We start from the raw sequence: 115,343 nt of genomic DNA on the forward strand, positions 1-115,343 counted from the left end.
ACCATCGCCGATGATACTGCAGGGGAGCCTGTGGGAAAGTAGGTCGCTGCCAAGATTTATTTTAAGACCGCGTTTCAAATGAAACGCGGTCTTTTTTTTGTCTGATAGAGCGCTAAGAAGTGCTCTGTCTTTCAGGTTTACGAATAAGCGTAAAAGAAAGCCGGTTGTCGCATGACAACCGGCTTTCTTTATATATCCAAACCTATCTGTAATTATGTCTTAACCACATTTTGTGAATCCGCATTTAAGGGATACCCTTTCTCCTTTTACTTTGTGATTTTTGAACTGCTGAATATGTGGAAGAAACAAAGTATTGCTAAATTTCATTGCCCATAAACTGTGGGGGTGCTATTTTTTGACTAATAAGGTCAGTGTGTGGTTGCTGATTGGTTTGGGGCGTTCTGTAAGAATTTGATGTATTGCTTGGCGCCTTATTTGTAACAAACTCTAATCAAAGCTTATTATTGATCGTAAGGGCTAGCTATTCAACGCAGTTCGACAATTTGAATCGAAAACGTAATGTTTCCTTTAATGATCTACGTTTTGACCACATAACAAATTATAATCCCAAAGAGGCGAGCTATGTTTAAAGACATCATTGTGGGAATTTCGCTTACCGGAATTGATGATTGTGCGATGAAGCTGGCCACAGAGTTAGCGGAAAAATTTGAAGCAAATCTTTATCCTATCCACGTAGCAGGCATGGAACAAGGTTGGGGTAGTATTCAACATTTGGAGCACTCTGGGGAAACTGAGCGACTGAAAAAACAACTTGAAGAGCGCTATAGTCTCTCCCTTGAAAAACTTCCCAATTCTGAAGTGATGGTGGTTCCGGGAATTCCTCACAATGAATTACTTAGACTTGCCAGAAAGAAAAAAACCGATCTGATCGTCATGGGTCCCCATACCAAGGAATATGAAGAAAAACGCTCCCATATGTGGGGGATGGCTGGAAGTACTCTTGAAAGGGTAAGCCAGAAGGCGCGATGTCCTATTTTAATTATTCGTAAAGATGTGGTGTGCAAGGAGCCTTTGTTTGAAAGAATACTTGTCGCAACTGATTTCTCCAAGCAAGCAGAATGTGCAATAAACTACGGAGGGCAATTAGCCCGGCAATATAATGCACAAATTAGACTTGTTAATGTTACCGAAGAAGAGTCTCAAAACGCAGAATCAATGAAACGATTAAAAAGAGAATATGAGGCTCGACTGAGGGGAGTGAAGGAGTGCGGATATGAAGTGTGCAGTGGCGAAGCCGCCGTGGAAATATTACATATAGCTCAAGAAAGTAATACTGATCTGATAGTTATGGCGCACCATTCTAAAGAACAAGATCCTGAAAAAGCATTTTTAGGTTCGACGGTGACACAAGTAGCACTAAATGCTCCATGCCCGACCATGAGTGTAAATCATTATTTTGATCTGCGGTGTGGCCTTATGTACGATCAATCAGGACAAGTTATCGATGGATAGCTTCCAAAGGCTCGTTTCTCTCCGCTTATGTTTAGCCTAAAAAACTCCAGTTTCTGGAGTTTTTTAATGCGTCCCTCCGTGCCATCGAAATGTTTAATTTTTCCCATCCGGATAGAAGTTAACCTTCAATGAGGATGCTTTTTTTGATGTAAAATGGGTGGAACTGCCTTGCGAATAGCATATTGATATGATTAGGTGATCAGAGGGAGTGTATCTTATATGAAAACGAATTTTGTTCTATCTCATGCTATTAAGGAAGCAAGTGGGCCACTAGTGTTACCAGATGGTAAAACTATTTCGACCTTGGCGGTTCAATCCGTGGAAGTGTTTTCTAAGGCAGAAGGAGTTTCCTTTCTTGAAGTTGAAAAGGCTGCGTTGGAACAAAATATTTTGCCAGAAAGATATGTTCGGAATTTTTCATTAATTTCGATAAAGGAACAGCACAAGTTACTTTGCTCTAAAGTTTTTGTTGTAGGACTTGGAGGTTTAGGCGGGTATGTTGTGGAACAGTTAGCCCGACTTGGTGTGGGAACAATTGTCGGCGCTGATGGTGATTTTTTTGAACCAACAAATTTGAATCGTCAGCTGAACGCAACGGTTGAATCTTTAGGTGAAAAAAAAACCAAGCAGGCAGAACGGCGTGTTACTAGTGTGAATCCTGCGATCAACTTTATTGCTGTTGACCATTTTTTACACGGCGATGCACTTATTGATTATGCTCAGCACGTGGATATTGTTGTAGACTGTCTAGGGGGACTAGAGTCTCGGTTGGATATACAGCAAGCTGCATCGGTTTGTAATATACCTATGGTTACGGCTGCCGTTGCGGGGTTAAGTGGATACGTAGGAACGGTCATGCCGGGTAAAACAGGTCCCGCAGAATTGCTTGGCTCGGGTGATGGTGATGAAAATATTTTGGGTACCCCAGCTCCTGCAGTCGTTATGGCAGCCTCGATGCAGGCTAACGAGGTGTTAAAAACGTTGTGTTGGAATAATCCAAGTGAATCGTTTCTTTTTTATGACCTTAGGGACATGAATTTTCAAAATGTAGTGCTATAAGAAGCTGCATAATTCTGTGAATGGATATTGTATGTCAGAAAATGTTAAACGAGTTGACCAGATTGTTGCTGTTTCAAAAGTCACGTGGGTTGGGCTTATTGTCAACGTCTTGCTCTCTGGATTAAAGATAGCCGCAGGTATTATGGGTAACAGCAGGGCTGTTACTGCGGATGGCATTCACAGTCTCTCTGATCTGGTAACAGATATTTCGCTCCTGTTAGGTGTACGTATGTGGACTGCTCCACCAGACGATTCCCATCCGTATGGTCATCAACGTTACGAAACCTTGATTACTGCCGGAATTGGAATTTTGCTTGCTGCAGTTGCTATGGGAATAGTAGTTGATGCGTCAATGGCTTATTCGGAGCAACACGTCCACCATGCAAAGTTTGTGGCCCTATGGGCTGCGCTGGCTTCAATTGTTGTTAAAGAGATTTTATTCAGATGGACAGCATATTACGGGCGTTTGTATAAAGCTCCGTCTGTTGTCGCTAATGCATGGCATCACCGCAGTGATGCGCTTAGTTCTATTCCTGCCGCAATCTCAGTGCTTGTTGCACTTATATTTCCTGAATTGCATTGGCTAGACCTTGCGGGCTCCATAATTGTCGCATTTTTTATTATGCACGCAGCTTGGGAAGTGACGGTGCCCGCTGTAAACGAGCTTGTGGATAAAGGCGTCCCTAAAGATACTGTTGAAAGCCTTAAGAGGTTGGCATCCTCAGTTGCAGGTGTTCAGGATGTACATAAGGTGCGAACCCGCTATCAGGGGATTGCAGTTTTTGTAGACCTGCATATTTCGGTTGATGGCTCTATTTCTGTAGAGGAGGGACATGCCATCGCAGAGGAAGTGGAAAATCTGCTTCAGCAAAGTGAGTTTGACGTCGTTGATGCACTTGTACATGTTGATCCGCTAAAGCCTGCTGTACGAGAGAATTATCAACCTGGAAGAAGTAGGCTGGAAAATAATTAGTTATAATATAGCAAAAAAAGCCGAGGCGATTGCCTCGGCTTTTTTTTTTGAAATTAATTGCTGGAGCTGCCTGGACAGCTGCCACATCCGCCGGAAGGACAGTTAGGCTTTGATTGTGGAATAGGTTTCTTAGGCATAGGAACTTTTTCAAATTTGGCTCCACCGCCACGCATGAGTGTGCTTGGTAATCGGTTGGTGCCACTTCCAGGGATAGGACTTGGCGCGCATACCATTCGGATTGTATCAGTGCTTCCGCAAGCAGGGCAGGTTTCACCAGAGGTACAGTCAGAAGAGGCTATCTCTTCGAATACTTCATTGCATTTTTGACAGTTAAAATCATAAAGAGGCATGTGCGCTCTCCTATGTATATAAGTATTTGTATCGTAACCTGATAGGCAACGTCTGTTGAATATTTTTGAGTTGCAGTACGTGCTACATGATGCCCCGTTGTCGAGGGCTGTAGAAGAACTATCAAGGCATTGGGGCAAAATCAAGTGGCTAGCGCTTCTTCCTTGACCGGATGCCCAAGACGTTAGGCAAACTCCATTGCTTATTTTCCGTATTCCAGAAATCACCAATATAGCGTCCAGCCCATGTGCGGGAAAGTTCTGGTGTATTTAAAAACATGCTCGCTTCAGGCCCTCCTTCAACATACATTGCTGATACTAGCTGTAGTTGGGACTCAAGAAGACGTTTGGTAAATTTTCGTACAGTCATTGGTGTGCGGCAGTGGATAAAGACAATATTGCCGAAGATGTCCTTAGCAACAGCTGCAATAGATGTTTCTCTGGCTTTTTCAGGCCATAGTGGCGTTAGTGATGCTGAAAAGAGACGGTAGTTTTGTATTACAGTTGAATAGCTGGAGAGTAGTTTTCTATCCTGTTGCTGGTGTCTGTCTATAATGTCTACCGCAGGGAGACCCGGTTTTTTAGGATTGGCAACAAAAAATGAACCAAAGCTGTTGTGAATGAATCCATTGTTTATGTGTTCCTTATCGCGCATGTACCCGGTACTTTTGGAGTTATCCGGAAGATACATGGAGGCATTAATAAGCGCTGTAAGGTTGTAGTGTGCTGCCCATTGCTCCGGTGTGAAAGCATCTCCCTCTCTGGAGCGCATAAGCAGAATGAATTCATAGTCATCAGGAGAAATTCGGAGCGCCGTAATCGTAGCAGAAGTGAGTCCATTTGTTTCGACGGGAATTTCAGCCAAAGATAATCCTTTGGCAACTGTCGTCCAGTTGACCTCAGCTTTAAGCGGAAGTGTTGAGTTGCAAACCAGAATGAAGCTAGCTGCAACTATAAGTATGATGCGGCGGTAATGAATCATTAAAAATATTTTCGGTGTGGCGGTGACTGCAAAGAGTCAAGCCGGAAAGTTAGTTATTTTGCGTTGCGTTGGTGCTCCGCTTTAGAAAAGTAATAAAACAGAAGCCGGCAAGGGCAAAAAATGGCAGAGCAGGTAAAAAACCTTGCTGAAAAATTGCGACAAAAGCAATAGTAATGGAAGTATATGGTGCAAGCCAGTTAAGTATAAAAGTCATAATTTTTCCTGCTGTTCCTTCAGGAGAACGGAGAAGAACAAAGCTTGCAAGCGCCACAACAAGTACTAAATAAATAATCTGCCAAGAATACATAAAAAATATCTCTCCATTATGTTTGTTGTATTTTTATCTTATACATTTAATACGCCTAGGTTGAAAGTCTGTCTATATGAAACTAAATGACTATATTTAAATATTGACATATCAAGTTCTATTGATATATAAATAGCTATCGCATGAACAAAAGTGATACTGGGTTGATTAAATAGAAATGTTGAGGGTAGTTTTGTGAAAATTATTGATGCCATTAAAAGTCAGAGTAAGCCTTTTTATTCACTTGAATTTTTTCCACCGAAAGAGAAAAAGCAATGGGATTCTTTTTTCTCAACTGTGGAACGTTTAAAGGCGCTTAATCCATTGTTCGCTTCTGTTACATATGGTGCAGGAGGTTCCACACAAGATAACACTCTTGAAATTACGTCTCGGATGAAGCACGAGGCCGGTATCGAGCCGATGGCCCACCTTACTTGTGTTGGTGCTTCAAAGGAAAAAATTAACGGGTTTATTAATAAACTGCGGGAAGCAGATGTTCATAACGTGTTAGCTTTACGGGGTGATCGTCCTGCAGATGAAAAATTTAGTTGGACAGATCAGCAGCTTAGATATGCTTCTGATTTGGTAGGACTTGTGAGTAACGAGCATCCGGACTTTGGTATTTCTGTAGCCGGTTATCCTGCAGCGCATCCAGAGTCCCCGACTTTTGCTGATGACTTGCACTACACACGTGTTAAAATTGATGCCGGTAGTGATTTTGTCGTAACACAGTTGTTCTTTGATGTACGGGAATATTTCGACTTTGTATCACGCTTACGTAGTAATGGAATTAACAAGCCTGTTATTCCGGGTATTCTTCCAATACAATCACTTAGCTCTATTCGTCGTATTTTAAGCCTTTGTGGTGCAAACATTCCCGGACAGTTGTATCTTTCTTTGGAAGAAGCAAACGAGAAGGGTGGCGACGATGCTGTAAAAGAAACCGGATTAAAGTTTGCTGTGAACCAGATTCGACAACTTGTTGATGGAGGCGCTCCGGGCATTCATCTCTATACGCTCAACAAAGCTGATATGTGTCTGGAATTAGCAGACAGAGTAAAGTTATAAGATTTTTTTCTGCGGTGGGTATACCTATGCCCACCGCAGGGAAAGTTAATCAAAAGAGAGAACTAGCTCATCATATGACTTACGTTTTTTCTTCGGCAAAACTTCTGCATTTTTAGCATGATGTCCTACTGCCAGAAGCAGTGGAACCCAGTAGTTCTCTGGAATATTGAATTCTTTTTTTACACCATCGTGATCGAAACCGTCCATCGGATGAGTTTCCAACCCTCTAGCAGCGGCTGCATACATGAGTGACATTGCAAAGAATGCAGTGTTTTTTACCGCAAACGCCAGTTCAGAATCGTGCGATTTGCCGTAAAGCCGTTCGCATACACCATGGAACCAGTCTATTTGGTCTTCTTTTAATTCCCCGTCCTGCAATTTATGTTTTTTTACGAGTTTGAATGCCTCGTTGTCCTTATGCCATGCTTTTGTATCTGCGAGTATAATAAGTGTGACGGGTGCTTCACTTACCTTTAACTGGTTCATAGCCAGTTTTTGTAAGCGCATTTTTTCTTCTTTATCGCGGAGTACCATGATGTTCCAAGGCTGCAAGTTGAAGCTCGACGGTGAATGAGTTGCGTCCTCAACGAGCTCTCGGAGCAAGGCTTCCGGTACATCGCGTTCGGGATCAAAAAAGTTAATTGCCCGCCTGTGTTGTAGAATCTGCTTGAATGTTTTTTCCATAATAACTCCTGTAATAGGCTTAAGCCGAAGCATGATTTGTACTATGGTTCTACTGAGCTTGCTGGAATAGTATAACAATATAGTTATCATGCAAAGAATATTACCGGAGCGATACACTTTTTCTGGATGAGCGGCAGAGTCCGTTGATTGCTTAAAGGAGATGCACAGTGAAAGAACTGCGAATTCTTGTGGCATATGATGCCAGCCAAAGTGCCCGCGATGCCCTTACGTATTGTCGTGAATTAGTGGAACTTATCGCAGATAAATGCGGAGGGAAATACACCATTCTTGTTCTGACCATAGAACAATTACCTGCTTGTTCCTTGTTTTCCAGTATGGGGGCATGGAAAGAACAGTGCGCTAAGGCTCATAAAAAACAGCTTTTAGTGCATGAACAGATTGTTGATGAAGTAAAACAGTCAGGGCTTGATCCCTCATGCATTACGAACAAGTTTGTTACACTTGATGAGCGTGATGAACCTTTGGAAGATTCTGAGCGAAAGAGATTGATAGCAAAGGCTATTTTGAAAGAGTTGAAGCAAGGGCATTACAACACGCTCGTAATCGGGAGACGAGGAGTTACTCGCAGTGATGCATATTTGTTCGGTAGTGTGTCGCAGTATCTTTTGCAGGAAGCTAAAAAGTGCGTAATTTGGCTGTTATGTCGATAAAAAAAGCCCACAAACGAGTGGGCTTTTTATGAGTATTTATTGGGGCATAGCGATGACCCGCCATGGCAGATAGGTTTGTGATTTTTCATTTTCTGCATCAGCAATGTATCGAACGTTATCGATGGTTACGATGACAGGTTTGAATATAGGCTCCTGATTCGGAGTCAGGATCTTGTATGCAGGACTGTCGGTGGTGATAATCTGCACAATAGAATTGCAGACTTGATATCTATTCCATTGTACCCATGAAAGCATGGCAAGAAGAACTACAGTGGTAATAACCCCGGTGACCCCTAAGAAACCGCCAACACGCAACGTGCGGCGTAAGAACATAAATAGTAAAATGAAAGCAAGACCAAAAAGCATCCAGTCTTGTCCCACCATGAGCAGCATTTCATTCCATGACATTCGCTTATCCTCTTTACAAAATCATCCTGCTTAAACTCTATGTGCGGATATCTTTGTTTGCAAGATGTTGGAGTTAGTTTCTGTAGAGTAATTTATCTGTATCTAGATACGAGGTTACAGCTTTTTCAAACTTGTCGAGTAATCGTGTACGATATTTTACCTTATGAGTAACGGAGTAGAAGAAGCGGCTGATTGGGGGGCCCTTGATGTCAATTGGGAATACCTCTCCGTTATCCAGTTCTCTTTGAATGGCAAAAGGCGACATGCAGGAAATTGTATTAGGATTGTGCAGAATTCGTTTTATGGATTCCGTGTGATCTAATTCGAGAACCACATTGAGCTTACTCATTAACGGTCCCATATATTCTTCAAGGGCGTCGCGGACTCCGGCACCCAGTTCTCGGAGAATCCATTTTTTGTCGAGCAATTCTTCAATATCATAAGGGCCGTTCTTAGCAAGATTTTCATCAGTGGATACAATGATGAGGTCATCTTCGCAGAGGCGGGTGTAGATGAGTTGCTTGTTCGGGATTTCATTTTCTACCAAGCCAAGATCAATATCGCCGTTTTCTACCTTTTCTATGATAGCTTGCGGGCTGGAAAAGACCGTTTCGATGGTAACTTTCTTATATGAGTCTGAAACTTCAAAAAGAATTTGCGGTAGTATGTAATCGGCAATAGTGGACGAAGCGCCCACTTTTAGAATTCCTGTAAGCAAGTCTCCTTCAAATGAATGAAGTACGTTATGGAAATTTTCCATGACAGGTTCAAGATTTTGCAGCAGCAAGCGCCCATTGGAGTTCAGGCTTAGTCTGCGGTTGAGACGATCAAAAAGCTGAACTCCAAGTTCCTGTTCCAGGCCTTTAATGGCAACTGAAACGGCAGATTGAGTGAGAAAATGCTCTTTTGCCACAACAGAAATGTTAGGCGTTTTAGCAAGGGATAAAAAAAGTTCTAGCTGTCGAAAGTTCATGAGTCCTCCATACCAATTCCAAAGTACGGGGAATTGGTATGATAGTCAAAATAGTCTGCAAATTAATCCATAGATAAGGAGTAAGTGCCAATAATGAGCGTTTACTCATAAAGAAAAGAACATCATATACATTGAATTACGACGATATATTGTTCTAAAGAATTAATAATCCCTCTGGAGCAAGCTGTACTGCAGAGGGATCACACATACATTTGGTTATTATCCGATCTGTAGAAACGGTGTTAAAAGAGATTAGATAGAACCTCGGAGCAAACACTAGTTTCTTTTTTGAGATAATAAGGGCGTCAGACACCACTGTACGCCAATTTTGTCATAGTGCAACCCCCAAAAAAGTACGGGGGTAAGAAGGCAGACGCGGAAGATATGAAAAGTAAGCTTGTTATATTTTTATCTCAATTCTTACTGATCATATCTTGTAATAATTAGCGCAGAAGAACAGAGTAAAAACGTATAGAAATATTTGTTGAAGGAGCTGGTTAAAAATTCATGGGAAACCGCAATGCGCGCGAGTAATCGTCTTGACTGACCAAGCTGTTGGGATTAGCTATGCAGTACGAGTGTATGCTGAAATTACTGGATCCGCTTTGCATGCGTAGCATGTGGCGGGAAAATGTCTTTTACTATATATTATAAGGTCATAGAAAAACATGCATGATGACGTGTTACAACTGCGTGATGAATTAGTAGAAACTGCATTAGAAGCGTTGCTGGATTCTGGATACAAAGATGTTCGTACCTACGGGTTTGAAGGTTTTGATGAGCCGGAAGAAGTTAACGGTTTTATGCCGGAACTGCAGGCAACTAACAGAAAGAATGTTAAATTTATTTTTGATGTTGTTACTAAAGATTTTTTTGCTTTACCGGAAACATCGCAGCGTTTTAAAGCCTTTGCGGATTTTGCAGATGGTCACGATATTCAGTTTGTTGTCATCGTTCCGGAAGGTGAAGAAGGATTTGCAAGTGCTTTCATTGAAGATTTAGAAATATCTGATGAAAGTATTGAAATTTGGGAAGCCTAGAACCTGCGGTTGTCGAGTAGCTTTTGTTTGTTCGACAAGTTGTGTTTTTCAGCTGGGGGAGAGATGTCTGTAACTATTGGGATTAATGGGTTCGGCCGTATAGGCCGGTACCTTGCCCGTCTACTCTCCGGACATGAGAATTTGCGTCTTGTAACGGTTAATGATCTCATGTCCGCTGAAGATGCGACGCATCTATTACGATACGATTCTGTTCATGGTCGCTTTATGGACGCAAAAAGTGTTGAGGGCGGATTTTCGCTGAACAATTCTTTTGTGTCAGTCACCCAGAAAGCTTATGGAGAGTGGGACTGGAGCGGGTGTGACATTGTAATTGAGGCGGCAGGTTGTTTTGCAGCTCGCGAACATTGCCTGCAACATATAGCAAGCGGAGCTAAAAAGGTTCTTGTTGCCTGTCCAGCACCGGAGGCTGATGTAACAATTGTTATGGGGGTGAATGAGCAGGATTTGCGCTCTGATCATCATATCATTTCAAATGCATCATGTACTACCAACTGTCTTGCGCTCCCGTTGTATCATCTCCACAACCATTTTGGGGTAAGACACGGGTATATGACAACCATCCATCCGGTAACGCAACGTCAGAAGTTGCTGGATGATGATTACCCTGATCTTCGTCGCGCCCGTGCGTGTCATATGAATATGCTTCCTACTCCTGTTGGTACTGCAAAAACAGTGGCAGAAGTTATTCCGGACATGGAAGGAAGATTGCAGGGGATTGCTTTTCGTGTTCCTACATTAAGTGTAGCGATGATTGACTGTGTTTTCGAACTGGAAAAATCCGCTACAGTGGAAGACGTAAATAAAGTGCTGCGCGAGGCAGCAAATGAGCATCTTGGATATACTGAAGAACCGCTTGTTTCATGTGACTTTAATGGCTCTACGTTTGGTTCCATCGTGGATGGCCAGCTTACTGCTATACAGGATGGAACAATGCTTAAGCTGGTAGCGTGGTATGATAACGAAGCCAGTTTTTCTAATCAGCTTCTGCGGCTTACAGAAAAAGTTGCCGGAATGATTGAAGCTGAAAGAACATTGAGAAGCGAGATGGCGTCAGTTGTCTGATGATGTATTTAGTAATTTGTTGAAATAAAAAAATCTGCCTGAGAAGGCAGATTTTTTTTATTTCCGGCAGTGGGATTCGTTTCTTGCCTCTTGTTGGATGAAATGATTAGGTGATTTGTATGAATATAGTGTATCCGCCATCGCGATATGCCGGACTTGAGATTCTCTCTTGTGCCGGAGGACACAAGTTTCGGGAGCACCTGCATGATGCGTATGTGTTGTGGCTTAATTCAGAAACTGGTGAGCACTATACGGTGAACGGTGACAGTAAGTTTTTACAGACAGGTGCAGTCAGTTTGATTGAACCTGGAGTCCCTCATGCCAATCGCTCCTGTGATGAACGCAACAGTCATTTACGTAGTTTTTATTGTACAGAAGAATTTTTTCAGCAGCAGTATTTGCATATTTACGAGACCGAGTACACAGCCCCATTGGGAATCAGGCTTTTAGAACATGCAGGGCTTTGGCGAAGTTTTACTGCTTTGCATGAATATATGCTTGGTGTTCAGGATGATCTGAAGGTGGATGAGCTTGTGTTGAGTTCGTTTTCAGGTTTCTTTGAGCAATGCGGGGGGAGAAACCTCCAACCTGTGCGTGATACGTGTGACAGGCGGGTGGCTAAGGCTGCCGAATATTTCCATGCTCATCTTGATTTTCCTATCTTGCTGGAAGAACTGGCAGAAATGCTTGGTTGCACCAGTTTTCACCTTATCCGACTGTTTCGTTTGCAAACGGGGATGACCCCCCATGCGTATTTAACACAAATTCGTCTGGAAAAAGCGCGCAATCTTATCGACCATGGTGTTCCCTTTTCTGCTGTTGCGATGCAGATTGGCTTGTCAGACCAAAGTCATCTCACCCGGCAATTTAAAAAACGATACGGGGTAACTCCCGGACAATACAAAAAGCAACGGCAGCTTTTGTAGTATGTAATCATGTCAGTTTTATTCAAGACCGGTTTAATAGTGTCTGATATCTTTTTAATCACAGGTTCCCAGATCTGTTCAGCATTTTCCTGTAACCATATCGAGAGTGAGAGATAAAGATGGAGACTATTACTTGGAATGATTTTGAGAAAGTTGAATTGCGCGTGGGAAAAATCTTATCTGCAGAAGTATTTAAAGAGGCGCGCAAGCCTGCCTATGTAATGCACATCGATTTTGGAGAAGAAATCGGTCTGCGTAAGTCGAGTGCCCAGATTACGAAGCACTATACTCCTGAAGAATTGGTAGGGCGGCTCATTATGGCGGTAGTCAATTTCCCGAAAAAACAGATTGGCCCTATTATGTCTGAATGCCTTGTCACCGGTTTTGCAGACAGAGATGGTGAGATTGTTCTATGCGGCGTTGATAAGGATGTGCCACTTGGCGCAAAACTTTGCTAGGCGCTACATTGAAATAAAAAGAGGATAACGTGGTGTGCGTTATCCTCTTTTTTTTGGCTCTATTCTATAAGGGCTTTGTTGTTTCGTCTTTTTCTAAATGTACAACCATGACCGGTGTTCTGGATTTTGCAATAACGCCTTGTGCAACACTGCCTGCGAAAAAACTTCCAAGTTTGGAGTGGCCGTAGGTACCCATAACGATCATGTCCACTTCATGAGCGAATTGCAGAATAGTGTGCACAGGATGACCTGTTTGTACATGTACAGTTGTGGCAATATGTGCTGCTTCGAGCTCATATTTGTACTGTCGATAGGCGGATTCAATGCGTTCTTTTGCATGCTTTTTACTGACTCGAAGGACATCATCCTTAATCTTGAGCCAGGTGTTTTCATTATAGATTGTTGCGAAATCAAGGCCGGAAGCAAGAGTTACATTGCGTGCCCAATCCGGGATAACATGAAGAAGCATGAGATCCGCCTGATATATCTTTGCAATGGACAGCGCGTACCCTAAGGCATGCTTGGCCGGCCCGGAAAGATCCGTTGCGTACAGGATTTTTTGAATATGAGGCAGCATTGCTTACTCCGATACTCTTAAAGTTATTCTGAACGGACAATAAGTACCGGTGTAGGACTTTTGGCAATAACACCTTGTGCTACGCTTCCGACAAGTATCCCGCCAATTTTACTGTGCCCTTTGGTGCCCATGACAACGAGATCACAATTTTTTGCGTGCTCTATAATTTTTTTAACGGCGCTGCCGGAAGAAATTATCGGGGTAAGCTTGAGGGCGGCACACGCCTGTTCGCCACCTGCAAGTTCTTCACACTGCTTGCGCATAAGCTCTGTTACTGTTTCTTTTGCTTTGTCAGCTCCGGCTTCCAGTAGCGTCTTAAGTGTTTTGTCGTCGTATACGGCGGCAAAGTCGAACCCTGAATTCAAATATAGCTGTTCTTTCATGTCTGGTAACACATGAAGCAGGATGAGCTCGGCAGTATACTTTTCAGACAAACTGATGGCGTAACGCAGTGCGGCTCCTGCATCATCCGAAAGGTCTGTGGCAAGAAGAATTTTATTAATTTCTGGGAGCATTGTCGTCTCCTTATTGGGTTAGTCTTACAAAAATCTGTGCAAGCGTATTCTGCGCACATGCAGGTCTCCCACACAGCGGACGCATATTGGTTAGTGTACATCAATTGGCAAAAACGCCAATGATACGCTCGAGTCTGTTCGGGATAACGGCCAAGGCTTGCAAAAATACCGTTTTTACGGTTGAATCGCCCTCTTGAATTCATTCGGAGAGGAGAGCGTATGAAACTGCGAACGATGGTACTGAGCATGGCACTGGTGTTTGGTATGACGACTGTTGCCGTAGCAGAAGATATTGGTTCCGTGAGCACTGTATTTAAGATGCTCGGGGCTAACGATAAAATTGTTATTGAAGCGTTTGATGATCCGGATATTGACGGGGTTACCTGTTACTTGAGCCGTGCAAAGAAAGGTGGCGTCAGCGGAACACTAGGACTTGCAGAAGATACGTCAGATGCATCAGTTGATTGTGTTCAAATTGGCCCGATCAACATTCCGGCACGAGTGAAGGCTGGTAAAGAGGATGGTGAGGCTGTATTTAAAAAGCGCACCTCACTGCTTTTTAAAACAATGCAAGTTGTACGTTTCTACGATGCAAAGCGAAATGTACTGGTGTACCTCTCCTATAGTGACCGTGTTGTAGAAGGTTCGCCAAAAAACTCAATATCCACGGTTCCTGTACTTCCGTGGGGCGAATAGTATGTCTGGATATAAAGGAACATTCGCTGCAATTGATTTTGAAACTGCCGATGCAAAACGCGACAGCGCCTGTGCCGTTGCTGTTGTGCGTGTAGAGAATGGTGAGATCATCGATAGTCTGTACCGTCTGGTGCAGCCACCGCGAAGTAATTTTAGTCCGTTCTGCGTGCGTGTTCACAATATACGTTGGAAGGACGTAGAAAATGAGCCTGTCTTTGCTGATGTGTGGCCGCAATTTACGCCGTTGTTCAAAGGGGTAGATTTTGTGGCGGCGCATAATGCTTCCTTTGACCGCTCTGTCCTTTCTGCCTGTCTTGCCGCATCTGGTATGCCAGTAGTCGATGAGCGTTTTTTGTGCACTGTTAAATTAGCGCGGCAAGTCTGGCCGGATTTAGTGAATCATAAGTTGAATACCGTATCAGATCATTTGGGGATTACTCTCCAGCATCACCATGCCGGATCTGATGCTGAAGCCTGTGCCCGCATCGCCATTGAGGGGCTGCGTTTGAAACCTCAGTTTGCTGCTCCGAACATGCTGTAGCGTTAAACTTGCAGAAATTTCACTTTCCCTTTACACCCATTGCGGATTCTCCGTCACATTGAAGAATACCTTCGATGTGATTATACGCAGCAACTTCATTAGTGTTGTCTTGGTTTACCCCATGGTATAGTGGCGGCACTGTATTATTCTGCGGCTTATGATTGTAAGTCGCTTGGCGTTGGCTGCGCTTTACTGTACAAATGCACAGGTTTTATTATGAAAAAATATCGTGATCATTACTTCTTGCGGGCTAAAAAAGATAATTATCCCGCGAGATCAGTATATAAGCTGAAAGAAATTGATAAACGTTTTGCTATCTTTTCTAAAGGCATGAAGGTGCTTGATCTTGGAGCTGCTCCCGGATCCTGGTCTTTAGGTGCTGCTGAGAAAGTTGGTGCGGATGGCCTTGTTATCGGGGCTGATCTTCAAACCACAGAAACAGAATTTCCACCGAACGTTCGTTTTATGCAGGAGAATGTTTTTGAGCGTTCTCAGGAATTTGAAGACGTACTTGCCGAAATTATGCCGTTTGATGTTGTGATCAGCGATATGGCGCCTAAAACAACAGGCCACAAGTTTACAGATCAAGCTCGTTCTGCTGAGCTTTGTTACGAGGCTCTTAATGTGGCTTGTTACTGCCTGAAGCCCAACGGAAGCTTTGTTGTAAAGATCTTTATGGGGCCTGATGTGCAGGCATACGCGACTGCTATGCGTAAGTATTTCAAAAGTGTGAAGTCTTTTAAGCCAAAGAGTTCACGTGATGAGAGTAAGGAAATTTTTTATATCGGTCTTGGATTTAACGGTAAGAAATTCGAATACGAATACTAGTAGTTATTTCTAAATCGACTTCCTTTGATTTTAAGCACCCTGAATGGTTTAGGTGTATTTATTTTTTATTGTTCCAGTTGCAGTATGTTAGCTGCAACTACGTAAGGAGGAATCATGGCTGGACATAGTAAATGGGCTAACATTAAGCACCGTAAAGGTCGTCAGGATGCGGTACGTTCTAAGCAGTTCACTCGTGCTGCAAAAGAGATCATTATTGCTGCTAAAATAAGTGGTGATATTGCGAACAACCCGCGCCTTCGTTCTGCTATTGCTGCTGCTAAAGCTGTAAACCTGCCTAAAGATAAAATTGAGAACGCAATCAAAAAAGGTACCGGCGAACTTGCTGGTGGCGATATCTACGAGATCACCTATGAAGGATACGGTCCCGGCGGTGTGGCTATCCTTATCGAAGTTGCTTCAGATAATAAAAACCGTATCGTTGCTGAAATGCGTCATACCTTGAACAAAGGCAACGGTAACATGGGTGAAGCCGGTTCTGTTGCCTGGATGTTCGATAATAAGGGACAGATCATTATTAAGAAAGATGCTGTTACCGAGGAACAGGTAATGGAAATCGGTCTTGAAGCTGGTGCTGACGATATTATCGAGGAAACAGAAGAATGGGATATCCGTTGTGAGCCTACCGACATGGAAGCAGTTCGTACTGCTTTTGAAGAAGCCGGCATCGCAATTGAATCTGCTGAAATGGCAAAAATTCCTCAGAATACTATTGAGCTTGACGCTGACGGTGCAAGAAAAATGCTTCGCCTCATTGATCTTCTCGAAGAAAATGAGGACGTGCAGAACGTGTTCACCAACATGGACGTTTCTGACGACGTAATGGCTGAGCTTAACGCTGAATAAGTTGGCTGCTACGTAAAGACTTTTTTGCCTGTGGCGACGGAGTTTGTATTACTCCGGCGGGCAAGGGGGCAGCTCCTTGCATTCACGCGAGAGGTATTCTCTCGCGACTGCAATTAGATGAGAACATTTTTGTTTAAAGTATAATTAGACGTTACCGTGTTCGAGATTTTTTGCAGAAGATGAAAAAAGAAGGGAGGGAGTGTAAGCTCTCTCCTTTTTTATTGGTGTGTTTTAATTTGCAGTTGTACTATTCCGCAGTAGACGAGACAATGCAGAAACTTCATAGTGAGCATTTAGGATACATCATCATTTGACCGGTGGAGTTTGTTTTGACTGTAAATCGAGTGCTTGGCATTGACCCGGGGTCCCGCGTGATGGGCTGGGGGATAGTGGAAGAGATTTCCGGCGTAGCAAAGTTAGTAGACTGTGGTGCTATTCGCGCAACAGATAAGGATTTTGCGTGCCGTATGGGGCTTATTTTTAAAGAACTTAATGCTATTGTACAATTGCACAAACCCACCGTTGCGGCGGTGGAAAACGTATTTACAGCTAAAAACCCTGCGTCGGCATTAAAACTTGGGCAGGCTCGTGGGGTTGCTCTCGCTGCGTGCGCTGCAAACGATGTGAAAGTGTTCAGCTATGAACCGACCAAAATTAAGCAGACCATTGTGGGTGGCGGACGTGCTGCAAAAGAGCAGGTCGCTTTTATGGTGGCACAAATTTTAGGTGTGAAAAAGCCCAATTGGGCTCTGGATACGTCAGATGCTCTTGCTGCCGCGGTCTGCCATCTCAATACAAGCCGCTTTGCTAAGTATCTCTAGACCCGCTTCTAGATTCTAATTGCGTGCTTTCCCCAACATGCTGTGGTATTGAAACAAGTTGGGTTATACCTTTGATTATTCCCCTGTTTGCTTTTCTATACGTATGGAGTAGGCAGTCTACAGACTTGCAAAATATTTTTAACATCCTGTTGGCCTGCATCTGCCTGAGGTTCTGGCAAATAGATGTTTAAAAGGCAAAACCAGCTTTATTTATTGGAGCGTCTTGGGTAATAGTCTCTTGATAGCCGGAGACGTTCACGCGTTGTGATGTACAGCCTGTCGCTCCTGATTCACTTCATTCAAAAAAGTTTTTCAAAGCATATATCATGATCGCATATCTTGAAGGTAAAATTGCAGAGACAACGGAGCAGAGTGTCATCATCGTTACAGAGGGCGGTGTTGGGTACGAAGTCCGTTTGCCTGCCCATACGATGAATCGTGTCCCTGCCAAGGGTGGCGATATTGCAGTCTACGTCTACACGGTCGTTCGTGAAGATGCACTGGAATTGTACGGTTTTGAGTCATGGGACGAGCGCCAGATGTATACCACTTTGATTTCTATATCGAAAGTTGGTGGTAAAACAGCGCTGGGCATCTTATCTGTATATCGTCCGGATGATCTGCGCCGTATTGTTTTTGAGGAAGATATTAACGCCTTGACGCAGGTTTCCGGTATTGGCAAGAAAGGGGCACAGCATATTTTTCTTGAGTTAAAGTATAAGCTTAAAGTGGACGAAATGCCTGTTGTATCCGGTAAGGGTGAGGTTCCAGCAACCAGTGTGTACCGTGATGCTTTAGACGGCCTTGCCAACCTTGGTTACGGCGAAGATGAAGCCGCACCACTGCTGAAAACTATTTTGAAAAATGAGCCGGATCTTGACGTGGGTAGTGCTCTTCGAAGTGCGCTTAAAGCTCTTGCAAAGGGATAGGAATGGATACTGATCAGAATATCTGCATGGACGAATCCGTTCGTCCTTCCTCGCTTGATGACTTTATCGGTCAGGAGGAATTGCGCCAAAATTTGAAAGTATACATTCAAGCTGCAAAAACGCGTGGTCAGGCAATGGACCACACCATGTTTTACGGCAACCCCGGGCTGGGTAAGACAACGTTATCCCAGATTATGGCTGAAGAGCTTGGAGTGAACATAGTTTCCACTTCAGGACCTGTTCTCGAACGGAGTGGTGATCTGGCAGCCATTTTGACGAACTTGGGTCGTAATGACATTTTATTTGTTGATGAAATTCATCGGATGCCTATCAGCGTTGAGGAAGTGTTGTATCCGGCAATGGAAGACTTTAAGCTCGATCTTGTCATCGGTCAGGGACCTGGAGCCCGGACTGTAAAGATTGACTTGGAACCCTTCACTCTGGTAGGAGCCACAACCCGCATCGGATTATTATCATCACCGCTACGTGATCGTTTCGGTGTGATCTGTCGGTTAGAATTTTATACTCCGCAAGAACTCGCAACCATTGTTACCCGTACTGCACGTATCTTAGGCGTAGACATAGCATCAGACGGCGCGTTGGAAATAGGCCGCCGTTCTCGTGGTACGCCTCGTATTGCCAATAGACTTCTGCGTCGAGTGCGTGACTTTGCAACGGTACAGGGAAACAGAACTGTTGATGCAGATCTTGCAAGTAGCGCATTAAAGATGATGGATGTTGACGAGAGCGGATTGGATCAGATGGACAGAAAGTTGCTGAGTGTTCTTATTGAACATTATGGTGGCGGCCCTGTAGGTGCTAAGACTCTCGCAGTGGCTTGTTCTGAAGATGTAAAAACAATTGAAGATATTTATGAGCCGTATCTTATTCAGTGCGGTTTTATTAAGCGCACGCACCGTGGTCGTGTTGCTACGGCCAAAGCATATCGTCATTTGAATTTTCTGGCATAAGGCCGCGCCAATAAAACATAACCTAGGAGGAAATATGCCTCAGAAAACATGCAGGGTAGAACTTGTTGCTTCAACGCCAGATCCAATGGCTGTTATTTATGCAGCATTCAGACAGTGCTACCATGCAGGCTTTGTGGGTGATATGCATACCAAGCTTGTGGACGGGGAGATCTCTGCAGAAAAACAAGCTGCGTTCATCCGTAAGGTTATGGAGTCCGGTCATGCCAGTCCCATTGAACATGTGTCGTTTACTTTTGCGATAGAAGGTGTCTCGCGTGCTTTAACTCACCAGCTTGTGCGCCATCGTATTGCGTCTTTTTCTCAGCAGAGCCAGCGATATGTTGATGGAAGTAACTTCGATTACATCCTGCCACCTGCTTTTGCAAAAATCCCAGAGGCAAAAGCTCGCTTTGAAAAATTTTTAGAAGAAGTCGGTGATGCGTATCAGGATTTGAAAAAAATTCTCGAAGATAACGGGCGAGGTGCGAAAGCAAAGGAAGATGCCCGCTTTGTGTTGCCGCAAGCTGCAGAATCAAAAATTGTTGTCACTATGAACTGTCGAAGCCTCATTAATTTCTTTGAACACCGTTGTTGCACCCGTGCCCAATGGGAAATTAGAGCGATGGCAGATCAAATGCTGAAAATTTGTCGTGATGCGTTGCCGTGTGTCTTTGAAGATGCAGGTGCTCGCTGCGAGAAGTTGAAGTACTGCCCTGAAGGTGAGAAGTTCACCTGCGGTCGTTATCCGCTTCCATAACTAATCGGTTCACATCACGTGTAACTGCCTATATTGGCTAGTTGTATATTTGCTATTTACAATGTGGGCACAAAATTTACAAAACCGCGAAAGCTTGTTTTTTATAACAAGTTGTTAAATTTATTGTTTCGGTTTGTCTAAACCGTGTGAGTCGAGTGATATTGTGGCTTCCACATATTTTTTTACAAAAAGGCTAGAATAAAAAGTGCGTCAGATGATTGCCTTTTTCGATTATTAGCCTTAAAAGGCGAATTCTTCAGTTTTCGACAGTACTAATTGTTGAAAACTTTTCCACAGTGTTGTGGAAACTATAAAGTCTTCCGCGTCAACGCTTGTTGTCCGTGAGTCAAATAATTCTTCTGAAAATAGTGTTTTATTAAAAAAGATAGATAAATCGAGACATTGTTAAACTTAGCCAGATGATAGTGCCTGTGTAGAGACTAACAGGTATCACTGGTTTAACTCGAATTGCGGAATAGCATGAAAGAACGTAGGAACATCCCCATGATTGATATTTGGGGCCAAATCCGAGAAATTCTACAAGAAAGCCTTAATCCCGGCATTTTCAAAGTATGGATTTCACCACTACAGGCTGAAGTCGATGGCACTGCTATCCGACTGACAGCTTCCAATGATTTCGTGGCATCATGGGTGCGTGAGCGTCTTGTGAACGATATTGCGGAAGCAGCCACGTCTGTTATGAGTGAACGTCCAACTATTACTGTTGTAGCGGGTGCCGTTAAAGCTGTTGTAAAGCCGAAAGCTCAAGCTCAAACCGCTGCGCCTAAGCCTACACGTGCGCCTGAACCGCAGAGCGCATCTGCTCCTGTACTTTTTGGTGCTGATAACAGAAGGGTTGTACAACAGCAGCTTCCTGTTCAGCACACCTTGGTTTCTAAAGCCATTGACTGGCGATTTGATTTCGACAGCTTTGTAGTGGGACCAAGCAACGATCTTGCTTTTGCCGCATCACAAGGTATTACACGTGATTCTCTTTCTTGCAGCACACTCTTTTTGAGTTCCGCTCCGGGGCTTGGTAAAACACACCTCATGCAGGCGGTGGGTGGTCAGCTCTGTAAGCATAGCAATCGCGTTAATCCAAAAGTTGAATATCTCACCGCTGAAGAATTTGCTACCGGTCTAGTAACTTCTTTGAAGCATCGTGATACAGAACGGTTTAAGTCCCGCTATCGTGATGTTGATTTGTTGTTGCTCGAAGATGTTCACTTTCTTCAGGGTAAAGAACGCATGCAGGATGAAGTTCTTGCAACTATAAAATCTTTGCAGTCCCGCGGGTCCCGCGTAGTGCTGTCCAGTTCTTTTGCTCCACGTGACTTGAAGGATATTGATAATCAGCTTGTTTCCCGTTTCTGCTCTGGATTTCTTGCTGACATAGAAAAGCCGGATTTTGAAACCCGACGCAATATTCTTTGCAAAAAGGCTCGTCTTTATCAGGTAGATTTGCCAGAAAACGTGACTGATTTGCTTGCAGAAAACATTCATTCGGATGTACGTCAGATTGAGAGCTGCTTACACAACCTCATTCTGAAAGCACGTATCCTTAATGAACGAATTTCTATGGACATGGCTTGGGACGTCATAGGACATTACGCATCCCGTGAAGTCGTCATGAACATGGACTCCATTGTACGTTGTGTCTGTAGCTGTTTTGATCTTTCATATGATCAGCTTAACTCACGCAGCCGTAAGCGTGAGCTGGTAACAGCGCGCAACACCGTCTTCTATCTTGCTCGTAAGCATACTGATCTTTCTTTAAAGCAGATCGGTTTGCAGTTTAACCGTCGCCACTCAACAGTGTTGAAGGGTATTACTAATCTTGAACGGGAAATGAGCCGTAGCACACCGACAGGTCGTCAGGTGTCTAACACAGTGAAGATGATTGAAAAAAATGGACGAATTTCCGCCCTCTGAGAATAATCGGGGGACGTAATCTTGTTAGTGATAAGGCGCGTACCGCTCGATGCGGCACGCGCCTTATTTGTTTTTCAGGTGGGTACACGTTAAAGTGCCTTGCTTTACATCCCCATTGGCAATTGTACGTTCCTGATAGCAGAACTAGCGGGTTGGTAGAGGAAGAAAAGCTTTGCTTTTTAACAAAAATGTAATAGCTCTGCTTTGAGCAAGTTATTGTATTGTTAGTTTGGAGGAAATATGCACGAGAATAAAGCATATAAAGAAATTGCTCCCCGATTGCTTGGTCTTCGCGAAGCAGTGGATATGACGGTAGAAGAGCTTTCCGAAAAAATTGGAGTGAAGCCTGAAACCGTAAAGTTATATGAAGAGGGCGACACAGAAATTCCTGTCAGCTATCTGAAAGATGTAGCAACAGCCTGTGGTGTAGACCTTACGTCTCTTATCACAGGTCAGGAAGGCCACCTTCATGACTACACTCTTGTACGCAAGGGTGAAGGGCTCAGTGTTGAGCGCCGTGTTGACTATGACTATTTCAACCTCGCCGCACGGTTTACTAATAAAAAAATGGAACCGTTCCTTGTAACTGTTCCTGCAAAAGATTTAAACGAGCTTACTTGGAACGAGCATAGCGGGCAGGAATTCATTTATCTGCTTGAAGGCAAGTTGGAAGTATGGCTCGATCAGACACGCCATAAGCTGGAAGCCGGTGATTCTATCTACTTTGATTCACGCATTCCTCATGCCTTGCGTGGTCTAGACGGTGATTCAGCAACCTTTCTTGACGTGATTAGCTAGTCTCCTTCCGGTGCAGTAATTGAACTGCTGCACCCCGCAAGTGCTGAAGCACGCCGGAAGGGGACATGACACAGGGGATGTTGTCAAAAAGTTAGTACGTTAATACCGCTGTAGGCGGTGAATGGTGTCCCTAAGTGGGATAAGGATAGAGTGATGAAAAAGTTTTCCAGTTCCAGCTATGAAGAGTTTGTACACGAGTTTTCCCTAAGTGTTCCTGATAACTTCAACTTTGCATTTGATGTATTGGATCCCATTGCAAATGAGGAACCTGAGCGTCTTGCTATGGTGCATGTTGATGATGCAGGTTCGCGTAAAGATTACTCCTTTGCATGGTTTCAGGAACAATCCGCAAAACTTGCTGGTGCCTTAGAAACGCAGGGCCTCAAAAAGGGCGACAGAGTAATGCTTATTCTGTACCGCCGTGTTGAGTTCTGGGTTTCTATGCTTGCTTGCCATAGACTTGGGCTTGTACCAGTTCCGTCTCCCTCACAGTTGACTGTAAAAGATATTGATTTTCGTGTCCGCCGTGCCAATATTCGCGGTATGATTGTTGAAGATTCTGTGGCGGAACGTGTTGAAGCTGCGCGTGCTACCTGTCCATCTCTCACCTGTCTTGTGCAGGCCGGTGGTGACTCAGTAGTAGATGGCTGGCATGCCTATGATGAACTTGTTGAATCCGGTCCGTCTGAGTTTTCTCGTCCACAGGAGCCGGAACGTAATGCAGGTGGCAATGACCCGCTGCTCATTTTCTTCTCATCCGGTACAACCGGTATGCCGAAGATGGTTGAACATCTGCACACTTACCCATTGGGGCATTACGTAACTGGTGCTTACTGGCACGACTTGGAGCCGGGTGATCTTCACCTGACATTAGCTGATACAGGTTGGGGTAAAGCTGTATGGGGCAAATTTTACGGACAATGGATGGCAGGAGCCGCCGTGTTCGTATGGGATTTCCGTGGTAAGTTTGAGCCTGAAGAATTGCTTAAGCAGTTGGCAGAGCATAAAATAACCACCTTCTGCGCACCTCCGACCGTATATCGTTTCCTTATTCGACAGGATCTTGCCAAGTACGATTTGTCATCACTTCGTCATTGCACAACTGCAGGTGAATTGTTGAATGACAGCGTATTCCGCGAGTGGCAGAAAATGACCGGATTGCCAATTTATGAAGGGTACGGGCAAACAGAAACGACTCTGCAAATCCTTACTCTCCCTTGCATGGAAGCAAAACCGGGTTCCATCGGAAGACCTGCACCGGGCTGGGATGTTGTCTTGATGGATGCTGAAGGCAACGCCTGTAATCCGGGGCAGGAAGGTGAAATCTGTGTAAGAACTTCTGAAGGTGCTCCAGTCGGTTTATTCGCCGGCTACCTTGAAGATCCAGAAAAAACTGCGTCTGTAATGTTTGACGGCTACTACCACACTGGTGATAAAGCATGGATGGACGAAGACGGCTATTTCTGGTTTTTAGGTCGAGTGGATGACCTGATTAAATCATCAGGTTACCGAATCGGACCATTTGAAGTTGAATCAGCGCTAGTTGCGCATCCGGCTGTTGTCGAAGCAGCAGTGACCGGTGTGCCGGACAATCTGCGAGGCCAGCTGGTAAAAGCAACGATTGTGTTGGCCCCAGACTATACTGAGTCCGACGAACTGACAAAAGAGTTGCAGAACTATGTAAAAAAAGTCACTGCACCGTATAAATATCCGCGTATTATTAACTACGTAACGGAACTACCGAAGACTATCTCCGGAAAAATCCGACGAGTTGAAATTCGTGAGCAGGACGCTAAAGTTGACTAACTATAAGCTAGCCTGAGATAAAATAAAACGCTCCCTGAAGAAATTCAGGGAGCGTTTTATTTTATGCTAAGAATTTTGTTAGCCAGCGGTGCTGGTTATTAACTGATGTCTTTCATGCTGAGCGAAATTCGTTTGCGTGGTGCATCAACTTCAAGCACTTTTACGGTAACTTTTTGTTGCACACGTACGACTTCAGAAGGATCGCTTATGTAGCGGTCTGCCAGTTGTGAAATGTGGACAAGCCCATCCTGATGTACTCCGACGTCTACAAACGCACCGAATTTGGTCACGTTTGTTACGATTCCCGGCAGTATCATTCCTTCGTAAAGATCAGAAATTTTGTGCACATCTGCAAATTTAAATTCAGTAAACTCTTCTCGCGGGTCGCGTCCGGGGCGTGCGAGTTCTCGCATAATGTCATTGAGAGTCGGCAGACCAATTGTTTCTGTGACATAGTTTTGCAGTTGAACTTTAGATTTGAGATCAGATTTTCCGATAAGATCAGGAAGGCTTGAGGCCAAATCTTTCGCAATTTGTTCGACAACTTTGTACGATTCAGGGTGCACTGCAGATGCGTCTAACGGGTTTTTGGCGTCATGGATTCGCAAGAAACCGGCGCATTGCTGGTATGCTTTAGGGCCAAGTCGGGCAACTTTGAGAAGCTCTTTTCGGGATTTGAATGCACCATTTTCAGTACGATAGTTAACTATGTTCTGTGCCAAAACTGCACCGAGACCTGATACATGTGTGAGCAGTTCTTTGCTGGCTGTGTTCAGCTCTACGCCGACGCTGTTCACGCAGGAAGCAACAACATCGTCCAGTGCTTTTTTCAATTCTGTTTGGTTTACGTCATGCTGGTACTGCCCGACGCCAATGGATTTGGGATCAATTTTCACCAGTTCGGCAAGTGGATCCATGAGGCGACGGCCAATTGAGACTGCGCCTCGTACCGTAATGTCTTCATTGGGAAATTCTTCGCGGGCAACAGCGGATGCGGAATACACCGACGCCCCCGATTCATTGACCATATTGATAGTGACATCAGGAATATTCAGACTTCGGACAAAGGTTTCGGTCTCGCGTGAAGCTGTTCCGTTACCGATGGCAATAGTTTCAATGTTGAATTTTTTTACAAGTGTCCGTACACGTTCACCTGCCTGAGCTTCTTTTCCAGCACCTGACGTCGGATAGATAGTTTCGTTGTGTAGCAGATCCCCGTGCTCGGAAAGGCATACAAGCTTTGCTCCTGTACGGAAGCCCGGATCAAGAGCAAGTACACGCTTTTGCCCCAGTGGAGCTCCAAGCAGCAGCTCACGAAGGTTTGAGGCGAAAACAGATATTGCCTCAATGTCTGCACGAGTCTTCAATTCACTACGGATGTCATTTTCAAGAGAAGGAGCCAGCAGGCGTTTGTAGGCATCTTCACATGCAAGTTTCATTTGTTTGCCGCAGTCGTTGCGGGAGGCCACAAAATGATTAGTGAGGGCTGTTATCGCCAGCCCTTCGTCGGGTCTGATAGAAAGGCTTAATAAACCTTCCTGTTCTCCACGGAACATGGCTAGCAGACGATGACCCGGTGCTTTTGCAATGGGTTCTTCCCAATTGAGATAGTCCTTGTAGGTAGCAGCTTCATCTTCGCTTTTACCGCGAGCCAGTTTTGATGAGCATATACCTTTTACGGTAAAGATCTTGCGGAAGACGGTACGCGTGGGGGTGTCTTCACTAATACGCTCTGCTATGATGTCTCGTGCGCCTTTTAGGGCTGCTTCAGCGTCCGGAACATCTTTTTCTTCAGAAATATAGGCAGAAACAAGTGAGGCCAGCTTACAGTTGTCCTGTTCAAAAATAAGGTTTGCGAGAGGTTCCAGACCTCTTTCGCGTGCAGTCTGTGCTCTGGTTCGACGCTTTGGCTTATACGGCAGGTAAATATCTTCAAGCTCGGAGAGTGTGCCAGCTTTCTGTAACGCGTTCGAGAGTTCGCCTGTAAGCTGGTCACGTTCTGTAAGCGCTGATATGATGGATTCTCTACGCTTGTTGAGCGCTGTCAGCACGTCGTATTTGTCACGAATGTCTGCAATGGCAACTTCGTCTAGAGAGCCGGTAGCCTCTTTTCTATAGCGGGCAATAAAGGGAACTGTTGCACCTTCTGCTAATAAATTTAGTACGGAGGCAACGTTTTTTTCGATAAGCCCAAGCTCTTGAGCGATAATTTTTTGTGAGTTTGTCATTATAAATAATGCTCTCTTTCTTGTGTATGGTATGTTAGTTGTTACTTACACTATGTCAAAGCCGCATTGCCCATGTGGGAAAGGAGGAAGTTATGACGTTTACGTACAAAGATTTGCCATTAGTACTTCGTGAAACTGAGTTACTGACCCTTAAAGATGGCACGCAGTTGCGTTTTGAGTCAAATGGCGGAGCACAGGAAGTCTTCGTTAATGATGAATGGACTTCACGGGCATCTCTTTTTCAAGGGATGGATCACGAGTTGAAGACTACAGAGGAACAAGTTTATCTTATGTCGGAACCAGATGGGCTCCGAGTAGAACTGAAGTAGCTTGATAAGACAAGTGCGAAATCGTGTTCCGTTGTAGTGGTACACTGCAACAAAATGAAAGACCAAATTCTGAGTGGAATTTGGTCTTTTTTTTTAGACTACTGACTCGATTTAATACGAGATATCATATTAAAAAAAGTAGCTGTACAAGGACAGGGCAAAGATTGTGCTAGTGTAGCTGCTCTTTCCGAGCGCCCAAAGCAGTTCGAAGATAACCGCCAAGGAAGTTTCCAACTTCATCAGTGGCGCTGGATTTTACTCCGAGGTCTGTCAAATCTTTTGCGATTTGTACTTCCATGCGCTCTGATTCCATAAACATAAGGTATACGAGTGCGATGGTTGCATTGCTTTCTTCAGTGTTGTCACACATGTCGGCAAGCTGGTCTGTCTTAACTGTTTGCAGCATACGGTCTGCAAACATTTCAGCCCATTTTCTATAAATATTTTCCGGCAATGTTGGAATGTGTTGAGCAATCTCAGCAGAAGCATCTTTTTCAATATTAGGAAGAGTTACGTCCATAAATTCCCTAAGAGCCTCGGCGCGGCTGCTTATGGAGTTGTCAATGCGGCACATAACAGTTGCAATCAAATGGTCACGTATTGCAAGAATATCCATTTCAAATCCCTTTGTTTCTGGCGAAAAGACATAAAGGCATTTCCTAAAAATGCGCGTTCAACGTACAGAATTGTGGCTGTCGGGGCAATAGGAAGGCGAAAGAAAGATGCTGCACGGCAGTGAGTGGTAACTATAGCCACGCGTCATGGGATTAGAAAGAATCGTTTGTGTAGTGAAAAAACGCTGTCGAATAGTCAGCGGCGTATATATAAGTTAGCCCCTGTCCAGATATTCTAAACAGGGGCCTCGGGCTTTTTCCAAAGAGGATGTATGCTATTTATTTATAAAGCGGCTTGCGCTGCTTTGATCGCAGCTTCGTAATCCGGTTCATCGGTTACTTCCGGAACGATTTGGGAGTAAACAATCTTTTGGTCACGGTTGATGACGAATACTGAACGGGCGAGGAGACGCAGTTCTTTAATCGCAACGCCATACGCGAGGCCAAGTGAAAGGTCTTTGTGGTCAGATAGTACTTCAACAGATTCAATTCCTGAAGCACCGCACCAGCGAGCCTGTGCAAACGGAAGGTCTGTAGATACTGTCAGCACTTTAATATCTTCATGAAGATCTGCTGCTTCTTGATTGAAACGACGGGCTTCAACGTCGCATACTGGAGTATCAAGAGAAGGAACAGTTACCAGAAGAATTACTTTTCCTGTGTAATCTGCAAGGGTTTTTGGTGCTAATTCTGTAGTGAGCACGGAGAAGTCAGGTGCAGAATCGCCAACTTCAATTGGTGACCCTTGAAGTGTAAGGCCGTTTCCTTGGAAAGTGATGATACCAGAACGTTCAGACATAAGAATTCTCCTGACAATAAAGTTCATATTATAGCCCTGTTGGGCTGTTTTTGCGTTTGTTGAGTTTGTTCTACATAAAAAAAGAGATAATGGGAATAGTTATTATTAAGAAAATGTGTTTTTTATTCTTCAAAACTTTAAGTGGTCATCACTCGTTATACAGAAAAGGCTGCTGCTTTCACTTATTTTATTTGTAAGGCCAGGTGCATCGTTTTATCCAATCTCGTTATAAAAAAGGTCATGCAATAAAAAACTACATCTAATAGTTGGAAAAAACTAACTGCACGGATAGGATTACGGGTGAATTTTTGTAGAATAAGGAGAAGCGTCCATGACTAAAGTGGAAAAGCCCGATGTGCTTGTAATCGGTTCAGGACCAGCGGGGGGAGCTGTTGCGCGCATCTGTTCAGCCAAAGGTAAGCAGGTAGTGGTGGCTGATTATCAGCCTTTTGGTGGAACGTGTCCGCTGCGAGGATGTGAGCCTAAAAAATTTCTTTTTGATGTAACAAACGTAGCACTTCGCCGTAAACATATGACTGAAAGAGGATTGCACGGCTGTATTGCTGTTGATTGGAATAAGATGATGACAGCAATGGCAGAAATGCGCGATCCCATCCCCTCACTTGTGGAGCAATTCTACGAAAAGCAAGGTATCACAGGGGTTCATGGCAAGGCAAAATTTCTTTCTCCTGATACTGTTGTCATTAACAGAAAAAAGTATCAGCCGGAGAACATTGTTATAGCAACCGGAGCAACTCCTCGCGCTGTTGATTTCGAAGGGCACGAGTTAATGATATCTACTGATGAATTTTTTGAGATGAAAGAGCTTCCACCGCGTATAGTGTTCGTCGGTGGTGGGTTTATTGCGTTTGAGTTGGCACATATTGCTGCTATCGCTGGTTCGCAGGTAGATATTGTACTGCGAAGTGACCGTTTTTTACGACGATTTGATTCTTCTCTTGTGGATTGCATGCTTGAAGCAAGCCGGGATTTGGGGATACGGCTTCATACCATGATGCCCCCTAATTCTCTTAAACAAGAAGGTAATGATCTGATATTGAGCGCAGGAGAAGATGATATCGGTTTTAGGGCTGACTGTGTTGTGCTGGCGGCTGGACGGGTTGCGCATGTTGAAGAATTGGACCCAAAAAAAGGTCAGTTGGAGTTGAATAAAAAGGGTGGAATTTCCGTTAATGAGTTTATGCAAAGCACTACAAACTCACGCGTCTACGCAGCGGGTGATGTCGTTGGGAATAGCATGGAATTAACGCCGGTAGCATCAATGGAAGGTCTCGTGGTTGCTAGCAATATCCTCAATGGTAATAATGAAAACCCAGACTATTCCGTAGTACCGTATACGCTTTTTACACATCCGCCGCTAAGCTCTGTAGGCTTGCGTGAGGAAGAAATCAAAGCGAATAATATCCCGTACAAAGTTTTTGAAGGCAGTGCATCCGGATGGTCAGAATATCGCAGACTTGGTGAACAGTATCCTTCATATAAGATAGTCGTCTCCCGGACTGATGACACCATCCTCGGAGCAACTATTAACGGGCATAACTCTGAGGAGATAATTAACATCTTCGCCTTCGCTATGCGGACAAAAACAACTGTGGCTGAGTTGAACAAATGGCTCTGGGCGTATCCATCTTTCGGGTACACAATCAGGTATATGCTTAAATAGGTTGTGTCTGCGACGCTAACTAGTCGTTACTCAGAGAGCAAGAGCAAGAGAGGGCGGATAACGACGGTGTAGAAGCGCTGTAGACAAAAGTGAAAGAAAAAGAAAAGGCCGGAAAAACCGGCCTTTTTTTTAGAGAATTTGTTCAAGGAATTGCTTGAGTCGAGGATGCTTAGGGTTTGTGAAGAATTCTTCAGGCGTTCCCTGTTCGATGATTTCACCGTGATCCATAAATACAAGCCGATCTGCCACTTCACGTGCAAAACCCATTTCATGAGTTACGCAGACCATGGTCATGCCTTCTTTGGCAAGGTTTGTCATAACGTCGAGTACTTCGCCGATCATTTCAGGGTCGAGTGCAGAAGTAGGCTCATCGAAGAGCATTATTTTCGGATTCATGGCAAGGGCTCGAGCGATAGCAACGCGCTGCTGTTGACCACCGGACAACTTGGAAGGGAACACATGTGCCTTGTCAGATATACCAACTTTTTTAAGCAGTTCCAGAGAGATGGCCTCTGCTTCATTTTTTGGCATTTTTTTAAGGCGCATTGGAGCCATTGTCAGGTTACCCAGCACTGTTTTATGCGGGAACAGGTTAAAGCTCTGGAATACCATGCCCAGCTCTTGACGTACGGCGTTGATATTGCAATCCGGTGCAGTAATATCCTGACCGTCAACTATGATGTGGCCTTTGTTTATTTTTTCAAGGCGGTTGATGGAGCGTAGTAATGTTGATTTACCAGAACCAGATGGCCCGAGGATAACGACTTTTTCACCTGAAGCAATGTTCAGGCTTACATCATTAAGCGCTGTGAGCTGTCCAAAAAACTTGTAGACGTTTTCTACTTGGATGATTGGATTAGTCGTCATAGTAATTCAGCTTGTTTTCCATGATGCTTACTCCTTTTGAAAGAAGGAGAGTAATTATCAGGTAGATGAGAGCTACCATAAGGTAACATTCGAAATAGTTAAAAGTAACGGACGCATATTCTCTGCCTCTGCGCAGTAATTCGGAAACCGCGAGGATTGAGACAAGTGAGGAGTCTTTGAGCAAGGCAATGAATTCGTTGCCGACAGGTGGAAGAATAGTTCTCCAAGCCTGTGGAAGAATAACCATAAACATAGTCTCTGTCTTGTTAAAGCCAAGAGAACGCGCTGCCTCAGTCTGTCCACAATCTACCGCATCAATACCCGCACGGAATACTTCACCCATGTAAGCACCATAACATACGGACATGGCAATGATTGCAGCGGTGAGGTCTGGTAATTGAACAAATTCACCAATTGCATAATAGATGAAAAATAGTTGAACCAGAAGTGGAATACCGCGAATAATTTCTACATAGGTTGAGGCAATAAGGTTGATAATTTTATTTTCGGACAGTCTTCCCATGCCGGTTGCAAGCCCGATGGGAATAGTGAGCAGAATAGCACTGACTGTCACTTCAAAGGTAACCAGAATTCCATCTGGTAAAAATTTGAGAATATCCAGATATGGATCCGGATTTTTTACACAAAGGTAAATGATGGAACTAATCGCAAAAATAAGCGAAATGCTCCAGGCTGTAATAATGCTTTTGTCTTTGCCGGATGGAATAAGCATGCCGTCTGTAACGGCAATGCGTACTTCTTTTTTTTCTACGCTCATAATTGGTATCGCTGTTGGTTGCAGTAAAAAGAAAGGACTGGTGCTCTGTAAGTACCAGTCCCTTATTGTAAGTACAGAGACTTCTTATTGACCGATCCACTTTTTGCGAAGTTCGGCTTCAATGCCTTTAGCTTTTACTGCTGCGATACCTTTGTTGAGGAGGTCGAGGAGTTCTTTATTGCCTTTTTTAACTACGAAACCGTAGTACTCAGGCTTATCGGATTTAACGATGAATGCGAGTTTGAATTTACCAGCGTATTTAGGATTACGCAGCACGTAGTCCGCTGCGATTGCATCATCACAGATTACGCCGTCAATACGGCCGGTGTAGAGTGCTTCAATAGCAAAGCCGATTTCATCATATTCTTTAGTGTTAACACCTTCAGCACGTTTTGCCACAAACACACCGGTAGTACCAAGCTGGCCACCAAGCGTCTTGCCTTTGAGGTCGGTAAGTGAAGCGCCGGATGCGTCGATAGGAAGAATTACGGCCTGAGTTACTTCAAAGTAAGGGTCAGAGAAGTCAAATTTTTTCTGGCGTTCAGGAGTGATAGATACGGATGAAGAAATCATGTCATATTTTCTACCAACTAAGCCCGCAAAGATACCATCCCATGCAACACTTTTGTGTTCAACGGTGAGGCCGAGTTCTTTAGCTATAGCATCGCAGTAATCAACAGAATAGCCCACAATATTTTTGTTTTGATCAACAAATTCCATTGGCGGCCAAGTCGCGTCATGTGCAATCACGATTGTTTTTTGTGCGAAGGCGAAGGAAGCGGTCATTGCAACAACTACCAGCGCAAGAACTATTTTTTTCAGCATTGGGTTCTCCTGCTTTACAAAATTTTTGTTTGATAAACGTCCCGCTTATAATCTGGCGTTGTGAGCCTTAAATGTCAACAGATAATCGCTTGTATTATGTGAAAAAATACAAAAAAGTAATTTTATGTAGTACTTTTGAGTACTACGTCATGATGAAGGTTACAATAAACGGTACAAGCACTGTTAAAACCATGCCGCTAAAGACTGCTATGATGCCATAGCGTTCGCTTGTAAACTTTACAATTATCGGAAGGGTTGTATCCATTGCAGTTGCTCCTCCGGATGCAACAGGTGCAAGTTTACCAAAAAAACGGACAAGAAAAGGGGTGCATAAAAGTGTTATTATTTCGCGTATAATATTTGCAAGTAATGCAACAGAACCTAAAAGCGGGTCGCCTAGATTCGTTATAATAACAGTCGAAAGAGAATAGTAGCCAAAGCCAGCACCTACGGCGAGTACATCATGCATCGACATATCGGCAATAATACACCATGCGGCAATAGAACCGGCTGCAGTTCCTAGAAAAATAGCAAAAGGAACCAGAAGAACTTTCAGGTGCATCTCACGAAGAATAGTCCAGCAGTGAGAATCGAACCCGATAGACATCCCAACCAGAAATAGTAAGGCATAAAGCACGTAGGTTGAAAGAGCATCGTTAAGCAGCCATGTCGGCACAGAGTCCATGTGCCCCACAAAGCAACCTGCAATGAAGAAGGTCAGGATAATGAGGCTACCTTTCATCGAATTGTCCTTTCAGAATGAATTTATCTAGCAGAAAGACAGCGCTTGCACTTCCCAGCACGCAGCAGGCACTGATGCATGCAGCTTGTACGCCGATGGTGCCAAGCTGTGTAATTATGGTTTCATTTGAACCCGTTGTTACGCCAAGCATAAACAGGAGCGCGTAGATGGACCACATTGTGAGGCGGTTCACGTTGTCGACAATACATTTGTTGTGGCGAAAGAGGAAACCAAGCGGAATTCCTATCAGAATGCATAGGATGGTGATAAGCATAACGCCTCCCAGAAAAGTAGTTAGAGAAGTCTTTGAAGGAATTGCGGGTATACTTCTACAGAATTATTGTCAAATAACAAAGCACGATACTTTGTAGAGAATTGAGCCAGCTTGGTGTGATGAATATCACATCTTTTACGTGACCTTCGTCACATATTTATACTGTTAATGCGTTAGGATGAAATCATACTCTGAATTAAAGGAGCTTTTATATGCATAAAAATAGTATTCCAGAAAGTCGTAGTTTTAATCCTGACCGGATGCACGTGCAGCTGGTTCACGAATCGGAAAACGTTAAGGTCATGAACTTTAATTTGAAAGCTGGACAGGAAATGCCAGTGCATTCACATAATCTGGACGGCGAGCTTGTGATGGTTGTGCTCAGCGGTGAAGGACAGCTTCTTGGTGAGCATGGTGTGCTTGATTCTATAACAGCTGGTGACGTTCTGATTTGCGAAATAAAAGTGCCGCATGGTGTTCGGGCTTCAAAAGATATGAGTCTGGTTGTAACCATTGCACCTCCAATTTAAACAAAAATAAGAGTAAAATACTGTCTGCATAAGGTGCCTTTCGAGTATGCTCAATAGTGGAAAGGAGGCTCCTATGCAAAAGACTAGTATTTTAGAGAGTGGAATATTTAATCCCGATAGAGTGCATGAACGACTGATTCATGAATCTGCTGGTGCAAAGATTAAGAGCCTGCATTTACTCGCAGGACAGGAACTCCCGGTTAAGGCATATGGAACAGAAGGCGAAGCCATGTTAGTCGTACTAAGTGGCGAAGGGCTCTTGCTGGGTAAGCACGGTGTGCTTGACGCTCTGGTTCAAGGTGACGTGGTGATCGCTGATTTGCGTATACCTCATGGGTTGCGGGCAGAAAAGGATATGTGTGTTCTTGCAAGCTTTACACCTTTGCCTGAAAAAAAGGCTAAGAAATAAAACATTGGTTATGACTCGCAAATGATCGAAAATCGGCCCTGGTGATGATGCAGCGTTTGGTGAGGTTGCGCTTTATTGGAGTGAAATGTTGAACCGCATAACGAGTTCATTACGTAAAAATCGATAAAAAAAATGCTCTGCTTTAACTTCAAAGCAGAGCATTTTTTTATTTAGCAAATTGTACTTAGTTTTCAATCTGTGCTGTACGCAACTGAGAATACGCGTTGCGCAAGGCTATGTATGGTTCAATTGCGGTGCCTACAATATCTTCGTACACTGTGATTCGTTTGTCCAATGTATTGAACTGAGCCCCAGCAAAGAGAGCGTAGTTTAAGTAAACAGGATCTAACGAAGGAGGCAGGAAAGCTCCCCCGACAAGGCCTGCGGTATCACGAAAGTTGGACGCACCAAAGAATGGTAGAACAAGGTATGGCCCAGCAGGTATGCCCCAAGTTCCGAAGGTTTGGCCAAGATCTTCTTTTTCACCAGTGTGTGGAATAACAGGTTTTAGGTCTTTGGCAATGTCAATCATACCGCCAAAGCCGAATGCTGTGTTTACCACAAATCGAGAGAACTCAATGCCGGCAAGTGCAAATTTAGCCTGCAGAATTGCGTTAATAAATCTGCGAGGCATGCCAAACCAGTTTATAACGACGTTATCAAGTGTCTCGCGCGCAAATGTAGGAACTACAATACGGTATGCAGCGTGTGCGGGCTTACCAACGTCGATGTATAACCAATCGTTGATACTAAACCACATTCTGTTCCAGCCCTCGAGAGGGTCGGTTACGGCTACAGCCGAATTTTCTTCATCATACTCTGAGTCATCAAAATAGTCTGATGAGTCATCAAAAAATTCTGGTTCATCACTGAAAGGGTCATCATTGTCCGCAACAAGTGTGGATGATGAATAGAGCAGAGACGTAACAGGGGGGGAAAGAAATGTGTCGTTAGACATTGCTAACGGAATTTCTCCATCCGCATACGCTGGCTGTGTGTTAACAATGAGAAGAGCAAGAATAAGCCAAAAACAGTTTCGCATTATTACCTCAATTATTTGGTATCAACTGTTGCTTGCTGCTGACGTACTCGCTGGGCTTTTTCCTGAAGTTTTGCAATAAGCTCTTCAGGTGTACCTTTGCGTAAGAGTTCCTTGAACTGGATTCGGTAGTTTTTAACAAGGCTTACACCTTCAACTAATACGTCATAGACCATCCATTTGCCGTTTTCGTCTAGCATACGGTAATTTACTGGTACGTCTTCGTTTTTATAGTTAACGGAGGTACGAACTTCGACTTTTGTACCGCCTTTATTTGAACGACTACCCAAAATCGCAAGGTTTTGTCCGTCGTATTCTCTAACATGCTTAAAATACGTTACTTTGAGCAATTCAATGAAAGCATCTTTAAATTTTGCTTTTTGTGTCGGAGTGAACGAATGCCACTTTCTACCGACTGTACGCATAGAAAATTCTTCCATGCTAAAAATGTTAAGTATCATTTTCTCAAGGTCAGCTATAACGGCACTGTCTTCATTGACATTCTGAAGGCTTGCATTCTTGAGTGTATATGAGATTTCATTAACGGCATGACGTAATGCTTCTTCTGCGTCATGTTCCGCATCTGCAAATGCTGTACTTATAAGACACAAGATCAATATAAAAATGCAAGTTACAGATGATAAAAGTCTTTTGTAGGTTTTAGTCATAAAACCTCCCCCTGTATGTAATATAAGTAGCGTCGGTTTTGCTGAAAAGTATTTTAAATCTTAAATAGATAGTTCGTAAGTATATCAGGTGTGGAGTAAAAGTACATACGAAAAATTTATTAGATTAAACTCCACCGAAAACGTATTTACTAATGAGTTCTTCAATGTCGACAGCTGATTCTGTATCAGTGATTTCACTGCCGTCTTCTAACAAGTCCGGAGATCCGCCAGGCGTAAGCTTTATGTACTTATCCCCAATAAGTCCACTTGTCTTGATAGAAGCTATGATATCGTCACTGAGCTTAACGTTGTTTTGAATCGCAAGGGCTACAGTTGCAAGGTAGTCTTCTTGATCAAGTGATACGCCTGCTACTTTCCCGACAGGTACTCCGGCAATTTCTACCCCTGCGCCTGCGCGAAGTCCTGCTGCAGATTCAAATTTTGCGTATACCGTATATGTATTTGAAGAACCAAGCTGCATTTTTCCCAGCTTAATAGTCAAATATCCGACGCATAACAGGCATATTAAAACGAAAATGCCCACAGCGGTTTCTTTTGAGTATGATTTCATGGAGACTGCTCTTATACTTTATTTTTATAATATTCTACTACTTTTCTAGCCAGTTAGCTAATTCAGCTTTAATGTCTGCTCCAAGGTCGATTGAAGGCTGCTTAATGCTGTTTGGTTGTCTTCTAAGAAGCTGTCTTAGGTAAGGATCCTTACTGCTCTGTAATCCTTCAAGATTTCCGCAGTAAGCAGCCTGACCCTGATTGATGACGAGAACATTGTCGGCAATTTTGTGCAGACTTTCTAAATCATGACTTACCACTATAATAGACATAGAAGGAAAATGTTCCTTCATGCTGAGTAACAGCTGATCCATTTCTGCTGCGTTGATGGGATCAAGACCGGATGTCGGTTCGTCGCATAGTAAAATTTGGGGATCCATTACAATTGCTCGTGCAAGTCCCGCACGTTTTCTCATCCCGCCGGAAAGTTCGTTCGGGTAGTAGTCTATGTAGTCCGCAAGGCCGACTAAACCAAGTTTATGCAGCACAATTTTACGAATCGTTGCCTGCGGAAGTTTCGTATGTTCGGAAAGCGGCAGCCCGACATTCTGGCCAAGTGTGAGGGAACCAAGCAGGGCACCATCTTGAAAAAGTACTCCCATGCGGCGGCGAATTTTTCTGAACTGTTTTGTATCCAGTGCAAAAAAGTCGTATCCACCAATCTGGATACTGCCTTGCATCGGGCGGTTGAGGCCAAGGATGTGCCGGAGAAGAGTTGATTTCCCACAACCGGATCCACCAAGAATGATAGATATTTTCCCGGCAGGAAGCTCGCCGTTAATACCTTTGAGGACTTTGGTATCATTATACCCTCCCCAGAGGTCTTGTATTTCAATGTCCCATGTAGTCGTTGACATAGCAATATCCGCCCTGCGTTATAAGAGGAAGGAAGTGATTACGTAGTCACTTACCAGAATTAGTACACAGGAAAGTACAACAGCGGCGGTTGTTGAGTTAGAAACACTTTCAGGGCCGACACTGTCTGTTCGTTTGTGCGTATTATACCCTTGGTAGCAGCTGATTGTGGCAACAATGATTCCGAAGACAAATGCTTTTAAAAAGCCTTCGGTGATATCCGACATGACAACACTGGTGTCGATTCTGTAGAAGTATACACCGGAATTAATGCCGAGCATTGTAACACCAGTCAGATAGCCACCTAAAATGCCAATAACGTCGAAGAGTGCCGTAAGCAGCGGGAAGCATATAATGCTGGCTGCAATTCGTGGTGAAACAAGATAGGCCATCGGGTTGATGTCCATAACATCAAGTGCATCGATCTGGTCAGATATACGCATGACCCCGATTTCTGCTGCCATTGATGAGCCGGCACGACCGGTAACCATTATTGCAGTAAGAACTGGCCCTAGTTCGCGGATGAGTGTGAGAGATACCGCTGCTCCGAGCAATCCTTCAGAACCAAATTTGACCAGTGTATAGTATCCTTGAAGCCCTAGTACCATACCGGTAAATATTCCGATAAGCGAAATAACGAAAAGGGATTTAGACCCGATAAAATACACCTGACGAATAATTTTAGTCAGTTGCTTCGGGGAGGAGACGATGAGGCTGGCACCTTCTAAGAAAAAAAGAAAAATTTCCCCCAGACTATTGACGAAATCGATAGTTGAGCGGCCAAGCGCGGCTATCGGGTTAGTCTGGAAGCCTGTTTGCTGTTGCATGAATGCAGGCTCCTTATGGTCACAAATTGAATCGGGGGATGATAGAGAAGTTACTATCATCCCGTCAAGTGAAGCCTTGTGATTCTGCAGTAATAACTTGTTAACGCTGCTTTTTCTTTTTCAATAACGGATTGCTGTATCCTGCGACAGCAAGACGGCTTTTGAAGCCTGAGAGATCTGCAGGAGAACCGACAAAGTGTACATTTACGCGATACCATTGAGTGGAGTTGATAACTGCAGTGGCTAACGATGTTGTAAATCCTTTAGCCGCGATGGTCTTGCGAAGTGTGGATGCAGCCTCTTTATTAGTAGATGCGGCAACCTGATAAATGTATTCAAATTGAACAGCATTTTTTTCAAGTGCTGCTTGTTGGTTTTGTACAGATGGTTTGGATTCCGTAGTCTTTTTAGGTATTGGTACAACCTTTTGGGGAGCTACGTGAGCCGTTTTTTGATGCGTCGCAACAACGTGTGCTGTTTTAGGCTTGCGTGCAGTGGCCGGACTATTTGATGCTTCCTTGGCTTTTAACTGCTCAAAAAAGTTTAACTGCTCAGGTTTGATAACGCTCTCTTTTTGCTGTTCTGTAATGGGCTTGGCCTGTGCAGTGCTAAGAGGGCGCGTTGCGGATGAGTTGCTGGAACTTGCTGAAGTCTCCGAACCAATATTCTGTTCAATAGGCATAAGAGGAGCTTCTGCCACTTGCTGCTGCGAGGGCATAAGGTGCTTCAGTTCCGGCACTGCTTCTTCCGGCTGGTAGCCTCGGCCTACAAGCAGGCCAAAGATAAAGACCCAGACAAATCCGACAAGAATAATGACGTTCAGGCCAATAAGCTCAGGAAGACGCAGGGAAAAAGTGAAAAGCTTTTTCCCTGTGTCTTTATCTTTTGATGTAATCGGTGCAAAGCCCATTCAGGCAAACATCCTATAGTTAAATTACATAGATTCAGGTGCTTCAACACCCACAAGGCTAAGCCCGTTACGGATTACCTTGGAAACACTCTGGAGCAGGCAAAGGCGTGCTGCAATGATGTTTTCATCCTTAGCATTAAGGATTGGGTTGTTAGCGTAGAAGCTGTGCAATGCACTTGCGAGTTCCTGCACGTAGAAACTAATCTGGTGCGGAGCAAGCTGACGTGCTGCTGAATCAACAACATCTTCAAATTGATCGAGAAGCTTGATCAAGTCAAGTTCGCTGTCTTCTTTTATTGCAGAAAGGATTTCAGCGGTTGCTTTTTCAGGTACTGTAATGCCGCGTTCCGTGGCTTTTCGCAGAACAGAACAGATACGTGCATTTGCGTACTGTACATAGTACACAGGATTGTCCATAGATTTTTGTTTCACCAGCTCAAGGTCGAAGTCGAGGTGACTGTCGCTTTTGCGGGAAAGGAACATGAAGCGTGCAGCATCACAACCAACATCTTTAACAACTTCTTCCAGTGTGTCGAACTGACCTGCACGGGTGGACATAGCAATCTGTTCACCATTACGGAGCAAGTTGACAAGCTGAATGAGAATTACGTCAAAGCTTTCTTTTGGTTTGCCTAATGCTTCAACAGCTGCGCGCATACGCGGAACATACCCGTGGTGGTCTGCTCCCCAGATGTCTACGTTCAATTCAAAACCACGGTCATATTTATTGTCGTGGTATGCGATATCTGAAGCAAAGTAGGTGAGGGAGCCGTCGGACTTACGCAGAACGCGGTCTTTATCGTCACCGAATTCAGTGGTGCGGAACCAGAGAGCGCCGTCCTGTTCAAAAGCGAGACCGGCTTCTTTAAGGCGGTTGAATGTCTTTTCGACAGCACCGGCGCTAACGAGAGAACGCTCTGAGAACCAGTTCTGATGTTCAACACGGAATTCACCAAGGTCTTTCTTGATGCCGTCGAGAATCTGGTTGAGAGCATATTCGCGGCAGATTTCAAGAGCATCGTCTTTTTTCAGCAGATCCGGATGCAGTTCCAGAACTTCTTTTGCGATGTCTTTAATGTATTCGCCACGATAAAAATCTTCAGGATCAGGAAGGTCTTCACCTTCAAGCTGTCGGGCACGGAAGAGAACAGACTGGCCAAGGATAAGCATCTGACGGCCTGCGTCATTGATGTAGTATTCGGTGTACACGTCGTATCCGGCAAAACGCAGAAGGCGTGCAAGGCTGTCGCCGACAGCTGCACCGCGGCCATGGCCAATGTGCAGCGGACCGGTAGGGTTTGCAGAAACGTATTCAACCTGAACTTTTTTACCTTTACCTTGATCGACAGAGCCGAAGGCTTCTCCGCGTTCTTCGATAATAGCAATGGTGTTTCTCCAGAAATCAACGGAGAAAGTGATGTTCAAGAAGCCCGGGCCTGCAATCTCAACGTTGTCAATCATTGGATCTTCAATGAGTTTTTCAGCGATGAGAGAAGCAAGTTCGCGCGGGTTACGTTTTGCAGGTTTGGCCAGAACCATGGCAATGTTTGCCGCCATGTCACCGAACTTTTTCTCTTTTGGAGGTTCAATGGTTGTTCTGGCAGGCCATTCAAGATCAAGGTCAGCCACAATTGCTTGCAGAGCTGTGTATAAATGATTCTTCGCGCGCATGTCTTTCCATTCACGTATAAAGTTGAGTATATCAAATAAGCTAAAGCAAAGTGTGTCGCATGCTTTAGCGGGTCTAACGTATTGTCTCAGGAGATTCTCCAGAGGACGGGGTGTTTGGTGCCCCGATACTCCGCAAGGGGAGAAGCTCCATTTACCATAGTACGGTTGCGTCTGATATCGTTAATTATTCTTACAAGATGTGTGAAAATAATAAGCGACAAAAAAGGAACTAATCTTTCTAGCAAACTTTTCGATGGCTGAAAAGACGTGCTTGAGGGGTAACTCCGGCAGCGTATAGAATTTATTACGCTGCCGGTTACAGAATTATTTTGTTGTCTTAAACGTTTCAACAGCTTCAAGGCTGCCCAGATTCAGACTTTCCCATTCGGAAGAGTCTGCAACTGGTTTTAAAATCTGTCCGAGCATTTTGGAAAGAACACCTTTTGGACCAACTTCAACAAACTGACGAATGCCAGCGTTGAACTGGTTGGTAATGGTATCAATCCAAAATACTGAAGATGTCATCTGCTTTGGCATAATCTCTTCGAGATCAGTGGACTTAGTTGCAGGCTTGCCTGTAACGTTGCAGTATATTGGGTACTTAGGGTTGTTCCAGGAAAGCTTTGCAAAGTAGCTGGAAAGTTCTTTAGCAGCATCAGCCATGAGCGGGCTATGAAACGCACCGGAAACTTTCAAAGGAATCGCACGGCCTTTTTGTTCTTTGATCTTAACCCCGGCTTCCGCAATAGCTGTTTTGGTGCCGGAAAGAACAAACTGACCCGGTGTGTTGTAGTTAGCAATGCGAATCATTTCCCCTGTAGATTCTGCAACTTCTGCAACAACAGCCTCAACAGCTTCAAGCTTCATTTTCATTGCAGCAGCCATTGCGCCGCTGCCGCTTGGGTCAGCTTCTGCCATAAGGCGGCCACGTAAGGAGACAGCTTCAAGAACAGCTTCAACGGAAAGAGCCTCGGAAGCAGCAAGTGCGCTGAATTCACCTAAAGAATGACCAGCCATGCAAGTAGGACGTAATGAGCCGGAAGCTTCAATCCACAGGCCGATGTTTACGAGAGTAAGCGCAGGCTGCAAGTTACGGGTATCTGCCATGGCGGCTTCGTCGCCATCCCAGTATATTCCGCGGAGATCAATGCCGCTGATTTTTTCAGCTTTTTTCCATAAAGACATGACGTCTGCATTTGTTTCTGCAACATCACGTCCCATGTTCGGCTCCTGCGAGCCCTGTCCCGGAAAGAGAACAGCTATATCGGTGTTCATTGTCATAACTATGCTCACATTTTTGTTTGATTCATTTTTTATAAGTCGCTTGGTACAGCCTAATAGGCTATCTCAGTTTCTCTTGCAAGAGAAGACAAGGTACAGTACCACGTAGCCCGTAGTGAACACCACTAAGGCGGCACAGAACTTTTGTATATGTTATGTCGTTAGCAAGTAAGGATAGATACCGTGAAGAAAAATGATTCTCCAACTGTTGCTGATGTAGCCCGACTGCTTAAGCGAGAAGGTTTTACACCATCTGAGTCAGAACTCGAGGCCCTAACAGGGTACCTCAATCTTGTCATGAAGTGGAACAAGGTCATGAATCTTGTGGGACCATACTCATGGCAGGATGCTCTTACTATCCTTATTATCGACAGCTTACATCTTAACAAGTTTTTGCGTTCCTTGTCACTTCCATCAACACCAGTTACATGGGATTTTGGTGCAGGGGCCGGACTTCCCGGCATTCCGCTTCGGGCCTTGTGGCATGAGGGGGAATATTACCTTGTTGATGTGCGTGAAAAACGCACCATGTTTATGGAACAAACTGTGAAGCGGCTGGGAATCTCTAATACAACTGTATACAAGGGGCGTGTGGAAGACTTCATGGAAGAACATGAACCGGCAGACCTCATGCTCAGCCGAGCCTTTATGCCATGGAAAAAACTTCTCGATCTCGTAGGCCCAAAGATAAAGGATCAGGGGCGGATTGTTGTCCTCGCTCTTGAATCAGTGCCAAGCGACCTTACGGAAGGCTGGAACGTTGAAAAAGAAATTTCATATAAAGTTGGCAAGGATACCAGATTCTTTTGGTCGCTGGTCAAAGCGTAACCGTTGAGCTTGTGAGATGTTCTTATATCTCAGTGCGTAAAAGTTAAAAAAGGCTGTACCTTGTGAAAAGGACAGCCTTTTTATTTTGCAAAATGTAGTCGAGCATACGCCGTGAGGTTACGAAAGTAACGGGCTAAACTCGTAGGTAAAAGGTTTTGAAGAGTTCATAGAAGCCTTTTTTCAAAAAGGGTCTCTGGCCTGATTGGGCAAGCACTGCATGGGCGCCGAAATCTTTCGCAGACGTATTTTTTGTGAACTTACTTAGTGCCGGTTAAGGCGCCGAGCTGAGAATTTTTAAAGATAAGCTTGGTTGCGGTTTCGTCCGCTACTTCGGCTACATCCATAAGCGTTTCGAGGAACTCAAGCATTTCGAGACGGCGTTCTTCAGGAGAGCATTCAAAGTCTTCCTGCATGTGGCCGGATGTCATGTATTCTTCGAGTTCCTGAAGGTATTTTAAATGTAGGGCAGCCATGGTCTTCTCCTTGCTTTTATTTAGGCTGGGCACCTGTAGGGGCAGGTGAAACAGCGCGATAAGAATTAGTGTATTCTACTTATTTAATTTCAACGTGATGATAGGGGCTACCGCGAAGGATAGCATCTGCACGATAGAGTTGTTCGTAGAGAACGACACGTGCCATCTCGTGAGTAAAGGTCATGGGCGACAGACTGATTTTGTATTGGCATTTTTTCAGTACTTCTTGTGACAGTCCGAACGCACCGCCGATAATGAGTGTCGGGGTGCGGTTGTTGTCCATGCTGATTCGGTCAAGCATCTGGGAAAATTTTACAGAGGTGTATGTTTTTCCGTGCTCATCCATACAGATAGGTATATCTGTGGGGGCGAGGGCAGCGAGAATCCGTTTGCCTTCTTCGTTGTTACGTTCGAGCGGCTTCATTTTTGCGTTGCCGTCTTTAACGGTGATCTCTTGAAATTTATAACTGCGCTTCAAGCGGGTAATGTAGTGATCTGCTGCATCTGCCCAGAAGCGTTCTTTAATTTTGCCCACGGCAACAATTTTAAGCTGAATCATGTAGGTACTCCATCATTGGAGATATATTCGGGTTGATAATCCGTATTGGCTGCCTGTGTATCGTGTAATGGGCAGTTTCTCAATGAAAAGGATAGAGGTAGTTTTATGACTATATCAACATTTAGCATTTCCGAAGCAGTAGCAGCCCTTAAACAGGGTGAAGTTATTTGTTATCCCACCGAAACATTTTACGCTGTGGGTTGTAACGCGCTCGACCCGCTTGCAGTAGAATCTGTATACAAGGTTAAGAAGCGTTCAGACTCCATGCCGTTACCGGTACTTATCGGCAGCATGGAGCAATTACCGCTGGTAACAGAAGTAACGTCTGAAATCGTGCAGGCGCTGGCAAACCGCTTCTGGCCCGGTTCATTATCTATTCTTGTGACTGCATCTGACCGCATTTCCCCTGTACTTACCGGCGAAACAGGCAGGGTCGCAGTTCGTGTTACGCCGCATCCTGTAGCGCAGCAATTGTGTCTTGAGGCAGGAGTGCCGCTTGTTTCTACCAGTGCCAATCTGAGTGGGCGTCCGGCCGTGATTGCCGCATCAGAAATTGATCCTGAGCTCTTAGAGAATGTAGCTGGCGTGGTGAATCTTGAACCGGCTCCGGCTGGCGGGTTACCATCAACTCTTATCGAGATCGTAGGGCCCCGTGCAGTAAGCATTGTCCGCAATGGCGCTGTTTCCGGTATTGAGTTGCGCACATCAGGCCTTGCGGTTGTACCGCGTGTGGCTGGTGCGTAATTTTCTAGAGATATACTTAAGAATGGCAAAAAGCAAAGAACACTCTCTGGTCGTATACCATGCTGAGAGTAAAAAGTTTTTTGCACTATTATCGGCCTCTCTTGAGACTGGTTCAAATCTTTTGACAAAATGCAGGGTGTGATTTTTTTTGTGTATATTGGGAATGCTACGGTTACCAAAGTCTAGGAAGATTCTAAGATGATCTAAGATAAAGTGGCATCTTTTGTGCAAAACATTTCATATCCTTCTTTTTTTTAAAAGCGCCTCTCTAGTGGTCAGAGAGGTGCTTTTTTGTTGTACTTCCTAAACTTGTCACACAAGAATATACATATGATCATGTTATGTAAGAAAGGAGAGAGACTTATGAGTATAACGCACGATATACCGTGTCCTAATTGTTCTGCGCCTGTCACCATGTACCGTAATCCAGCACCGACAGTTGATATTGTTATTTATGATCCCATAAGAGGCGTTGTACTGATAGAGCGCGCCAACGAACCTCATGGATGGGCTTTGCCCGGCGGCTTTATTGATTATGGTGAAACCTGTGAGGCCGCTGCAATTCGTGAGGCAAAAGAAGAGACAAATCTGGATGTGGTTCTAACAGAACTCATTGGTGTGTATTCCGACCCAACGAGGGACCCAAGACACCACACTATGAGTGTTGCGTATAGTGCTGTGGCAAATGATGTTTCGATGTTAACCGCAGGGGATGATGCACAAAATGCACGGTTCTTTCCTCTGGAAGCCTTGCCGCACATAGTCTTTGACCACAATCTGATTGTGGCAGATTTTGCAAACCGTCTTAAAAGATTGAACAAGTAATAAGCCCGAAACGATAAATAATGTCCTGAAAAAAGTAGGTGCGCTATCTTCGTTACAGGTCGACATTTACACGGATGTCGGCCTTTCAATACGAAAACTAACGAGGAGTTTAGTGTGGGGGCAGACGTAGTATTTATTGCATCTGAAATGTTTCCTTTTTCTAAAACAGGTGGTCTTGGTGATGTGTTGGGTGCGTTACCTTTGGCTTTACATAATAAAGGAATTAACACAGCGGTTATAACTCCATTTTACGGCAGAATAGGTACCGCTGAGTACGATATTCGTCTTGCATGGTCAGATCTTCAGGTTGGGTATCCATGGGAGCCTATTACTGCTGATGTGTATCAAGCCGATTATAAAGGGATGCATGTCTATTTTATTCACCGTAGTGAATATTTCGACAGGCGTTTTTATTATTGTGATCATCGGGGAGATTTTTTTGATAATGCAGAGCGCTTTATCTTTTTTAACAGGGCTGCGCAAAGCTTGATGGAACGGTTTGAAAACGCACCGCAAATTATTCATGCGCACGATTGGCAGGCGGCGCTTTCGCCTGCCTATCTTCATTACTCACGTATGAGTGACCCGTTCTGGGAAGATACTCGCTCCGTCTTTACTATTCATAATTTAGCCTTTCAGGGGCGCTTTGCTTCCCGTTTGTTCGAGAATTGCGGGCTTCCTCCATCTGCATGGTCGATGCATGGAGTTGAGTTTTATGGTGATTTTAATTTTATGAAAGCGGGAATTTCGTATGCGGATAAAATCACAACTGTTTCTCCAAATTATTCTAAAGAGATATTAACGCGTCAGTTTGGTTGTGATCTGCACAATGTTTTGATGGGACGAAAAGACCGTTTGCATGGGATTTTGAACGGTGCTGATTATGGAGTTTGGAATCCGGAAGAGAATAAATATCTGCCTAAGACCTATACCAGCAATAATGTCAGGGGAAAACGTGCGTGTAAAAGTTGTTTGATAGAAGAACTTGGCCTCGATTCTGCGCTCAAGAAGCGTCCGATGTTTGGCTTTATCGGGCGGCTTCGTGAGCAGAAAGGGGTAAACATGCTGATAGATGTTATTCCTCAACTTATGGAAAAAAACGTAGGACTGGTTGTGCTTGGTGAAGGTGATCTGGAACGGGAAGCCACTCTTCTTAACTTCATGGAAACGTATCCCAAACATATGTGCACGATTGTGGATTACACGGAAGAGCTGGCACATAAAATACAAGCAGCTTCGGATATTTTCCTTATGCCTTCCACCTATGAACCGTGCGGGTTAACACAGTTGTATGCCTTGCGGTTTGGGACTGTGCCTGTTGCAAGTGCTGTTGGCGGATTGCATGATACTATTGTTTCGTGGCCGCATCCACATGCGACAGGATTCACCTTTGAGAATATAAACAGCGGAGCATTTATAGATTCGATTACAGATGCCATAGATGTATGGGAAAATAATCCTCGTGAGTTTCGTAGAATTATTGGACGAGCCATGGCAGAGGAATTCTCTTGGGACAGCTCTGCAGATGAGTATGCAGCTTTGTACAAAGAACTTGGTTTACGCATGTAACTGTAGAGAACCGTGGAGCATATAATGAGGGGTACTTTGAAAAGCGTTCCAGCATTTTTTGAGCCGTTCGATTTGCATTTATTCGGAGAAGGGACACATTGGCATTTATACCGGTTTCTTGGCGCGCACCCTGCCGAGATGGATGGTAAGAAAGGCTATCGTTTTGCGGTGTGGGCACCCAATGCACGCGAAGTACACGTGGCCGGTGACTTTAATAGATGGCATTTTAGAGAACTTCCCTTGTATCCCGTGGGAGTCTCGGGTGTCTGGGCTGCGTTCATTGCTGGCGTTGAGAAAGGAGAGCTATACAAATACAGTATTGTAGGTAGTGATGGGCGGGATGTATATAAAGCAGACCCTCTGGCTTTTTATTGTGAACTGCGCCCCGGTATTGCCTCCCGTACTTGGGATTTAGATAACCATACATGGACAGATGATGTATGGATGGAAGCCCGTCGTCAGCAGGGGCCTCCACTTGATAAGCCCATTTCCATTTATGAAGTACATCTTGGCTCCTGGTGTCGTGATCATGATCCGGAAAGCAACGGATTCCTTCGATATGGGAAACTTGCGGAACTGCTTATTGAGTACGTAAAAGACATGGGGTTTACCCATGTTGAATTACTCCCTGTAGCGGAGCATCCTCTTGATGAATCGTGGGGATATCAAACCAGTAATTATTTTGCTCCCACATCACGTCATGGCACGCCTGAAGAGTTTAAGGGTTTTGTTGATGCCTTACATAACGCAGGTATCGGCGTTTTTCTTGATTGGGTGCCAGCGCACTTCCCTAAAGATGACTGGTGTCTAGGGCGGTTTGACGGCAGTGCCCTTTACGAACATTTAGACCCACAGTTAGGCGAGCACCCCGACTGGGGAACGTACATATTTAATTACGGACGACATGAGGTTCGTAATTTTCTGTTCGCAAATGCTCTTTATTGGTTGCATGAATTTCATATAGACGGGCTTCGTATAGATGCCGTCGCTTCTATGCTGTATCTTGATTACTCCCGAAAGGAAGGGCAGTGGCGCCCGAATAAATACGGTGGGCGTGAAAATCTGGATGCCGTAGATTTTTTACGTGAACTTAATCGCGTTGCGCACGAGCAGTTTCCCGGTGTGGTCATGATCGCAGAAGAGTCTACTTCGTGGCCGGGCGTCTCTCGTCCCCTCTATACAGGCGGGCTCGGCTTTACCTTCAAATGGAATATGGGTTGGATGAGCGATAGTCTCAGCTACTTTTCAACAGATCCAATTTATCGAAGTTACAATCATAACAGTCTCACCTTCAGCATGCTCTATGCCTTTAGTGAGAACTTTGTACTCCCGCTTTCCCACGATGAAGTCGTACACGGAAAAGGAACGATACTTAGTAAAATGAGCGGTGATGTATGGCAAAAGCAAGCAAATCTTCGGCTTCTGTACTCGTATATGTGGGCTCATCCCGGTAAAAAAATGATTTTTATGGGCAGTGAGTTCGGGCAGTGGAACGAATGGAATCCTCGTGAAGAGCTTGATTGGTGTCTTTTACAGTTTCCGGCACATGATGGCATTCGTGCCCTCGTACGTGATCTGAATCATATGCTCACAACTGAAGAAGCCATGCATAAAGATGATTTTAGTTGGACCGGTTTCAAATGGGTCGATTTTTCTGATTATGGTGCATCCATCATCAGTTTTGTTCGTATGGGTGGTGATGGTGCGCCTTTGTTCTGGATATTTAATTTTACACCTGTAGTGCGGAACCATTATCGTGTTGCCAGTCCCAAAAGTGGCGTTTGGAAAGAAGTGCTTAATAGCGACAGTATGTATTATGGTGGATCCAACGTAGGAAATATTGCACCGATCGAAACATGCCCTGACGATTTTGGTGGCGAAGGCTATATAGAACTGACGCTTCCGCCGCTCGGTGCATTGTGTCTGAAGTATCAAGGGGGGAGATAGCTGGAGATGCCTGTAGCTTTTTTCACCTCAGAAGTTCTTGCACCTATTTTTTTGTACGAGTACAGGTGATAAGTTCGTAAGGCGATAAATTTCCCTATTCGGGGTCAAAGGGGGGGTAACCTCCTTTGCGGGTTGTAGCGCGGCGCTCTGCCCGACGGAGGCATTACCGATAAAAAAACAGGTGAGAAAGCAATGGAACCGAAAATTATTGTTCACGGTGGTGCATGGACAATTCCGGACGATCGAAAGCAGGCTCACCGTGACGGATGCCGCAATGCTGTTGAAGCGGCCTATCCACTGTTGTTGAAAGGAGTGAGCGCCCTTGACGCTGTTCAGACTGCGATTAATGTTCTGGAACAGGACGATACGTTTGATGCAGGCCGCGGGGCGGTCTTGAATGCTGACGGACAGATAGAGCTTGATGCATCCATTATGGATGGCAAGGATTTAAATTTTGGCGCAGTTGCCGGTGTACGTCGTTTTATGACGCCGGTAGATATCGCTCGCAAAGTTCTGGAAACAGAATTTTGTTTTTTAATCGGTGAAGGTGCTGAGCGTTTTGCCCGAGAACAGGGACTTGCAGAATGCGATCCGCGTGATCTGTTTGTTGAACGGGAACTGCAGCTGTACGAAAAACTTCGCAGTCAGGACGGGTATTCAACGCATGATGCCTTTGCTCCGAGGCCGAAAGGAACCGTGGGCGCAGTTGCGATCGATAAAGACGGCAACATTGCAGCATCAACGTCTACAGGCGGTACGCCCTATAAGCTACCGGGGCGTGTCGGAGATTCTCCAATCTGCGGAGCTGGAGTCTATGCAGATAACGAACTTGGCGGGGCCTCATGTACAGGTTTTGGAGAGGGGATTATTCGCACGCTTATGTGTTCTAAAGCATGTGAATATCTAAGTCAGCGTGATGCCTCTGCTGCGGCGGTTGAAGTGATCAATATGTTGTATCGACGTGTGCAGGGCCATGCGGGAATTATCCTGTTGGATAAAGAGGGCAACTACGGAGTGTATCACAATACAGATCATATGGCGCATGCGTATGTGTTACCAGACGGTACAATTCATACCACAGTGCATATGAATTCGTAGGAATATGCGTGCTTGCACTATGTAACAAATTGCCGACGAAGCGTGTAGTTATGATTTTTAAATAATAAGAATATTTTTAGCATACCAGTAACCGCCGGCTTACTAAGGCTAATATACTACTTCGCGTACTTTTTTATAAAAAAAAAACGGATGTTCTAGTGATAGAACATCCGTTTTTTTTTGAAAATCTGCTTGGGAGCTTAGACGCCCAAAGCTTCGCGGATTGCTTCGATACCGTGTTCTTCTACATAGCGTGCTACGCGCTGTTTCTTTTTAGCCGTTTCGTTGTAATGGGCAAGGAAACGATCAAGCAGGTCGAGAGCATCCTCTGTGGTAAGTTTGTCAGCAAGAGTATCGGCGATGCGTGGACGGGAACCGGAATTACCACCGATTACCATGGTCCAGCCGCTTTTGCTGCCAATGAAACCAATGTCGCGGATATGGCTTTCGGAACAGCTGATAGGGCAACCGGAAACGCCAACTTTGATTTTAGCAGCAGTTTTGAGTGTACCGATTTTTTCGTTAAGAGCTTTACCAAGTCCTAAGGCATCGCTCTGTCCCATTTTACACCAGTCAGTACCGGGGCAAGCTTGAATATAGTGACCACCAACGCGGAATGGTACTTCTTCAGCAGCATTAGCCATGTCTTCTTCGTTAAGACCTATGAGAGCAATGCGCTGACCGGAAGTAATTTTAAGAAGAGGTACATCGTACTTGTCTGCTACGTCTGCGAGTTGGCGAAGTTCGTCTGCTGTTACAACACCGGATGGTGGAGTGAGACGGATCTGGTATGTTTCTTTATCGCGCTGAATAAGTGCGCTTGCAGGTAATGTTGCCATGTTTGACTCCAATCTATGATGGTACGTGCATAAGTTTACGTTTTGTTTGTAGTAAGGGACTCAAATAGCAAAACAGTTTTGTTTTGTACAAGGGAGAAATAGATAATGAATTTTGTCACGATCTAAAGCTAATAATAACAGTATGTTATTTGCATTGTGTTTTGGGGTGCAGCATTATTTTGAAAAGATTGTACCGTTTATAGTACGAAATGGCGCGGAGTCGGGGATTTATTTTTTGAGTTGTAGGCTCGACTAGTCGCAGTCAAGAGAACCAACAAAATACAAAAAAAGGCATCGCAATTGCTACTCGTGGAATAAATGTAGACAGACTATCTTGCAGCTTTCAAAAAGGAAAAAAGGCGTTGCACGTATTTTCCGGAGAGGACTTCAGGAATGGTGAACATGAGTACTGTATGGTCTGGCAGGGTGCCTGTCAGGTTTAAGTAGACCTGTGATGATAGATGTTCGAGCGGTGTATGGAGAATATCTTCCCATGTCTTTGCCTCTAACTCCGGAGTAATGCCGGAGAGACGACAGCGTAGAGGCCGGTATTCATACAGAAGGCACGTGCCGTTTTGTAGAAGTGGGCAGCGTATGGCTGTCTTGTACAGACAGAACGTGCCGGAAAGCCCTTCGGCATTTTCTTTTTCGTATCGTACGGCATCAGCGGCGTGTTTGATGATATCGGTACGGACAGTACTTGCAATGGAGGTGTTAAGATGTGTTGCGAGTGCCAGTGATTCTATAAGCGTGAGAGGCACACATGTGTAACAACACGTATTGTCCAATTTGCCGCACACCGAGTCTGCATGATGCAACTGTAGTTGATCATCAATGGTTTCTTGCAGATGATGGTAGTCTGCTAAAAAAGGCGCAAGTGATTCAGCGGTATCCTCACCAAACTCAAGAGTAGGTGTTTTTACTTTAAGCGGGGCATTTTGTGCTCCATATTTTCGTATGGTACGCCACTGCTTAAAATTCGTTGGTTCAGCCCGCAGTTTGTTCAGCATTTTTGCTGCACGTTTGTGTCCTAACCCTCTGCGAAGAAGGTAGGCATTAAATACCGTTCCCGTACGCCCGATTCCGTGTCTGCAATGAATGTAAGCATGTTTGCCAAGGAACAATTGCTCATCAAGCCAATCGAGGGCTTTGTCGAGTTGTTCCAGTTCCGGTGCTTCTTCGTCTTCAATAGGAAGAAAATAGACCTCAAATCCAGCGTCTTCTTCCAGTCCGGGCAAATCTTTCATTTCTGCGCACAGGTTAAGAATACAGGATATTTTTTGTTCTTTGATTGCTGCAAAATGTCGTTTTGTGCTGGGCGCAGGGCCAAGCGCAAGACGTGAGGAAACCCAGTGCACCGGAAAAGTTGAATGATCGGACGCACTGGGAGGCGCCGTATACGTGACGGCTTGCAGCATGCAGGAGGCGATGTGCGAAGCGCTGGAACGTATGCGAGCAAAAATCGGGCGCGGGTCAATCAATAGGTAAGGCTCCCTAAGTCACGTGTAAATTCTTTTTCAAGGGAATCAAGGTCACTTGTCTCTTCAAGACGCATGTCGAGCATACGGGTTTTGGCAAGAAGCAAACCGAGCAAGGCAAGACGCTGCTGAATGATATGCTCTTCTTCCATTCCGTGACGCGCGTTGAGCATGTCCCCTTTGCGTTCAATGGAAAAGTTGTTCTTTGAAAGAATACGCTCAATAAAATCTAACCGTAAGGTACGCTGATGAGATTTGCCACCACCACCCATAAATCGGAAGCGGATATAGTTCTGCCTGTCTTTGTCACCGCACATGCAATCCACGACTGAAAAGTGGTAGCCGAAGCGCATCATCGCATGCATGTATTTGTCCGAAATAATAGCGTAGCTTGCCAGCAGCGGGGAGTCTTTTGATATGATTCCTGCGCTGACTTTGTCAAAGTGTTCCCAGTCAAAGTGCGGGAGTGCGTCATGCCATGTGACCAGTTCAGAAGAAAGACCGAACCAGAATGCCCACATAGGAACGGATGCAATGTCGCTTTGTTCTACTTCCTTTTTGCCGGCGGCTGAATGGAAGAGCCCCTTATCAAGGTTCAGTACATACATACTGAGCGGCAGATGTGTTTGAAGTTTGCGCGAGCCGGAAAGTCCCCTGCTGGATTTGTCTACAAGAGAGAACATTTCCTCTACGCCTTTTTCATGCACGAACCGTACAAGATCATGGAGAGACTTACAGTATTCCGGGGCAAACGACTCAGACTCTGGATCGAGCAACGTCAACCGTGCAATGCGTGGCAGAACTTTGCCAAGGCGAGGGATGACTCCTTGTTGGGGTGCTTCGTTTTCTTGATTGCATTCCGGAAGGATGCCGTCGAAGACAGAGCCTGTAGTACCATCTACTGTTACAAGCTGGTCGTTGGTATACCGTGAACATGCATCTGCGACACCACAAAGTACTGGGACGTTAAATTCGCGCGCAACGGAGGCAAAATGGCTCGCAGCACTGCCGCGCTCTGCGATCACACCGTTCAGTCGATGGATAACCCGGGTCAGTACCGGCCCCAGTCCCCGTGTCACAAGAATTGTTCCGTGCGGCAGTTCTGTAATGTCCTGACAGTTTGCGACAACGCGCACTTTTCCGCTGGCAATTCCCATTGAGGCACATTCATGGTTAGTATCAAGTGCGCGTAAATCGTGCGCTGGGCACTCAGTCGGTTGTGTTCGTCTGCTCTGCGGTATCGGTCTGCTTTGTACAATAAAAATTCTGCTGCGGTGGTCTACAACCCATTCAACATCCTGCGGTTCTCCAAAAAAAGCTTCTAGCTGCTGCGCCTGTGCGGCAATGCGTTTGAGTGTAGGTGTAGGCACAACACTGTGCGACGGTTTCTCCATAATGCGTGGCTTGGCTGCCTTGCTGATGAAGGTTGTCTGGGCTGTGATAGAGCCGGAAACTAACTTTTCGCCAATACCCGAAGTTGCATATACTGCAATTGCAGGTTCATTCAAATGAGCTGCATGTTCAGCAGGTGCGGTTGAGTAGGCAACGCCGGAGCATACAGCATCTACCATTGGCATAATAAGAACCGCCATCGATGTTTCTGTGTCGGCAAGACCGTTCATAATACGGTACGCAATAGCACGGGGAGTGTACTTGGAAGCTACAACTTCTTTCCATGCCTGAATAATATTGGCTGGTGCCACATCAAGGATGGATGAATATTGTCCGGCAAAGGAGGCTACTCCGTCTTCTGCAACGGCACTGGAACGTACAGCAAGTTTGACGCCGTTTTTACCAAGTTCGAGAGCAGCAATTTCAATCTCATTGGCAATAGGGTCAGGCATATCTGCCTGTAGAATAAGCTCCTGCATTTCATATGCAAGTTCATCCAGTGTAACGGCATCTGTAAGGGAAATGACACTCAGGCGCTTATCCAGTTCTTCCCGCAGGTCGTTCGCCTCTATAAAATAGTGGTACGCATGGGCAGAGATAACGCGTGCTGGAAGAAGGTTGATGTCTCTTTCGAAGCTGATGCGTGCAAGGTTTGCCGCCTTGCCACCTGCAGCTTCGAGCATTTTGGTTGCTTCGGGGAGGGTGAAAACAAACGGTGGCTCAATCCGTGGATTTTCTACACTTACTCCCATGCGAACATAGAAGTTGAGTTTTGTCGCGTAGTCTTGCAAGTCCATGTATTTCACAGGACTCATAATCTGTAGTTGTTCGATAAGGCTACGGATATCGCGTCCGAGTTCTTCAGTTAGCCATACCACGCGTGTCCAGTCTGCTTGCTCGCGACCATAGTGGATTTCTTCCAGATCAGCTATGTGCTCCAGACAGCGTTCGTCGAGTTTAAGGAGTTCTTTGAAGGCATTGTATTTTGTGCGCAAAAGTGTGCCCGGAGCAAATGCCCGGAATGTCCAGTGCTTAAACAGCTCTGTGATAAACATAATCCCTCTGAACTCTGTGTAAGTTAAAAATCAAGCCGAGATATAGGAGTAAGGGCACAACTATACGTACAGTGTGCCGGAAATATTTGATTAGAGAACGGGCAAAGTTGAAAAACTCTGTAGAGATAATAAGAGCTGTTCAAGGCATGATGGAGCTGGTTGGGAGCATCCAGAATGTTTGCCCGTTCTACAGAACGTACCCACGTTGCTTATACAATTGCAGCGAGTACTTCCTGTACTTTATTTTCCAGTTCCTCTTTATCAATTGGCTTTACACAGTATTCGTTAGCACCAAGTTTGAGAGATTCACGAGCGGTTTCCAACGTTGGATACCCTGTAAGCATGATGACCTGTGTTTCGGGTGAGCGTGCTTTGAGCTCTGCCAGAACTTCTACTCCGGTCATTTTGCGTAGCTTAATGTCTAGAATTGCGAGGTCTGGTGTATCATTCTGGGCAAAGGTCAGGGCTTCATCTTCGTCGGTAAAAACCTGAACGGAATGTCCCTTGCGCTCTAAAATTCGCTTGATAAGAATGCCTGCGTCGATAACATCATCAAGCACCATGATTTTTGCCATAGCTATTTCCTTGTATCATAAGGTAAGCGTAGGCAGCAGGGTGTTTCCTGCTGCTCAAACTGAATTCCGACGCGCTATGACGATCGCACAAATACACAGTCCGTTGACAGCATATCTTGAATAGCGTGGTCTACGCGTTGCATGTTTCAGCTATATTATTCGTATCCAATTTCATCTAATGGGAGAACAACTTTAAAGGTTGTTCCCGGTCCCCAGTTTTCTGTGCGGGTAGCACCATCTTCCAATAATTGTTTAGGAGCCGGACTGATAGCAAAAATTCGTCCGCCATGATCCTTAATAATGCCAAATGATACAGAAAGACCTAGTCCCGTTCCTTTTCCCACAGGCTTTGTGCTGAAGAATGGGTCAAAAATAGAGTCGATGTCATTTGTTGCTATGCCTGAACCGGAATCCGTAAACCATGCAGAGATGGTTCCTTTATTAATATCCAGTTCTGTGCGGATATTGATCACACCGTTATGTCCTATTGCTTCAATAGCATTAGACATAAGGTTCATCCAGACCTGTTTTAATTGCTCAGGATTTCCGTAAATAATAGGAAGTCTGTCGTCCAGATGCGGAATAATTTTTACATTATCAAGCTTAAAAGCATGCCGTACAAGTTGAACAACTTCCATGATGGAGTTGTTGAAGCACATTTCTTTCTTTTCACTTTTTGTCTGGCGTGAAAAATTAAGCAGGTCTGCGACAATCTTACGGCAGAACTTAGCTTGTTTTTCAACTATGACCAAATCTTTATGTACCTGCTCGTCTTCAGGAAAATCTTCCTGCAAAAGCTGTGAGTATCCGAGGATAATCCCGAGAGGCGTATTAATTTCGTGAGCAACACCGCCTGCAAGTTTGCCAATAGATTCAAGTTTTTGTGAATGTATGAGTTGGTTCTGGTAGTCTTTTACATTGGTAATGTCGCGGGCTGTACCGAGTACCCCGATGGATTCTTTATGTTCATCATGAACAGGTACTTTTAATACGTTAAACCACTTACGGGAACCGTCTTCCAGAACGATGCGCACCTCGCGGTTAACGGGCTTGCTAGTGCTGATTATCTGCTGTGTTTCTTGAAGAGTATTGGCAGTATTCAGGAGCGATTGAATTTCATACTCTTTTTTGCCAACAATTTTTTCTTTGGGTTTCTTTACAAATGATGCAAATGCCTGATTGACGGAAATGTATGTGCCGTTCTTGTCTATTAAGGACAACTGATCAGGACTGGATTCAAAGATTGTCCGTAAAATCTCCTGCTGCTGGGTCAAATCGTTTTTTGCTTCTTCCAGTTCTGCAATGTGGCCTCGCAATGAAAGAGACATAACGTCAAACGTTTCTGCAAGCTCATGAATTTCGTCACCGGAATTTTTAGCAAAAACAGGGCACTCTTCGCAGTTGTTCAAATCCCGTGCAGACTTGTTACTGCAGTAGTTAGTGCACAGCGTTTCACCAAATTGCCAGCATCTTTGCTCAGTGTTTCCGTACGCAGGGCAGTCCTCTTGGTCGCACTTGTAGATTTCCCAGCAGTTTCTGTTGAGACCGGATGTCTGATTAAGCTTTAGCTCTCCACGTACAATGCTTTCGGCATATTGTCCGAGCATACCGAGCCGGTAAGTAATCTTGTGAGCGAACTGTGTTGAGATGGCAAGGCTGATGATAAGGGTGATGCCGGTAACAATAGAGATGGTGAAAATGAGTCCATTAACTACGCTTTGCACCTGACTTCTGGATAGCCCCAGACGTGCCTGCCCGATAACGAGTCCACCTGCTGTTACTGGTACTGCAAAGTCATAAAATTTATCAGAACCTGTATCGACAAGTTTGATGGAGGGCTTTGCATCATCGGTAATGACGTTGGCGTGTTTTAAATCAATCGGAAAACCGTTTGTGAACGTGTGGGCCAGAATTTGGCTATTGCTGTTTATGAGAAATGCATACGCAACATCTTTATCGACAGTGCGCAGTTCATCCACCATTTCCTTCATCTGTAAAAGATCGCCGGAAAGCATGGAGCTGGTTGTCCGTAGCGCAATGTTATCTGCCAGAACTTGTCCGCGCCGTTTAGTTTCGTGAACGAGCGAGTTTGCTGCGATCTGGGTAACCACAACAGCAAGCATAAGTGAAAGGGAAATGATGATTATACTCATTCCCGCGTTAAGTTTAGTACGAAAACGCATCCTGCTTAATCTATTTAGCATGGGTCACCCGCTGCGCTGGTAGTAAAGGTATGGACGGAAATGTTGATGTGATTTTGTCAGCTTCAACTTTCTGAATAAGAGTACGAACAGCATCATAGTCGGAATCTGTGGCCGGAATGATACCGCTTGTACGTGCGTTTGTAAGAATTGCGGCTTCTGTAGGGTTGTCCATGGATAGCTTGAACATAGCCTCAGCAATCTTTGAAACAATCTCTTTATCCATGCCTCTTCTGGCAGAATATACCCACCCCGGGTATTCTGGAGTCACTGCCAGTACACGAATGTCCTGCAAGTTTATTTTATCTTTTACGGTGTCGAGTGCGCCTTCACGAACAGAAGCAACATCACATTTTCCGGCGTAGACCGCGAGTGCGGCTTTTTCCTGTTTGCCACCGGGGCCGGGGGCAAATGCAATTTCACTGAAGTCATGGGCGTGTATGCCGTGATCTAAAAAGTATCCAAGCGCATAAAGATAGCCCCCAGCAGAGTGAGGATCTACCGCCATCCAGCGTTTTCCGATTACGTCTTTAAGTGTTTGAATAGCTTTGTTCTGTGCGTGTACAATAATTTGACCGCGGAATGTGGGACGCCCGTCCGGTTCCTTTATGCGCGCAAACGCGGTTGAGCCCATCTGAGCTAGCTGGACGTAGACAACGGGGTTAGAGAACGAAATATCAATTTCACCACTCTGCACCATGCGGACATGCTCTGCGAAAGTGTCAGGAAAGACCTGACGCATGGGCAATCCTGTTTCTTTTGTAAGGTATTGGATGAGTGGATTGTGACGGGCGTAAGAAACTTCGTGTGAATATTGAGGTAAATAAGCGTAGGTTATTGCAGGTTCCGGAACTGGAACTTTAACAGATTCCCGTTTTGAAAAATCGACTTTGACAACGGGTACGTCTTCACCACACCCTTGTAATAATACGGAGGTGCAGACTAGGAATGCTAAAAAAAATACACGCAACGATTGATGTTTCAAGTGACAACCCCATAACAGAACAGAACTCTATTCGTTTTTTGATAAGGATGGTTATCCTGCTGTCGCGGTGTCTTCTTGTGGTTGTTGCATTGCTTCAGTCACCGGAGCAGATGTGTTAAGCTCGTCCCATGATTTGATTTGGTTGATAAGCTCAGCATCTTCTTCGCGCATAGCTTCGATATTGCGAAGGAAAGGAATATATTTACGTGTCTTATACAATGTATAACGTAAAGCAATATAGCTGGTAAGAAGCACAAATGCATATCCCAAAGACACCGTGGTAGAAGATATAAAATCTGTACTTAGGTTTGTAAGGCTGAACTTGTCAAAGTCAACAGAGAGCATAGGAAAGCTCACAATGTCAACACCGGTGAAGCGGGTCTGCATCCAGCCAAGAGCAAAAGGAACTGGCCATAAGGAAACCGCGAAAAAAGCGGCTTGCGCGAAGAATACTTTACCGAAGTATTCGTTTGCCCAAGTATTGGCGGCCTTAAAGTTAGCTTTGTCTTTTTGCTTGATGGCTTCAATAGAGAGGTTGTGCATGCGTACCATCTTCGCGTTGAGCTTTGCATAGTAGGCTCTGTTAACATGATAAATGAAGATGGAAGAAATTTCTCCTGCAAAAACGCACCAGAGACCTAACACGATAGAACCCATCCAAACTGCCATCTCCGGATTACTGATCCAGCGGTAGGGGGCAATAAAGAAGGGATCGAGTGCGAAAAAAATACTCTGCATATCCATGCGTTACCTCTCAAAAAAAAAATGTATCAATCTGCAATAGTGCAGATTGTTGTTTATGTCAGGGATGGAGCATAGTTGCTCCATCCCTGAAAGATGCTGTGTGCGTGGGCTAGAATGGAGGGAGAAGGCTCATTCCAAGGAAGCCTTTAGATGCGTAACGGATACCAACGTAGAAGGCGAGGAAGATGAAGAGGCGTTTGAGCCATACTTCCGGGATGTACTTGGAGGTACGTGGGCCGATAAAGGAACCTACGAGTACACCAAGGAGTTCTACGCCGATGAGAGGCCAGAATACTGGGGTGTCTTTAACTACCATGTAAGTGAAGATAGAGGTGGTCATACCGACGAGTACTGCCAGTGCAGAAGTACCAGCAACGAGGTACATAGGAAGACCGGCAACACTTGTAAGGAATGGTACCAGAAGGAAGCCGCCGCCTACACCGAGGAAGGAAGCAAGACCAGCGATAACAAAACCGCCACATACAGGTACGAGTGGGTTAAAGGAGAATTCAACACCGTAGAAGGTGAATACGCATTTGGTTGGAGAGAAAGAAACTACTTTTACACCAAGTGCGGAAGTATCTACAGCAGAGCCGGAGCGTTCTTCTTTAATAGTGGATTCAAAAGCGCGTGCTGCTTCTTTAGCCTGTTTTTTGTTAGCCTGACCACGCGGGGTGGTTTCGTAAAGAAGGTAGCAGCCCAAGAAGAGTACGAAGAGGCCGAAGTAGCCGATGTACGCTTTAAGGGAGATCTGGCCTGCAGTGAGCCAAGGAATAAGGTAAGAACCTAAAATGGAGCCGGTTGCGAGGGAAAGACCCAACGGCAGTACAAGGCGACCCATTTTGTAGTAGTTGAAAGAAGACATGCCGGCTGAAGTACCAACAAGCCACTGGTTAGAAACACGGATGGAGTCTGTTACCAGTTTGTTGAGAACAGGAGACTGTTTTTTAAAGCTGGATGCGTAGTTACCGAATCCGAAGATGGTAATATGACCAACACCAGCCATGATGCCGCCGAATGCGCCAACAGTGGAGAAAATCCAACCAACCCAGATCGCCCATAAGAAGCCGATCACGAGGTTAACAGATGGTGCGCCCGGAATGCCTAAGAAGCCGGTAGCAGCAGAATTATTGATTTCGCCAATGCCAGTACCTTTTGGGGTAGCGTTAATTGCATCAGAAAGACGGTCAGCCAGTGCTGGCTGAGAAAAAACAAGCAGAATAGCTGCGGCGAGTAGGGTAAGGCTTACCCAGTTACGTCTGTTGGAAAACACGTGTACCTCCTCACGTAAATTGCGTTCCATAGGAGGAGCGGTATGTGCGTACCGCTCCGGTATATGACAAAAGATTATTTAGATTTCTTGAAGATGATGAGTGGACAGTTTTTGCATACGTCCTGACCAGGGAAGCCGTCGCCAGGTTTGGTGATGGAAGAACTGCCAAGCTCTTCGATACGTTCGAGAAGACGCTCGTATGTCGCGATCATCTTTTCGCCCGGAATCATAACGTTGATTTCACCGCGTTCTGTTTTACCTGCGTTGTAGCTACCGGAGCATGCAGGAACCATGTTGAATTCATTAGCAACATGAGAGAATACGGAGCCACCACATGCAGAAGAGTTCATGGTAATTGCAGGGCGGAGCGGATGAGTATCTGTAGCTGCCATGTAATCAACAGCAAGGTGGTATGCCTGCATGTTATCTACATAGAAATGAACAACGTCTGGAGTCTCAGTTGCGTTGGCAAGCGGCATAACAGCCATACCAACCATACCTTCAGGCATCTGGGACTTTGTTTCTACAAAACGCTTTGCCTGTTCAGGATTGCGAGTGTATTTTGCGTGGCTTTTTACTTCTGCTTCATCAAGACCTTTCCAGCCGAAGCTGTAATGAGCATTGGAGCAGGAGAGCATTTCTTTAGTGGCGTATACATTCTGGCCTTTCATGCGTGCTGCAATTTCCCACTGACAGAAAGTCATTGGCTTAACCGGCACATGTACTTCGTTTTCTTCGAGGTACTTGTCTGCTTCTGCCTGATCGTAGAAATATTTAATTGCGATCGGGTAGTGGTAAAGGCGCATTTCGCGCATCAAAGTTGCTTGCATTTCTTTAAAATCTACGGACATGATTCTTCTCCCGTTTTTTTATGTGAAGATCCAGTCAGTTCACCAAATGTTGGTGTACGAGCTCATTGCTTTCTGAAGCTGGAATTATCAATGAGGCATATAGCCAGCAATAAAAACTGAAATAAAGAATTAAGTCACATTAATTCACAAGCAAAGTGCTTATTTTGGGAGTATTACGGTAAAACTTTGTGAATTAAATCACAAATAAATATAAAATTAACATTAAATCAGATAATTAGATTGTATTATTGATATATGAATATATGTTTATAGGAATGCTTTTGAGGTGTTTTTCCACGTAAAGTGCATGCTAACTTTTGTACAAGGAGTCTGGGTTGTTCGCTTTTTCGTAGCAGTGCAATCCCCCCAATACAGTTCCTCATTTGCTGTTTTATCTATATTAATAGGGGGATTAAGTCTGACGCGTGAGGCAAATTATTTTTTGGGTACCTTGGTTAATGGCGTTGACGGGCCACTCGGAGGCCGTTTGCTTTGGGAGCCTTCCGGTGGATAGTCAAGGCTGTCTCTAAGTTCTGCCAGCCGTTCTTCGGCAAAATCAGGGAAAGGCAATTGATCCTTTGAGCGCCACTCTTGAACTTCGGCTTCAGCTTGTTGGCCTTGTTCTTTGTTAATGCCTTCGTCACGACAGGTATAGATAGTTTGTGAAGGGAAGGCGAAGCCGCTACCGGATTCATTTATGATGTCTTCTATGCGCAACAGAATATCTTCTTGAATAGCAAGAAATGTGTTCTGGTCCTGACAGTAAAAGTAAGCGAATATAAGAATGTCTTTGGAAAACGCACCGTAACCGGTAAACCGGACGCGGGCAGGGTCAGGTGAAATCATTGGGTGGCTTAAGAGCAGTTCACGCAGCTTGACTAGCACCCAGCGCATTTGTTCTGGTGTAGTTTCGTAACGTAATTGAAGAACTGTCTTGAACAATCGTTGGTCGCGTAATTGAAAATTATCTAAATGCATTTCAGAGAAGTCTGCATTTGGTACAGTAATAACTGTTCGCTCCAAAGAACGGATGCGTGTCGAAATTAACCCGATGTGTTCTACCGTACCAAGTTGATCACCATAACGACAGAAATCACCTACTTTGACCGGTTTATTAAAAAGCAGAATCAGACTGCCTATGATGTTTGCAAAAGTCTGTTTAGCAGCCAACGCAACAGCCAGACCTCCAACACCGAATCCAGCCAGCAGCGGGAGCATATCAATACCAAGTCGCTGACCTCCTTTTATAATAATCATGGCACCGATCAGAGCACCGACGACTCGTGACCCTAGCCTGAGTATGGTTGCATTGATACTCTGAGGGGGAATTTGCGGTGAGGAGATTATTGTTTCCGCTATAGCTTTGCAGAAGGCAAAGGCTGCCCAAGCGGAAACTATGATCATGAGTGACTTGCCACCGCCAAAGACGACAGTAAGAACATCACCTGTAAGGTTGATATCTTCATCCAAAAAAACAACAAACACGTGTATGGTGATCATTATTATGATGGGAACCAAAAGGCGCAGCCAGTTCTTGAGCGGTTTTTCTTTTGATTTTGCAGGCAGCCAGATGAATTTGAAGGAAGTATAGGTTACAAAAAATATTATTGTCAGGCAGAGCGCTAAGGCTACCCACTGCCAAAGAGTCTGCTCTCCATAAAGTTTTTTAAATGACTCTGGCAGACTGCTGATTATGCCGCTCAGGAAATGAGCCTGAGGGACCAGAATGCCGGGTGTTGATATGTAGAATTTGTAAAACCCCTTACTTTGCTTGGAGGGCAGATAGTCTTCGGGAGATGCTCCTGCAAGATAGTTCGGACGGTATGGATGATTCTTGATCTGTGCATAGAAGTCCTTAAGGCGAGCCACAGTCTCTGCGCTAAAAAGAAATTGCCCTTGTTTTGCACCTTCGCTAATTTCTACAATTTCAATTTCGGTATTCGGAAATCGCCAGTGATACTGGTATGCTTTTCCAGAACTTTCTTTATGCAAGGCTAGTTGTGCTGCCACCATAACAGCATCAGGGATGAAATCTTCCGGTGGAAGCGGCATGCGGTCGATTATCTCTTTTAGTAATAATACTGATTCAATCCCGACGTCCTTACGGTGCTCTTCAGGAACTTTACGCAAATCTAATGTGGCAATGGCTCGTTCAAAAAGATCTTCCGCCGCCTCCTGCGCCTTGAGAATCTCTTTTTTTGACATTGAAGAATGCGATGATCTGACCTGCATTATGGTGTTGAAGGCGCGGTTAACACTGCTCAGGAAGCCGTCTAACGTTGCTCGAGGACTTGACGTGTCAACGGGGCGTAAGCGGAAGCGTGCTCGTCTTTCAAAGCTGTACGCCGTGTTCTTGCCGTTGATGATCTCTTCATAGATACCTGCGGTTGCATTGGTTTTGTAAGGAGCTTCCTTTATTCTTTTGTAATATTGGTCAAGGTGTTGAACTGTATCTGCAGAGAAGAGGAATTCACCTTCTTGTGGTCCGTTTTCAATCCGGACTATTTTTATTTTCGTGTCAGGAATTGTCCATCGCGTGATGTCTTTTTTTGAAACTTCTGTGGTGTCAGGTATCATGTCGTATGGGGGAAGGTCGAGACGGTCGAGGATTTCCTTTAGCATTATGATGCGTTCAATTTGAACCGCTGTTGCCGAGTCATTAGGCGTAGTGGAAAAATCCAGTGTGTCGACGGCGCGGCGGAATGCCCGGTATGTTTCCGCACGATCTGTTTTTTCTCTCCAGCCTTTGATAGCCGTGTTCATGTTGTCTATAAAACTATGCAGAGTGGCCCTAGGGCTTGAGGTGTTCGGTGGGGATAGCGGGTGATTGTTTGCCTTTACTGCAGTGGCCAGGGGCAGTGGCAATCCAATAAAGAGACTTAGAAGGAAAAAATATTGAAGTGCGTTCAGTATTCTGGACGTAGGCCTGTCAGTTACTAGCATCATCCACTCCGTTTACTTGTAGGGAACAACCATCGCATTGATGGGCACATTGATGGGCAAATGAACCTATCGAAAGAAGTGACTATAGCACGTTGGTGAGTAAAGTGCATCGCTTCGGGCGGAGAGGGAGGAACTAATATTTACTGTGTTTTGTTTTGTTATACTAATAATTTCAATTTGTTGTGTTGTGTTACTCCTGATTTTGATATGAATTTTTTATAGTTTTATTTTCTTCTGTACTCCGTATCTCCAGTGGATTATCCGCCCGCTGTTCAGGAAGATTCGTCCGGCTTGCTCCCTTCTTTAGATACGCTGTCAGAACGAAACGGTATCACTATCTCAAAACTGCTCCCTGTACGTTCAGAACTATTAACAGAGATTTCCCAACCATGTTCTTCTACGATTTTCCTGACCGTACAAAGCCCCATTCCCACTCCATCAGAACGAGAAGAAAAAAAGGGATCAAAAATATAGCTTATAATCTCTGGGCTTATCCCTATGCCATTATCCTCAATTTTTAGTATACACCCCTCGTTAAGAGGAGTCGCAGTAATTGCTATGCGACAATCTTCTTTTCTGAACATAACAGCATTCACCAGCAACTCTTGCAACATGCGGACAATGAGATTTTTATCTGCCTTAATCATCAGGGCGGCAACATCCACATTCATTGTTGCAACGTCTGCAAAAACGATATCCTTGGAAGCAAGCTTCTTTTCCGTTGCAGTATATGCTTCATCTACAACCGTTTTCAACAACACATCCTCTTTGACTCCACGCGAGAGTGAAGCGAAGTCGGAAACAGACGATACCAGTGCTTCCAGTCGGGAAGCCTCTATTCGAATGGTATCCAGATGAGGGACAATATCTTCACCGGCCACAAGTTCCCTGACCGCAATATGCACAAATCCCGCAATACTCATGGTTCTGTTACGAATTTGATGTGCAATAGACATTGCAAGTTGTAGTAGGCGCTTACGATTTGTCTCTATTGTCTTTAAATCTCGAAAAGAACGTAATGCAGTGGTAACAGTGACAAACAGCTTTTGGGCTGTCAGTTCTGTTTTTTGCTTGTAGTCATTAATGTCAAGTTCAGAAATAACTTTATTTTCAGGAGCTTGTCCTGGTTGCCCTGTGCGCAAGATAATACGGGTAAAAGGATTATTTAAATCCTCACGGATACGTTTGGCGACATCTAAACCGGCATGGTTATCTTCCATTACGACGTCTAAAAGTACTACGGCAATATCTTTAGTATCCCGCAACAATTCTAGAGACTCCTTGCCGCTATAGGCACTGATCAAATCAAGTTTACGTCCCTCAAAGGTAAAATCATTAAGAACCAGACGGGTAACGGTATGAACTTCTTCCTCATCATCAACAATAAGGATTCGCCACCGTTGCGGTTCTTTAGTCGCTGGTTCAAGATCTTCTTCATCAGCAAATAATAGATCTTCATCGACTACCACAGGCCACACCCCCTTTCAGGTTTAACCCTTTGTTCCCGAATCGGATGATATTGGAAACGTGATAATGAATTTGGCACCCTGACCGACTTCACTGTGACACTCAATAACTCCACCGAGCTTACGCGTTACAAGATTCCACACAATATGCATGCCGAGTCCAGAACCGCCACTCCCCATTTTTGTTGTAAAGAATGGTTCAAAAATCCGCTGCTTTTGCTCCGGTGTCATGCCTTTTCCGTTATCTTGATAGTCAATGCATATGTCTCCATTTGTACGACTCAAGAGAATTTTCACAACACCATTTTCCATTTCTTCAAAGCCATGTATCAATGAGTTGTTTATTAAATTAGACATAATCTGCATAATTACACCGGGATATGTCTTAACTATAGTTTCTTTAGCTTCTTCTGCGGCATGTAGTTCAATGGTGTGCGATGAATGTTTCCAACGTGGGCGTAAGCTTGCCAGTACCTTGCCCAGATACTCGTACAATGTGACTTCGCGTAACACTTCAGAAGTCTGATCCACAGCGACCTGCTTAAAGTTTTGCACCAAACTGGCAGCCCGACTTAGATTAGTGACGGCAGCGGCTAAACCTTCATCGGCAACCTGCATAAACTTTTCAAGCGTTGAACGTTTAAAACTTCCTGCCTTATATTCATTTTCAAGTGTGGCAAGGCGTTCTTGCAGGTAGGTTGTACTCGTCAAACCGATACCCAGCGGGGTGTTAATTTCATGAGCAATACCAGCCACCAACCCGCCGAGTGATGCTAGTTTTTCCGCTTCAATCAGCTGTTTATGTGCGGTTCGCAAATTCGTTAAAGATGTTTCCAGCTCTGCCGTACGTCGCTGTACCCGATCTTCCAATTCCTGATTTAGCGCGGCCAGTTCGGCCTGTGTATTTTTGAGATTTGTAACGTCGGTTATGAACCCTTCCACCACAGGCTCCTCTTCAGACTCTTTTACATAGCGCCCCCGCTCTAATACATTGCGTACTTTGCCGGAGGAAGACTGCAGACGATATTCAATAGAAAAATTATCACTGTGTTCAAGCTGTTCATCAATAGTCTTTCTGGCATTTTCTCTGTCTTCATTAACAATAAGTGATGAGAAAGAAACGCCTTCATCTTTCAGCAATTCTTCAGGGGAATAGCCTACAAGTTCCTTGCTTCCGTCACTTACGAAGCGCATAAGCCAATTGGAACCGAACACGCTTCTGTACGCCATCCCGGGCATATTTTTCAACAGAACAGAGAATTGCCTGCGACTTTTTCGCAACTCCTTTTCAACAATTCTTCGTCGTGCAATATGCATCATCTGAAGAAGGACAATAAGAAAAAGGACGCCGATTATGATTCCAACGATAATAATATATTTTCTGTAGACCGTAAAAAATGAAACGGGTCGTTCCAAGATAATACTCCCCTTAGGCAAGGAGTCTTCAGCAATATTCCATCGTTGCAGTTCTGGATAGCGAAACATGAACTTGTTTGCGCCAGCACGAATAACAGGAATACTGTTAACATCTGTTCCAGCCAGAATGCGCTTTGCCATCTTGGCCGCAGACTCTCCCTGAAAGTAGCCGCTGATCACATCTCCACCAATAACGCCCTTGCGTAAGTTGAACGCCAAAAGGCAGTACACCGGAATCGATAGACCTTCCGTAAGCAGGTCGCCGGCTTTTTCAAATGTTAAGAACTGTCCCCCGTTATCCCTGAAGTAGACCCCGAGCAGAACCGCGGTATCATCCCCTAGCGAGAGCAGCCTTTGATGCAAACGATCAATTGGTTCTTTAATATTGTGTTCAATGATTACACGTGATTCAAGATCCATAAGCTCTTTAAGAATGTACCTTCTCCAACTGTTACCTGTTTTTAAGTGGTCATTAATCACGAATATTTTTTTTATATTAGGATGGTTACGGAGCATTTGTTCCACGGTGGTTCGGGGTGAAGGCGCTTCCTCGATTCCGGTAAAAGATGAAACAGCCTTCAACATGTACGGCTCTAAATCCGCTACACCACAAAAGACCACGGGAATATCCGGCCATAAATCGTCACGATGAAAGCGCAAGAAGTCAAAAGCATAATTGTCTGAAGAAATTATGACGCTAAAAGAAATGCCCTTATAGCGTTCTGCAAGCAGCTTTTTGTAAGCAATAAAATATTCACGTGAGAATACCAGCTTGGCGTCCATATTTTCAATATGGAGTATCAAGTTGTTCTTTTCAGGCTCCAACACATTCTCAACGGCACGGGTCAGATTTTTTACCCATGTCATACGTTGGTGATATGAGTTTAACAGCAGAACATGCCGTGGTTCATTCTGCGCATGCAACGATGAAGGCAACATAACCAAAACAGTCCAGATCATTCCTAACAAAATCACGCTAACAGAGAGTTGGCATCGTTTCATTCCATTCTCCCTTACAATCTACGGTTCAGGCTATTACCAATGTACGTTATACACACAGGCATTACATTATTATAAAAATGAACCATCTTTCATTCTTCGCAAAATCGAATAGTAACATCTGATTCTACAATAAAAATATGTACACCAAATTACGTCGCAAAATCATACTATTCACTGTGATATAAAGAGGCGCGAGGGTAGAGTGGGATTGTACTTTTTCAGGGGGATTTCGTTAGAATTAATAGCATGGATATACTCTTCAGTAATCTTTGAGATAGCCGACTATGTTCGTTGTGGTTTGTGGGGGATAAGTGACAGCTTGAGGGCTGGGGGTGCTTTCAGGGGGTAGGTTTGCTGAACCGATGGGGATCCGTTCTGAAACTGGCTACTTGATGAGTGCGCTGAGAATTTTCTTTGGGCGGCTTTTTAATTAGCTGAAGAGGTTTGTTTTGTTCTGCGAACATGCTAACTTACTGTTATGGAACTTTGTGATGGACATCCGCAGCCAGCTTTTGGGCGAAAAGCTTTATACAGGCTTATTATTCGGAGACTTAACTTGATGACTTTTTTCAGATTATCATGGGGCACAGATGGGAGCACAAAGTGGAAATTGATGGCGTTCCTCAGGGGATAATGTAGTTGCTCAGCACGTATCCTTTTGGGAACAAAATTTGTGACGAACGCTGATTAATTTCACCAAAAAATAAAAAAAGCCCTGCAAGGCAGGGCTGAATATGCGTGGCGGAAGCGTATAGGAGTCGAACCTACCTAGGACATCACTGCCCTACACCGGTTTTGAAGACCGGACGCCACACCGGTGACGAAACGCTTCCATTAGCTAAGGTCTTTAACACTGGGCGTTCTAGCAAGAAACCTTCTTAGGTGCAAGATTAAGATGCTTTTAGTACAAAGTTCAATGTAAATTTAGAAAAAGAGCGTTTCTACCATTGTCAAATCGCGTTCTAGTAATTAGAAATATAAATTCGAGTAAGAAAATACATTTGAGCAAGTAAATTAATCCGATTCTAACTTCGGAGGGTAAAATACCTTGAACCAGTTTTCCCGGAACTTGATTCTCTGGGCTGTCATCTCTCTACTTATGGTAGTATTGTTTAACATGTTCAGCCAGCCTCAAAGCTCGCAGACAAAAGTCAGCTATACAAAATTTTTGGAGCTGGTGGATCGAGGCGACATTGCTGAAGTCTCAATCCAAGGACAAAAGCTTCTCGCTAAAGAACATGGCGGTACCGTTGTAAATACCTATGCGCCTGAAGATCCTAAGCTTGTAGATCGACTCGTAGGAAAAGGCATTGTTGTTAATGCTGAACCTGCAGAAGATTCCCCTTGGTACATGACCTTACTTGTATCTTGGTTCCCTATGTTACTTCTTATTGGTGTATGGATTTTCTTTATGCGCCAAATGCAAGGTGGCGGGGGAAAGGCCATGTCTTTCGGACGCTCCCGTGCAAGACTTATCTCACAAGAGCAGACAAAAGTTACTTTTGCTGATGTCGCCGGTGTAGATGAAGCTAAAGAAGAACTTAGCGAAGTCGTAGATTTTCTTTCCAACCCTAAGCGTTTTACCCGCCTTGGTGGACGTATCCCGAAAGGTGTTCTGCTTGTGGGCCCTCCGGGTACCGGTAAAACACTGCTTGCGCGTGCTGTTGCAGGTGAAGCAGGAGTTCCGTTTTTCTCCATTTCCGGTTCTGACTTTGTAGAAATGTTTGTAGGTGTTGGTGCTTCCCGCGTACGTGACCTGTTTGTTCAGGGTAAAAAGAATGCACCATGTCTTATTTTTATTGATGAAATTGACGCAGTAGGTCGTCAGCGTGGCGCAGGTTTGGGGGGCGGTCATGATGAACGTGAACAGACCCTTAACCAGTTGCTTGTAGAAATGGATGGTTTTGAGTCCAATGAAGGTGTTATCCTCATTGCCGCGACTAACCGTCCTGATGTGCTTGACCCTGCACTGCTTCGTCCGGGTCGTTTTGACCGTCAGGTAACAGTGCCTGTGCCGGACGTAAAAGGCCGCAAACGTATTTTGGAAGTGCATGCACGCCGTTCTCCGCTTGCTGCTGATGTGAATATGGAAACCATAGCGAAAGGCACTCCGGGCTTCTCCGGTGCTGATCTGGAAAACCTTGTTAACGAAGCGGCTCTTCAAGCTGCCAAAGAGAACAAAGACCAGATTAACATGTTCGATTTCGAACAGGCCAAAGATAAGCTCATTATGGGTAAAGAACGTCGCAGCATGGTTATGAGCGAAGATGAGAAGAAAATCACTGCGTTCCACGAAGGTGGTCATGCTCTGTGTGCGAAACTTCTTCCTAAAGCTGATCCTGTTCATAAAGTATCCATTATCCCTCGCGGACGTGCTCTTGGTGTGACCATGCAGCTTCCGGGTGAGGATAGGTATGGATATTCCCGCAGCTTCCTTGAAACCAATCTTGTGGTTCTTCTTGGTGGTCGAGTAGCCGAAGAAATTATTTTCGATGACATTACAACCGGTGCAGGCAACGATATCGAACGTGCTACTAAAATGGCTCGTAAGATGGTCTGCGAATGGGGTATGTCCGAAGCAATCGGCCCGCTCAATATCGGCGAACAGGGCGAAGAAGTTTTCATCGGCCGCGAATGGGCCCAGTCCCGTAACTTCAGTGATGAAACTGCACGCCTTGTGGACGCAGAGGTAAAACGTATTGTGGAAACCGCACGTTCTACCGCCCGTGAGCTTATCGAAGGCAATCTTGATGTTCTTCATAGAATTGCTGAATCATTGCTTGAGCGTGAAACAATCACCGGTGCAGATATTGATCTTCTGATTGAAGGCAAGGAACTTCCTCCTCAGGAAGACATGAATGGCAAGAATGTCGCTCCGGCAGAACATCCAGAGGATGCTCCGGATGCGTTTGCTAAGGCAGCAGCTGCATACAGAGAACAGCAACCTGACTCTACTGAGGATTCTGGTGAATTTATTCTAGGAACTGAAGAGCAGGAGCAGGAAGAAACTGCAACGGCTGCGGAACCGGAAGAGAAAAAAGCGCCGGAAGCAGCAACTGAATCTTCTGAAGAGAAAAAATAATAATGAACACCCCATTTTCCTGGGAAGTACGAGGGGGCAGGTCTATAGGCCCTGCCCCTTTTTGTATTTTCGGTATTGTGAATGTGACACCGGATTCGTTTCATGATGGTGGAGAGTATAATTCTGTTGCGGCGGGTATTGCCCATGCTCGAATGCAGGCCGCGGCAGGAGCTCATGTTCTGGATATAGGCGGAGAGTCTTCCCGTCCTTTTGCAGACCCTGTTTCTCTTGAAGAGGAGATCCGGCGCGTTCTCCCTATCGTTGAAGGTGTGCTTGAAGACTGTTCAGATGATGCGTTACCGTGGGCGGTTTCTGTGGATACCTATAAAGCTGGAACAGCCGCAGCAGTACTTGAAGCTGGAGCACATATTATCAACGATATTTCTGCCTTTGAATTTGAACCTGAGTTAAAGGACGTTGTTGCTCAGTACAAGCCTGGCTATGTTCTTATGCACAGTCAGGGAAAACCAGACAGCATGCAGGTCGCTCCAACGTATAATAACGTGATTGATGATATACTAGCTTTCTTTGACCGGAAGTTGAAAGAATTGACTGATGCAGGGTTGCCTGAATCTCGTATTATGATCGACCCAGGGGTCGGCTTTGGGAAAACGTTAGAGCATAACCTGACTATTTTACAGAATATTGACCGATTCAAGAGACTTGGATTACCGGTTATGGCCGGTATTTCAAACAAATCCATGTTTGAAAAAGTTTGCGGAGCGCCTATTGGTGAACGTGAAAACTGTACACAGGCGACAACGGCAATTCTTGCGTATCGAGGCGTTGAAGTGCACAGAGTACACAACGTAGCTAAAACGCATGAAACGCTTTTACTTGCAGAAGCACTGCGTAGCTAGAGGTAGGAATATAGCGTGATTTCAGTGGAGACATTGGAATATTTAAGCATAACATGGCGTGATGCTTTTGATATCGCTCTCGTAACTTTCTTGTTCTATCAAGTGATGATAGTAATTAGAGGTACACGGGCGGTATCATCAATCTATGGCCTGTTGCTGCTTATCGCTGTCTTTGCTTTTTCAGAATATTTTGGTTTTTATACTCTGCATTGGATATTACAGCAGTTTCTTGGTTCCTTCTTTCTTGTTGTTGTTATCCTCTTTCAGGATGATATCAGGCGCGGACTTTCTAATATGGGAGCACGCAGCTTTTTTAAAAAGGTTGAAGTTGCAGACTCGTTTCTTGATGAAATCGTCGGCGCTGCCATGAATATGGGTAAGCGTCGTGTCGGTGCACTGATAGTGCTAGAGCATCATGTTCCTTTGGGAGATGTGGTTCAACGCGGTGTAGTGATAGATTCTGCTGTGTCAAAAGAATTACTGGTAACAATTTTTCAGGTGAAGACGCCACTCCACGACGGTGCCGTTATTCTTCGTCGTGGTCGTATAGCTGCTGCAGGCTGTATCCTCCCTCTTGCCGTTGGCGAACAAGACAGGCCGGAATACGGAACACGGCATAGAGCAGGGATTGGCATAACAGAACAAACTGATGCTGTTGCTGTGGTTGTTTCTGAAGAACGTGGTGATGTCACTGTTGCTGTGAACGGAAGGTTAACAAGCAATCTTGATAGGACTCGTCTAAAACGTGTATTGCGCAACCTGTTGGGACGGTAATTAATGGGTGTGAGTTGGCGTCACTTACTTTTGGCTTTTGTTATGGCTTCCTGTTTATGGGTAGTTATTTCTGGCCGTGAGCAAGTTGAAATTTGGGGCAAAGCATCTGTAGAATTAAAAGGGATGCCCAATGACTTGACGTTACTCAGTGGCCTACCTCCGGAAATCGAAATTCGAGTTCGTGGACCAAAAGGTTTGATGCGAACGATCACAGATAAACAGTTGACCTATGTTTTAGATCTTTCCAAGGTGCGTCCGGGGTTGAATGTTTTACCGGTTCAATCCGGTGGCATCCGGCTCGGGAAAGCATTTGATGTAGTCGAGGTCCGTCCGTCGCGCCTTACCTTGGAAGTTGATAAGCTTATTAAAAAGAAATTACCGGTAGTGCCGCGCTGGACAGGAGAGCTCCCTACTGACTTGTTTGTGGAGTCTGCCTCTGTGAAACCGCAATATGTTACGGTGCAGGGACCCGATTCTGAACTTGTGACACTTAGTGGTGTTGAAGCCGTCACTCCGGCACCTGTCATCAAAGGACCTGGAAGTGTGACACTCGAAGGTACTGTTTCCTTATCACTACGGGCTAAGGCCACTCCTCCACTTGTCGAGGTGACGTATATTTTGGGGATGCTCTACCAAAAAAGAACTATTATACGGAATGTGATCGTGATCCCTAGAGCTGGGTTGGACATTTCGTTAAACCGTACTGCTGTAAAGCTGATGATAGAAGTGCCTGATTCTATGAAAGACAATAGCGCTCTTATCGATACAATCAGGGTCATTCTGGAACTACCGGAAGATATTACTCCCGGAGAACATCAGCTTCCTTACCGTCTGGAATTACCGGATAAGATAAAGGTTACCAGCACAGAGCCTGAGACCTTAACCGTTACTGTTTCGAAGAAATAAAATAATACGACAGTGCCTCTCAACCTCCTCCTTTCGTTGATATGTACGCAGTTCTGCGTTACTTGAATGTAATCAGAACGTTGTGACAATGAGCTTTTTCTGGTTATCGCCATAGATGACATGCGTACACAGTGTGTAATTACAAGTTGAATTAAATAAAAAACTGGAGCTTCCATGGGAAGACGTTTGTTTGGAACGGATGGCATGCGTGGTACTGTGAATCAGTACCCAATGGTTCCGGAAGTCGCTATGCGCTTGGGACTTGCTGCAGGAACTGCTTTCCGAACTGAAACTGGACGAAATAGAGTAGTTATCGGTAAGGATACCCGCCTTTCCGGATATGTTTTTGAAAATGCACTTACAGCAGGTTTTTGTGCTGCAGGTATGGATGTATACCTAGTAGGTCCTATGGCAACTCCTGCCATCGCATTTCTTACAAGAAATATGCGCGCGACCATGGGCGTAGTTATTTCTGCATCGCACAATCCGTACCATGATAACGGAATTAAATTTTTCAATGATCGCGGCTATAAAATTGCTGACTCCGTTGAGGATTCCATTACAGAAATGGTACTTAACCCCGATCATCAGTGGGACTATCCTGCTCCGGATAAGGTCGGTCGTGCTAAACGAATTGAAGATGCAGTAGGCCGTTATATTGTTTATTTGAAGAATAGTTTTCCTACAGATCTTTCTTTGGAAGGTCTGCGCATTGTTCTTGATTGCTCTAACGGGGCAAATTATAAAGTTGCACCGTTGGTTCTTGAAGAGTTAGGTGCCGAAGTAGTACCTATTGGTGTGAATCCAAACGGGGTTAACATCAATAAGGGCTGTGGTTCTCTCTACCCTGAAGTTATGGCGCAAAAGGTTCGTGAAGGGCACGCCGATATCGGGCTTGCTCTTGATGGTGATGCTGACAGACTGATAGTTTGTGATGAGCACGGAACAGTGCTTGATGGCGACCAGATTATGGCAATTTGCGCTAAGGATATGATGTCATCCGGTGCTCTTGTTAATAATACTCTTGTTTCCACTGTGATGAGTAACATGGCATTGGAAGTATTTATGCGTGAGAACGGCGGCCATTTACTGCGGACTCCTGTTGGTGATCGCCATGTTGTGGAAGCTATGCGTAAGACGCAGGCAACTATGGGAGGCGAGCAGTCTGGTCATTTGGTCTTTATGGACTACGGCACAACGGGCGATGGTTTGCTCGCAGGGCTTCAGCTGCTTCGCATTATGCGCCAACAAGATAAGCCTCTTTCTAATCTTGCCGGTCTGCTTGAACTGTATCCTCAAGAGTTAATTAATGTTCGTGTTGAACGTAAAATTCCTTTTGAAGAATGTCCGGCTTTGCTTGAAGATGTACAAAAAGCAGAGAAAGAACTGGGTGACAAGGGGCGTGTGTTATTACGTTATTCAGGCACAGAGTCTTTATGTCGGGTGATGGTCGAAGGTGAAGATGATGAGCAGGTTAAACGCCTTGCTTCGTATCTTGCTGAGTCTGCACAAAAGAATTTAGTATAGTTGGAATTAGTTATGAATATTCGCAAAGTAGTTGTCCCTGTTGCCGGTTGGGGAACCCGTTCTCTTCCTGCGTCCAAGAATATCCCAAAAGAAATGTTGCCTATCTATAATAAGCCTGTTGTGCAGTACATTGTGGAAGAGGCTATTAGTTCAGGTCTTGCTGATGTTATTTTTGTTACCAACCGCGAAAAGAAAGTTATTGAAGATCACTTTGATAAAAACCTTCAACTCGAAAGTTTATTAAAACGTGCGGGAAAAGATGAGTTGCTTCGTGTTGTGCAAGAAGTGGCATGCATGGCGAACATTATTTCTATTCGCCAGAAGGAACAACTCGGATTGGGACATGCCGTATTATGCGCAAAAGATCTCATTAATGAAGACGCATTTGGTGTAATGCTTGGCGATGATCTTATATTTGGAATGGAGCCGGGATTAAAGCAGCTTATTCAGGTTGCAGCAGCAGAGCGTTTACCTGTTGTCGGCGTAATGGAAGTTGAAGCAGATAAAGTAGATCGTTACGGCATTGTTGCCGGTGATGAAATTTCTCCGGGTACATACCGGGTAACAGATCTTGTTGAAAAGCCGGCGATTCAGGATGCTCCATCACGTCTGGCAATTGTAGGGCGTTACGTACTAACTCCGGACATTTTTCCTGCTCTTGAAGATACTAAAGCAGGTGCAGGCGGAGAAATTCAGTTAACAGATGCGTTACGTACTATTGCTAAAGAGCGCGGCCTGTTGGCTGTAAAAATGCGCGGTATGCGTTTTGATGCTGGTGACTGGGCAGAATATCTTACTGCTAACATCTATTTTGCCTTGCAGGATGACGCTATTCGTGATGATCTTATCAAGCACTTAAAGCCACTTTTGCCTTAAGGAATGTGGTCGAGTAAGAATTCAAAAAGGTGGTCGTATGATCGCCTTTTTTACTTTCAGGAAAATATACAATGCTAGCGATTTCTCTTTTAACTCCTCCGTATGCGACGTTGAGCTATGCCACTCCGGCGTGGCTTGATGTTTCTGCATGGAAATGCGGGCAGCGTGTGATCGTTCCGTTAGGTAAGGGGGGGATGCTTCGGGCTGGAATTGTTGTTTCTGTAGATGATGACAGCTCTGTGAAGGAAGGCGTTGTCTTGAAAGAATGCCTATGGCCTGCTGAACGTGAGCCGTTGTTGCGACCAGAGTATCTTGGGATGGTCAAGCAGCTTGCCCTGCGGCATATGGTTACAGAGGGCGAAGTGCTTGGCGGATTATTACCGGCTGGTCTCCGAACCTCAAAGATTCGATTGCGGATATTAGACGGGGGAAAACCTAGAACTGTTTCTATGCGTGATCTTGCTGGCATGTCAGCTGAAGAACGTTCTAGAGTAGGTGCGTTGTGGGCTGGTAATGCTGTGGAGATACTGGATAGTACTTTTGATGCGGAAGAACAGGAACTATGTACCTTGCTTGTTGATCCTCCATGGTCAGTACGTCCATCTGCAAAACGTCAGATTGAAGTTCTGGAGTATTTGCATGATAAGGGGATGCTCTCTCGAACCCGCTTGTTGCAAGAGCTTGGCTCAGGCATTTCTGCTGCGTTGAACACGCTCGCCGAACGGGGGCTGGTGCGCATTGGTCCTCGAGAAGGGGGAACGTGCGAAAGTTGTGAGGATGAATCTAACGAGTGTTCGTTTGATTTTGGTGAGGGTTTTACCTTATTGCCAGAACAACAGGTTGCATTTGATGACTTCAGCGCGTTACTGCATGACGAAACTCCAAAGTCTGCTTTATTATATGGCATTACAGGAAGCGGTAAGACTGTTGTGTATCTGGAACTGGCCGCGGAAGCTTTGGCAAAAGGGCTGTCTGTAATGCTTCTTGCACCGGAAGTTGCGCTGGCCTGTAAATTGGATAGTGCCGTCCGGAAACGTTTCTCGTCTCAGGAATGTTTCTTTTATAACGGGTATCAATCTCCGACAGAACGTGAGAAGACATTCCGGTTATTGGCAAAACGGACGACTCCTTGTGTTATTGTGGGTACTCGTTCTGCACTTTTTTTACCTTCACCGAGATTAGGATTGATTGTTCTGGATGAAGAGCATGACACTTCATTTAAACAGGATGAGGGGCTTGTATATCAGGCCAAAGAGGTTGCGCATTATCGTGTGCAGCAGAGTAACGGATTGTTATTGCTAGGTTCTGCAACGCCTGATGTAAAAACATTTCATGCTGTACAGCAGCAAGCTGTTTCAATGGGGGTAATGAAGGAACGAGCCGGTGAGGGCAAGCTTCCTGAAGTTTCACTGTTGAATATTAAAAACATGAAGCGTTCAGACGGAATTCTTGCTGCAGAATGCAAAAAGCAGATTAGAGAAACCGTAGAACGTGGCGAGCAGGTTGTTATTTTATTGAACCGTCGAGGGTATGCTCCCCTGATGTATTGTCTTGATTGCGGACATGTCGCACGGTGCCCGCACTGTGAAGTCGGACTTACGTATCATAAGGGACGTGAACGTCTGATTTGCCATTACTGCGGGTATTCAGTTTCGTATCCTGTTGTGTGCTCTAAATGTAAAGGACTTCACTATCTTCCCATGGGGGAAGGGACAGAAAAGCTTGAAGAAAATCTGATAGAAATTCTTCCGCCTGATACAAAAATTTTACGTCTGGATAGAGATTCAACACGTCGTCCCGGAAAAATGCAGCGTATTCTTGATGCATTTGCAAATCAGGAGGCGCAGGTTCTGGTCGGAACACAGATGTTGTCTAAAGGGCATCATTTCCCGAATGTAACACTTGCTGTTGTAGCTGATGGCGACCTCGGGCTGAATCTTCCCGACTATCGTGCTGCGGAACGTACATTTCAGTTGCTTGTTCAAGCTTCAGGGCGTGCAGGCCGTGGTGAGAAAGCGGGCCGTGTACTTATCCAGACGCGGGACCCCGGGCACTACTGTTGGCAGTTTGTCGGTAGTGCAGATTATGATGGATTTTATGCAGAGGAAATCGAGCGAAGACGTAAACGGAAATACCCCCCATTCGTAAAATTAGCGCTTATCCGAGCCAGCTATCCGTTGGACTGGAATAAAGGAATGGAGTGGGTTGAAACGTTAACTGAAGTCGCAAGAGCTCTTGGTAAAGAACATGATGTGCGAGTGTTGGGGCATACTCCATCACCACTCCCAGTTTTGCGCGGTAGAAAGCGTTTCCAGTGGACGTTAAAGTCTGATGACTGGATAAGCATACGTACGCTGTATTATGCGATGCGTAATGCGGTACCGCGCGGTTCAAAGCTTAGGCTTTCTTTGGATATAGATCCTGTGAATATGTTGTGAGGAGCTAAGTATGATCTATGTTGTATCTGCCTGTGCTGCATGTCCTTTTTATCTTTCAGATAATGGCGGCAACTGTAGCGGGCGTTTCCCGGAATTAAAACAGGTGGATGTTGATCCCGAATCAACAAAACCGGAATGGTGTCCTGTAAGCAGTTCTGCACTACGCGTAACAGAAGCTGCATCAAATAATTCCGGTTTTCCGGCGATTCCGGTTACCGAGTGCAATGATTGCCCGTTCTATTTTCAGAATGAAAAGCGTCGTTGTAATATCGCGAACCCCAAGGGACGCCCGATCTTAGCAGAATGCGAGCGCCCTGTTTGGTGTGTGTTGCGTAAAGAAATGGTTCTTATTAAAGGGAAGTAATAGAAATAAAGAAAGGTACTTGTAAAAAAGCGGGGGAGTAGATTCCCCGCTTTTTTACATGGCGTTGCACGCTGTAAGACAGGGCCTGTTCGAGGGAAAAGAACTGATTATGTGTTACAGTATACTTATTTTATTACATAAAATAGCTTAGGCGCAGTGCGGTGAGTTAACATAAATATCTAAAAAATGTTGCCAAGTGCGAGTGTTACTATTATAGACCCTGTAATTTAATTTTTTGAGTGAGTGGCAGTAATGGCAGAGGGGCCCTGCGACTTGCTCTTTTTGTATGCCTTGAGGGGAAACACTGTTCAGGTTTTCTATCTATTTGAAAAAACTGAACAGGGTGCTGAACAGGCACTTACAGGCATGCCAACCACGAATTCGAGGGGAAAATAATGAAGCGACATTTCCTGTCTATTGTTGCGTCCTGCGTATTGTTGTTAGCTGTTGCAACTTCAGCTTCTGCAGCGGGATTTGCATTGTATGAATGGAGTGCCCGAGGCAACGCGCTTGGCGGTACTCTTGTTGGTCGTGCAGATGATCCTTCTGCTGTAGCGTATAACCCTGCCGGTATTACACAACTTGAAGGAACTCAACTCGCAGTTGGTGTTTCTCTTGCTTCTCCGTATTCAGAGGTGGTTACAACAGCTCCTTCTGGAGCAACCACAACAACGGATAGTGAAAGTGCAATATTTGCTATTCCGCATTTCTACGTTACGCACAAAATTAACGACAAATGGGCTATCGGTTTTGGTGAATTTTCACGTTTTGGTCTTGGCTTTTTGTATGACAAAGATGAATTTCCAGGTGCGTCCAATGTTTACGATGCTAAGATTCAGACTATCTCATTGAACCCGAACGTTGCATACAAAATTACTGATCGTCTTTCAGCGGCAGTCGGTATTGAATATGTGTATGTTGATGTAGCTATTAAGAAAAATTATTTGCTTGGAACGTCTAAGCTTAATGGTAGTGGCGATGGTATTGCGATGACTGCAGGCCTTCACTACAAGTTGGATAACTGGCGTTTTGGTGTGGGCTACCATAGTCAGGCTAAGGTTGATGCCTCTGGTGATACTAAGATTTCGGGGGCAAATCCTGCGCTTGTAGCAGCATATGGTGCGTTACCTGACGGTAAGTACGATACAAAAGCCTCAATCGTGCTTCCGGATATGATCAGCTTTGGTATTACGTACTATCCGATTGAAGAGCTGAGTATTGAATTTGCCGCTATAAACACTCGTTGGTCTACCTACAGGAACTTTGACCTCACTCTGGATACTCCGGTAGGTGACAAAGTAATTGAGCAGCCAAAAGACTGGAATGATGTATGGCGTCTTAGCCTTGGTGCTGAATATGCTATTAATGACAACTGGACTATTCGTGGAAGCTATTCCTATGATGAAGCACCAGAAGATGCTAAATACGTTGACTACATGATTCCTGCTGCAGATCGTCACCTTTTCGGTGCTGGTGTTGGGTACAAAATTGATAACTGGACTATCGACCTTGCATATACCTACATTCTTGCAGAGGGTGTGGATTACGATGACTCTGTTGCCAGTGGTGTTACCGATGGTAAATCAAAAAATGGTGTAACGCATATGGGCGCTCTCACTGTTGGATACGCATTTTAGCTGCGATAGAAAGATAGTTACTGTTCGCTATCTATAGTTGCAATGATGACCGGCTCGGGGTAATTCCTGAGCCGGTTTTGTTTTTATAAAGAGGTAACCGAATATGCATATTGTACTGTTTGAACCGGAAATTCCGCCAAATACCGGCAACATAGCCAGATTGTGTGCGGCGACTGCAACTGATCTGCATTTGATTGAACCACTCGGCTTCAGCCTTGAAGATAAATATTTAAAACGGGCAGGGCTGGATTACTGGCCTTATGTGTCTGTTTTTGTATGGCCTGACTGGGAAGCGTATATTGAAGCTGCCGGGCATAACCATAGGCATGTTATGGCAAGTTCTAAACGGGGTGTGGCTGTACATGAAGTGGCGTATGATTCGAATGACGCCCTCGTGTTTGGTCCTGAAACTCGAGGATTGCCTAATGATTTGATGGATAAGTATACGGATCATGTACGTATTCCGATGTGGGGTAAGGTGCGTAGCCTTAACCTTTCAACAGCCGTAGGCATTGTTCTGTATCAGGCGTATGCTGCAACTGGAGTTTTAAACGGAAAGTAGGTGTGTATGGAACTTTTCTGGATACCGCTGGCTGCGTTCGTTATTGATGCTATATTTGCTGATCCGAGTTTTTTCCCGCACCCTGTACAGCTGATAGGTCGCTTTCTGGATAAATTGGAAAAAAAAGCGCGTAAAAATTTTTCTAACAGGTTGGGCGGTGTATTATCACTGTTAATCTTGTTACTTTTAGTATTCATAATTGTGAATACTTGTATCAGTATTCCATATGCTGGATGGGTTTTCGCCCTGTACTTTGCATGGTCTGGCCTTGCCCTCGGCAGCTTGCTGAATGAAGGAACAAAGGCTGTGCAGGCTGTCTCTTCCGGTTCTCTTAAAGAAGGCCGCAAGGCTGTCTCCATGCTTGTGAGCCGTGATGTTTCTGAGTGTTCTGAAGACGAGTTGTATAAAACACTTGCAGAGACCCTTTCCGAAAATTTTAATGATGGTATTATTGCCCCGTTTTTCTGGCTTGTTCTATCTGGTCCGGTTGGATTGTGGTTGTATAAGGCTACTTCAACTATGGATTCCATGTGGGGGTATAAGAATGAAAAATGGATTGATCTTGGATGGGCAGGCGCGAAGTTTGATGACCTGCTTGCATACTTACCTGCACGTTTTTCCGCAATGTTTCTTCAGAGTACAGCGAATTTGGCAGGCCTTGGCTCAGGAAGAGGTGTGTGGAACAGTGTTGCACAGGATGCGGCAAAAATGGAAAGTCCTAATGCAGGATGGCCAATGGCAATGGTCGCCCATCTATATGGTAATCCCATGGGGGGACGTGCCGTTTATTTTGGAAAAGAAAAACAAAAGCCTGTTCTTGGTTCCGGTAACACTGTTTGGGACAAGCATTCGTTAGTGCAGTTGATTAAGCATATTCGTCTTGCAGCTATTTTTGGTTGCGGGCTGCTCTGGCTGGTGGTTTCTCTTCTGCGCTTAGTTTTTTAGCTGCCAAGTTCTAGGTAACTAATAGAAATATAAAAAGGCTGTCCATGTTATGGGCAGCCTTTTTGATTGTATAGTCACAGTAGCAAACGGGGGGCAGGTTAAACAGCCTCTCCGGCAGCATTACCGGAAGCCCACGCCCAGTGAAGATTAAACCCCCCAAGGTCGCCTAGAACATCAAGCACTTCGCCCGTGAAGTATAGTCCTGTACAGAGTTTGCTCTCCATAGTTTTCGATGACACTGTGTTGGTATCGACACCACCGCCTGTTGCTTCAGCTTTTTTTATGCCCTCAGTTCCTGTGGGAATGACAGTAAATGCATGGATACAGGATCGCAGTTCCTGCATATCCTTTTTACTAAGTTGGGCAACTTGCTTCTCACCTAGTTCTTTTGGGATAAGGGCTGAGGCGAGACGTTCTGGAAAGTTGCGGTTAAGAACAGTTTTCAGCAATGGTTTTGGGCCGGCTTCTTCCAGAATATCATTAATGGATGTGTGGGGAAGAAAATCAATTTCTATTGCGTCCCCTTTTTTCCAATGTGCAGAAATTTGTAACACCACAGGGCCGCTGATTCCCTTGTGCGTAAAAAGCATGTTTTCTGTGTACTGTTTTTTATTGCAACGGATGGACACGGGCAGGGCAATGCCGGATAGGTTTTTGAGCTTCCAATTGGAAGGCATCATTAGTGGGACCAACGCCGGAAATGTCGGGATGATTTTGTGCCCGAACTGGCGCGCGAGCTTGTAGCCTGCATCGGTTGCGCCAACCTGAGGCCATGCGCTGCCGCCGAGGGCGACAATAAGTGACGGCGCATAATGTTGTGAGCTTGTTAACTGTACGTCAAAAAGGTCATCGTTTTTTTGTACATTTGTAATTTGTTCGGAAAAAATAAAGCGCACATTGTGTTCAAGACAATCGTTGTAAAGCGCTTCTGTAATATCTGCAGCACTGCGGGAGCAGAAAAGCTGGCTGTGTTCGCGCTCTTCCCACGGAATATTATGGAGAGAGAGGTATTCAACCATATGCCAGGGAGTAAAGCGCGCAAGTGCAGATTTGCAAAAATGTTTGTTTTTACAATGGTAGTTGGCAGCGCTTAAGTCTATATTAGTAAAGTTACATTTGCCACCACCAGCAATCAGAATTTTACGTCCGGCTTTGCGAGCATGGTCAACGACCAGAACTTTGCGGCCTCTTTTGGCAGCTGTGAGTGCAGCCCAGAGGCCGGAAGCGCCTGCTCCTAAGATTATTACGTCATGTTGATTCATGCGTGCTCCTGAAAATATGTGTTGTTACTGCTTACATGAAGCCAAAGGGACGTATACTGTTATGGTGTAATTGTCACGTTATCCTCTGAGGTGAGCACTATGCCGATTTATGAAAACACACTGTATCCGGCTCCGTTTTTTTTACCCGGTGGACATGCACAAACGTTATATCCTGCTTTATTCAGAACATTGGATTTACCCGCGTGTACTGTCCAACGGATTACTACGCCTGATAATGATTTTTTAGATGTAGATTTTCACTATGCAATTTTGGGATACCCCAGAAAACGTCTTGTAATCGTTTCTCACGGTCTGGAAGGCAATTCTAAACGTTCATATGTGAAAGGAATGGTTCGTGCCTTTGTGCGGGCAGGGTGGGATGCTGCTGCATGGAATTTTAGAGGATGTAGTGGCGCTCCTAACAGAACGCCTTATATGTACCATAGCGGTTCAACCGAAGACTTGCAGTGTGTTGTGAATTTTTGTGCAGGAAAGGGGTATGAGGAAATTGTTCTTGTGGGATTTAGCATGGGTGGAAATCAGATTCTAAAATATCTGGGAGATCCTGTTAGCAAAGTGCATTCAAGTATTCAGGCGGCAGTTGCCTTTTCTGTGCCATGTGACTTGATTGGCGCAGCAAAGGCTATGGATAGGCCTTCTAATTCCATCTACTTAAAAAACTTTATGCGCACGTTAAAAGATAAAATTGCGCAGAAGCATGAAGTGTTTCCGGAGTTGGTGGACATAACTAACTTGAATGATTTGAAAACATTTAAAGATTTTGATGAAGAATATACTGCACCGTGGTACGGGTTTAAAAATGCAATGGAATATTGGAAGGAAAGCTCAAGTGTGCAGTTCTTAGACAAGGTGCGTGTTCCGACACTAATGGTCAGTGCCCGAAACGACCCGTTCTTATGGCCGACTTGTTATCCAACGGGGCAGGCGCATAGGAGTAAGTCCCTGTATCTTGAAACTCCGGCTGATGGGGGACACATCGGGTTTGTAAGGATCGCGGATGATGATTACTATTGGTCTGAAATTCGTGCCGTAGAGTTCGTAGGCCAAGTTATGGGGCTGACATAGTAGGGGGAGTTTTTTCTTGAAAGAATAGGGAGTAACCCCTTGTGATTGCCCGAATGTAGAAACGCAACCTATAAGGTGTGAGCTATCCCTTTGCAACGGTTTGCCATAGCATAAAGAAAGCCGCGAAACGATCTGAACAACAGATTGCTTCACGGCTCTTTTTTATTGCTGGAAAAGTTGAATAGGGACGTTGTTACAACACGTCACTACTCTTTTTTCGAGAGGCTTATTGGTTTTCAGCTGCTTTCTTTTTGCGACCTGCAAGGCGATGACGGTTCTGGCCGGAAAGAATGTTTTTACGCAGACGAATGGATTCCGGAGTTACTTCTACACACTCATCTTCAGTAATGAAGTGGATAGCGCGTTCAAGAGTCATAGGACGAACTGGAGTAAGGGTTACTGCATCGTCTTTACCGGAAGCACGAACGTTCGTAAGTTTTTTACCTTTACAAGGGTTAACGTCGAGGTCGTTGTCACGGTTATGTTCGCCGATAATCATTCCTTCGTATACAGGAATGCCTGCATCGATGAAAATTTCACCACGTGGCTCTAAGTTAAAGAGTGCGTACGCAACGGACTGACCGGAACGGTCACAAACAAGAGAGCCTGTGTGACGGGTCGGGAATTCTCCACGGTATTCTTCGTAACCATCGAAGAGTGAGTTCATAATACCGGTACCTTTGGTGTCGGTAAGGAACTCATCACGGTAGCCGATGAGACCACGGGAAGGAATGGTGAATTCCATACGAACACGGCCTGTACCGTTGTTCACGAGGTTGGTCATGCGGCCTTTACGTGCGGAAAGTTTTTCAGTCACGATACCCATGAATACGTCATCACAGTCGATGAACAGTTTTTCCATTGGTTCGGAAAGCACGCCGTCAATTTCTTTGAAAATAACTTCAGGACGACCGATGGTGAGTTCGAAGCCTTCGCGACGCATTTGTTCAACGAGGATAGCCATCTGGAATTCACCACGGCCTTTAACGATGAAGCTGTCACGTTCGTCACTGTCTTCAACACGGATAGCTACGTTGAGCATGGTCTCGCGGGTCAGACGTTCACGAATTTTACTGGACTGAACGTGTTTGCCTTCAGTGCCTGCAAGTGGAGAAGAGTTGATGCTGAAACGCATAGAAACGGTTGGTTCGTCAACGTTGATGCGTTTGAGTGCTTTCGGTGCTTCTTTAGTACAGATAGTATCACCGATTTTTACATCTTCGATGCCGGAGATAACTACGATATCACCCGGAGAAGCTTCGCTTGCTTCAGCAAGTTTCAAGCCTTGGTAGGTTTGAATTTTAGAAACGCGAAGGCTGCGCGGGTTGTTGTCAGCACCGATACATGCCAGCTGATCATTGCTGTGAATGGTGCCGTGGAACACTCGACCTACTGCAAGACGACCAAGGTAGTCGGAGTAGGACAGGTCAGCTACAAGCATCTGGAAAGGCTGTTCAGGGTCATAGACCGGACCGGGAACTTCAGAAAGAATAACTTCAAACAGTGGGGTGAGGTCTTTCTGCTCTTCTTCAGGTGAGTTCATTGCAACGCCATCGCGGCCGACAGCGTAAAGAACTGGAAATTCGAGCTGATCGTCGTTTGCTTCAAGATCAATGAACAGGTCGTATACTTCGTCGAGCACTTCATCAATACGTGCGTCAGGACGGTCAATTTTGTTGATAACAACAATAACTTTGAGACCTGCCTCAAGAGTTTTCTTGAGTACGAAACGGGTCTGCGGAAGCGGGCCTTCCGATGCGTCAACGAGCAGAATAGCACCGTCAGCCATCGTGAGGGAACGTTCAACTTCACCACCAAAGTCGGCGTGACCAGGGGTGTCGATGATGTTAATTTTTGTTCCCTGCCAGGAGACAGCACAGTTTTTTGCAGCAATGGTAATACCACGCTCGCGTTCTAGATCCATGCTATCCATTACACGGTCATCAACTTCCTGGTTGGCACGGAAGATGCCACCCTGTTTAAACATAGCGTCAACAAGAGTTGTTTTGCCGTGGTCAACGTGTGCGATAATCGCAACGTTACGAATTGCATCGTTATGAGTGGTCTGAGTCACAAATAATTCCTTATATAATGCAAAAGTTCTTTTTTTGCTGCTGGTTGTGGCTGCAGGAAAACTTTTGCGGTTATGCGTTGTGTCGGAGGCATATACCTAAGCGCGAGAAAGGGCAAGCATTCAGGTGCTTGTTTTGCAGTTAATGTAACATGAGGGACGACTGAAGGCACGATAAATAGAGCACCGTGAGCTCTCTTGTAAAAAAAGAACTCACGGTGTTTTTATGTCAAAAAGATATCAATCTAATGAAATGCGGTTACGTTCCGATAAGGGGGTTGAGGCATCAGAAGTTCCCTTTGCACACGGTGTTGTCGGAAGTATTTAGGGTGGGGACAACTCGTGTTAGCACTGTTTGGCGATAATTGCCTGCAGCAGAGCAGAGAGGTTAGCACCGGCTTTGTTTGCTGTTCGGATAATTTCATCAAGTGGAACATCTTTCATGCAGTCGGGAAGGTTTTTGTTTGTCAGGCAGGACACTCCAAGAACTTTTAACCCGAGATGGCGCGCAGCAATGACTTCCATGACGGTAGACATACCTACTGCATCAGCGCCAAGGCGTTTGAACATACGGGTTTCAGCAGGTGTTTCCATCTGTGGCCCATGAACTCCTGCATAGATTCCTCGCTCGAGTCGAATGCCGAGCTTGGCAGCCTCTTCCATTGCACAGCTGATGAGCTGCGGGTCATATGCCTGACTCATGTCAGGAAAGCGTGGCCCCCATTCCTCAATATTGTGACCGGAAAGAGGTGTGCGTCCTGTAAAGTTGATGTGGTCTGTAATTGCCATGAGAGTGCCGGCATCCCATTGGGGAACAAGGCAGCCTGCGGCGTTGGTAGCAATGTATGTATCAATGCCAAGCGTGGCCATGACGCGGACACCCATACTTACTTCAGCGGGAGAATATCCTTCGTACAGGTGATTTCTTCCCTGTTGAATTACTACAGGAACATCGGCAAGGGTACCGAAAACAAATTGTCCTGCATGTGATTCCACTGTTGAATGTGGAAAATCAATGATGTCGTTGTAAGAAATGGTCTCGGTTACAGTAACCGCATTTACAAAATCACCAAGTCCAGTGCCGAGTGCAATGCCGATTTTGGGAGAAAGATCATTTTTAACAAGCTCTTTGATTGACTGTACGGCGTTATGTACTTTATTCAAACTTTGCATAACCTGCTATACCTATTGATTGATTGTAGGGAAACATGCCCCGTAATGGGTTTGACGGAGCATGATGCAGTCACATGTTGTGATAAAATATACGAACCCGTCTTTTACATAGGTTTAATATATGGATATTGCAACTCTTCTCGGGGTTATTGTTGGTTTTGCTCTTGTTACTGGCGCAATTTTTATGGGGGGGAGTGTTGGCGATTTTATTAACGTGCCGGGTGCGATGATTGTATTTGGTGGCTCCGGTGCTGCCATTTTTGTATCCTTTCCGTTAGAGGAAGTAGCGTTTGCTGTTGCGAGCGTTGTAAAGGTGTTTGCTTCCCGCCGTACCAAGGTTCCGGAAGTGGTTAACACAATGGTTCGTATCGCAGAAATCAGCCGTCGTGAGGGCTTGGTTGCTCTGGAAAATATTAAAACCGAAAGTCCTCTGCTTAAAAAAGCATGTCAGTTAATTTCTGATAATGCTGATCCAGATATTATTCATGACACATTAAAAATTGAGATTCTGTCTATGAAACGAAGACAGAATATCGCGATTGCTGTTTTTAACCGACTTGGAGCAGTTGCTCCGGCTTTCGGGATGATCGGTACGCTTATTGGTCTGGTTCAGATGCTTGCTCATCTGGACGATCCCTCCAGTATTGGGCCTGCAATGGCTGTTGCTTTGCTAACAACATTTTATGGTGCTCTGCTTGCTAACCTTCTGTTCCTGCCTATGGCGGGTAAGCTGAAGGCAAGAACTCTTCAGGAAGAAGTTCAACTTAATATTATTTTTGAAGGCGCCAAGTGTATTTTAGAAAATAACAACCCGCGCCTGGTGTATGAAAAATTAAGTTCATTCATCTCTCCGGAGGACAGAAAAAATGTTCGAAGATAGAGACGACTATGCGTTACAAGATGATATTGGTGACGACTCCGAAGCGGATACTTGGCTTACAACATTTGCAGATATGGTTACATTGTTGCTAGCTTTCTTTGTATTGCTTTTTTCCATGTCTGTTATTGACGAGAAACAGTTTACAGATTCTTTCTTAACCGTTCGCCAAGTGTTTGGTGGTGATGATCAAAACCTGCTTACTTCCCCTGTACGGCAGGATGATACGGCAATTTTAGAGTCCGTCCGTTTACAAAAGCAGCTCATTGAAGCACAACGTAAAGTATACTCAGACATGCGAACCTACCTGAACCAGAAAGGTATGGAAGGGCAGATTGGTTCTGTGTTTGATGAAGGCGTAATTACTCTGCGGCTTCCCTCGGCTGCCATGTTTGAAAATGGCAAGGTGACAATAAGCCCTGATGGCTATAAAATATTAGAAGAAATGCGCCAGTTGTTTTTGAAGAACAAGGATCAGGTCATCAATATCAAAGGATACACTGATGATGTGCAGCCTAGTCCTTCCAGCCGATATAGAGATAACTGGGAAATATCAGCATTGCGTGCAGTCAATGTTCTGCGTTACTATATTGAACATGGTATTGAGCCTCAGCGATTAACCGCAACGGGGCTTAGTGATCTTGATCCGCTTATGCCTAACATTAATGAAGCGAACAGAGCGCAGAACCGAAGAGTTGAATTTGTTTTTGAAAGACGGGTGGGCAAGTAGCCATGAGTAAACTTGATTTTACTATGCCAACAGGCAACGAGCGTCGCAGGGCCTTTCGAGCAAAGGCATATGGTATTGCGGTTACCTTTGAAGAGCAAAATGTGACTTGCGATATTCTGGACGTCAGTGTAACAGGGTTCGCGATAAAAAATGAGTCAGTATTCTTAAAAGAGGGCACTGAGTACTCTGTTTCTATTCTTGTTGCGGGGAAGGCCTACCTTTCCGATCTTACTTGCAGAGTAGTCAGAATACTTGATAATGGTATAATTGGCTGCGATTTCCGCACTCTTGATCGCAGACAGGAAGCACGGCTTGACAGGCTCGTGCTTGAATTACAAAAGCGAATGATCGCCAAGAAAAGAGAAAAATCTGCAGCTGATTAGGCTGCAAAAATCGAGGGTAATACGTGCAGAATACAAACCACAAGGTGCTGGTGGCGAACAGAGGGGAAATTGCCATCCGTATCATGCAGGCTTGTCAAAAGCTTGGATTAGGTTTTGTCTGTGTTTACACTGCAGAAGATAGTGCTTCAGGTCATGTTCGCATGGCTAAAGAGCATGGAGGCGAAAAAAGTCTCTACCGCGTTTCTTCCTATCAGGATGCAAACGAACTGTTAGCTGTGGCTGATGAATCAGGTGCGACTGCTATTCATCCGGGCTATGGCTTTTTTGCAGAGGACTATCGTTTTGCACGCCGTGTAACGCAGCGTGAAAAAAAACTTATTTTTATTGGCCCTTCATGGAGAATTATCCGCGAGTTGGGCGATAAAATTAATACAAAACGCCTTGCGCGAAGCTTGGAAGTACCAACCGTACCGGGCTCAGACCGTCCAGTGTACGATGAACTTGAAGCAGAAAAGATTGCTCGTCAGCTTTTCGAGTTTCAGGAAGAGCAGGGTATTGAACACCCTATGGTACTGGTAAAAGCATCCGCAGGTGGCGGCGGTATGGGTATTGAAGAGGTGTATGATATAGATCTCTTTAAATCTGTATATCGTCGTATCCGCAGCTATTCTCTTCGTCAGTTCAGTGACGAGGGTGTGCTTATCGAACAGCGCATCAAAGACTTCAACCACTTGGAAGTACAGATTGTGTCTGACCGTACTGGTAAAAATCCAGTACATTTCGGCACGCGTAACTGCTCCATCCAATCTACCGGTCTTCAAAAGCGCCTTGAAATTGCGCCGGGTTTTGACCCAAGCTCCATTAACTACACATTCGACGCCCAGAAAGTTCTGGACGATATTACCGAATACTCACTCGCTATGGCGCGCAAGGTAGGCTATGATAACGTAGGAACCTGGGAATGGATTGTGACCCGCGATGGTCGTCCGTTCCTCATGGAAGTTAACACCCGTATTCAGGTTGAAAACGGTGTGTCTGCCATGATTTCCCGCGTTAAAGGCGAAGCCGGTGTTGATCTTATTGCAGAGCAGATTCGAGTAGGTTTAGGGGAACCTCTTGGGTACGGTCAGGATGACATCACCTTTGATGGTGTTGGCATTGAATACCGCCTTATTGCAGAAAATCCGGAGATCAAATTTACTCCATGGGTTGGCTGTATTGAGGATTTTGGTTGGGATGAACATGACTGGCTTGAGATGCATTCCCATGTCCCTACGGATATTGCGTATGACATTCCAACCGAGTTTGACCCTAACCTTGCCCTTGCAATTATCTGGGGTAAAGACCTGTCTGAGGTAAAAAATAACGGTAAGAAATTCTTGGATGAATTGCGTCTCACAGGCCGTAATCTGAGTGGTGAATCACTCAAGTCCAACGTTAATTTCCTGCGTACTAAAACTGACGTAATTTTGAAGTTTTAGCACTGCTGCCGGAATACTCAGTAAAGCATTATCAACCCCGCCTAGCGGCGCGGGGGAGACTATATGGATACCGAAAAGAGAACACAGCATTTAACCGAACGTCTTACGTACATAAAAGACATCTTCGGTGATAAGCAGCAGGAAAATATCCGTCTGCTTGAAACAAAACTTGAAGAGTTCATTCAGCGTGAGAACAGCTTGTCTGCAGAAGACAAGTTTGCTGCTCTCACGACGCTTGAAGATCTTTTTGGTTTTGTAGAACGTAATCTTGAAAATGAACTTACCGCGATGGATAAGGTGCGCATTGTACGGCACTCGCAGCGTATCTGCCTTCGTGATATTTTAGAAAACGTATACGATAACTATACAGAAATCGGTGGTAAAGACGAAAACAGCATTGATCCTTCAATGCTTATTGCCCGTGCGTACATTACTCGTCGTAGTGGCAAACGTGTGTACCACCAGCCTGTTATGGTTATTGGCCAGGAAAAAGGGCACGGCGAAGAATTTCGTAACGGTGGCTCTGTAAAACCTTGGGGTAACGCAAAAGCGTTGCACTACATGAAGGTTGCAGAAACCGAGAATATTCCTGTGCACACTTTTGTTTTTACTCCGGGATCTTACCCGATTGAAGACTCTCCGGGCGCAGCACAGCAGATCGCAAAGAACTTGTATGAAATGGCAGCACTCAGTGTGCCTGTTGTTGCGATCTTCTCTGAAGGTGGTTCCGGTGGTGCAGAAGCTATCGGCCTTGCTGATAGCCGTCTGATGCTTTCACACGGGTACTACTCTGTTATTTCACCGGAAGGTGCGGCAGCTATTGAAGGCCGTCTTCGTGGTGGAGATCGTGCAGGTGCTGACCTTGTTGAAAAATGTGCACATCAGCTGAAAATTACTGCTGATGATAACGTGCGCATGGGCTACATCGACCATAAGATTCAGGAACCGGCACTTGGTGCCCGTCCTTACCATTACGAATTCTTCCGCAGTTTGCGCCAGGAAGTTATCCGCGCAACTGATGAAGTTATTTTGAACGTAAAGGGTTTTTCTCCTTTCCGTGCTATGGCGCTTCGTCGTCGTAAGGGTAAGTCTATTGAAGATCTTGATCTTGAAAATATCCATGTACGCTGGAGCTTGAGCAAGAAAGCTCGTGCTCGTCTTATCGCCAAGCGTCATGCGAAGTTTAATAAACTCTCTAAATCTGCTTTCATTGACCGCCGCCCTGTTCATCGTCGTGTGGCTGCATGGTTCGTAGAAAAAGGTTGGGATACCTATTCCTACTTTAAATACGATCTGTGGCGTTCACATCAGAAAAAATTGATGTATGCGGTGGAAGAAGTAGATGCGGAAGCCCGTGTCCTGATGGACAAGGTGAAAGGGCCTTGGAAAAAGCTTACGAAAGCTATTCCTGCCAGCACTTCCAAAGCCGACAAAGAGAAAGAGCTTACTATGCTTTCTCAGTGGGATGAGGAAGATCAGGGCAAAGGACAGTGGAGCTACATTTCTCCACGAGCCAAAGAAGACCGTGCGATCACATGCCCGAATGCGGAGACCCATGGTTGTCAGGACCTTTGGGCACCAGACCTCTTTGGCGAGTATGCCGGCGTGTGTAACAGCTGTGGCCACCATTTCCCGATGGAATACCAGTGGTACATGCACAACATCTTTGATCCGGGTTCCATTTTTGAGTTTAATACTGAAGTTGAATCTGCTAACCCGCTTGGTTTTGAAGGCTTTGACCTGAAACTTGAGCAGGCTAAAAATAAAACCGGCCTTAAATCTTCCTGTACAACCTTTGAGGCACGCATTGACAACGTGAAAGTTGTTGTTGCTACTCTTATTGCACCGTTCCGCGGTGGTACTGTTGGTGCAGCCGAAGGTGAAAAGTTTATTCAGGCTGCAGAACGTGCGAAGAAAAAACGCTTCCCGTTCATAAGTTATGTTCACGGTACTGCAGGTATTCGTATTCAGGAAGGTGTTAACGGTGTAATTCAGATGCCTCGTTGTACAATGGCTGTTCGCCGTTACCTCGATGCTGGTGGTCTCTACCTTGTTCTGTACGACACCAACTCTTACGCTGGTCCGCTTGCAAGTTTCCTTGGTTGTTCACCTTACCAGTTCGCAATCCGTTCTTCTAATATTGGTTTTGCGGGTCCTGGTGTAATTAAAGAAACAACCGGTGTGGATATTCCACCAGATTACCATCGTGCCCAGAAGGCTCTCAGCCGTGGTCATATTCAGGGTATCTGGGATCGTCGTGATGCGCGACACAATTTATCTCAGGCGCTTATGACTATGGGCGGCCGTAACCTTTACTACAGATAGTGGAGGCTTTATATGCTCGACATTTCTAAACTTCTTGAAGAAATTAAAGCTTCTCCATACGAAGAATTGGTTATTACCGCTCCTCATACCGGTGTAGTCTCCTTTGGTTCCATCAAAGAAGGCGACCGCGTTATTGGTGCAACCGGTACTTGGAATGAAATTCCCGGTACTTCACTTGCGACCTTGCAGCGTGAGCGTAACGATAAAATTATCCGTGCAACCCAGAAAGGTGTTGTAAAAAAAATCTACACAGAGCTTGAAGGCACCTTTGTAGAAGCGGGTACAGAACTTGTGCGCCTGCGTCACTTCCTCTCTAAAGAAGAAGTTCTCAGCATCATTCTTAAAAAAGCATTGTTCTTGTTTGAAGCTCCAGAACGGGCAAAGTACTACTTTGCTCCGGACGTGGACAGCAAGATTAAAAGTTCCGGTTCCCAGAGTGTAACTGTACATGATGGTATGGAACTGTTCATTATGTCCCGTATGAAACGTGAAGCACCGCTTAACTATTCTGGACCGGACGGCGTAATTTACTCTGTTTACTTCCAGCATAATGAAAACATTGATGCAGGTGCAGCTCTTATTGGGGTGTGTCCGCCGGATCAACTTGCTCTTATTGAGGATGTCGTTGTCCGCGTGCAGACTGAATGGACTGAACAGGAGTAAGTATGGGTAAAGTTCTGCAGGTTCGAGTTTGGGCGTCTACGTATTCAGAAGATGAAGTCAGGGATGCATGGCCTCGGTTATACGAGCTTGCGTTTCCTAAAGAACAGCAACGCTATGTGGCAAAAACCGGTGTGGTTGAGATGATCGAGACACTGGTGGATGCATGTCGCTTTGCAGACTGGTCTGATGAGTTGAAGGCGTACGCCAAAGAGCCGCTCGATGCTATTTTTGCGCTCCGTCAGGAACTCGAAGAAGCGTTGAGTGAATGGAATCCGCAGAAAGCAAACCAGCTTACGGATAAAATAGAAGATGCATTATCAGATCTTGAAAAAGATTTACCGAACGAGTAAGAATCGTGGATAAAGTAATTTTTAAGGAGCCCAATAATGCTGAATAAAGTGATGATCATCGGTCGTCTTGGTGCAGACCCGGAGTTGCGTTACGCGGGTAATGGTACGCCTATCGCTAACTTTAACGTAGCGACAGACGAATCCTACACAGACCGTGAAGGCAACAAACAGGATCGTACTGAATGGCACCGCGTGGTTGTCTTCCAGCGTGTGGCTGAAAACTGCGCTAACTACCTTGGCAAAGGAAGCCTTGTGTACGTTGAGGGCAGCCTTCAGACCCGCCAGTGGCAGGATCAGCAGGGTCAGACCCGGTATACTACGGAAATTAAAGCACAGCGTGTTCAGTTCCTCGATCGTAAGGGCGATTCTATGCAGCAGGGCGGCGAACGCCGTTCCTTCCAGCAGAACAATGCTCCACGTCCGCAGCAGAACAATAATTTCCAGCCGCAACAGCAACAGTATAATTCCGGTAATGAAGACCTTGGTCCCGCATTCCCATCTGAAGCTAGTGGAATGGACGATGTACCCTTCTAGGTAATCGTTGTTTCATTTATATATTTACCCGAAGGCGTTTTTCGCCTTCGGGTTTTTTAGTCTGAGGAGACAGAAAGGATACCCATGTTTGATAGAGCGTTACTTTTTGATTGGGGTGGTACGTTGATGCAGACCATGCCGATTTATCTAGGGGAAAAACGTGGCTGGTCAACCGTTCCTGCGGTGGACGGTGCTGTAGATGCTGTCAGGACAGTGAGTAAAAGCTGGCGTGTCGCTTTGGCGACGAATGCATCAGAATCTGGTGATGAAGCAATGCTTGATGCCTTTGCGCCATTAGGTATTCGAGAATGTTTTTCTGCAGTATATAGTTATGGCGGAGCGGGGCATCCCAAACCGTGGGCAGAGTTTTGGCGTTATGTCTTAGATAACCTCAAACTTCCACCGGAACGGGTTGTGATGGTTGGTGATAGCTATATGGACGACATATGGGGAGCGACAGAAGTTGGCATGAATGGTATCTGGTTTAACCAGCATTCGGATGAACGCAAAGAAAAAAAGCGAATCCGTACAATCCATTCATATGCAGAATTAAACGCCGCACTAGTCTCTCTGGGATTTTCCTAGGATGAATGTACCTGATTGATGTTGCTGCGCATGTTGCATCGATACTAAAAAAGCCAACGAATTAATTTCGTTGGCTTTTTTTTTAGGGAATTCACACAATCTGACCGAGAGAGTGAATTAAATTTTTTCTAAGCGCTCTATGGCGCCATATTTCACGCTCGTCACTGGTCGCGAGATCGCTGCGGAGTTTTGCACGCAATTCATCTTTTTGTTCTTGCGTCAGGTGAAGCATTCGTATGTCGCCTAAGAGTTCCAACGGGTCAGTATATTGCGCAGGGGCAGGTTGTACTGAGGAATCGTGGTAGAGAAACACTATATTTGCTTTTGGTGCTTTTGCAAATTGTGTCAGGAAGGCTAACATGAACAATCTCCTTTTATCCGGAATCCGGAAAGCTATTAGCAGTATTGTTTAACCGGGCGCGCAATCGCTATAAATCCGCCCGAAGTAATAAAAAAAAGCCTCTCAAATGAGAGGCTGAACGTGTGTACACAGCCTCATGGTTTCCGCGTAACGCGGTTGGCTTAGCACCTTGCACTACTGTGGTAGTACAGGTTGCCGGACAGTCAATGGGCCAATTCCCTCGTGTCCTCTACATGAGTTATTTACTTAGTATGATCTAACTTTGTATAAAGTCAAGCAGGAAATGTGCAAAAATCAATATTGTTATGATTAAAGATAGTTACGTATTAGACATGTATCGTGTATTCATAAAAACAGATTGTTATTTTCATAAAGAATAACATTATTGTGTTTTTCGATAAATTGGTAGGAAAACCATAAGTAGTATTTCAACCCTTGATAAGGTACGAAACATAGATTGTTGTATGAGCAGGTAGTACTCACAATATGTGAGGCTATTTTTGGGTATTTATGTAAGGAGCTAACGCGTATATGGCGTTTCTAACAGGCAGACAGCATATGGGGCTTGCTGCAGTTATTATGGCTGTCAGCATCTTCCTGTCGCGATTTATGGGGTTGATCCGGGATAAAGTGATTTCTTTTTATTACGGTGCATCCATAGAGTCTGATATTTATTTTGCCTCGTTTGTTATTCCGGATTTCTTGAACTACCTGCTGGCTGGCGGGTATTTTTCCATTACACTTATTCCGTTGCTTGCAGAATATTTCAGCAAAAGTGACGATGAAGGCTGGACATTCCTTTCTTCCGTGTTGTTCTGGGTTTGTGCAGTCATTACTGCCGGTACCTGTGTGGCGTGGATTGGCGCTCCGTATCTAGCTAAAATTGCGGCACCGGGGTTTGATGCTCCTTCGCTTGCGCGGCTTACGTACTTTTTACGCATTATTTTACCGGCACAAATATTTTTTCTTCTGGGATCATGTTTTTCCGGTGTGCTGTATATGCGCAAGCAGTTTCTGGTGCCGGCTCTTGTTCCTCTTGTCTACAACGCAAGCATCATCATTGGTGGTCTTTTCATGATCGACAAGGGCATGGAAGGGTTCTGTTGGGGCGTGCTCTTCGGCGCAGCAACAGGTAGTTTTATGCTGCCATATTTAGCAGTCCGCAGCGGCGGTTTGAAATGGCGTTTTGCGTTGCGGCATCCGGGATTGAAAAAATTCGTGCTGCTGGCGTTGCCGCTTATGATTGGACAATCTATTGTTGTGCTTGATGAGCAGTTTGTCCGTATCTTCGGTTCCCTTACTGGTGACGGCTCTGTGAGTTTGTTGAATTATTCCCGTCGCATTATGCTTGTACCTGTTGGTGTTGTTGCGCAAGCCGCAGGTGTGGCGTCCTATCCGTTTCTTGCAGCACTTGTTGCAAAGGGGGATACGCATGAATTTAATGCTACGCTTAGTAAGGCGTTGCGGAATACCATGCTTTTTATTGTGCCCCTTTCGTTCTGGATGATCAGTGCTTCCGAGCCTACGCTCCGGCTTATTTTTCAGCAGGGAAGCTTTGGCGCAAAGGAAACACTCGGCGCAACTCCGCTTTTACAGATCATGCTTGCCTCTGTGGCTTTCTGGGGAGTACAGCAGATGATAGGGCGCGCTTTCTATGCGCATAAAGATACAATTACCCCCGCTGTGGTGGGGACTATAATGTCTCTCTTTGCTGTGCCTGTTTACTGGTTTCTCGGAAAAACTATAGGAGTAATGGGTGTGGCTCTGGCAGGAACCATGTCTGTAGTTCTTTACACAATGGCTCTTTCCGTGGTCTGGACGCGTAAGTTTGGCAGTGATGCATTCAAGGGCGTAATCCGCATGTTTCTGCTGTCAGCGGTGCTGTGTGCTCCAGCAATGATGATGTCAACATACGCAGTGCACCATATTCCTCTTTTATTGGAAGGACGTCCGCTAACAGGAGCGTTTGTATCGCTGGCCGTGAGCGGAATTCTTTTCTGTCTGTTGTATGCATGCACATCATGGTTGTTTGCGCCTAAGGCTATTGAACCGATTGTCGCTTTTGTACGCAGACGTTTTTTGCGCTGAGCGTAATGTTCAAATAACTGTCGCTTAACGTTTGTATAAAAAAGGGCAAGTACTGTGTACTTGCCCTTTTCGTTATTGCTCAAGGCCGCCTTCGGGATCACCGAAGAATGTATCGGTGATGTCTGTCTCTTCGGTTTCTATCGTGGCTAACTTTTCATCAAGCCATTGGCGGAGTGCCTGCGCGGTGTGGTAGTTCATTACGATGCGTGAATGAACGTCTCGTATGAGAGTCTTTTCATCTGTCTGAGTAATGAGTTCCGGTCCTAACGTACCGTCTGGATTAATGGCGCGTTCCGAGAAAGAAGGGAGCTTGTCGGATTCTGTATAGAAGTTCATTTCTATTTCACCCTGCGAGTTCACGCCGCCCCACACTCCGTGTGTGTACTGCTGCTTAATACCTTCGCGGATGTCATATTCGAAACGAATTTTGGATGGAAGTTTGAAACTGCGGGGCATAGTCTTCTCCTGCACATGGGTGTTTTATATTACAGCTAAATCCGGTAACTGTAAGTGTAATCGCATAGTAAGATGGAACATAACATACACAGGTGCAGTATAGTTAGCAAAGGCTTCTCCTGTCTGTTGGGCTTGACTGATTTGCTGTTATACAGCACAGTCTCTGCTCACGAAATCAACCATCCCGGGAGAGGATTATGGCTGAATATACAAGCGAAAATCTCGACGCTAAACCGTATTTTGATATTGAATTGTTGCTGCAGCTGAGTCAGGAGACTCGAATTGACGGCGAGTTGATGGATAAGATGGCTGCTTTATGGGAAAAGTGGCTTGGCCATCTCACCGTAAAGAAAATCAAAGTAGGAAAAATCCAGTACCTCGCCGTTTGGCTGGATGAAGAAGCAGAAAAAGACACTGATGGTGCATGGGATGCTTCCCCGTCTGATGCTTACATGATTACCAATCTCGCTCAGGCGTTTATCATGAGCAGCGTCTACTCTATTCTTCCTGATGTTGAAACCGCAGGCTGTGCTCCGGCACCAAAACCTACTGATGGGCTTGTTGCTGCTATGGAAGACCTCGGCTGTCCATACAATTCCAACGCTTCCGCACTGTCCCGTCGTTATGCTGTGCTTACATTTTATCCGTTTAAGGGTGCATGTGACATCTGTTACCTGCAACCTGACTGCCCTAAGGGGAACGGACAAGATCAGGGCAGTGGCAGCTTTACCATCCCTGGTTTCGAATCCGACCCTCAGTAACAGTTCTAAATTTTACGAACTTGAATTAACCTGCAGCTGCACTTGCAACTGCGGGTTTTTTTGTACCCATTCAAGCAGTTGCGCTGTGGATATCGATGCATCATCTAGAGATGCTGCAGTAATTGATTCAGGGACTTCTTCAATAGCGTTTTCCAGTTTTTCTGCGGAGATTGTGATACCTTTTTCCAGTATCTGTAATCCCTTTTCTTCCATTATAGCGTTGAACAACAGTAAGGTGACAGTTCCTTCTGTTATGTTTTGAACCGGTTCTGTGTTCTGGTATGTAATGCTTCTGCGCATTCCGGAAATAGGGCTGTTGCGGCACATTGTGATGCCTGCAACGCCCGGTGCCACAGCACCAAGCGCAATACGCGCATGGGCAGGAATGGTTGCCGTGTTTACGTCATCAACAGGCTTTCCATTAATGAAAATTGTTTTGACGTGTGAATCTATGTATCCTTCATCGAAACCGAGTCGCTGTATCAAAAAGTTCATCATGGTATCGCCGATGTCCGCGGGGATATCTGAAGGCGATTGTGTAAGATATCGCCACGTGGCACGAGCACGGTCTGTCTTGTCAATTGTAAGGGTAACTTTCGTCATCATTGCACCTTTGAAGTAAACAGGTTCATTTAATGGCGGGAATTTTCAGATAAAATATGATGATATTCTTCACCGTAAATTTTAAGCATCACCATGACAAAACTCAGGATAAGAGGACCATATAGAATGCCGAGCATGCCAAATGTTTTCAATCCGCCGAGGATCGAAAGGAAAATGAAAAATACGGATACACCGGAGCTGTCACGCATAAAGTATGGGCGTAAGAAGCTATCAATTGCGGCAACAGGGATTGCTCCCCAAAGCACCATAAACAAGGCTGGTTGCCAACCGGACGTGATAAGCAGATAGACACTTGCCGGAATCCAGACAATTCCCGTACCGGCGATAGGAATAAGTGAGCAGAAGCTCATGACTGTTCCCCAGAACAGCGGCGTGATACCGACAAAGGCAAGTCCTATTCCGCCGACAATCCCTTGAATAATTGCTACGAGCAGACCTCCTACGAGCACAGAGCGGGATGTGGATCGCAATGTGTGCAGCAACGCGTCTTCCTGAGATTCACGCATTGGCCAAAGATATTTGAGGCCTGCAATCATTTTGCTTCCGTCTTTAAGTAAGAAAAAGACGATCAGCAGCATAAGAAGGAACTTAGCTACGAAGTTAAGGGTATCTCCCAGAGCCGAAGTGCCGAAAGATACTAGTTGCTGTCCGACTGTTTTAGAAATGGTTGCAAGATATGACTTTATGGCTGCTTCGTTTATGTCAAAAAAAGGTACTTGTTCATGGAACCATTGCAAAATTGGGTTGTGCTGAATGTCAAAAAGGAATGACTCAGACTGCGATTGTTGAAGCCAGGTTGTCACCGCATGTACGCTGTCTACAGCTTGCGGGATAAGGCTTGCGATAAAGAATGTTAGCGGTATGGCTATGCATAAAACAAGCAGCAGCATCGTAATGGAAGAAGCCCAGATTGCACGGTCATTAACCAAATTCAGGATACGCTTGTATACAGGGTAACAGCAGGCTGCAACCACAATAGAGATAATGATTGTATGTAAAAATGGCGCAGCGATGAGGTACACAAGATATAAGGAGAATATGAGAAGGATAAGTGTGAAGTATCGGAACAAATTGTTACGTGGGAATTTTAGTATAGGTCCTGTGTGTTCAGAGGAGGATTCTTGGGTATTTTTTTTTATTTCTTCAGTCATAAGCGGAGTATTTATCCATATATAGGTTCAATACGCAATGGCAGGATGCCTGCGTGCTTTAATACAAATTGTACCTCATTGTAGCCGTAATAGATTTTAACCGCCAATAAAAAAGTGGTTTATTCTTTGATACCTCTTTGTAAAAAAGACAGATTATGTATCAGCTACTGCAGGAAGTAACATGAGGTTTCGGCGATAGTCACAGAAGTCTCCCCATGCCCTGTCTTCCAACTCTTCAATGGCACCAACATTTTTTTGGAAGAGAGCAATTGCCAGCCGGTCAATAATTCGAATTTGTTTCCGTGCATCGTCAATATTGATGGCAGGAGGAAGGTCTCCGGAAAGCATGAGCGTTTCCATGTTGAATCGCTGAAGTTTTTTTGCGAACTCGTTTGCGTCAAAAATGGCTTTATATAGACGGCGTCTGCGCTTTTCCAGATATTCTATGGGCGCTGTCTTCGTGTGGCGGTGCTTTGCGGGAATAGACGTCAGAACCTCGACCCACGTGGAAAGCATTGAGCGAAATAGCGGATCATGCGGTAGGGTCGTCATAAAAAAATGTAAGAGAGCTGTGTGTAAAAAAGGTGAGTCCGGGATATTGGCTGTACGCAGATAGCTACGGGTTTCCATAGACAGAGAATCCGTCAGTGCAGGTGATGAAGCCGTCAGGATTGAAACTGTTTTATCCTTAAGGTGCAATCTGGCAATGAAGTCAGTCCACATCCATTCCGGTACCGGTAATGAACATACATATTCTGCTTCATGTAGAATTATGCGCGGTGATTCTGTAACAAGACGGGACTTGAGGCTTGCTACATCCTTACAGGAAAGCGGCGTCCCCAATGTGGGCTCCAGTGTGTGAAGCAAGGTTTCGTCTGGAAAAATGATATATTCAAAAAAAGGCTCAATATCTGGATTGTCACTATCGATAATGAGCTGTTCAAGTTCGGATAGAGTGCAGACGCCAAGGACTGTTTCAGCATATTCCTTGACGTCTGCTGTGAAGTTTTGTCCCACATTTAACCAAGTGTTAAGTATGGAGTAGATCGTTTCGATAGTGGTGAGCATAAAGTGCAATCAGCGCGGCAGGAGCATTAGCTGTTTTGTTTTTTTACATCATCCCAGAGCGCATCTTTTTCTTCAAAAGAAAGGTCTGGGAAAATCAGGCCGCGTTCCCGAGCGAGTGCTTCCATTTTTTCGAATCGGTCAAGAAATTTTAAATTGGTCTTATCAAGCGCAGTATTCGCTTTAATGCCTTTACGTCTGCCAAGTTCTACCAGAGTAAAAAGCACATCTCCGAATTCAGATTCAATAGCTTCAGCATCGCCAGATTCAATAGCCGCAGCAAATTCTTTCCATTCTGCTTCGTATTGTTTTTCTACGTCGGCATCCTTATTCCAGGTGAATCCAACACGGGCTGCTTTGGAGTTGAGACGGTACGCTTTAAGCAAGGATGGAAGTCCCTTAGGGAGACTGTCGAAGGTGCCTTTAGGCGCATCTTCATCATTTCCTTTCTTTTCTGTGCGTTTAATTTTTTCCCAGTTAGCCCAGATCTCTTCAACGTTCTGTACGCCCATTTCGCCAAATACGTGCGGATGACGACGGATCATTTTCGCAGCGTTTTCCTGCATGGAATCTGCAAGGCTAAAACCTTCTTTTTCGTACATGCTGCTGATGAAGAGAATAAGGAACATAACATCGCCCATTTCTTCGCGCACATCTACATTTTTACCGCTGCGAATGGCATCTACGAGTTCGTAGGTTTCTTCCAGCAGGTAATCACACAAGGTTTGTGGAGTCTGTTCCTTATCCCAAGGACACCCGTTTTCACCGAGGAGCTCGTCAATTACGTTCCGCAGGGCAAGCAGGGATTCAGTAGTACTTTTATTCATTGTTTTGCTCTTCGTTTTCTCTGGTATGGTTATTACATTGGATACACATAAAAAAGCCCTTGGCTATGCAAGGGCAGTTAATCGTAAAGTTGTAGTTATAACGTAGCGGGAATAAACTGCCGTAGCATATCTGTGATGATGCGCAGATGGGGTACAAAAAGAGAAGTCTGCACGACTTCAATTTTAGGAAAGAAGTTTAGCAAAAATGCAAGAATGATACAGCAGAGCAGCAACCCCTTAGCGCAACCGAGCATGCCTCCTAAGATGTAATCAAGCCATGCAGCACCGGCAGCGCCTATGATTTTACGGAGTAGCGCAGAAATGATGGCTACAAGGAGTAGTACTCCGAAGAAAATAAAAGCGTAAGACGCAACTGCGGCCCATTTAGGGTTGATAACAGATTTAAGATGGATTGTGAGCTGTTCATAATAATTATTGGCTAAAATGAAACCGCCAACTACGCCAGCAATGGATGTTACTTCCAGGATGAGACCTCTAAAAAAGCCCCGGATACAGAAAAATCCAGTAATGACAATAAATATTAAATCAAGATAGTTCATGCATGACCTACAAAAAGGGTAATCGGTTTTGAGTCTTTGCGAGTAGTAGCATAAAAAAGTACGGTGGAAAAGGTAGCGTTTTACACAATTACATTTGCGTTTGTGGGTAACTATGAGTAGTTTTTGTCAAAATAAATTATACGACTTTGTTGTTTGCGTGCTATTTGGGGGAAATAAAATACCATGACGATTTCTAGCCTTAATATTGGGCAGACTCTCTCTGGTGATGTGCAACTTGCTAACGGGAGAAGGCTGTTTTCATCTGGACATATTATTACAGAACAAACGTTGCGTGTGCTCAAAATTTGGGGTGTACGGGATGTGCCATTATGTGATTTTTCAAATGAGGAACTAAAAGGGCAGCGAGATAATGAATTTGCCAATATACATATTGATAGCTGCACATCTGCAATGCAAATCCTATTTCGTGATGCCGACACCACCTTATTCCCAATTTCTTGTTTGTTAAAAGAATGCATCATCCTTGCAAATAGAGATAAACACCAGTGCGACGGTTTTTTCCCCTATTTGCGTTCTTCTTTTACCGCAAATTTGCAGTCCTCCAGCAGTGATGATTATATATCGCATGTATGTATAGATAGTATCTTTGCAGAGTATGACAGTATTCCAGAAGATTTTTTCGTATTCACGAAGATGTTGAATGATGTTTATCTTACTTCTGAAGCGGTTGTCTCTGCAATAGATAAGAATAAGAGAATTAAAAATAAGATACTTAAGATATGCGATTCTTTAATTCATGTTCAAGGTTGTGATGTGGCATCGGTATATGGCTGCACTTCTTTTTTGGGAAACAGAACTGTATTATATTTAGCACTTGTGCTAGTGTATATACACCATGTCAAAGAGTATTATAACTCTGATGTGTTGATGCATCATGGTCGATGTGCAATTACAACAGGGATTGCAGCACGCTGTATTGCTGCTGCTGTAGGCGTATACGGAAGAGAGTGTTTTTTTTCCAACGGAATATTACGTGATATTGGCTACATGTTTTATAGTCGTCATTTTGCATCGGCATATGAAAAAGTACGACAAAAGGTTTTATGTAGCGACGCGGATATTTGTGCTGTTGAAGAACAGTATATGGGGATGAACCATGCAGAAGTTGGTGGACGTATTTTAAAAAAACTTGGTTTTCCTGCCTCTATCGAAAAAAGTGTGCAGCAGCACCATACACCATTCAATGAAATTAATACAAAAGAATACGCCGTAATGCATGTTGCAGAGATTGTCGCAAGGGCACTTACATTTGATCCTGCTTATGATGTCCCTCATTCCGCAGTTGATTGTAATGCTTTTAAAATGTTGAATATTACAGAAGTTACTCTTTCTGAACTTGTGAAGAACATCTATCTTAAGTCGAAAGAAATTGTACGGTTGGCATATGAAGAATAGAACCGCATCTGCTGGTGAAGAGTGTCTTGAAAATCGGGTTGTCCGATTAGAAGATCAGGCTCGATTTACACTGGATGCTTTGGAACTTGCTGCGTCGCTTGGTGATTTTAAAGTGAGCATAAGCTCGCTGCATGACCCCACTCTGTTACTGCATGAGGTAGTCTCGCGTGTGGCAACAATTACCTCTTTTACTGCTTCAGCTGTGTATCTTGTTGATGAAGGCATTTCGGATTTTTATTTAGCCTATTCAGATCAACAGGAGTGGAATGACAAAATAGAGTCTGCCATAGCATCATTTATTGATAGTGGTATGTTTGCCTTTGCTCTTAGAGAAGGGCGTCCTGTGGTTGTGCACTCGGTTGAGTTGCAGCGCAGAGTATTGCTTCATGTTTTGGAAACATCTTCCCGTGTGCGGGGAATGTTTGTCGGGGTCTTCCCTGACGGTGCAAAAAACCTTACCGCAATCGAAATGGCATTGCTCTCGATTGTGTGTAAAAATTGTGCATCCGCTGTTGAAGTTTTCGAACTCTATAAATGCTTTAGGAGCGGCGGCGAAGATGTAGTTGCCTTTTCAGAGTCTCTTCCTGTGGGATTTCTTGATATAGATGAAAGCGGGCGTATTCTTTTTGCAAATAAGGTTGCCGGAAAATTGTTGGATAGTGTTGCCACTCCGGAAAAAAGACATTTTATTGATTTTCTTGTGGCTGAAGAGCGTGATCGTATAGAATCACTGCTCATCAGTTGTCTTGCTTTTTGTATGCCGAGACAGGAATATCAGGCTGAAGCACTCGCAAAGCCGCAAAGCACTATGCGTACACACACGGTACTTGATTCTGTGAATGGGCAGAAGGTTGTGAGTCTCCATATTACCCCGTTAGTAAGAAATGGCGGAATGGTGCTGCGGGGGATTCTAGCTCCAGCGGACGAAACGCCTACAGGGGAAGAACAAATAGAGGGAATGTCGTTGTAAGAAGGCACGGTCCATAAAGGCTACGATATTGCAAAGAACCTCTATGTTGTGTTCTGTCACTATTTTTTTTATTGTTTATTCTGGATGTGTAAACAAAGGAATATAGCATGCAGGTAGAAATAAAATGTTTTGCCACACTTTCTGATTTCACACCAAAAGGTGGTTTTCTGGCTGTAGACGATGGTTCAACCGTCAAACAGGTTATAGATCTCCTTGGTATTAAAGCGGAAGATGTAAAGATTATGTTCATCAACGGAAAGCATGAATCGTTGGAAAGCGTGCTGAAGGAAGGAGACCGTCTTGGTCTTTTCCCCGCTGTCGGTGGTGGCTAGCGCGGATTATTGTAAAAAAAGTGTGCCCTTAGTTACTGTGTAGCTAAGGGCGTTTTTATTTACCATTCTTCAGAACCGGCATTTTTTAGATCAACAGCGATGCAGCGTAACAGACCATAATCATATTTACCTTGCAGCGCCGTGTGCGCTCCTTTTATGCCTGTTCCTGTACCGATAGCTGCGGCAACTTCTGCGCGCACAGATTCTATTTCCTCAGCGGTAAACTGCGCTGTGACCGCGGCAAGTTCAATCTTACCCAGCTCAACAGCCCGGGCAATATGACCATAAATGGTACCCTCGACGAGGTTTCGTTCAGCGGCAACTTGATGGATATCTCCATGTTTTTTGAACAGGTCGATAGATTTTTGAACAGTATCAGTAATCGTTTTCCCGGCTTCTTTCTTTTTTTGTTTTTCAATAGCCCGTTGCGGCAGTGGCGGAAGTGATTCAGGTCTGCCGTGTTCTGCTTCAAAGTTAAGAAGTACGGCCAGCATAAGATCACCATACATGGCAAGTTTAGTTTGCCCGATACCGTGTATGTTGCACAGATCGTCTTTTTTATTCGGTCGGTAGGCCACAAGTTCCAGAAGCGTCTTATCTGGCAGCACGGAGTACGGTGGAATGTTTTGTTCGCGCGATATCCGTGTACGTTCCAGTTTGAGCAGATCAAGCAGCAGATTTGCATCAGGAAGACGCAATGCGTCCTGCATAGCTGCGTCAGTCTCTTTTTTGCTGACATGCTTAACAGCTGTTACAGAGAGGGAGTCTCGACGTAGAGAAACGGTTTTTTCACCGCGTAGAATAAGCCAGCTAGTGTCGTTGAGTCTTAGGCTGCCGTTTTCCGGATCAGACTCAAGCATCTGTAAGGCTACAAGTTGCCTGAATACGCCTTTCCACGTCTCTTTTCCTAGCTCTTTGCCGCAGGCGAATGTCTTTATGTGGTTGTGCTCATGTTCAGAAACACGTTTTGTCAGATTGCCGGTTAAGATATCTGTAAGGTGTGTCGCACCGAAACGCTGGCCGGTTCTATAGACGCAGGACAGAGCTTTTTGCGCTGCAATGGTGCCGTCCCAAGTTTCAACAGGGTACAGGCAGGTATCGCAGTTGCCGCATTTTTCATCACGGTGTTCTCCAAAGTAGGAGAGAATAACATTGCGGCGGCATTCGGTGGTTTCTACGAAGCCGAGTAGAGAGCTAAATTTGTGTTGTTCTATGATGGCGCGGTTCGTTGATGAACGTGAAATCATCCGGCGTGCAAGTACGATATCTTGCAAGTTGTACAGAAGTAGCGCGTCTGCCGGAAGGCCGTCACGGCCTGCACGACCAGTTTCCTGATGATATGCTTCAAGACTTTTCGGTAATCCGAGATGAACCACAAAACGTACGTTCGGCTTGTTCACGCCCATTCCGAATGCAATGGTTGCAACCATGATGACGTTTTCTTCCATCATGAACTTTGACTGGTTGTGGTTGCGCTGGATGGCGCTCATACCTGCATGATATGGTAGAGCATTGAACCCTGCTTCTGTAAGCTTTGTAGCAATATCTTCGACTTTTTTTCGAGACTGACAATAGACAATGCCGGATTCATCTTTGTAGCTGCTGCGGATAAAGCTGAAAAGTTGATCAAGCCCGCGTTCGCGATTTTGGATGGAATAGGTGATATTAGGACGGTCAAATCCAGTCGCGAATACAGGAGCCTGCTGGAGGTGCAGCTGTTCTGCAATGTCTTTGCGGGTAGGGTCATCAGCTGTCGCTGTGAGAGCGATGAGCGGAACATGTGGAAAGCGTTCGCGCAGAATAGAAAGACGCGTGTATTCCGGTCTGAAATCATGCCCCCATTGGGAAACACAGTGTGCTTCATCAATGGTAAACAAAGCTGGCTGAATGTTATCGAGCAGCGCAAGAAATACGGGAGTAACAAGGCGTTCTGGAGCAACATACAACATGTCCAATTTGCCGTTGCGTAGTTCCTGCTCAACCATGCTTTGTTCTTGCGGACTTTGGCTAGAATTGAGAAAGGCTGCCCGTACACCCATTTGCACAAGTTCATTAACTTGGTCCTGCATAAGCGCGATCAGTGGGGAAACGATAATTCCTGTGCCGGTACGAACGATGGATGGCAGCTGGTAGCACAGTGACTTACCGCTTCCTGTAGGCATGATAACAAGTGCATCACCACCGTCGATCATGTGGTTGATGATTTCTTCCTGTTTACCTCTGAAATCTCTAAATCCGTACGTAGTCCGGAGAATGTCTAATGGAGTCTGGTTCATTGTTCCCTCTTGTGTGCGGGAAGATAGCGTATGAACGTTTGGTTAGCAAAGCATTTGAGGAAAGCTGGCTGCTTGTCTACAGTTTGCTGTTATCTTGTCACGTGACTATTTTTTATCGGCCCATGAATAATTCAGAAACCATCCTGTAGAGCACATAAATGAATGTTTCGGGCAGTCTTCAAGGGTCAGATAGTCGGGGGATTCCGGAAGTTCAGCTTTGGTGATAATTTTTCCACGGCACCGGCAGCCGAGTGAGTAAGGAGGGAGCAGGGAAATAAGATCCGGGTGCGACGCCGGAATAATTTTCCCGCTTAGTTTTTCACATGTAATGCAGGCTTCCTGGTCCGCTGGAATATCACCAACACGGTCAACTGTAATTTGCAGATATAACTCTTTGTTTTCAAACAAACGTCGCATGTTTTGCAAATGGGCAGATCTCCACGCCATTACGTTATCCATAAAGACATTGATGTCTTCGGAAGACGCATCGTGTTCTTCCATAAGCAACCAGATAACCTCACCGGAAAGGCGGGAGAACAAGGGATGAATATTGGAAAGAGTTTTGTCGTCGGTTTGCATAATGAAGATCCCTTAAAAAGATTGAGGCGGTGAATGTTATTCACCGCCTCAATTGATGATATGATCAGTGGACGCTTTGGGCTACCAAAAGTAGCGATGAGAGTCCAGCATGGTGCCAGCGTGATGCTGACCTTTTTGTAACCTCCTCGGACTTATTCGGTGAAAGCCAGCGGGATAATATCTTGAACGTGTGCGGCTGTATGTACTTTAATTTTCTTGAGTAAGTCAGCCGGAACATCCTCAAGGTCTTTTTCGTTCTGTTTCGGAATGCAAACCTGATGCAAACCTCGGGCGACTCCGGCAAGAATTTTTTCTTTGATGCCGCCAACAGGAAGAACTCTTCCGCGCAGTGTAATCTCGCCTGTCATACACAGATCATGATTTACAGGCTTGCCAGTAAGAGCAGAGATAAGTGCAATAAGCAGGGTAACACCGGCTGAAGGGCCATCTTTAGGTGTTGCACCGGCAGGAACATGAATATGGATGTCATGCTTATCAAGGAAGTCGGCATCAATATTTAGTTCTTCTGCGTTTGCTCGGGCATAGCTGAGAGCTGCCTGAGCAGATTCTTTCATAACATCGCCAAGCTGACCTGTAAGTGTCAGTTTTCCTTTACCCTTCATAAGGGTAACCTCGATGTTGAGAATTACGCCACCGTATGGAGTCCATGCAAGTCCCTGCGCAACACCGGGAATCATTTCAGTATCTTTTTCTTCATCGATGAAGCGTGGGATACCGAGCAGCTTCTGGAGTGTTTTAGCTGTCACCTTGTATGGACCTGCGGTGCCTTCTGCCTTTTGACGGGCAAGTTTGCGGCACACTGAGCCAATTTCGCGTTCAAGGTTACGCAAGCCTGCTTCGCGCGTGTATTCTTCAATAATTTTAGAGAGGACACTGTCCGGAATAGAAACTTCATCTTTCTTCAAGCCGTTTTCTTCTGCCTGACGAGGCAGCAGGTAGCGACGAGCAATGCGTGTTTTTTCCTGCATGGTGTATCCGGGGATCTGGATAATTTCCATGCGGTCACGTAACGGACCCGGAATCGTGTCCAGCTGGTTTGCGGTGCAGATAAACATAACTTTGGACAGATCAAACGGTACGTTTAAGTAGTGATCTGAGAAATTGTTGTTCTGTTCTGGATCAAGCACTTCCAGTAATGCGGAAGAAGGATCGCCTCTGAAGTCGGAGCCAAGCTTGTCAATTTCATCCAGCATGATAACAGGGTTGCGTGTACCCATAAGTTTCATGGTCTGAATGATACGACCCGGCATAGCGCCAACGTAGGTGCGGCGGTGGCCTCGGATTTCTGCTTCATCGCGCATACCGCCAAGGGAAATACGCTGGAATTTGCGACCAAGAGAACGGGCAATGGAACGTCCAAGAGACGTTTTACCAACCCCCGGAGGGCCCGCAAAGCAAAGGATAGGTCCTTTTGATTTTGGATTAAGCTTGCGTACAGAAAGGTATTCAAGGATACGGTCTTTAACCTTTTCAAGGCCGTAGTGGTCTTCGTCCAAAATCTCCTGCGCCTTGAGGATATCAAGGCGGTCGCGGGAAAGTTTTTTCCAAGGCAACTCTGAGAGCCACTCAAGGTAGTTGCGCACAACGCTTGCTTCGGAAGACTCTGGATGCATACTGGTAAGACGGCGTAACTGTTTAGTAGCTTCTTTACGAACATCCTTAGGAAGCCCTGCTTTATTCAGTGCTTCTGCTAGTTCTTCAGCTTCTTCTTCAACGCCTTCTCCCTCGCCGAGCTCCGTGCGGATAGCTTTAAGCTGCTCGCGCAGGTAGTAGTCACGTTGGGCTTTGTCCATGCCTTCACGAGCCATAGACTGAATGCGTGCCTGTACATTGGCAACCTCAGATTCTTTCTGGAGTTGCTTATTTACGCGCTCAAGGCGTTCAATCGGGTCATTGCATTCGAGAATCGCTTGTGCGTCTGGTACTTTTAGACGCAGATTCGCTGCAATCAAATCTGCAAGGCGACCCGGATCATGCACTGTGTTGAGAACAGACATGATCTCGGATGTTGCTACACCGCGTAAAGAAAGAATTTCCTCACTTTGTTCGCGGACTGCACGCATCATCGCTTCTGTCTCAACGGAAACTTCTTCGATTTCAATCTCTTCAAGCCCGTTTACTTCAGCCATCAGGTACGGATCTGTGCTGGTGAAGTGTTCAATTTTTGCACGGCTTACACCTTGCACGAGCACCTTCAGGCGGCCGTCAGGCATTTTCAGCATGCGCATGATCATTACAACGGTACCAGTTGTGTGCAAATCTTCTGGTGAGGGATCTTCTGTGCCTTCTTCTTTCTGTGTTGTAATCATCATGTAGCGGCTGCCGTTAAGGGCGGCGTCTACAGCCTGAATTGATTTTTCGCGCCCGACAAAGAGCGGAAGAATCATGTAGTTGAATACAACTATATCGCGGACCGGAAGTACTGGAAGTTCTGCAGGAAATTCCGGTAATGTTCCGTCAGCTTCGTGTTCTAACACGCCGGAAAGAACTTCTTCTTCGGTTATGATCGGTGTGCTGTTCATCATATCTTCGGTCATCGGTGCCCTCCAAGCTGGGCAGAAACGGTGTTATATATTTCTCTGCCATAGCCACGGCAGTAAAATCCAATTAATGCATGGTAAACCTTGAAAGTGGTTCCCGTAAATTTGTATCACATAGCGAAACATTGGCAACGTGGCTGTTAACTGGACCTTGCCAGAGTTCTTTTTCAAATTGCTGCAGTGTTGCAATATCACCTTCTGCAACAAGCTCTACACTTCCATCAGGACGATTGCGTACCCAACCGCGTAGCCCGAACAAAGATGCTGTGTGGTGTGTCCAGTATCGGAATCCTACCCCTTGCACTTTCCCCGTTACTATATAGCGCTGTCTGGCCATGATACGCCTCCTTTGGAAGTTGTTACATGTGTCCCTCATCTTTTAGGCTGTAGTAGGTGTCGGCAGTAATAATAAGGTGGTCGAGTAGTCTGATACCTAAGATGCGCCCAGCCTGAGCAATATGCCGTGTTATCTCTATATCCGGAGAAGATGGTGTAAGGTTTCCACCCGGATGGTTGTGGACAATTACTAATGAGCTGGCTTTGCGTTGTAATGCCTGCTCCATGAGTTCTCTGGGGTAGATCATGGTGGTATTAACTGTCCCTGTTGAAATTCTTTCCCAGGAGAGAAGTCTGTTCTGGTTATCTAAGAAGGCAGCCCAGAATTCTTCTTTTTCTTTTCGACCTAATCTGGTTCGCGCCATCTCTGCTACTTCAGCAGGGCTTGAAAGCTGTTTCTTCTCTGTAATGCCGGATTCCATGTATCGGGAGAAAAGTTCCCGCAGCAGTTTCCAATGGCTTATAAGAGAGTCTCCAAAGCCTTTGAGTTGGCGCAGGTCTTCATCCTGCGCATCAAGTACGCCTCGTAGTGTTCCAAAACGGTTTAATAATTCTTTTGCAAGTGGCTTTGTATCGGAACGTAAAATTACCGTACCAAGTACCAGCTCCAGAATTTCGTAATCCGCTAGCGACTGCTCGTCTTTATGTAATTTTTCGCGCAGACGTTTTCTGTGTCCATGATAGTGAGCTTTTTCTGTCATAATAAACAGGAATTGCGACGTGGCAAGCGGTAACAGGTGAATTTTAATTATATTTCAACAAAAAAAGGGCATCAGGTAGAAAAAAAGAGACCGAAAACGGAAAAGGGGGTGTAAAAAGTCTATTTTTGCGGGGCAAAAAGAGCAAGAAGGCCGGCAACTAATATTTCCATTGCCTGCTCTGGCTTGCGTTCACCAGTTTTAATCCCCATTTCAGCTTCAAGAGCCAAATCCCATATCTTCGAAAGTCGTACAGGTCCAAGATTCGTGGCAAGTCGCTTTTTCTGTTGGATAACGCCGGATGGTAACCGTACAGTTTCTCCGGCATACAGTTGCCATAATATACGAGCTTCGCGCAGGAGCATGGCAAGGAAAGAGAAGATCATAGCGTCACCTGCGGCCTGACTGGATATCACCTTTTTCCAAACTTTATCTGGCATCTTTCCTGACTGCAGTGCGTTAATGAACGCGAATATGTCCATTTCAGTATCGTTTGAAATATCGGTAAGATGCTCAACCGTGATAGTTCGTGAGTCTCCAGCCGCAAGCGCGAGTTTGTCTAACTCATTTTTTGCTGCGGACGCATCCTGCGGCAGAACTTGTGACAGAGCGTGTACGGTCTTGGGCTCAATTGTTATTGTATTTTTAGCTGCCCACTGTTCAATAAAGCCGCGCATGGCACGTTCCGTGAGCCCCGCAGATTGCCAAATCCATGCCTTTGTTTCTGCAAGGTTCCAACATGGAAGTTTTTTAACAGCAGCAGGAATCTTGGGTTTACCTCTGTCGTACGGTGCTTCAAGACAAATTATAACCCATGCCAGCGGATTGAATTGTCCTAAGTTTGTGCTTAATTTGCGCCATGTATCAATGGGCAGATTTTGTGCGTTACGAATTATGAGCACCTTGGGTGAGGCAAAGAGCCCTTGCAGAGTAAGATTTTCCCAGAAGGCGGGCGGTAAACCTTCATCACTCCAGTATACATGTTTTCCCCACGTCCCTTCGGGGGCCGGGTTCTCTTGCAACAGGGTGTCGATGTAGTTTTTCGTCAGCTGAATGTCCGGGCAGACACAAATGGAAAATCCGGGTCTTGGCATGGTTTGTCCTGTTTTCTCTTCTTCAAAATAGGGCAGCAAGCACTACTAGTAGTCTTTGCTCTGGATAGAAATGATATTAATGGGATAGTGCAACGCTATCAACATAAGAGGCTCGAAGTCATAACTCCGAGCCTCTTTATATACAATGGTATTGCGTTGGTCTACGGTCTTAATTGCAATGTTAGAATGTATTGCGCATTTTATCGACCATTTTATGGACGAGTAGGTTTGTAATTTGAGTACCTGCAAGACGTGCGTCAGATACGGGATAAGATCTGGAAAGTCCTGTATTGCCTGATGTCCATACTAGTTCGTTCTTGCTATCGTATACTACTGCACTAAACCTAAGAGAGACTGTATACTCAAGAGTTTCGTCCTTAGTTCCAAGCACACGACTGCGAATGGTGAATTTTTCAATATTAATGACCATGCTGTAATCAGCAGATTCTGAACCAGTCATAATCGCAATATTTCTGTTAGTAATTTCGTCATACATGCTGGAACGGACAATCTGGTTAATCCACGGGTAGATTGTAGCGTTTTTAACTTCTCTAATGCGCATTGTAGAGGAACCGTTGCCCAAGATGCTTGGCTGATTGTTAGTCAGGGAGTATCCGCAACCCGTGAGGGAAAGAGATGCAAGGAGACAAAGCACAGCAAGAATGCGGGAAGCAGAGGATAATGTAGGAAGCGTCATACCAAGGTTCCTGTGTTATTGTTTGTGTCGAAAAAAGAAAATACCATTGGCCAACTCCACATAAGGAAAGTGATACCAACACGATAGTTGATATCAGATGAAGTGTGATTACGTCTAGCTTCGGATGCACTTTACGGGTAAATAGATGTCGTAAAAGTTAGTTACGGTATAAAAGAAGTTATGTTTTAAAAAGTGGATTGGAGTCTATATGCAAATTTGGGTAGATGCGGATGCGTGCCCTAAGGTCATTAAAGAGGTTTTATTCAAAGTTGCTGTACGGCGTAAAGTCAAAACAACGCTTGTCGCCAATAGCCATGTTTCTGTCCCTTCTTCACCTCATGTCGATTTTATCCGTGTAGGGGCAGGATTTGATGTGGCGGATGATGAGA

At 45.0% G+C, this 115,343-nt stretch carries 112 protein-coding genes, 1 tRNA gene and 1 riboswitch (1 of these 114 running past the window's edge); of the genes, 57 read left to right on the forward strand and 56 right to left on the reverse strand.

Going from position 1 to position 115,343, the window contains the following annotated elements; all coding sequences use genetic code 11:
• The first annotated feature begins 582 nt into the window (after positions 1 to 582).
• The 3 genes from F461_RS0110645 (at position 583) to F461_RS0110655 (ending at position 3,505) form a co-directional block, all read left to right on the forward strand.
• The gene (locus F461_RS0110645; RefSeq protein WP_020001143.1) at positions 583 to 1,473 is read left to right on the forward strand and encodes a universal stress protein; all 891 of its coding nucleotides are present in this window, start codon (positions 583 to 585) and stop codon (positions 1,471 to 1,473) included.
• 219 nt (positions 1,474 to 1,692) lie between these two features.
• Entirely contained in the window at positions 1,693 to 2,532 is an 840-nt protein-coding gene (locus F461_RS17690) for a HesA/MoeB/ThiF family protein (protein ID WP_020001144.1), read from the forward strand.
• A gap of 31 nt (positions 2,533 to 2,563) precedes the next feature.
• The gene (locus F461_RS0110655) at positions 2,564 to 3,505 is read left to right on the forward strand and encodes a cation diffusion facilitator family transporter (RefSeq protein WP_020001145.1); all 942 of its coding nucleotides are present in this window, start codon (positions 2,564 to 2,566) and stop codon (positions 3,503 to 3,505) included.
• Between the two features lie 53 nt (positions 3,506 to 3,558).
• Here F461_RS0110655 and F461_RS17695 read toward each other — a convergent pair whose 3' ends face one another.
• The 3 genes from F461_RS17695 to F461_RS0110670 form a co-directional block, all read right to left on the reverse strand.
• Positions 3,559 to 3,855: an FmdB family zinc ribbon protein gene (locus F461_RS17695; RefSeq protein WP_020001146.1), complete on the reverse strand. Its 297-nt coding sequence runs from the start codon at positions 3,853 to 3,855 to the stop codon at positions 3,559 to 3,561.
• A 148-nt stretch (positions 3,856 to 4,003) separates the two neighbouring features.
• Positions 4,004 to 4,834: a phosphodiester glycosidase family protein gene (locus F461_RS17700; RefSeq protein WP_020001147.1), complete on the reverse strand. Its 831-nt coding sequence runs from the start codon at positions 4,832 to 4,834 to the stop codon at positions 4,004 to 4,006.
• Positions 4,835 to 4,883: 49 nt separating this feature from the next.
• Positions 4,884 to 5,141: a hypothetical protein gene (locus F461_RS0110670; RefSeq protein ID WP_020001148.1), complete on the reverse strand. Its 258-nt coding sequence runs from the start codon at positions 5,139 to 5,141 to the stop codon at positions 4,884 to 4,886.
• A 195-nt stretch (positions 5,142 to 5,336) separates the two neighbouring features.
• On the opposite strand from F461_RS0110670, the gene metF reads away from it, so the two are divergent.
• Complete coding sequence (metF, locus tag F461_RS0110675; RefSeq protein ID WP_020001149.1) at positions 5,337 to 6,209, forward strand: methylenetetrahydrofolate reductase [NAD(P)H]; 873 nt, start codon at positions 5,337 to 5,339, stop codon at positions 6,207 to 6,209.
• A 45-nt stretch (positions 6,210 to 6,254) separates the two neighbouring features.
• On the opposite strand, the gene F461_RS0110680 is transcribed toward metF, so the two are convergent.
• The gene (locus F461_RS0110680) at positions 6,255 to 6,893 is read right to left on the reverse strand and encodes a nitroreductase family protein (protein WP_020001150.1); all 639 of its coding nucleotides are present in this window, start codon (positions 6,891 to 6,893) and stop codon (positions 6,255 to 6,257) included.
• A gap of 167 nt (positions 6,894 to 7,060) precedes the next feature.
• On the opposite strand from F461_RS0110680, the gene F461_RS0110685 reads away from it, so the two are divergent.
• Positions 7,061 to 7,564 (forward strand): universal stress protein, encoded by a 504-nt coding sequence (locus tag F461_RS0110685; protein WP_020001151.1) that lies wholly within the window; start codon positions 7,061 to 7,063, stop codon positions 7,562 to 7,564.
• Between the two features lie 36 nt (positions 7,565 to 7,600).
• Here F461_RS0110685 and F461_RS0110690 read toward each other — a convergent pair whose 3' ends face one another.
• Positions 7,601 to 7,972: a hypothetical protein gene (locus tag F461_RS0110690; protein WP_020001152.1), complete on the reverse strand. Its 372-nt coding sequence runs from the start codon at positions 7,970 to 7,972 to the stop codon at positions 7,601 to 7,603.
• Positions 7,973 to 8,045: 73 nt separating this feature from the next.
• A complete protein-coding gene (locus tag F461_RS17705) occupies positions 8,046 to 8,945 on the reverse strand; it encodes a LysR family transcriptional regulator (protein ID WP_020001153.1) in 900 nt (299 codons plus the stop codon).
• A 668-nt stretch (positions 8,946 to 9,613) separates the two neighbouring features.
• Between F461_RS17705 and F461_RS0110700 the strand changes: the two genes are divergently transcribed.
• The 4 genes from F461_RS0110700 to F461_RS0110715 all read left to right on the forward strand — a co-directional run bounded on the left by F461_RS0110700 (position 9,614) and on the right by F461_RS0110715 (position 12,452).
• Complete coding sequence (locus F461_RS0110700) at positions 9,614 to 9,985, forward strand: hypothetical protein (RefSeq protein WP_020001154.1); 372 nt, start codon at positions 9,614 to 9,616, stop codon at positions 9,983 to 9,985.
• A gap of 63 nt (positions 9,986 to 10,048) precedes the next feature.
• Positions 10,049 to 11,068, forward strand: coding sequence for a type I glyceraldehyde-3-phosphate dehydrogenase (locus F461_RS0110705; protein WP_020001155.1), 1,020 nt, complete (start codon positions 10,049 to 10,051; stop codon positions 11,066 to 11,068).
• Between the two features lie 119 nt (positions 11,069 to 11,187).
• Entirely contained in the window at positions 11,188 to 11,994 is an 807-nt protein-coding gene (locus F461_RS18700; protein ID WP_020001156.1) for a helix-turn-helix domain-containing protein, read from the forward strand.
• A 119-nt stretch (positions 11,995 to 12,113) separates the two neighbouring features.
• A complete protein-coding gene (locus F461_RS0110715) occupies positions 12,114 to 12,452 on the forward strand; it encodes a tRNA-binding protein (protein ID WP_020001157.1) in 339 nt (112 codons plus the stop codon).
• Positions 12,453 to 12,516: 64 nt separating this feature from the next.
• Here F461_RS0110715 and F461_RS0110720 read toward each other — a convergent pair whose 3' ends face one another.
• On the reverse strand, positions 12,517 to 13,029 hold the full coding sequence (locus F461_RS0110720) for a universal stress protein (RefSeq protein WP_020001158.1): 513 nt from the start codon (positions 13,027 to 13,029) through the stop codon (positions 12,517 to 12,519).
• Between the two features lie 23 nt (positions 13,030 to 13,052).
• Entirely contained in the window at positions 13,053 to 13,544 is a 492-nt protein-coding gene (locus F461_RS0110725) for a universal stress protein (RefSeq protein WP_020001159.1), read from the reverse strand.
• Between the two features lie 219 nt (positions 13,545 to 13,763).
• Between F461_RS0110725 and creA the strand changes: the two genes are divergently transcribed.
• The 11 genes from creA (at position 13,764) to F461_RS0110780 (ending at position 24,487) form a co-directional block, all read left to right on the forward strand.
• Entirely contained in the window at positions 13,764 to 14,240 is a 477-nt protein-coding gene (creA, locus tag F461_RS0110730; protein ID WP_020001160.1) for a protein CreA, read from the forward strand.
• 1 nt (position 14,241) lies between these two features.
• Positions 14,242 to 14,781: a 3'-5' exonuclease gene (locus tag F461_RS0110735; RefSeq protein WP_020001161.1), complete on the forward strand. Its 540-nt coding sequence runs from the start codon at positions 14,242 to 14,244 to the stop codon at positions 14,779 to 14,781.
• Between the two features lie 216 nt (positions 14,782 to 14,997).
• The gene (locus F461_RS0110740; protein ID WP_020001162.1) at positions 14,998 to 15,609 is read left to right on the forward strand and encodes an RlmE family RNA methyltransferase; all 612 of its coding nucleotides are present in this window, start codon (positions 14,998 to 15,000) and stop codon (positions 15,607 to 15,609) included.
• Positions 15,610 to 15,723: 114 nt separating this feature from the next.
• The gene (locus F461_RS0110745) at positions 15,724 to 16,473 is read left to right on the forward strand and encodes a YebC/PmpR family DNA-binding transcriptional regulator (RefSeq protein WP_020001163.1); all 750 of its coding nucleotides are present in this window, start codon (positions 15,724 to 15,726) and stop codon (positions 16,471 to 16,473) included.
• A gap of 374 nt (positions 16,474 to 16,847) precedes the next feature.
• On the forward strand, positions 16,848 to 17,294 hold the full coding sequence (gene ruvC, locus F461_RS0110750) for a crossover junction endodeoxyribonuclease RuvC (RefSeq protein WP_051089218.1): 447 nt from the start codon (positions 16,848 to 16,850) through the stop codon (positions 17,292 to 17,294).
• Positions 17,295 to 17,620: 326 nt separating this feature from the next.
• A complete protein-coding gene (ruvA, locus tag F461_RS0110755; protein WP_020001165.1) occupies positions 17,621 to 18,223 on the forward strand; it encodes a Holliday junction branch migration protein RuvA in 603 nt (200 codons plus the stop codon).
• Positions 18,224 to 18,225: 2 nt separating this feature from the next.
• Complete coding sequence (gene ruvB, locus F461_RS0110760) at positions 18,226 to 19,194, forward strand: Holliday junction branch migration DNA helicase RuvB (protein WP_020001166.1); 969 nt, start codon at positions 18,226 to 18,228, stop codon at positions 19,192 to 19,194.
• 34 nt (positions 19,195 to 19,228) lie between these two features.
• On the forward strand, positions 19,229 to 19,951 hold the full coding sequence (gene thyX / locus F461_RS0110765) for an FAD-dependent thymidylate synthase (protein WP_020001167.1): 723 nt from the start codon (positions 19,229 to 19,231) through the stop codon (positions 19,949 to 19,951).
• Between the two features lie 504 nt (positions 19,952 to 20,455).
• Complete coding sequence (gene dnaA / locus F461_RS0110770) at positions 20,456 to 21,883, forward strand: chromosomal replication initiator protein DnaA (RefSeq protein WP_020001168.1); 1,428 nt, start codon at positions 20,456 to 20,458, stop codon at positions 21,881 to 21,883.
• Positions 21,884 to 22,123: 240 nt separating this feature from the next.
• Positions 22,124 to 22,681 (forward strand): helix-turn-helix domain-containing protein, encoded by a 558-nt coding sequence (locus tag F461_RS0110775; RefSeq protein WP_020001169.1) that lies wholly within the window; start codon positions 22,124 to 22,126, stop codon positions 22,679 to 22,681.
• Between the two features lie 153 nt (positions 22,682 to 22,834).
• A complete protein-coding gene (locus tag F461_RS0110780; protein ID WP_020001170.1) occupies positions 22,835 to 24,487 on the forward strand; it encodes an AMP-binding protein in 1,653 nt (550 codons plus the stop codon).
• A 98-nt stretch (positions 24,488 to 24,585) separates the two neighbouring features.
• Here the strand turns inward: F461_RS0110780 and F461_RS0110785 are convergent, their stop codons facing one another.
• Positions 24,586 to 26,715, reverse strand: a complete 2,130-nt coding sequence (locus F461_RS0110785; RefSeq protein WP_020001171.1) for a Tex family protein — start codon at positions 26,713 to 26,715, stop codon at positions 24,586 to 24,588.
• 92 nt (positions 26,716 to 26,807) lie between these two features.
• On the opposite strand from F461_RS0110785, the gene F461_RS17715 reads away from it, so the two are divergent.
• Positions 26,808 to 27,044: a hypothetical protein gene (locus tag F461_RS17715; protein ID WP_020001172.1), complete on the forward strand. Its 237-nt coding sequence runs from the start codon at positions 26,808 to 26,810 to the stop codon at positions 27,042 to 27,044.
• A gap of 169 nt (positions 27,045 to 27,213) precedes the next feature.
• Here the strand turns inward: F461_RS17715 and F461_RS0110795 are convergent, their stop codons facing one another.
• Together F461_RS0110795 and tpx are read right to left on the reverse strand one after the other, a co-directional pair.
• Complete coding sequence (locus F461_RS0110795) at positions 27,214 to 27,660, reverse strand: hypothetical protein (RefSeq protein ID WP_020001173.1); 447 nt, start codon at positions 27,658 to 27,660, stop codon at positions 27,214 to 27,216.
• A 281-nt stretch (positions 27,661 to 27,941) separates the two neighbouring features.
• The gene (gene tpx, locus F461_RS0110800; RefSeq protein WP_020001174.1) at positions 27,942 to 28,457 is read right to left on the reverse strand and encodes a thiol peroxidase; all 516 of its coding nucleotides are present in this window, start codon (positions 28,455 to 28,457) and stop codon (positions 27,942 to 27,944) included.
• A 331-nt stretch (positions 28,458 to 28,788) separates the two neighbouring features.
• On the opposite strand from tpx, the gene F461_RS0110805 reads away from it, so the two are divergent.
• Positions 28,789 to 30,141 (forward strand): dihydrolipoyl dehydrogenase family protein, encoded by a 1,353-nt coding sequence (locus F461_RS0110805; RefSeq protein ID WP_020001175.1) that lies wholly within the window; start codon positions 28,789 to 28,791, stop codon positions 30,139 to 30,141.
• Positions 30,142 to 30,270: 129 nt separating this feature from the next.
• Here F461_RS0110805 and F461_RS0110810 read toward each other — a convergent pair whose 3' ends face one another.
• From F461_RS0110810 to F461_RS0110830, 5 genes are all read right to left on the reverse strand, one after another.
• Positions 30,271 to 31,008 (reverse strand): amino acid ABC transporter ATP-binding protein, encoded by a 738-nt coding sequence (locus F461_RS0110810; RefSeq protein WP_020001176.1) that lies wholly within the window; start codon positions 31,006 to 31,008, stop codon positions 30,271 to 30,273.
• Positions 30,998 to 31,786 (reverse strand): amino acid ABC transporter permease, encoded by a 789-nt coding sequence (locus tag F461_RS0110815; protein WP_020001177.1) that lies wholly within the window; start codon positions 31,784 to 31,786, stop codon positions 30,998 to 31,000. The genes F461_RS0110810 and F461_RS0110815 overlap by 11 nt, the downstream gene beginning before the upstream one ends.
• 84 nt (positions 31,787 to 31,870) lie before the next feature.
• Positions 31,871 to 32,611, reverse strand: coding sequence for a basic amino acid ABC transporter substrate-binding protein (locus F461_RS0110820; RefSeq protein WP_020001178.1), 741 nt, complete (start codon positions 32,609 to 32,611; stop codon positions 31,871 to 31,873).
• A gap of 142 nt (positions 32,612 to 32,753) precedes the next feature.
• Positions 32,754 to 33,353: a LysO family transporter gene (locus F461_RS0110825; RefSeq protein ID WP_020001179.1), complete on the reverse strand. Its 600-nt coding sequence runs from the start codon at positions 33,351 to 33,353 to the stop codon at positions 32,754 to 32,756.
• Entirely contained in the window at positions 33,343 to 33,627 is a 285-nt protein-coding gene (locus tag F461_RS0110830) for a LysO family transporter (RefSeq protein WP_020001180.1), read from the reverse strand. The genes F461_RS0110825 and F461_RS0110830 overlap by 11 nt, the downstream gene beginning before the upstream one ends.
• 212 nt (positions 33,628 to 33,839) lie before the next feature.
• Here F461_RS0110830 and F461_RS0110835 point away from each other — a divergent pair, with 212 nt between their 5' ends.
• On the forward strand, positions 33,840 to 34,157 hold the full coding sequence (locus F461_RS0110835) for a cupin domain-containing protein (RefSeq protein ID WP_020001181.1): 318 nt from the start codon (positions 33,840 to 33,842) through the stop codon (positions 34,155 to 34,157).
• 73 nt (positions 34,158 to 34,230) lie between these two features.
• Positions 34,231 to 34,566 carry a cupin domain-containing protein gene (locus tag F461_RS0110840; RefSeq protein ID WP_020001182.1) on the forward strand — a complete coding sequence of 112 codons (336 nt, stop codon included), beginning with the start codon at positions 34,231 to 34,233 and terminating at the stop codon, positions 34,564 to 34,566.
• Between the two features lie 184 nt (positions 34,567 to 34,750).
• Here F461_RS0110840 and F461_RS17720 read toward each other — a convergent pair whose 3' ends face one another.
• From F461_RS17720 to F461_RS0110880, 8 genes are all read right to left on the reverse strand, one after another.
• Positions 34,751 to 35,608: an MlaA family lipoprotein gene (locus F461_RS17720; protein ID WP_020001183.1), complete on the reverse strand. Its 858-nt coding sequence runs from the start codon at positions 35,606 to 35,608 to the stop codon at positions 34,751 to 34,753.
• Between the two features lie 11 nt (positions 35,609 to 35,619).
• Positions 35,620 to 36,273: an MlaC/ttg2D family ABC transporter substrate-binding protein gene (locus F461_RS0110850; RefSeq protein ID WP_020001184.1), complete on the reverse strand. Its 654-nt coding sequence runs from the start codon at positions 36,271 to 36,273 to the stop codon at positions 35,620 to 35,622.
• A 124-nt stretch (positions 36,274 to 36,397) separates the two neighbouring features.
• Positions 36,398 to 36,844, reverse strand: a complete 447-nt coding sequence (gene mlaD, locus F461_RS0110855) for an outer membrane lipid asymmetry maintenance protein MlaD (protein WP_020001185.1) — start codon at positions 36,842 to 36,844, stop codon at positions 36,398 to 36,400.
• Between the two features lie 37 nt (positions 36,845 to 36,881).
• Positions 36,882 to 37,700: an ABC transporter ATP-binding protein gene (locus F461_RS0110860; protein ID WP_020001186.1), complete on the reverse strand. Its 819-nt coding sequence runs from the start codon at positions 37,698 to 37,700 to the stop codon at positions 36,882 to 36,884.
• A gap of 18 nt (positions 37,701 to 37,718) precedes the next feature.
• Complete coding sequence (locus tag F461_RS0110865; RefSeq protein WP_020001187.1) at positions 37,719 to 38,525, reverse strand: MlaE family ABC transporter permease; 807 nt, start codon at positions 38,523 to 38,525, stop codon at positions 37,719 to 37,721.
• A 100-nt stretch (positions 38,526 to 38,625) separates the two neighbouring features.
• Positions 38,626 to 39,435: an SPOR domain-containing protein gene (locus F461_RS0110870; protein ID WP_020001188.1), complete on the reverse strand. Its 810-nt coding sequence runs from the start codon at positions 39,433 to 39,435 to the stop codon at positions 38,626 to 38,628.
• Positions 39,436 to 39,459: 24 nt separating this feature from the next.
• Positions 39,460 to 41,106 (reverse strand): arginine--tRNA ligase, encoded by a 1,647-nt coding sequence (gene argS / locus F461_RS0110875; RefSeq protein ID WP_020001189.1) that lies wholly within the window; start codon positions 41,104 to 41,106, stop codon positions 39,460 to 39,462.
• Positions 41,107 to 41,430: 324 nt separating this feature from the next.
• On the reverse strand, positions 41,431 to 42,387 hold the full coding sequence (locus tag F461_RS0110880) for an ACP S-malonyltransferase (RefSeq protein WP_020001190.1): 957 nt from the start codon (positions 42,385 to 42,387) through the stop codon (positions 41,431 to 41,433).
• Positions 42,388 to 42,570: 183 nt separating this feature from the next.
• Here F461_RS0110880 and F461_RS0110885 point away from each other — a divergent pair, with 183 nt between their 5' ends.
• Positions 42,571 to 43,215, forward strand: coding sequence for a 16S rRNA (guanine(527)-N(7))-methyltransferase RsmG (locus F461_RS0110885; RefSeq protein ID WP_020001191.1), 645 nt, complete (start codon positions 42,571 to 42,573; stop codon positions 43,213 to 43,215).
• Positions 43,216 to 43,472: 257 nt separating this feature from the next.
• Here the strand turns inward: F461_RS0110885 and F461_RS0110890 are convergent, their stop codons facing one another.
• Positions 43,473 to 43,688 (reverse strand): hypothetical protein, encoded by a 216-nt coding sequence (locus tag F461_RS0110890; protein ID WP_020001192.1) that lies wholly within the window; start codon positions 43,686 to 43,688, stop codon positions 43,473 to 43,475.
• A 79-nt stretch (positions 43,689 to 43,767) separates the two neighbouring features.
• Positions 43,768 to 44,247 carry a 23S rRNA (pseudouridine(1915)-N(3))-methyltransferase RlmH gene (locus F461_RS0110895; RefSeq protein WP_020001193.1) on the reverse strand — a complete coding sequence of 160 codons (480 nt, stop codon included), beginning with the start codon at positions 44,245 to 44,247 and terminating at the stop codon, positions 43,768 to 43,770.
• A gap of 105 nt (positions 44,248 to 44,352) precedes the next feature.
• Between F461_RS0110895 and F461_RS0110900 the strand changes: the two genes are divergently transcribed.
• The 5 genes from F461_RS0110900 to F461_RS0110920 all read left to right on the forward strand — a co-directional run bounded on the left by F461_RS0110900 (position 44,353) and on the right by F461_RS0110920 (position 50,430).
• Positions 44,353 to 44,991 (forward strand): L-threonylcarbamoyladenylate synthase, encoded by a 639-nt coding sequence (locus F461_RS0110900; RefSeq protein WP_020001194.1) that lies wholly within the window; start codon positions 44,353 to 44,355, stop codon positions 44,989 to 44,991.
• 363 nt (positions 44,992 to 45,354) lie between these two features.
• The gene (locus F461_RS0110905; RefSeq protein WP_020001195.1) at positions 45,355 to 45,816 is read left to right on the forward strand and encodes an NUDIX domain-containing protein; all 462 of its coding nucleotides are present in this window, start codon (positions 45,355 to 45,357) and stop codon (positions 45,814 to 45,816) included.
• A gap of 114 nt (positions 45,817 to 45,930) precedes the next feature.
• Positions 45,931 to 47,385, forward strand: coding sequence for a glycogen synthase GlgA (glgA, locus tag F461_RS0110910; protein WP_020001196.1), 1,455 nt, complete (start codon positions 45,931 to 45,933; stop codon positions 47,383 to 47,385).
• Positions 47,386 to 47,409: 24 nt separating this feature from the next.
• Positions 47,410 to 49,332 carry a 1,4-alpha-glucan branching protein GlgB gene (glgB, locus tag F461_RS0110915; RefSeq protein WP_020001197.1) on the forward strand — a complete coding sequence of 641 codons (1,923 nt, stop codon included), beginning with the start codon at positions 47,410 to 47,412 and terminating at the stop codon, positions 49,330 to 49,332.
• A gap of 192 nt (positions 49,333 to 49,524) precedes the next feature.
• On the forward strand, positions 49,525 to 50,430 hold the full coding sequence (locus F461_RS0110920) for an isoaspartyl peptidase/L-asparaginase family protein (protein ID WP_020001198.1): 906 nt from the start codon (positions 49,525 to 49,527) through the stop codon (positions 50,428 to 50,430).
• A gap of 200 nt (positions 50,431 to 50,630) precedes the next feature.
• Here the strand turns inward: F461_RS0110920 and F461_RS0110925 are convergent, their stop codons facing one another.
• The 13 genes from F461_RS0110925 to F461_RS0110985 form a co-directional block, all read right to left on the reverse strand.
• On the reverse strand, positions 50,631 to 51,269 hold the full coding sequence (locus F461_RS0110925; protein WP_020001199.1) for a nitrite/sulfite reductase domain-containing protein: 639 nt from the start codon (positions 51,267 to 51,269) through the stop codon (positions 50,631 to 50,633).
• A gap of 329 nt (positions 51,270 to 51,598) precedes the next feature.
• Entirely contained in the window at positions 51,599 to 52,750 is a 1,152-nt protein-coding gene (locus tag F461_RS0110930) for a phosphatase domain-containing putative toxin (protein WP_020001200.1), read from the reverse strand.
• Complete coding sequence (locus tag F461_RS0110935) at positions 52,747 to 55,194, reverse strand: PEP/pyruvate-binding domain-containing protein (RefSeq protein WP_020001201.1); 2,448 nt, start codon at positions 55,192 to 55,194, stop codon at positions 52,747 to 52,749. The genes F461_RS0110930 and F461_RS0110935 overlap by 4 nt, the downstream gene beginning before the upstream one ends.
• Before the next feature lie 209 nt (positions 55,195 to 55,403).
• A complete protein-coding gene (locus tag F461_RS0110940) occupies positions 55,404 to 55,769 on the reverse strand; it encodes a response regulator (protein WP_020001202.1) in 366 nt (121 codons plus the stop codon).
• Between the two features lie 155 nt (positions 55,770 to 55,924).
• A complete protein-coding gene (locus F461_RS0110945) occupies positions 55,925 to 57,973 on the reverse strand; it encodes a two-component system sensor histidine kinase NtrB (protein ID WP_020001203.1) in 2,049 nt (682 codons plus the stop codon).
• Complete coding sequence (locus tag F461_RS0110950) at positions 57,963 to 58,955, reverse strand: phosphate/phosphite/phosphonate ABC transporter substrate-binding protein (protein WP_020001204.1); 993 nt, start codon at positions 58,953 to 58,955, stop codon at positions 57,963 to 57,965. The genes F461_RS0110945 and F461_RS0110950 overlap by 11 nt, the downstream gene beginning before the upstream one ends.
• Positions 58,956 to 59,006: 51 nt before the next feature.
• The gene (locus F461_RS18705; protein WP_020001205.1) at positions 59,007 to 59,699 is read right to left on the reverse strand and encodes a hypothetical protein; all 693 of its coding nucleotides are present in this window, start codon (positions 59,697 to 59,699) and stop codon (positions 59,007 to 59,009) included.
• Between the two features lie 109 nt (positions 59,700 to 59,808).
• Complete coding sequence (locus F461_RS0110960) at positions 59,809 to 60,972, reverse strand: sulfite exporter TauE/SafE family protein (RefSeq protein WP_020001206.1); 1,164 nt, start codon at positions 60,970 to 60,972, stop codon at positions 59,809 to 59,811.
• A 74-nt stretch (positions 60,973 to 61,046) separates the two neighbouring features.
• Positions 61,047 to 61,823 (reverse strand): DUF169 domain-containing protein, encoded by a 777-nt coding sequence (locus F461_RS0110965; protein ID WP_020001207.1) that lies wholly within the window; start codon positions 61,821 to 61,823, stop codon positions 61,047 to 61,049.
• A gap of 435 nt (positions 61,824 to 62,258) precedes the next feature.
• Positions 62,259 to 64,586 carry a mechanosensitive ion channel family protein gene (locus tag F461_RS18710; protein WP_020001208.1) on the reverse strand — a complete coding sequence of 776 codons (2,328 nt, stop codon included), beginning with the start codon at positions 64,584 to 64,586 and terminating at the stop codon, positions 62,259 to 62,261.
• Positions 64,587 to 65,038: 452 nt separating this feature from the next.
• Positions 65,039 to 66,235, reverse strand: a complete 1,197-nt coding sequence (locus F461_RS0110975; RefSeq protein ID WP_020001209.1) for a sensor histidine kinase — start codon at positions 66,233 to 66,235, stop codon at positions 65,039 to 65,041.
• A gap of 21 nt (positions 66,236 to 66,256) precedes the next feature.
• Positions 66,257 to 68,650 (reverse strand): sensor histidine kinase, encoded by a 2,394-nt coding sequence (locus tag F461_RS18715; RefSeq protein WP_020001210.1) that lies wholly within the window; start codon positions 68,648 to 68,650, stop codon positions 66,257 to 66,259.
• Positions 68,651 to 69,389: 739 nt separating this feature from the next.
• Positions 69,390 to 69,483, reverse strand: a tRNA-Sec gene (locus F461_RS0110985).
• 215 nt (positions 69,484 to 69,698) lie between these two features.
• Here F461_RS0110985 and ftsH point away from each other — a divergent pair.
• The 11 genes from ftsH to cbiB all read left to right on the forward strand — a co-directional run bounded on the left by ftsH (position 69,699) and on the right by cbiB (position 82,621).
• On the forward strand, positions 69,699 to 71,732 hold the full coding sequence (gene ftsH, locus F461_RS0110990) for an ATP-dependent zinc metalloprotease FtsH (protein WP_020001211.1): 2,034 nt from the start codon (positions 69,699 to 69,701) through the stop codon (positions 71,730 to 71,732).
• A 2-nt stretch (positions 71,733 to 71,734) separates the two neighbouring features.
• Positions 71,735 to 72,592, forward strand: coding sequence for a dihydropteroate synthase (gene folP, locus F461_RS0110995; RefSeq protein WP_020001212.1), 858 nt, complete (start codon positions 71,735 to 71,737; stop codon positions 72,590 to 72,592).
• A 15-nt stretch (positions 72,593 to 72,607) separates the two neighbouring features.
• Positions 72,608 to 73,366, forward strand: coding sequence for a diadenylate cyclase CdaA (cdaA, locus tag F461_RS0111000; RefSeq protein WP_020001213.1), 759 nt, complete (start codon positions 72,608 to 72,610; stop codon positions 73,364 to 73,366).
• Positions 73,367 to 73,408: 42 nt separating this feature from the next.
• Positions 73,409 to 74,272: a CdaR family protein gene (locus F461_RS18720; RefSeq protein WP_162139297.1), complete on the forward strand. Its 864-nt coding sequence runs from the start codon at positions 73,409 to 73,411 to the stop codon at positions 74,270 to 74,272.
• Between the two features lie 174 nt (positions 74,273 to 74,446).
• The gene (glmM, locus tag F461_RS0111010; protein ID WP_020001215.1) at positions 74,447 to 75,799 is read left to right on the forward strand and encodes a phosphoglucosamine mutase; all 1,353 of its coding nucleotides are present in this window, start codon (positions 74,447 to 74,449) and stop codon (positions 75,797 to 75,799) included.
• Positions 75,800 to 75,811: 12 nt separating this feature from the next.
• Positions 75,812 to 76,675, forward strand: coding sequence for a UTP--glucose-1-phosphate uridylyltransferase GalU (gene galU / locus F461_RS0111015; protein ID WP_020001216.1), 864 nt, complete (start codon positions 75,812 to 75,814; stop codon positions 76,673 to 76,675).
• 71 nt (positions 76,676 to 76,746) lie between these two features.
• Positions 76,747 to 79,113: a replication restart helicase PriA gene (priA, locus tag F461_RS0111020; protein ID WP_020001217.1), complete on the forward strand. Its 2,367-nt coding sequence runs from the start codon at positions 76,747 to 76,749 to the stop codon at positions 79,111 to 79,113.
• 10 nt (positions 79,114 to 79,123) lie between these two features.
• On the forward strand, positions 79,124 to 79,477 hold the full coding sequence (locus tag F461_RS17745; protein WP_020001218.1) for a hypothetical protein: 354 nt from the start codon (positions 79,124 to 79,126) through the stop codon (positions 79,475 to 79,477).
• Positions 79,478 to 79,872: 395 nt separating this feature from the next.
• The gene (locus F461_RS0111035; protein WP_020001219.1) at positions 79,873 to 81,114 is read left to right on the forward strand and encodes an OmpP1/FadL family transporter; all 1,242 of its coding nucleotides are present in this window, start codon (positions 79,873 to 79,875) and stop codon (positions 81,112 to 81,114) included.
• Between the two features lie 103 nt (positions 81,115 to 81,217).
• Positions 81,218 to 81,676, forward strand: a complete 459-nt coding sequence (locus tag F461_RS0111040; RefSeq protein WP_020001220.1) for a tRNA (cytidine(34)-2'-O)-methyltransferase — start codon at positions 81,218 to 81,220, stop codon at positions 81,674 to 81,676.
• A 6-nt stretch (positions 81,677 to 81,682) separates the two neighbouring features.
• Positions 81,683 to 82,621 carry an adenosylcobinamide-phosphate synthase CbiB gene (gene cbiB, locus F461_RS0111045; RefSeq protein ID WP_020001221.1) on the forward strand — a complete coding sequence of 313 codons (939 nt, stop codon included), beginning with the start codon at positions 81,683 to 81,685 and terminating at the stop codon, positions 82,619 to 82,621.
• 98 nt (positions 82,622 to 82,719) lie between these two features.
• Here cbiB and F461_RS0111050 read toward each other — a convergent pair whose 3' ends face one another.
• Entirely contained in the window at positions 82,720 to 83,883 is a 1,164-nt protein-coding gene (locus F461_RS0111050) for a BaiN/RdsA family NAD(P)/FAD-dependent oxidoreductase (RefSeq protein WP_020001222.1), read from the reverse strand.
• Positions 83,884 to 83,982: 99 nt separating this feature from the next.
• Here F461_RS0111050 and F461_RS0111055 point away from each other — a divergent pair, with 99 nt between their 5' ends.
• Positions 83,983 to 84,969, forward strand: a complete 987-nt coding sequence (locus F461_RS0111055; RefSeq protein ID WP_020001223.1) for a YheT family hydrolase — start codon at positions 83,983 to 83,985, stop codon at positions 84,967 to 84,969.
• Between the two features lie 226 nt (positions 84,970 to 85,195).
• Here the strand turns inward: F461_RS0111055 and typA are convergent, their stop codons facing one another.
• Positions 85,196 to 87,043: a translational GTPase TypA gene (gene typA / locus F461_RS0111060; RefSeq protein WP_020001224.1), complete on the reverse strand. Its 1,848-nt coding sequence runs from the start codon at positions 87,041 to 87,043 to the stop codon at positions 85,196 to 85,198.
• A 342-nt stretch (positions 87,044 to 87,385) separates the two neighbouring features.
• Positions 87,386 to 88,213: a purine-nucleoside phosphorylase gene (locus F461_RS0111065; protein ID WP_020001225.1), complete on the reverse strand. Its 828-nt coding sequence runs from the start codon at positions 88,211 to 88,213 to the stop codon at positions 87,386 to 87,388.
• A gap of 121 nt (positions 88,214 to 88,334) precedes the next feature.
• Between F461_RS0111065 and F461_RS0111070 the strand changes: the two genes are divergently transcribed.
• The 9 genes from F461_RS0111070 to F461_RS0111110 all read left to right on the forward strand — a co-directional run bounded on the left by F461_RS0111070 (position 88,335) and on the right by F461_RS0111110 (position 96,102).
• Positions 88,335 to 89,093 (forward strand): motility protein A, encoded by a 759-nt coding sequence (locus F461_RS0111070; protein ID WP_020001226.1) that lies wholly within the window; start codon positions 88,335 to 88,337, stop codon positions 89,091 to 89,093.
• Entirely contained in the window at positions 89,080 to 89,820 is a 741-nt protein-coding gene (locus F461_RS0111075; RefSeq protein WP_020001227.1) for an OmpA/MotB family protein, read from the forward strand. The genes F461_RS0111070 and F461_RS0111075 overlap by 14 nt, the downstream gene beginning before the upstream one ends.
• 2 nt (positions 89,821 to 89,822) lie before the next feature.
• Positions 89,823 to 90,203 carry a PilZ domain-containing protein gene (locus F461_RS0111080; RefSeq protein ID WP_020001228.1) on the forward strand — a complete coding sequence of 127 codons (381 nt, stop codon included), beginning with the start codon at positions 89,823 to 89,825 and terminating at the stop codon, positions 90,201 to 90,203.
• Between the two features lie 23 nt (positions 90,204 to 90,226).
• On the forward strand, positions 90,227 to 91,645 hold the full coding sequence (locus tag F461_RS0111085; protein WP_020001229.1) for a biotin carboxylase N-terminal domain-containing protein: 1,419 nt from the start codon (positions 90,227 to 90,229) through the stop codon (positions 91,643 to 91,645).
• A 63-nt stretch (positions 91,646 to 91,708) separates the two neighbouring features.
• A complete protein-coding gene (locus F461_RS0111090; protein ID WP_020001230.1) occupies positions 91,709 to 93,970 on the forward strand; it encodes a carboxyl transferase domain-containing protein in 2,262 nt (753 codons plus the stop codon).
• Between the two features lie 12 nt (positions 93,971 to 93,982).
• Positions 93,983 to 94,633: a biotin/lipoyl attachment domain-containing protein gene (locus tag F461_RS0111095; RefSeq protein ID WP_020001231.1), complete on the forward strand. Its 651-nt coding sequence runs from the start codon at positions 93,983 to 93,985 to the stop codon at positions 94,631 to 94,633.
• A gap of 2 nt (positions 94,634 to 94,635) precedes the next feature.
• Positions 94,636 to 94,983 carry a hypothetical protein gene (locus F461_RS0111100; RefSeq protein WP_020001232.1) on the forward strand — a complete coding sequence of 116 codons (348 nt, stop codon included), beginning with the start codon at positions 94,636 to 94,638 and terminating at the stop codon, positions 94,981 to 94,983.
• A 36-nt stretch (positions 94,984 to 95,019) separates the two neighbouring features.
• Positions 95,020 to 95,517 (forward strand): single-stranded DNA-binding protein, encoded by a 498-nt coding sequence (locus F461_RS0111105; protein WP_020001233.1) that lies wholly within the window; start codon positions 95,020 to 95,022, stop codon positions 95,515 to 95,517.
• 84 nt (positions 95,518 to 95,601) lie between these two features.
• Positions 95,602 to 96,102 carry an HAD family hydrolase gene (locus F461_RS0111110; protein ID WP_020001234.1) on the forward strand — a complete coding sequence of 167 codons (501 nt, stop codon included), beginning with the start codon at positions 95,602 to 95,604 and terminating at the stop codon, positions 96,100 to 96,102.
• A gap of 91 nt (positions 96,103 to 96,193) precedes the next feature.
• On the opposite strand, the gene F461_RS0111115 is transcribed toward F461_RS0111110, so the two are convergent.
• Entirely contained in the window at positions 96,194 to 96,463 is a 270-nt protein-coding gene (locus F461_RS0111115) for a hypothetical protein (protein ID WP_020001235.1), read from the reverse strand.
• Positions 96,464 to 96,594: 131 nt separating this feature from the next.
• Positions 96,595 to 96,703: riboswitch (SAM riboswitch) on the reverse strand.
• Between the two features lie 291 nt (positions 96,704 to 96,994).
• On the opposite strand from F461_RS0111115, the gene murJ reads away from it, so the two are divergent.
• Positions 96,995 to 98,551 (forward strand): murein biosynthesis integral membrane protein MurJ, encoded by a 1,557-nt coding sequence (murJ, locus tag F461_RS0111120; RefSeq protein ID WP_020001236.1) that lies wholly within the window; start codon positions 96,995 to 96,997, stop codon positions 98,549 to 98,551.
• Between the two features lie 72 nt (positions 98,552 to 98,623).
• Here murJ and F461_RS0111125 read toward each other — a convergent pair whose 3' ends face one another.
• Entirely contained in the window at positions 98,624 to 99,007 is a 384-nt protein-coding gene (locus tag F461_RS0111125; RefSeq protein ID WP_020001237.1) for a hypothetical protein, read from the reverse strand.
• Positions 99,008 to 99,204: 197 nt separating this feature from the next.
• On the opposite strand from F461_RS0111125, the gene F461_RS0111130 reads away from it, so the two are divergent.
• Positions 99,205 to 99,768, forward strand: a complete 564-nt coding sequence (locus F461_RS0111130; RefSeq protein ID WP_020001238.1) for a hypothetical protein — start codon at positions 99,205 to 99,207, stop codon at positions 99,766 to 99,768.
• Between the two features lie 12 nt (positions 99,769 to 99,780).
• Here the strand turns inward: F461_RS0111130 and F461_RS0111135 are convergent, their stop codons facing one another.
• The 5 genes from F461_RS0111135 to F461_RS0111155 all read right to left on the reverse strand — a co-directional run bounded on the left by F461_RS0111135 (position 99,781) and on the right by F461_RS0111155 (position 103,995).
• On the reverse strand, positions 99,781 to 100,371 hold the full coding sequence (locus F461_RS0111135; protein WP_020001239.1) for a hypothetical protein: 591 nt from the start codon (positions 100,369 to 100,371) through the stop codon (positions 99,781 to 99,783).
• Positions 100,372 to 100,400: 29 nt separating this feature from the next.
• Complete coding sequence (locus tag F461_RS0111140; protein WP_020001240.1) at positions 100,401 to 101,543, reverse strand: AI-2E family transporter; 1,143 nt, start codon at positions 101,541 to 101,543, stop codon at positions 100,401 to 100,403.
• A 153-nt stretch (positions 101,544 to 101,696) separates the two neighbouring features.
• Positions 101,697 to 102,611, reverse strand: coding sequence for a hypothetical protein (locus F461_RS0111145; RefSeq protein WP_020001241.1), 915 nt, complete (start codon positions 102,609 to 102,611; stop codon positions 101,697 to 101,699).
• Positions 102,612 to 102,637: 26 nt separating this feature from the next.
• Positions 102,638 to 103,435: a nucleoside triphosphate pyrophosphohydrolase gene (mazG, locus tag F461_RS0111150; protein ID WP_020001242.1), complete on the reverse strand. Its 798-nt coding sequence runs from the start codon at positions 103,433 to 103,435 to the stop codon at positions 102,638 to 102,640.
• Between the two features lie 95 nt (positions 103,436 to 103,530).
• Positions 103,531 to 103,995, reverse strand: coding sequence for a CvpA family protein (locus F461_RS0111155; protein WP_020001243.1), 465 nt, complete (start codon positions 103,993 to 103,995; stop codon positions 103,531 to 103,533).
• A gap of 183 nt (positions 103,996 to 104,178) precedes the next feature.
• On the opposite strand from F461_RS0111155, the gene F461_RS0111160 reads away from it, so the two are divergent.
• The 3 genes from F461_RS0111160 (at position 104,179) to F461_RS0111170 (ending at position 106,713) form a co-directional block, all read left to right on the forward strand.
• The gene (locus tag F461_RS0111160; protein ID WP_020001244.1) at positions 104,179 to 105,411 is read left to right on the forward strand and encodes an HDOD domain-containing protein; all 1,233 of its coding nucleotides are present in this window, start codon (positions 104,179 to 104,181) and stop codon (positions 105,409 to 105,411) included.
• Complete coding sequence (locus F461_RS17750) at positions 105,401 to 106,381, forward strand: GAF domain-containing protein (protein ID WP_020001245.1); 981 nt, start codon at positions 105,401 to 105,403, stop codon at positions 106,379 to 106,381. The genes F461_RS0111160 and F461_RS17750 overlap by 11 nt, the downstream gene beginning before the upstream one ends.
• Before the next feature lie 107 nt (positions 106,382 to 106,488).
• Positions 106,489 to 106,713, forward strand: a complete 225-nt coding sequence (locus F461_RS0111170; protein WP_020001246.1) for a MoaD/ThiS family protein — start codon at positions 106,489 to 106,491, stop codon at positions 106,711 to 106,713.
• 59 nt (positions 106,714 to 106,772) lie between these two features.
• Here F461_RS0111170 and recQ read toward each other — a convergent pair whose 3' ends face one another.
• The 7 genes from recQ to F461_RS17755 all read right to left on the reverse strand — a co-directional run bounded on the left by recQ (position 106,773) and on the right by F461_RS17755 (position 114,954).
• Positions 106,773 to 108,989, reverse strand: coding sequence for a DNA helicase RecQ (gene recQ, locus F461_RS0111175; protein ID WP_020001247.1), 2,217 nt, complete (start codon positions 108,987 to 108,989; stop codon positions 106,773 to 106,775).
• 105 nt (positions 108,990 to 109,094) lie between these two features.
• Positions 109,095 to 109,568, reverse strand: coding sequence for a hypothetical protein (locus F461_RS0111180; protein WP_020001248.1), 474 nt, complete (start codon positions 109,566 to 109,568; stop codon positions 109,095 to 109,097).
• A gap of 152 nt (positions 109,569 to 109,720) precedes the next feature.
• Positions 109,721 to 112,126 carry an endopeptidase La gene (gene lon, locus F461_RS0111185; RefSeq protein ID WP_020001249.1) on the reverse strand — a complete coding sequence of 802 codons (2,406 nt, stop codon included), beginning with the start codon at positions 112,124 to 112,126 and terminating at the stop codon, positions 109,721 to 109,723.
• 70 nt (positions 112,127 to 112,196) lie between these two features.
• Positions 112,197 to 112,466, reverse strand: coding sequence for an acylphosphatase (locus tag F461_RS0111190; protein ID WP_020001250.1), 270 nt, complete (start codon positions 112,464 to 112,466; stop codon positions 112,197 to 112,199).
• 22 nt (positions 112,467 to 112,488) lie between these two features.
• On the reverse strand, positions 112,489 to 113,166 hold the full coding sequence (gene radC, locus F461_RS0111195; protein WP_020001251.1) for a RadC family protein: 678 nt from the start codon (positions 113,164 to 113,166) through the stop codon (positions 112,489 to 112,491).
• 119 nt (positions 113,167 to 113,285) lie between these two features.
• Positions 113,286 to 114,257 (reverse strand): DNA polymerase III subunit delta, encoded by a 972-nt coding sequence (holA, locus tag F461_RS0111200; protein WP_020001252.1) that lies wholly within the window; start codon positions 114,255 to 114,257, stop codon positions 113,286 to 113,288.
• 181 nt (positions 114,258 to 114,438) lie between these two features.
• Entirely contained in the window at positions 114,439 to 114,954 is a 516-nt protein-coding gene (locus tag F461_RS17755) for an LPS-assembly lipoprotein LptE (protein ID WP_020001253.1), read from the reverse strand.
• A gap of 208 nt (positions 114,955 to 115,162) precedes the next feature.
• Here F461_RS17755 and F461_RS0111210 point away from each other — a divergent pair, with 208 nt between their 5' ends.
• On the forward strand, positions 115,163 to 115,343 hold the 5' portion of the coding sequence (locus tag F461_RS0111210; RefSeq protein WP_020001254.1) for a YaiI/YqxD family protein. It continues 278 nt past the right edge of the window; 181 of the gene's 459 nt are visible here — the first part of the coding sequence; it begins with the start codon at positions 115,163 to 115,165; its stop codon lies off the right edge, out of view.

This window comes from Halodesulfovibrio aestuarii DSM 17919 = ATCC 29578, assembly GCF_000384815.1.
In the GTDB taxonomy this organism is placed as follows: Bacteria; Desulfobacterota; Desulfovibrionia; order Desulfovibrionales; family Desulfovibrionaceae; genus Halodesulfovibrio; species Halodesulfovibrio aestuarii.

Coding starts and splice junctions, on each gene's coding strand:
- F461_RS0110645 (WP_020001143.1), top strand. CDS start 583: ATGTTTAAAGACATCATTGTGGGAATTTCGCTTACCGGAATTGATGAT.
- F461_RS17690 (WP_020001144.1), top strand. CDS start 1,693: ATGAAAACGAATTTTGTTCTATCTCATGCTATTAAGGAAGCAAGTGGG.
- F461_RS0110655 (WP_020001145.1), top strand. CDS start 2,564: ATGTCAGAAAATGTTAAACGAGTTGACCAGATTGTTGCTGTTTCAAAA.
- F461_RS17695 (WP_020001146.1), bottom strand. CDS start 3,855: ATGCCTCTTTATGATTTTAACTGTCAAAAATGCAATGAAGTATTCGAA.
- F461_RS17700 (WP_020001147.1), bottom strand. CDS start 4,834: ATGATTCATTACCGCCGCATCATACTTATAGTTGCAGCTAGCTTCATT.
- F461_RS0110670 (WP_020001148.1), bottom strand. CDS start 5,141: ATGTATTCTTGGCAGATTATTTATTTAGTACTTGTTGTGGCGCTTGCA.
- F461_RS0110680 (WP_020001150.1), bottom strand. CDS start 6,893: ATGGAAAAAACATTCAAGCAGATTCTACAACACAGGCGGGCAATTAAC.
- F461_RS0110690 (WP_020001152.1), bottom strand. CDS start 7,972: ATGTCATGGAATGAAATGCTGCTCATGGTGGGACAAGACTGGATGCTT.
- F461_RS17705 (WP_020001153.1), bottom strand. CDS start 8,945: ATGAACTTTCGACAGCTAGAACTTTTTTTATCCCTTGCTAAAACGCCT.
- F461_RS0110700 (WP_020001154.1), top strand. CDS start 9,614: ATGCATGATGACGTGTTACAACTGCGTGATGAATTAGTAGAAACTGCA.
- F461_RS0110705 (WP_020001155.1), top strand. CDS start 10,049: ATGTCTGTAACTATTGGGATTAATGGGTTCGGCCGTATAGGCCGGTAC.
- F461_RS18700 (WP_020001156.1), top strand. CDS start 11,188: ATGAATATAGTGTATCCGCCATCGCGATATGCCGGACTTGAGATTCTC.
- F461_RS0110715 (WP_020001157.1), top strand. CDS start 12,114: ATGGAGACTATTACTTGGAATGATTTTGAGAAAGTTGAATTGCGCGTG.
- F461_RS0110720 (WP_020001158.1), bottom strand. CDS start 13,029: ATGCTGCCTCATATTCAAAAAATCCTGTACGCAACGGATCTTTCCGGG.
- F461_RS0110725 (WP_020001159.1), bottom strand. CDS start 13,544: ATGCTCCCAGAAATTAATAAAATTCTTCTTGCCACAGACCTTTCGGAT.
- creA (WP_020001160.1), top strand. CDS start 13,764: ATGAAACTGCGAACGATGGTACTGAGCATGGCACTGGTGTTTGGTATG.
- F461_RS0110735 (WP_020001161.1), top strand. CDS start 14,242: ATGTCTGGATATAAAGGAACATTCGCTGCAATTGATTTTGAAACTGCC.
- F461_RS0110740 (WP_020001162.1), top strand. CDS start 14,998: ATGAAAAAATATCGTGATCATTACTTCTTGCGGGCTAAAAAAGATAAT.
- F461_RS0110745 (WP_020001163.1), top strand. CDS start 15,724: ATGGCTGGACATAGTAAATGGGCTAACATTAAGCACCGTAAAGGTCGT.
- ruvC (WP_051089218.1), top strand. CDS start 16,848: ATGGGCTGGGGGATAGTGGAAGAGATTTCCGGCGTAGCAAAGTTAGTA.
- ruvA (WP_020001165.1), top strand. CDS start 17,621: ATGATCGCATATCTTGAAGGTAAAATTGCAGAGACAACGGAGCAGAGT.
- ruvB (WP_020001166.1), top strand. CDS start 18,226: ATGGATACTGATCAGAATATCTGCATGGACGAATCCGTTCGTCCTTCC.
- thyX (WP_020001167.1), top strand. CDS start 19,229: ATGCCTCAGAAAACATGCAGGGTAGAACTTGTTGCTTCAACGCCAGAT.
- dnaA (WP_020001168.1), top strand. CDS start 20,456: ATGATTGATATTTGGGGCCAAATCCGAGAAATTCTACAAGAAAGCCTT.
- F461_RS0110775 (WP_020001169.1), top strand. CDS start 22,124: ATGCACGAGAATAAAGCATATAAAGAAATTGCTCCCCGATTGCTTGGT.
- F461_RS0110780 (WP_020001170.1), top strand. CDS start 22,835: ATGAAAAAGTTTTCCAGTTCCAGCTATGAAGAGTTTGTACACGAGTTT.
- F461_RS0110785 (WP_020001171.1), bottom strand. CDS start 26,715: ATGACAAACTCACAAAAAATTATCGCTCAAGAGCTTGGGCTTATCGAA.
- F461_RS17715 (WP_020001172.1), top strand. CDS start 26,808: ATGACGTTTACGTACAAAGATTTGCCATTAGTACTTCGTGAAACTGAG.
- F461_RS0110795 (WP_020001173.1), bottom strand. CDS start 27,660: ATGGATATTCTTGCAATACGTGACCATTTGATTGCAACTGTTATGTGC.
- tpx (WP_020001174.1), bottom strand. CDS start 28,457: ATGTCTGAACGTTCTGGTATCATCACTTTCCAAGGAAACGGCCTTACA.
- F461_RS0110805 (WP_020001175.1), top strand. CDS start 28,789: ATGACTAAAGTGGAAAAGCCCGATGTGCTTGTAATCGGTTCAGGACCA.
- F461_RS0110810 (WP_020001176.1), bottom strand. CDS start 31,008: ATGACGACTAATCCAATCATCCAAGTAGAAAACGTCTACAAGTTTTTT.
- F461_RS0110815 (WP_020001177.1), bottom strand. CDS start 31,786: ATGAGCGTAGAAAAAAAAGAAGTACGCATTGCCGTTACAGACGGCATG.
- F461_RS0110820 (WP_020001178.1), bottom strand. CDS start 32,611: ATGCTGAAAAAAATAGTTCTTGCGCTGGTAGTTGTTGCAATGACCGCT.
- F461_RS0110825 (WP_020001179.1), bottom strand. CDS start 33,353: ATGAAAGGTAGCCTCATTATCCTGACCTTCTTCATTGCAGGTTGCTTT.
- F461_RS0110830 (WP_020001180.1), bottom strand. CDS start 33,627: ATGCTTATCACCATCCTATGCATTCTGATAGGAATTCCGCTTGGTTTC.
- F461_RS0110835 (WP_020001181.1), top strand. CDS start 33,840: ATGCATAAAAATAGTATTCCAGAAAGTCGTAGTTTTAATCCTGACCGG.
- F461_RS0110840 (WP_020001182.1), top strand. CDS start 34,231: ATGCAAAAGACTAGTATTTTAGAGAGTGGAATATTTAATCCCGATAGA.
- F461_RS17720 (WP_020001183.1), bottom strand. CDS start 35,608: ATGCGAAACTGTTTTTGGCTTATTCTTGCTCTTCTCATTGTTAACACA.
- F461_RS0110850 (WP_020001184.1), bottom strand. CDS start 36,273: ATGACTAAAACCTACAAAAGACTTTTATCATCTGTAACTTGCATTTTT.
- mlaD (WP_020001185.1), bottom strand. CDS start 36,844: ATGAAATCATACTCAAAAGAAACCGCTGTGGGCATTTTCGTTTTAATA.
- F461_RS0110860 (WP_020001186.1), bottom strand. CDS start 37,700: ATGTCAACGACTACATGGGACATTGAAATACAAGACCTCTGGGGAGGG.
- F461_RS0110865 (WP_020001187.1), bottom strand. CDS start 38,525: ATGCAACAGCAAACAGGCTTCCAGACTAACCCGATAGCCGCGCTTGGC.
- F461_RS0110870 (WP_020001188.1), bottom strand. CDS start 39,435: ATGGGCTTTGCACCGATTACATCAAAAGATAAAGACACAGGGAAAAAG.
- argS (WP_020001189.1), bottom strand. CDS start 41,106: ATGCGCGCGAAGAATCATTTATACACAGCTCTGCAAGCAATTGTGGCT.
- F461_RS0110880 (WP_020001190.1), bottom strand. CDS start 42,387: ATGACAATGAACACCGATATAGCTGTTCTCTTTCCGGGACAGGGCTCG.
- F461_RS0110890 (WP_020001192.1), bottom strand. CDS start 43,688: ATGGCTGCCCTACATTTAAAATACCTTCAGGAACTCGAAGAATACATG.
- F461_RS0110895 (WP_020001193.1), bottom strand. CDS start 44,247: ATGATTCAGCTTAAAATTGTTGCCGTGGGCAAAATTAAAGAACGCTTC.
- F461_RS0110900 (WP_020001194.1), top strand. CDS start 44,353: ATGACTATATCAACATTTAGCATTTCCGAAGCAGTAGCAGCCCTTAAA.
- F461_RS0110905 (WP_020001195.1), top strand. CDS start 45,355: ATGAGTATAACGCACGATATACCGTGTCCTAATTGTTCTGCGCCTGTC.
- glgB (WP_020001197.1), top strand. CDS start 47,410: ATGAGGGGTACTTTGAAAAGCGTTCCAGCATTTTTTGAGCCGTTCGAT.
- F461_RS0110920 (WP_020001198.1), top strand. CDS start 49,525: ATGGAACCGAAAATTATTGTTCACGGTGGTGCATGGACAATTCCGGAC.
- F461_RS0110925 (WP_020001199.1), bottom strand. CDS start 51,269: ATGGCAACATTACCTGCAAGCGCACTTATTCAGCGCGATAAAGAAACA.
- F461_RS0110935 (WP_020001201.1), bottom strand. CDS start 55,194: ATGTTTATCACAGAGCTGTTTAAGCACTGGACATTCCGGGCATTTGCT.
- F461_RS0110940 (WP_020001202.1), bottom strand. CDS start 55,769: ATGGCAAAAATCATGGTGCTTGATGATGTTATCGACGCAGGCATTCTT.
- F461_RS0110945 (WP_020001203.1), bottom strand. CDS start 57,973: ATGCTAAATAGATTAAGCAGGATGCGTTTTCGTACTAAACTTAACGCG.
- F461_RS18705 (WP_020001205.1), bottom strand. CDS start 59,699: ATGGATATGCAGAGTATTTTTTTCGCACTCGATCCCTTCTTTATTGCC.
- F461_RS0110965 (WP_020001207.1), bottom strand. CDS start 61,823: ATGTCCGTAGATTTTAAAGAAATGCAAGCAACTTTGATGCGCGAAATG.
- F461_RS18710 (WP_020001208.1), bottom strand. CDS start 64,586: ATGAACACGGCTATCAAAGGCTGGAGAGAAAAAACAGATCGTGCGGAA.
- F461_RS18715 (WP_020001210.1), bottom strand. CDS start 68,650: ATGAAACGATGCCAACTCTCTGTTAGCGTGATTTTGTTAGGAATGATC.
- folP (WP_020001212.1), top strand. CDS start 71,735: ATGAACACCCCATTTTCCTGGGAAGTACGAGGGGGCAGGTCTATAGGC.
- F461_RS18720 (WP_162139297.1), top strand. CDS start 73,409: ATGGCTTCCTGTTTATGGGTAGTTATTTCTGGCCGTGAGCAAGTTGAA.
- glmM (WP_020001215.1), top strand. CDS start 74,447: ATGGGAAGACGTTTGTTTGGAACGGATGGCATGCGTGGTACTGTGAAT.
- galU (WP_020001216.1), top strand. CDS start 75,812: ATGAATATTCGCAAAGTAGTTGTCCCTGTTGCCGGTTGGGGAACCCGT.
- priA (WP_020001217.1), top strand. CDS start 76,747: ATGCTAGCGATTTCTCTTTTAACTCCTCCGTATGCGACGTTGAGCTAT.
- F461_RS17745 (WP_020001218.1), top strand. CDS start 79,124: ATGATCTATGTTGTATCTGCCTGTGCTGCATGTCCTTTTTATCTTTCA.
- F461_RS0111035 (WP_020001219.1), top strand. CDS start 79,873: ATGAAGCGACATTTCCTGTCTATTGTTGCGTCCTGCGTATTGTTGTTA.
- F461_RS0111040 (WP_020001220.1), top strand. CDS start 81,218: ATGCATATTGTACTGTTTGAACCGGAAATTCCGCCAAATACCGGCAAC.
- cbiB (WP_020001221.1), top strand. CDS start 81,683: ATGGAACTTTTCTGGATACCGCTGGCTGCGTTCGTTATTGATGCTATA.
- F461_RS0111050 (WP_020001222.1), bottom strand. CDS start 83,883: ATGAATCAACATGACGTAATAATCTTAGGAGCAGGCGCTTCCGGCCTC.
- F461_RS0111055 (WP_020001223.1), top strand. CDS start 83,983: ATGCCGATTTATGAAAACACACTGTATCCGGCTCCGTTTTTTTTACCC.
- F461_RS0111065 (WP_020001225.1), bottom strand. CDS start 88,213: ATGCAAAGTTTGAATAAAGTACATAACGCCGTACAGTCAATCAAAGAG.
- F461_RS0111070 (WP_020001226.1), top strand. CDS start 88,335: ATGGATATTGCAACTCTTCTCGGGGTTATTGTTGGTTTTGCTCTTGTT.
- F461_RS0111075 (WP_020001227.1), top strand. CDS start 89,080: ATGTTCGAAGATAGAGACGACTATGCGTTACAAGATGATATTGGTGAC.
- F461_RS0111080 (WP_020001228.1), top strand. CDS start 89,823: ATGAGTAAACTTGATTTTACTATGCCAACAGGCAACGAGCGTCGCAGG.
- F461_RS0111090 (WP_020001230.1), top strand. CDS start 91,709: ATGGATACCGAAAAGAGAACACAGCATTTAACCGAACGTCTTACGTAC.
- F461_RS0111095 (WP_020001231.1), top strand. CDS start 93,983: ATGCTCGACATTTCTAAACTTCTTGAAGAAATTAAAGCTTCTCCATAC.
- F461_RS0111100 (WP_020001232.1), top strand. CDS start 94,636: ATGGGTAAAGTTCTGCAGGTTCGAGTTTGGGCGTCTACGTATTCAGAA.
- F461_RS0111105 (WP_020001233.1), top strand. CDS start 95,020: ATGCTGAATAAAGTGATGATCATCGGTCGTCTTGGTGCAGACCCGGAG.
- F461_RS0111110 (WP_020001234.1), top strand. CDS start 95,602: ATGTTTGATAGAGCGTTACTTTTTGATTGGGGTGGTACGTTGATGCAG.
- F461_RS0111115 (WP_020001235.1), bottom strand. CDS start 96,463: ATGTTAGCCTTCCTGACACAATTTGCAAAAGCACCAAAAGCAAATATA.
- murJ (WP_020001236.1), top strand. CDS start 96,995: ATGGCGTTTCTAACAGGCAGACAGCATATGGGGCTTGCTGCAGTTATT.
- F461_RS0111125 (WP_020001237.1), bottom strand. CDS start 99,007: ATGCCCCGCAGTTTCAAACTTCCATCCAAAATTCGTTTCGAATATGAC.
- F461_RS0111130 (WP_020001238.1), top strand. CDS start 99,205: ATGGCTGAATATACAAGCGAAAATCTCGACGCTAAACCGTATTTTGAT.
- F461_RS0111135 (WP_020001239.1), bottom strand. CDS start 100,371: ATGACGAAAGTTACCCTTACAATTGACAAGACAGACCGTGCTCGTGCC.
- F461_RS0111140 (WP_020001240.1), bottom strand. CDS start 101,543: ATGACTGAAGAAATAAAAAAAAATACCCAAGAATCCTCCTCTGAACAC.
- F461_RS0111145 (WP_020001241.1), bottom strand. CDS start 102,611: ATGCTCACCACTATCGAAACGATCTACTCCATACTTAACACTTGGTTA.
- mazG (WP_020001242.1), bottom strand. CDS start 103,435: ATGAATAAAAGTACTACTGAATCCCTGCTTGCCCTGCGGAACGTAATT.
- F461_RS0111155 (WP_020001243.1), bottom strand. CDS start 103,995: ATGAACTATCTTGATTTAATATTTATTGTCATTACTGGATTTTTCTGT.
- F461_RS0111160 (WP_020001244.1), top strand. CDS start 104,179: ATGACGATTTCTAGCCTTAATATTGGGCAGACTCTCTCTGGTGATGTG.
- F461_RS17750 (WP_020001245.1), top strand. CDS start 105,401: ATGAAGAATAGAACCGCATCTGCTGGTGAAGAGTGTCTTGAAAATCGG.
- F461_RS0111170 (WP_020001246.1), top strand. CDS start 106,489: ATGCAGGTAGAAATAAAATGTTTTGCCACACTTTCTGATTTCACACCA.
- recQ (WP_020001247.1), bottom strand. CDS start 108,989: ATGAACCAGACTCCATTAGACATTCTCCGGACTACGTACGGATTTAGA.
- F461_RS0111180 (WP_020001248.1), bottom strand. CDS start 109,568: ATGCAAACCGACGACAAAACTCTTTCCAATATTCATCCCTTGTTCTCC.
- lon (WP_020001249.1), bottom strand. CDS start 112,126: ATGACCGAAGATATGATGAACAGCACACCGATCATAACCGAAGAAGAA.
- F461_RS0111190 (WP_020001250.1), bottom strand. CDS start 112,466: ATGGCCAGACAGCGCTATATAGTAACGGGGAAAGTGCAAGGGGTAGGA.
- radC (WP_020001251.1), bottom strand. CDS start 113,166: ATGACAGAAAAAGCTCACTATCATGGACACAGAAAACGTCTGCGCGAA.
- holA (WP_020001252.1), bottom strand. CDS start 114,257: ATGCCAAGACCCGGATTTTCCATTTGTGTCTGCCCGGACATTCAGCTG.
- F461_RS17755 (WP_020001253.1), bottom strand. CDS start 114,954: ATGACGCTTCCTACATTATCCTCTGCTTCCCGCATTCTTGCTGTGCTT.